The 113,097-nt window shown below is 71.2% G+C and carries 106 protein-coding genes and 6 pseudogenes (2 of these 112 only partly in view); 40 read left to right on the forward strand and 72 right to left on the reverse strand.

The window, feature by feature from the left end:
- From AB0M56_RS13180 to AB0M56_RS13200, 5 genes and pseudogenes are all read left to right on the forward strand, one after another.
- Positions 1–426 (forward strand): annotated as a pseudogene (locus AB0M56_RS13180) (Rieske 2Fe-2S domain-containing protein); its annotated part reaches 692 nt to the left of the window's first position; the annotation flags it as partial.
- Entirely contained in the window at positions 423–725 is a 303-nt protein-coding gene (locus AB0M56_RS13185) for a hypothetical protein (protein WP_364174590.1), read from the forward strand. The pseudogene AB0M56_RS13180 and the gene AB0M56_RS13185, both read left to right, overlap by 4 nt.
- Positions 718–1,734: a ferredoxin--NADP reductase gene (locus tag AB0M56_RS13190; RefSeq protein ID WP_364174593.1), complete on the forward strand. Its 1,017-nt coding sequence runs from the start codon at positions 718–720 to the stop codon at positions 1,732–1,734. The genes AB0M56_RS13185 and AB0M56_RS13190 overlap by 8 nt, the downstream gene beginning before the upstream one ends.
- Before the next feature lie 20 nt (positions 1,735–1,754).
- Positions 1,755–2,615: a MaoC/PaaZ C-terminal domain-containing protein gene (locus AB0M56_RS13195; RefSeq protein ID WP_364174596.1), complete on the forward strand. Its 861-nt coding sequence runs from the start codon at positions 1,755–1,757 to the stop codon at positions 2,613–2,615.
- 57 nt (positions 2,616–2,672) lie between these two features.
- Positions 2,673–3,155, forward strand: coding sequence for a riboflavin kinase (locus tag AB0M56_RS13200; protein ID WP_364174600.1), 483 nt, complete (start codon positions 2,673–2,675; stop codon positions 3,153–3,155).
- Positions 3,156–3,170: 15 nt separating this feature from the next.
- Here the strand turns inward: AB0M56_RS13200 and AB0M56_RS13205 are convergent, their stop codons facing one another.
- From AB0M56_RS13205 to AB0M56_RS13230, 6 genes and pseudogenes are all read right to left on the reverse strand, one after another.
- Positions 3,171–3,749 (reverse strand): DUF5134 domain-containing protein, encoded by a 579-nt coding sequence (locus AB0M56_RS13205; RefSeq protein ID WP_364174603.1) that lies wholly within the window; start codon positions 3,747–3,749, stop codon positions 3,171–3,173.
- Positions 3,750–3,937: 188 nt separating this feature from the next.
- Positions 3,938–5,108 (reverse strand): annotated as a pseudogene (locus AB0M56_RS13210) (lipid-transfer protein).
- Positions 5,105–5,490, reverse strand: a pseudogene (locus tag AB0M56_RS13215) (acyl dehydratase). The pseudogenes AB0M56_RS13210 and AB0M56_RS13215 overlap by 4 nt, the downstream one beginning before the upstream one ends.
- Positions 5,487–6,399, reverse strand: a pseudogene (locus tag AB0M56_RS13220) (OB-fold domain-containing protein). Before AB0M56_RS13220 ends, AB0M56_RS13215 begins: the two co-directional pseudogenes overlap by 4 nt.
- Positions 6,396–7,564 (reverse strand): annotated as a pseudogene (locus tag AB0M56_RS13225) (acyl-CoA dehydrogenase family protein). Before AB0M56_RS13225 ends, AB0M56_RS13220 begins: the two co-directional pseudogenes overlap by 4 nt.
- Positions 7,561–8,514 (reverse strand): acyl-CoA dehydrogenase family protein, encoded by a 954-nt coding sequence (locus AB0M56_RS13230; protein WP_364174606.1) that lies wholly within the window; start codon positions 8,512–8,514, stop codon positions 7,561–7,563. Before AB0M56_RS13230 ends, AB0M56_RS13225 begins: the two are co-directional and overlap by 4 nt.
- Positions 8,515–8,664: 150 nt before the next feature.
- Here AB0M56_RS13230 and AB0M56_RS13235 point away from each other — a divergent pair, with 150 nt between their 5' ends.
- The gene (locus tag AB0M56_RS13235) at positions 8,665–9,615 is read left to right on the forward strand and encodes an alpha/beta fold hydrolase (protein WP_364174608.1); all 951 of its coding nucleotides are present in this window, start codon (positions 8,665–8,667) and stop codon (positions 9,613–9,615) included.
- Between the two features lie 3 nt (positions 9,616–9,618).
- Here AB0M56_RS13235 and AB0M56_RS13240 read toward each other — a convergent pair whose 3' ends face one another.
- A complete protein-coding gene (locus AB0M56_RS13240) occupies positions 9,619–10,170 on the reverse strand; it encodes a Uma2 family endonuclease (RefSeq protein WP_364174936.1) in 552 nt (183 codons plus the stop codon).
- Between the two features lie 504 nt (positions 10,171–10,674).
- Between AB0M56_RS13240 and AB0M56_RS13245 the strand changes: the two genes are divergently transcribed.
- Genes AB0M56_RS13245 through AB0M56_RS13255 form a run of 3 tightly spaced genes read left to right on the forward strand, consistent with a single transcriptional unit; the run spans position 10,675 to position 12,783 of the window.
- Positions 10,675–12,357: a TIGR04141 family sporadically distributed protein gene (locus tag AB0M56_RS13245; RefSeq protein ID WP_364174610.1), complete on the forward strand. Its 1,683-nt coding sequence runs from the start codon at positions 10,675–10,677 to the stop codon at positions 12,355–12,357.
- A gap of 38 nt (positions 12,358–12,395) precedes the next feature.
- Entirely contained in the window at positions 12,396–12,617 is a 222-nt protein-coding gene (locus AB0M56_RS13250; protein WP_364174612.1) for a nuclear transport factor 2 family protein, read from the forward strand.
- 19 nt (positions 12,618–12,636) lie between these two features.
- On the forward strand, positions 12,637–12,783 hold the full coding sequence (locus AB0M56_RS13255) for a hypothetical protein (RefSeq protein ID WP_364174615.1): 147 nt from the start codon (positions 12,637–12,639) through the stop codon (positions 12,781–12,783).
- Here the strand turns inward: AB0M56_RS13255 and AB0M56_RS13260 are convergent.
- A complete protein-coding gene (locus AB0M56_RS13260) occupies positions 12,780–14,174 on the reverse strand; it encodes a wax ester/triacylglycerol synthase family O-acyltransferase (RefSeq protein WP_364174618.1) in 1,395 nt (464 codons plus the stop codon). The two genes, AB0M56_RS13255 and AB0M56_RS13260, sit on opposite strands and share 4 nt — an antisense overlap.
- A gap of 58 nt (positions 14,175–14,232) precedes the next feature.
- Here AB0M56_RS13260 and AB0M56_RS13265 point away from each other — a divergent pair, with 58 nt between their 5' ends.
- A complete protein-coding gene (locus AB0M56_RS13265) occupies positions 14,233–15,477 on the forward strand; it encodes an alpha/beta hydrolase (protein ID WP_364174621.1) in 1,245 nt (414 codons plus the stop codon).
- Positions 15,478–15,689: 212 nt separating this feature from the next.
- On the opposite strand, the gene AB0M56_RS13270 is transcribed toward AB0M56_RS13265, so the two are convergent.
- On the reverse strand, positions 15,690–16,910 hold the full coding sequence (locus AB0M56_RS13270; RefSeq protein WP_364174623.1) for an FAD-dependent oxidoreductase: 1,221 nt from the start codon (positions 16,908–16,910) through the stop codon (positions 15,690–15,692).
- A 14-nt stretch (positions 16,911–16,924) separates the two neighbouring features.
- Complete coding sequence (gene folE / locus AB0M56_RS13275; protein ID WP_220238222.1) at positions 16,925–17,524, reverse strand: GTP cyclohydrolase I FolE; 600 nt, start codon at positions 17,522–17,524, stop codon at positions 16,925–16,927.
- Positions 17,525–17,724: 200 nt separating this feature from the next.
- Here folE and AB0M56_RS13280 point away from each other — a divergent pair, with 200 nt between their 5' ends.
- Entirely contained in the window at positions 17,725–18,369 is a 645-nt protein-coding gene (locus AB0M56_RS13280; RefSeq protein ID WP_364174939.1) for a transcriptional regulator, read from the forward strand.
- A gap of 421 nt (positions 18,370–18,790) precedes the next feature.
- Here the strand turns inward: AB0M56_RS13280 and AB0M56_RS13285 are convergent, their stop codons facing one another.
- From AB0M56_RS13285 to AB0M56_RS13295, 3 genes are all read right to left on the reverse strand, one after another.
- Entirely contained in the window at positions 18,791–19,951 is a 1,161-nt protein-coding gene (locus AB0M56_RS13285) for an SWIM zinc finger family protein (protein ID WP_364174626.1), read from the reverse strand.
- Positions 19,951–22,692, reverse strand: coding sequence for a DEAD/DEAH box helicase (locus tag AB0M56_RS13290; RefSeq protein ID WP_364174629.1), 2,742 nt, complete (start codon positions 22,690–22,692; stop codon positions 19,951–19,953). The genes AB0M56_RS13285 and AB0M56_RS13290 overlap by 1 nt, the downstream gene beginning before the upstream one ends.
- 170 nt (positions 22,693–22,862) lie before the next feature.
- Positions 22,863–25,085, reverse strand: a complete 2,223-nt coding sequence (locus AB0M56_RS13295) for an acyl-CoA dehydrogenase family protein (RefSeq protein WP_364174632.1) — start codon at positions 25,083–25,085, stop codon at positions 22,863–22,865.
- A gap of 145 nt (positions 25,086–25,230) precedes the next feature.
- On the opposite strand from AB0M56_RS13295, the gene kstR reads away from it, so the two are divergent.
- The gene (kstR, locus tag AB0M56_RS13300) at positions 25,231–25,860 is read left to right on the forward strand and encodes a cholesterol catabolism transcriptional regulator KstR (RefSeq protein WP_364174635.1); all 630 of its coding nucleotides are present in this window, start codon (positions 25,231–25,233) and stop codon (positions 25,858–25,860) included.
- A 36-nt stretch (positions 25,861–25,896) separates the two neighbouring features.
- Here the strand turns inward: kstR and AB0M56_RS13305 are convergent, their stop codons facing one another.
- The 4 genes from AB0M56_RS13305 to AB0M56_RS13320 are packed head-to-tail and all read right to left on the reverse strand — an operon-like array spanning position 25,897 to position 29,418.
- A complete protein-coding gene (locus AB0M56_RS13305) occupies positions 25,897–26,886 on the reverse strand; it encodes a TIGR03557 family F420-dependent LLM class oxidoreductase (protein ID WP_364174638.1) in 990 nt (329 codons plus the stop codon).
- A gap of 15 nt (positions 26,887–26,901) precedes the next feature.
- The gene (locus tag AB0M56_RS13310; protein ID WP_364174641.1) at positions 26,902–27,732 is read right to left on the reverse strand and encodes an LLM class F420-dependent oxidoreductase; all 831 of its coding nucleotides are present in this window, start codon (positions 27,730–27,732) and stop codon (positions 26,902–26,904) included.
- Positions 27,729–28,568, reverse strand: coding sequence for an LLM class F420-dependent oxidoreductase (locus tag AB0M56_RS13315; RefSeq protein WP_364174644.1), 840 nt, complete (start codon positions 28,566–28,568; stop codon positions 27,729–27,731). The genes AB0M56_RS13310 and AB0M56_RS13315 overlap by 4 nt, the downstream gene beginning before the upstream one ends.
- Before the next feature lie 19 nt (positions 28,569–28,587).
- A complete protein-coding gene (locus AB0M56_RS13320) occupies positions 28,588–29,418 on the reverse strand; it encodes an LLM class F420-dependent oxidoreductase (RefSeq protein ID WP_364174647.1) in 831 nt (276 codons plus the stop codon).
- Positions 29,419–29,524: 106 nt separating this feature from the next.
- On the opposite strand from AB0M56_RS13320, the gene AB0M56_RS13325 reads away from it, so the two are divergent.
- Positions 29,525–30,229, forward strand: coding sequence for a class I SAM-dependent methyltransferase (locus AB0M56_RS13325; protein ID WP_364174649.1), 705 nt, complete (start codon positions 29,525–29,527; stop codon positions 30,227–30,229).
- 25 nt (positions 30,230–30,254) lie between these two features.
- Here AB0M56_RS13325 and icmF read toward each other — a convergent pair whose 3' ends face one another.
- Positions 30,255–33,491, reverse strand: coding sequence for a fused isobutyryl-CoA mutase/GTPase IcmF (icmF, locus tag AB0M56_RS13330; RefSeq protein WP_364174652.1), 3,237 nt, complete (start codon positions 33,489–33,491; stop codon positions 30,255–30,257).
- Between the two features lie 144 nt (positions 33,492–33,635).
- Between icmF and AB0M56_RS13335 the strand changes: the two genes are divergently transcribed.
- The 4 genes from AB0M56_RS13335 to AB0M56_RS13350 all read left to right on the forward strand — a co-directional run bounded on the left by AB0M56_RS13335 (position 33,636) and on the right by AB0M56_RS13350 (position 35,806).
- The gene (locus tag AB0M56_RS13335) at positions 33,636–33,980 is read left to right on the forward strand and encodes a metalloregulator ArsR/SmtB family transcription factor (RefSeq protein WP_364174655.1); all 345 of its coding nucleotides are present in this window, start codon (positions 33,636–33,638) and stop codon (positions 33,978–33,980) included.
- The gene (locus AB0M56_RS13340) at positions 33,977–34,420 is read left to right on the forward strand and encodes an SRPBCC domain-containing protein (protein ID WP_364174658.1); all 444 of its coding nucleotides are present in this window, start codon (positions 33,977–33,979) and stop codon (positions 34,418–34,420) included. The genes AB0M56_RS13335 and AB0M56_RS13340 overlap by 4 nt, the downstream gene beginning before the upstream one ends.
- Positions 34,417–35,067 (forward strand): DUF899 domain-containing protein, encoded by a 651-nt coding sequence (locus AB0M56_RS13345; protein WP_220238209.1) that lies wholly within the window; start codon positions 34,417–34,419, stop codon positions 35,065–35,067. The genes AB0M56_RS13340 and AB0M56_RS13345 overlap by 4 nt, the downstream gene beginning before the upstream one ends.
- 166 nt (positions 35,068–35,233) lie before the next feature.
- Positions 35,234–35,806: a dihydrofolate reductase family protein gene (locus AB0M56_RS13350; RefSeq protein WP_364174662.1), complete on the forward strand. Its 573-nt coding sequence runs from the start codon at positions 35,234–35,236 to the stop codon at positions 35,804–35,806.
- Between the two features lie 29 nt (positions 35,807–35,835).
- Here the strand turns inward: AB0M56_RS13350 and AB0M56_RS13355 are convergent, their stop codons facing one another.
- The 4 genes from AB0M56_RS13355 to AB0M56_RS13370 are packed head-to-tail and all read right to left on the reverse strand — an operon-like array spanning position 35,836 to position 41,755.
- Positions 35,836–36,447, reverse strand: coding sequence for an ATP/GTP-binding protein (locus tag AB0M56_RS13355; RefSeq protein ID WP_364174665.1), 612 nt, complete (start codon positions 36,445–36,447; stop codon positions 35,836–35,838).
- A complete protein-coding gene (locus tag AB0M56_RS13360; RefSeq protein WP_364174668.1) occupies positions 36,428–37,198 on the reverse strand; it encodes a DUF742 domain-containing protein in 771 nt (256 codons plus the stop codon). The genes AB0M56_RS13355 and AB0M56_RS13360 overlap by 20 nt, the downstream gene beginning before the upstream one ends.
- 7 nt (positions 37,199–37,205) lie before the next feature.
- Entirely contained in the window at positions 37,206–37,658 is a 453-nt protein-coding gene (locus tag AB0M56_RS13365) for a roadblock/LC7 domain-containing protein (RefSeq protein ID WP_220238205.1), read from the reverse strand.
- Positions 37,655–41,755, reverse strand: coding sequence for a nitrate- and nitrite sensing domain-containing protein (locus tag AB0M56_RS13370; RefSeq protein ID WP_364174671.1), 4,101 nt, complete (start codon positions 41,753–41,755; stop codon positions 37,655–37,657). Before AB0M56_RS13370 ends, AB0M56_RS13365 begins: the two co-directional genes overlap by 4 nt.
- Positions 41,756–42,733: 978 nt before the next feature.
- Between AB0M56_RS13370 and AB0M56_RS13375 the strand changes: the two genes are divergently transcribed.
- Entirely contained in the window at positions 42,734–43,162 is a 429-nt protein-coding gene (locus tag AB0M56_RS13375; RefSeq protein WP_364174673.1) for a DUF485 domain-containing protein, read from the forward strand.
- Positions 43,159–44,757, forward strand: coding sequence for a cation acetate symporter (locus AB0M56_RS13380; protein ID WP_364174676.1), 1,599 nt, complete (start codon positions 43,159–43,161; stop codon positions 44,755–44,757). Before AB0M56_RS13375 ends, AB0M56_RS13380 begins: the two co-directional genes overlap by 4 nt.
- Before the next feature lie 127 nt (positions 44,758–44,884).
- Here the strand turns inward: AB0M56_RS13380 and AB0M56_RS13385 are convergent, their stop codons facing one another.
- Together AB0M56_RS13385 and AB0M56_RS13390 are read right to left on the reverse strand one after the other, a co-directional pair.
- A complete protein-coding gene (locus AB0M56_RS13385; RefSeq protein ID WP_364174678.1) occupies positions 44,885–45,115 on the reverse strand; it encodes a hypothetical protein in 231 nt (76 codons plus the stop codon).
- Positions 45,116–45,156: 41 nt separating this feature from the next.
- Positions 45,157–45,720, reverse strand: coding sequence for a helix-turn-helix domain-containing protein (locus AB0M56_RS13390; protein WP_364174681.1), 564 nt, complete (start codon positions 45,718–45,720; stop codon positions 45,157–45,159).
- A gap of 147 nt (positions 45,721–45,867) precedes the next feature.
- On the opposite strand from AB0M56_RS13390, the gene AB0M56_RS13395 reads away from it, so the two are divergent.
- Positions 45,868–47,310, forward strand: coding sequence for an MFS transporter (locus tag AB0M56_RS13395; protein ID WP_364174684.1), 1,443 nt, complete (start codon positions 45,868–45,870; stop codon positions 47,308–47,310).
- 11 nt (positions 47,311–47,321) lie between these two features.
- On the opposite strand, the gene AB0M56_RS13400 is transcribed toward AB0M56_RS13395, so the two are convergent.
- The 5 genes from AB0M56_RS13400 to AB0M56_RS13420 form a co-directional block, all read right to left on the reverse strand.
- Positions 47,322–47,672 carry a DUF3817 domain-containing protein gene (locus AB0M56_RS13400; protein WP_220238197.1) on the reverse strand — a complete coding sequence of 117 codons (351 nt, stop codon included), beginning with the start codon at positions 47,670–47,672 and terminating at the stop codon, positions 47,322–47,324.
- 29 nt (positions 47,673–47,701) lie between these two features.
- Positions 47,702–48,112, reverse strand: coding sequence for a hypothetical protein (locus AB0M56_RS13405; protein WP_285969096.1), 411 nt, complete (start codon positions 48,110–48,112; stop codon positions 47,702–47,704).
- Positions 48,113–48,257: 145 nt separating this feature from the next.
- The gene (locus tag AB0M56_RS13410) at positions 48,258–49,061 is read right to left on the reverse strand and encodes a lytic murein transglycosylase (protein WP_364174942.1); all 804 of its coding nucleotides are present in this window, start codon (positions 49,059–49,061) and stop codon (positions 48,258–48,260) included.
- A 228-nt stretch (positions 49,062–49,289) separates the two neighbouring features.
- A complete protein-coding gene (locus AB0M56_RS13415) occupies positions 49,290–49,772 on the reverse strand; it encodes a helix-turn-helix transcriptional regulator (RefSeq protein WP_220238195.1) in 483 nt (160 codons plus the stop codon).
- A 318-nt stretch (positions 49,773–50,090) separates the two neighbouring features.
- Positions 50,091–50,258 carry a hypothetical protein gene (locus AB0M56_RS13420; RefSeq protein ID WP_220238194.1) on the reverse strand — a complete coding sequence of 56 codons (168 nt, stop codon included), beginning with the start codon at positions 50,256–50,258 and terminating at the stop codon, positions 50,091–50,093.
- Positions 50,259–50,423: 165 nt separating this feature from the next.
- Here AB0M56_RS13420 and AB0M56_RS13425 point away from each other — a divergent pair, with 165 nt between their 5' ends.
- Positions 50,424–50,942 carry a GNAT family protein gene (locus tag AB0M56_RS13425; protein ID WP_364174689.1) on the forward strand — a complete coding sequence of 173 codons (519 nt, stop codon included), beginning with the start codon at positions 50,424–50,426 and terminating at the stop codon, positions 50,940–50,942.
- A 76-nt stretch (positions 50,943–51,018) separates the two neighbouring features.
- Here the strand turns inward: AB0M56_RS13425 and AB0M56_RS13430 are convergent, their stop codons facing one another.
- Positions 51,019–52,155 carry a CaiB/BaiF CoA-transferase family protein gene (locus AB0M56_RS13430; RefSeq protein WP_364174692.1) on the reverse strand — a complete coding sequence of 379 codons (1,137 nt, stop codon included), beginning with the start codon at positions 52,153–52,155 and terminating at the stop codon, positions 51,019–51,021.
- Positions 52,156–52,186: 31 nt separating this feature from the next.
- Complete coding sequence (locus AB0M56_RS13435) at positions 52,187–53,338, reverse strand: acyl-CoA dehydrogenase family protein (RefSeq protein WP_364174945.1); 1,152 nt, start codon at positions 53,336–53,338, stop codon at positions 52,187–52,189.
- Between the two features lie 99 nt (positions 53,339–53,437).
- Here AB0M56_RS13435 and AB0M56_RS13440 point away from each other — a divergent pair, with 99 nt between their 5' ends.
- From AB0M56_RS13440 to AB0M56_RS13450, 3 genes are all read left to right on the forward strand, one after another.
- Complete coding sequence (locus tag AB0M56_RS13440) at positions 53,438–54,043, forward strand: TetR/AcrR family transcriptional regulator (protein WP_364174694.1); 606 nt, start codon at positions 53,438–53,440, stop codon at positions 54,041–54,043.
- 123 nt (positions 54,044–54,166) lie between these two features.
- Entirely contained in the window at positions 54,167–54,949 is a 783-nt protein-coding gene (locus AB0M56_RS13445) for a DUF4064 domain-containing protein (protein WP_364174697.1), read from the forward strand.
- A gap of 82 nt (positions 54,950–55,031) precedes the next feature.
- On the forward strand, positions 55,032–56,645 hold the full coding sequence (locus AB0M56_RS13450; protein ID WP_364174700.1) for a succinic semialdehyde dehydrogenase: 1,614 nt from the start codon (positions 55,032–55,034) through the stop codon (positions 56,643–56,645).
- Here AB0M56_RS13450 and AB0M56_RS13455 read toward each other — a convergent pair whose 3' ends face one another.
- The 7 genes from AB0M56_RS13455 to pyk form a co-directional block, all read right to left on the reverse strand.
- Positions 56,646–57,587, reverse strand: a complete 942-nt coding sequence (locus tag AB0M56_RS13455; RefSeq protein ID WP_364174703.1) for an amidohydrolase family protein — start codon at positions 57,585–57,587, stop codon at positions 56,646–56,648. It lies immediately after the preceding gene.
- Positions 57,588–58,056: 469 nt separating this feature from the next.
- The gene (locus tag AB0M56_RS13460; RefSeq protein ID WP_364174706.1) at positions 58,057–61,077 is read right to left on the reverse strand and encodes an AAA family ATPase; all 3,021 of its coding nucleotides are present in this window, start codon (positions 61,075–61,077) and stop codon (positions 58,057–58,059) included.
- A 71-nt stretch (positions 61,078–61,148) separates the two neighbouring features.
- Positions 61,149–61,358, reverse strand: a complete 210-nt coding sequence (locus tag AB0M56_RS13465; protein ID WP_220238185.1) for a hypothetical protein — start codon at positions 61,356–61,358, stop codon at positions 61,149–61,151.
- Positions 61,359–61,530: 172 nt separating this feature from the next.
- Positions 61,531–61,740, reverse strand: a complete 210-nt coding sequence (locus AB0M56_RS13470; protein WP_326837871.1) for a DUF397 domain-containing protein — start codon at positions 61,738–61,740, stop codon at positions 61,531–61,533.
- Between the two features lie 13 nt (positions 61,741–61,753).
- Positions 61,754–62,656 (reverse strand): helix-turn-helix transcriptional regulator, encoded by a 903-nt coding sequence (locus AB0M56_RS13475; RefSeq protein ID WP_364174708.1) that lies wholly within the window; start codon positions 62,654–62,656, stop codon positions 61,754–61,756.
- Positions 62,657–63,158: 502 nt separating this feature from the next.
- Positions 63,159–64,055, reverse strand: coding sequence for an acyl-CoA thioesterase II (locus AB0M56_RS13480; protein ID WP_364174711.1), 897 nt, complete (start codon positions 64,053–64,055; stop codon positions 63,159–63,161).
- A gap of 36 nt (positions 64,056–64,091) precedes the next feature.
- Positions 64,092–65,516: a pyruvate kinase gene (gene pyk, locus AB0M56_RS13485; RefSeq protein WP_354873730.1), complete on the reverse strand. Its 1,425-nt coding sequence runs from the start codon at positions 65,514–65,516 to the stop codon at positions 64,092–64,094.
- A gap of 100 nt (positions 65,517–65,616) precedes the next feature.
- On the opposite strand from pyk, the gene AB0M56_RS13490 reads away from it, so the two are divergent.
- Entirely contained in the window at positions 65,617–66,732 is a 1,116-nt protein-coding gene (locus tag AB0M56_RS13490; RefSeq protein WP_364174714.1) for a hypothetical protein, read from the forward strand.
- Between the two features lie 173 nt (positions 66,733–66,905).
- Here the strand turns inward: AB0M56_RS13490 and AB0M56_RS13495 are convergent, their stop codons facing one another.
- From AB0M56_RS13495 to AB0M56_RS13505, 3 genes are all read right to left on the reverse strand, one after another.
- Positions 66,906–67,571 carry a DUF2461 domain-containing protein gene (locus tag AB0M56_RS13495; RefSeq protein ID WP_364174717.1) on the reverse strand — a complete coding sequence of 222 codons (666 nt, stop codon included), beginning with the start codon at positions 67,569–67,571 and terminating at the stop codon, positions 66,906–66,908.
- Between the two features lie 156 nt (positions 67,572–67,727).
- Positions 67,728–68,987, reverse strand: coding sequence for a glycoside hydrolase family 18 protein (locus AB0M56_RS13500; RefSeq protein WP_364174720.1), 1,260 nt, complete (start codon positions 68,985–68,987; stop codon positions 67,728–67,730).
- Positions 68,988–69,394: 407 nt separating this feature from the next.
- Positions 69,395–69,736, reverse strand: a complete 342-nt coding sequence (locus AB0M56_RS13505) for a helix-turn-helix domain-containing protein (RefSeq protein ID WP_364174723.1) — start codon at positions 69,734–69,736, stop codon at positions 69,395–69,397.
- Between the two features lie 70 nt (positions 69,737–69,806).
- Here AB0M56_RS13505 and AB0M56_RS13510 point away from each other — a divergent pair, with 70 nt between their 5' ends.
- The gene (locus AB0M56_RS13510; RefSeq protein ID WP_364174726.1) at positions 69,807–70,577 is read left to right on the forward strand and encodes an antibiotic biosynthesis monooxygenase; all 771 of its coding nucleotides are present in this window, start codon (positions 69,807–69,809) and stop codon (positions 70,575–70,577) included.
- Positions 70,578–70,683: 106 nt separating this feature from the next.
- Here the strand turns inward: AB0M56_RS13510 and AB0M56_RS13515 are convergent, their stop codons facing one another.
- On the reverse strand, positions 70,684–71,709 hold the full coding sequence (locus tag AB0M56_RS13515) for a 6-phosphofructokinase (protein ID WP_220238176.1): 1,026 nt from the start codon (positions 71,707–71,709) through the stop codon (positions 70,684–70,686).
- 294 nt (positions 71,710–72,003) lie between these two features.
- Between AB0M56_RS13515 and AB0M56_RS13520 the strand changes: the two genes are divergently transcribed.
- Positions 72,004–73,095, forward strand: coding sequence for a 3-deoxy-7-phosphoheptulonate synthase (locus AB0M56_RS13520; protein ID WP_364174730.1), 1,092 nt, complete (start codon positions 72,004–72,006; stop codon positions 73,093–73,095).
- A 3-nt stretch (positions 73,096–73,098) separates the two neighbouring features.
- Here AB0M56_RS13520 and AB0M56_RS13525 read toward each other — a convergent pair whose 3' ends face one another.
- The 3 genes from AB0M56_RS13525 to AB0M56_RS13535 all read right to left on the reverse strand — a co-directional run bounded on the left by AB0M56_RS13525 (position 73,099) and on the right by AB0M56_RS13535 (position 74,961).
- Entirely contained in the window at positions 73,099–73,416 is a 318-nt protein-coding gene (locus AB0M56_RS13525; protein WP_364174733.1) for a S41 family peptidase, read from the reverse strand.
- A 221-nt stretch (positions 73,417–73,637) separates the two neighbouring features.
- Positions 73,638–74,126, reverse strand: a complete 489-nt coding sequence (locus AB0M56_RS13530; RefSeq protein ID WP_364174736.1) for a polyadenylate-specific 3'-exoribonuclease AS — start codon at positions 74,124–74,126, stop codon at positions 73,638–73,640.
- A 73-nt stretch (positions 74,127–74,199) separates the two neighbouring features.
- The gene (locus tag AB0M56_RS13535; RefSeq protein WP_364174948.1) at positions 74,200–74,961 is read right to left on the reverse strand and encodes a lysophospholipid acyltransferase family protein; all 762 of its coding nucleotides are present in this window, start codon (positions 74,959–74,961) and stop codon (positions 74,200–74,202) included.
- 219 nt (positions 74,962–75,180) lie between these two features.
- Here AB0M56_RS13535 and AB0M56_RS13540 point away from each other — a divergent pair, with 219 nt between their 5' ends.
- The 3 genes from AB0M56_RS13540 to AB0M56_RS13550 are packed head-to-tail and all read left to right on the forward strand — an operon-like array spanning position 75,181 to position 77,625.
- On the forward strand, positions 75,181–75,945 hold the full coding sequence (locus AB0M56_RS13540; RefSeq protein ID WP_364174739.1) for an alpha/beta fold hydrolase: 765 nt from the start codon (positions 75,181–75,183) through the stop codon (positions 75,943–75,945).
- Positions 75,945–76,478, forward strand: coding sequence for a hypothetical protein (locus AB0M56_RS13545; protein WP_364174742.1), 534 nt, complete (start codon positions 75,945–75,947; stop codon positions 76,476–76,478). The genes AB0M56_RS13540 and AB0M56_RS13545 overlap by 1 nt, the downstream gene beginning before the upstream one ends.
- A 10-nt stretch (positions 76,479–76,488) precedes the next feature.
- Entirely contained in the window at positions 76,489–77,625 is a 1,137-nt protein-coding gene (locus AB0M56_RS13550; protein ID WP_364174745.1) for a glutamate--cysteine ligase, read from the forward strand.
- On the opposite strand, the gene AB0M56_RS13555 is transcribed toward AB0M56_RS13550, so the two are convergent.
- From AB0M56_RS13555 to AB0M56_RS13565, 3 genes are all read right to left on the reverse strand, one after another.
- Entirely contained in the window at positions 77,622–78,479 is an 858-nt protein-coding gene (locus tag AB0M56_RS13555) for an NUDIX domain-containing protein (protein WP_364174748.1), read from the reverse strand. The two genes, AB0M56_RS13550 and AB0M56_RS13555, sit on opposite strands and share 4 nt — an antisense overlap.
- A 69-nt stretch (positions 78,480–78,548) precedes the next feature.
- Positions 78,549–78,959: a hypothetical protein gene (locus AB0M56_RS13560; RefSeq protein WP_364174751.1), complete on the reverse strand. Its 411-nt coding sequence runs from the start codon at positions 78,957–78,959 to the stop codon at positions 78,549–78,551.
- A gap of 3 nt (positions 78,960–78,962) precedes the next feature.
- On the reverse strand, positions 78,963–79,226 hold the full coding sequence (locus tag AB0M56_RS13565; RefSeq protein WP_364174754.1) for a zinc finger protein: 264 nt from the start codon (positions 79,224–79,226) through the stop codon (positions 78,963–78,965).
- Between the two features lie 158 nt (positions 79,227–79,384).
- Here AB0M56_RS13565 and AB0M56_RS13570 point away from each other — a divergent pair, with 158 nt between their 5' ends.
- Both AB0M56_RS13570 and AB0M56_RS13575 read left to right on the forward strand, forming a co-directional pair.
- Positions 79,385–80,194, forward strand: coding sequence for a helix-turn-helix transcriptional regulator (locus AB0M56_RS13570; RefSeq protein WP_364174757.1), 810 nt, complete (start codon positions 79,385–79,387; stop codon positions 80,192–80,194).
- Entirely contained in the window at positions 80,191–80,418 is a 228-nt protein-coding gene (locus AB0M56_RS13575) for a DUF397 domain-containing protein (RefSeq protein WP_364174759.1), read from the forward strand. Before AB0M56_RS13570 ends, AB0M56_RS13575 begins: the two co-directional genes overlap by 4 nt.
- A gap of 66 nt (positions 80,419–80,484) precedes the next feature.
- Here AB0M56_RS13575 and AB0M56_RS13580 read toward each other — a convergent pair whose 3' ends face one another.
- The 6 genes from AB0M56_RS13580 to AB0M56_RS13605 are packed head-to-tail and all read right to left on the reverse strand — an operon-like array spanning position 80,485 to position 84,817.
- On the reverse strand, positions 80,485–81,438 hold the full coding sequence (locus AB0M56_RS13580; RefSeq protein ID WP_285974727.1) for an ROK family protein: 954 nt from the start codon (positions 81,436–81,438) through the stop codon (positions 80,485–80,487).
- A 15-nt stretch (positions 81,439–81,453) separates the two neighbouring features.
- Positions 81,454–81,948, reverse strand: a complete 495-nt coding sequence (locus AB0M56_RS13585; RefSeq protein ID WP_364174762.1) for a hypothetical protein — start codon at positions 81,946–81,948, stop codon at positions 81,454–81,456.
- On the reverse strand, positions 81,945–83,099 hold the full coding sequence (locus tag AB0M56_RS13590) for an ArsA family ATPase (protein ID WP_364174765.1): 1,155 nt from the start codon (positions 83,097–83,099) through the stop codon (positions 81,945–81,947). Before AB0M56_RS13590 ends, AB0M56_RS13585 begins: the two co-directional genes overlap by 4 nt.
- 5 nt (positions 83,100–83,104) lie before the next feature.
- Positions 83,105–83,542, reverse strand: coding sequence for an SRPBCC family protein (locus AB0M56_RS13595; RefSeq protein WP_364174768.1), 438 nt, complete (start codon positions 83,540–83,542; stop codon positions 83,105–83,107).
- 27 nt (positions 83,543–83,569) lie between these two features.
- Positions 83,570–84,364, reverse strand: a complete 795-nt coding sequence (locus tag AB0M56_RS13600; RefSeq protein ID WP_364174771.1) for a metallophosphoesterase — start codon at positions 84,362–84,364, stop codon at positions 83,570–83,572.
- Positions 84,365–84,373: 9 nt separating this feature from the next.
- Positions 84,374–84,817, reverse strand: coding sequence for a polyketide cyclase / dehydrase and lipid transport (locus tag AB0M56_RS13605; RefSeq protein ID WP_364174774.1), 444 nt, complete (start codon positions 84,815–84,817; stop codon positions 84,374–84,376).
- A 114-nt stretch (positions 84,818–84,931) separates the two neighbouring features.
- On the opposite strand from AB0M56_RS13605, the gene AB0M56_RS13610 reads away from it, so the two are divergent.
- Positions 84,932–86,728 (forward strand): long-chain fatty acid--CoA ligase, encoded by a 1,797-nt coding sequence (locus AB0M56_RS13610; protein ID WP_364174777.1) that lies wholly within the window; start codon positions 84,932–84,934, stop codon positions 86,726–86,728.
- Positions 86,729–86,792: 64 nt separating this feature from the next.
- On the opposite strand, the gene AB0M56_RS13615 is transcribed toward AB0M56_RS13610, so the two are convergent.
- From AB0M56_RS13615 to AB0M56_RS13625, 3 genes are all read right to left on the reverse strand, one after another.
- Positions 86,793–87,254 (reverse strand): YbjQ family protein, encoded by a 462-nt coding sequence (locus tag AB0M56_RS13615; protein WP_364174780.1) that lies wholly within the window; start codon positions 87,252–87,254, stop codon positions 86,793–86,795.
- Between the two features lie 41 nt (positions 87,255–87,295).
- Entirely contained in the window at positions 87,296–88,417 is a 1,122-nt protein-coding gene (locus AB0M56_RS13620; protein WP_364174783.1) for an FAD-dependent monooxygenase, read from the reverse strand.
- Between the two features lie 66 nt (positions 88,418–88,483).
- On the reverse strand, positions 88,484–89,728 hold the full coding sequence (locus tag AB0M56_RS13625; RefSeq protein WP_364174786.1) for an aminotransferase class I/II-fold pyridoxal phosphate-dependent enzyme: 1,245 nt from the start codon (positions 89,726–89,728) through the stop codon (positions 88,484–88,486).
- A gap of 71 nt (positions 89,729–89,799) precedes the next feature.
- Here AB0M56_RS13625 and AB0M56_RS13630 point away from each other — a divergent pair, with 71 nt between their 5' ends.
- From AB0M56_RS13630 to AB0M56_RS13645, 4 genes are all read left to right on the forward strand, one after another.
- Positions 89,800–90,282 (forward strand): hypothetical protein, encoded by a 483-nt coding sequence (locus tag AB0M56_RS13630; protein WP_364174789.1) that lies wholly within the window; start codon positions 89,800–89,802, stop codon positions 90,280–90,282.
- Between the two features lie 85 nt (positions 90,283–90,367).
- Positions 90,368–91,870 carry an AAA family ATPase gene (locus tag AB0M56_RS13635; protein WP_364174792.1) on the forward strand — a complete coding sequence of 501 codons (1,503 nt, stop codon included), beginning with the start codon at positions 90,368–90,370 and terminating at the stop codon, positions 91,868–91,870.
- Positions 91,871–91,874: 4 nt separating this feature from the next.
- Positions 91,875–92,720: a hypothetical protein gene (locus AB0M56_RS13640; protein ID WP_364174795.1), complete on the forward strand. Its 846-nt coding sequence runs from the start codon at positions 91,875–91,877 to the stop codon at positions 92,718–92,720.
- Positions 92,721–92,783: 63 nt separating this feature from the next.
- On the forward strand, positions 92,784–93,908 hold the full coding sequence (locus AB0M56_RS13645) for a GDSL-type esterase/lipase family protein (protein WP_364174951.1): 1,125 nt from the start codon (positions 92,784–92,786) through the stop codon (positions 93,906–93,908).
- A 70-nt stretch (positions 93,909–93,978) separates the two neighbouring features.
- Here the strand turns inward: AB0M56_RS13645 and AB0M56_RS13650 are convergent, their stop codons facing one another.
- From AB0M56_RS13650 to AB0M56_RS13720, 15 genes and pseudogenes are all read right to left on the reverse strand, one after another.
- Entirely contained in the window at positions 93,979–94,527 is a 549-nt protein-coding gene (locus AB0M56_RS13650) for a hypothetical protein (protein WP_364174798.1), read from the reverse strand.
- Between the two features lie 238 nt (positions 94,528–94,765).
- Positions 94,766–95,248 carry a hypothetical protein gene (locus AB0M56_RS13655; protein WP_364174801.1) on the reverse strand — a complete coding sequence of 161 codons (483 nt, stop codon included), beginning with the start codon at positions 95,246–95,248 and terminating at the stop codon, positions 94,766–94,768.
- Positions 95,245–95,733, reverse strand: coding sequence for a hypothetical protein (locus AB0M56_RS13660; protein WP_364174804.1), 489 nt, complete (start codon positions 95,731–95,733; stop codon positions 95,245–95,247). The genes AB0M56_RS13655 and AB0M56_RS13660 overlap by 4 nt, the downstream gene beginning before the upstream one ends.
- Positions 95,733–96,971, reverse strand: a complete 1,239-nt coding sequence (locus AB0M56_RS13665) for an MCE family protein (RefSeq protein ID WP_364174807.1) — start codon at positions 96,969–96,971, stop codon at positions 95,733–95,735. The genes AB0M56_RS13660 and AB0M56_RS13665 overlap by 1 nt, the downstream gene beginning before the upstream one ends.
- On the reverse strand, positions 96,968–98,146 hold the full coding sequence (locus tag AB0M56_RS13670) for an MCE family protein (RefSeq protein WP_364174810.1): 1,179 nt from the start codon (positions 98,144–98,146) through the stop codon (positions 96,968–96,970). The genes AB0M56_RS13665 and AB0M56_RS13670 overlap by 4 nt, the downstream gene beginning before the upstream one ends.
- Positions 98,143–99,339, reverse strand: coding sequence for an MCE family protein (locus AB0M56_RS13675; protein ID WP_364174813.1), 1,197 nt, complete (start codon positions 99,337–99,339; stop codon positions 98,143–98,145). Before AB0M56_RS13675 ends, AB0M56_RS13670 begins: the two co-directional genes overlap by 4 nt.
- Positions 99,340–99,373: 34 nt before the next feature.
- The gene (locus AB0M56_RS13680) at positions 99,374–100,405 is read right to left on the reverse strand and encodes an MCE family protein (RefSeq protein WP_364174816.1); all 1,032 of its coding nucleotides are present in this window, start codon (positions 100,403–100,405) and stop codon (positions 99,374–99,376) included.
- Positions 100,402–101,451, reverse strand: a complete 1,050-nt coding sequence (locus AB0M56_RS13685) for an MlaD family protein (RefSeq protein ID WP_364174819.1) — start codon at positions 101,449–101,451, stop codon at positions 100,402–100,404. The genes AB0M56_RS13680 and AB0M56_RS13685 overlap by 4 nt, the downstream gene beginning before the upstream one ends.
- Positions 101,448–102,833, reverse strand: coding sequence for an MCE family protein (locus AB0M56_RS13690; protein WP_364174822.1), 1,386 nt, complete (start codon positions 102,831–102,833; stop codon positions 101,448–101,450). The genes AB0M56_RS13685 and AB0M56_RS13690 overlap by 4 nt, the downstream gene beginning before the upstream one ends.
- The gene (locus AB0M56_RS13695; protein WP_220238142.1) at positions 102,830–103,690 is read right to left on the reverse strand and encodes an ABC transporter permease; all 861 of its coding nucleotides are present in this window, start codon (positions 103,688–103,690) and stop codon (positions 102,830–102,832) included. The genes AB0M56_RS13690 and AB0M56_RS13695 overlap by 4 nt, the downstream gene beginning before the upstream one ends.
- 1 nt (position 103,691) lies before the next feature.
- Positions 103,692–104,486 (reverse strand): ABC transporter permease, encoded by a 795-nt coding sequence (locus AB0M56_RS13700; protein ID WP_364046841.1) that lies wholly within the window; start codon positions 104,484–104,486, stop codon positions 103,692–103,694.
- A 185-nt stretch (positions 104,487–104,671) separates the two neighbouring features.
- Positions 104,672–104,997 (reverse strand): annotated as a pseudogene (locus tag AB0M56_RS13705) (SDR family NAD(P)-dependent oxidoreductase); the annotation flags it as partial.
- A 19-nt stretch (positions 104,998–105,016) separates the two neighbouring features.
- Complete coding sequence (locus tag AB0M56_RS13710) at positions 105,017–107,722, reverse strand: GNAT family N-acetyltransferase (RefSeq protein WP_364174825.1); 2,706 nt, start codon at positions 107,720–107,722, stop codon at positions 105,017–105,019.
- Positions 107,723–107,724: 2 nt separating this feature from the next.
- Positions 107,725–108,897, reverse strand: coding sequence for an acetoin utilization protein AcuC (locus AB0M56_RS13715; protein ID WP_364174828.1), 1,173 nt, complete (start codon positions 108,895–108,897; stop codon positions 107,725–107,727).
- A 161-nt stretch (positions 108,898–109,058) separates the two neighbouring features.
- Positions 109,059–109,898: a sulfurtransferase gene (locus AB0M56_RS13720; protein WP_364174830.1), complete on the reverse strand. Its 840-nt coding sequence runs from the start codon at positions 109,896–109,898 to the stop codon at positions 109,059–109,061.
- Between the two features lie 110 nt (positions 109,899–110,008).
- Between AB0M56_RS13720 and AB0M56_RS13725 the strand changes: the two genes are divergently transcribed.
- From AB0M56_RS13725 to galE, 3 genes are all read left to right on the forward strand, one after another.
- Positions 110,009–110,731 (forward strand): metal-dependent transcriptional regulator, encoded by a 723-nt coding sequence (locus AB0M56_RS13725; RefSeq protein WP_304504291.1) that lies wholly within the window; start codon positions 110,009–110,011, stop codon positions 110,729–110,731.
- Positions 110,728–111,912 (forward strand): galactokinase, encoded by a 1,185-nt coding sequence (galK, locus tag AB0M56_RS13730; protein WP_364174833.1) that lies wholly within the window; start codon positions 110,728–110,730, stop codon positions 111,910–111,912. Before AB0M56_RS13725 ends, galK begins: the two co-directional genes overlap by 4 nt.
- Positions 111,913–112,196: 284 nt before the next feature.
- Positions 112,197–113,097: the 5' portion of a UDP-glucose 4-epimerase GalE gene (gene galE / locus AB0M56_RS13735; RefSeq protein WP_364174835.1), read on the forward strand. It continues 80 nt past the right edge of the window; 901 of the gene's 981 nt are visible here — the first part of the coding sequence; the start codon lies at positions 112,197–112,199; the stop codon falls past the right edge of the window.

Below are 113,097 nucleotides of genomic sequence, written 5' to 3' on the forward strand. Positions count from 1 at the left end.
ACTCGTTCCAGGGCTTCGAGATCGAGAACGTGCTCATCAACTGCCACTACCCTGTCACGCCGACGTCGTTCGTTCTGCAGTGGGGGATCATGGTCAAGAAGCTGCCCGGGATCTCCGACGAGCACGCGGACAAGATCGCCGCGCGGCTCGCGAAGGGCATCGGCGTCGGGTTCCTGCAGGACGTGGAGATCTGGAAGAACAAGACCCGCATCGACAAACCCGTTGCTGTGCGAGGAAGACGGGCCCGTGTACCAGCTGCGCCGCTGGTACGAACAGTTCTACGTGAACGCCGACGACGTCACCGAGGACATGACCCGCCGCTTCGAGTTCGAGGTCGACACCAGCAAGGCCAACGAGGCGTGGGCCGCTGAGGTGGCGGAGAACCTGGCGCGACAGCGCGCCGAGGCGGAAGAGGCAGGCGTGTGACGGCAGAGGTCACGGAGTCCCTCACCGCCGGGCTGCGGCCGCACGAGTGCCGCGGCTGCGGAACGTGCGTGCTGGTGAAGAAGAACAGCCTCACGCACACGAGCATCCAGTGGACCACCGACGCTTCCCACAGCTGTCCCGTTTTCGCCGCGCACGTGGCCGCCGGCCGGCATCCCGCGTTGCTCGACACGTGCGGGAAGCTGGCCGGCAGCATTGCCGACGCCGTGCGCGACGGGAGCCTCGCCGTGGCCGAGGTGTCCCGCGACGGCAGCACGGTCGAGGTGGTGCGCGGTGGCTGACGTCGTGACGCTGACCGTCGCGGAGGTGATCGTCGAGACCGCCGACGCGCGCTCGATCGTGTTCACCATTCCGGAAGGACATCAAGCGGCCTTCGCCTACGCGCCCGGCCAGTTCCTCACGCTGCGGATCCCCAGCGACCGCACGGGGTCCGTCGCGCGGTGCTACTCGCTGTCGAGCGCGCCGTACGAAGGCCGGGTGCAGGTCACGGTGAAACGCACGGGCTACGGCTCCGGCTGGGTGTGCGAAGAGCTGCGGGTCGGCGCGGAGATCGATGTGCTGCCGCCGGCCGGGGTGTTCGTGGCGTCCTCCTTGGACCGCGACTTCCTGCTGTTGGCGGCGGGCAGCGGGATCACCCCGGTGATGTCGATCCTGAAGTCGGCGCTGCGGCACGGCACCGGTCAGGTCGTGCTCGTCTACGCCAACCGCGACGAAGCGTCCGTCATCTTCGCCCGGGAGCTCGCCGAGCTCGTGACACAGCACCCGGGCCGGCTCACCGTGGTGCACTGGATCGAAAGCCTGCAGGGCCTGCCGTCCGCGCGCATGCTCGAAACCCTCGCCGCGCCCTACCGCGGCCGCGACGCGTACCTGTGCGGGCCGGCGCCGTTCATGGCCGCGGCCAGGACCGCGCTGACCGTGCTCGGAGTGCCGCGCGAGCGCGTCCACGTCGAGAAGTTCCACTCCCTCACCGGGAATCCGTTCGAGCAAACACCTGAGCCCGTAGCAGCAGGCAGCGAGACGGCCCGGCTCACCGTCGATCTCGACGGCGAAACCCACACGGTCGCCTGGCCCCGGCAGCGGAAGCTGCTCGACCACCTGCTCGCCGAGGGTCTCGACGCGCCCTACTCGTGCCGCGAAGGCCAGTGCAGCGCTTGCGCGTGCCGCCTGGTGTCGGGTGAGGTGAAGATGCTGAACAACGAGGTGCCGGACGCCGAAGACCTCGCCGATGGGATCGTCTGGCCTGCCAGTCGCTGCCCCGTCACCGACGAGGTGTCGGTCAGCTACGAATAGCCGAAAACCAAGGAGACTCCGTGCCCATCGACCCCGCGCTCGCGATTGGTGCCGACCTCGGCGAGGTGCGGTTCGCCTGGACGCCGTCCGACGTGCTGCTCTACCACCTCGCGCTGGGCGCGGGCGCCGATCCGGTCGACGAGCGCGAGCTGCGCTACGCCTATGAGCAGGACCTGCGCGTGATCCCCACGTTCGCCACCGTCGCGGTGAACCTGCGCACGTTCGCCCCGCCCGCGCTGAAGTTCCCGGGCGTGGACATCGACCTCGCGAAGGTGTTGCACGGCACGCAGGAGATCGAGCTGCACCGGCCCATCCCCGTCGACGGCGAAGCGGTGGCGCGCACCCGCATCACCGACGTGTTCGACAAGGGCAAGGCCGCGGTTCTCGTGCAGGAGACCACGGTGTCCGACACCCAGGGCGATCCACTGTGGACGGCTCGTTCCGGCATCTTCGCCCGCGGCGAAGGCGGGTTCGGCGGCGACCGCGGGCCGTCGCGGAAGCTCGCGTGGCCCGAGCGCGAGCCCGACGCCGTGCTCGACACCCCGACGCTGCCCCAGCAGGCGCTTTTGTACCGTCTGTGCGGCGACCGCAATCCGCTGCACGCCGACCCCGCGTTCGCGAAGGCCGACGGGTTCGACCGCCCGATCCTGCACGGCCTGTGCACCTACGGCGTGGTCGCGAAGGCGCTCACCGACGCGTTCCTCGACGGCGACCCCACGCGGATCCGCTCGTTCGGGACGAAGTTCGCCGGTGTGGTCTTTCCGGGCGAACCGCTGCGCACGCGCGTGTGGCGCGACAGCGACCGGCTGCTGGTGACCACCACCGCTCCGGAGCGTGACGACACTCCTGTGCTGTCCGACACAGTGCTCGTGCCGCGCTGAGCCGACCGCCAGTATTACGGTGTCGGAAAGGACACCGGAACAGGGACGGGACGGCGGATGGCGGACGAGCACGCTCTCGGTCAGCACAGCGGCACCTTCTTCGTGGTCCGCGGACCGGTGGAGCCGGGTGACAAGCGCGGCCGGGAGCTGGGCTTCCCCACGGCGAACATCGCGCTGCGCAACCAGAGCGGGCAGGTCGGCGACGGCGTCTGGGCCGGCTGGGCCGAGCGCGCGGACGGTACGCACGTGGCCGCCGCCGTGTCCGTCGGGCGCCGCCCCACCTACTACGGCGCCGACGGCTACCGGCTCGTCGAAGCGCACCTGCTCGATTTCAAGGGCGACCTCTACGGCGAGACGCTCACGGTGTGGCTCGGCGCGCACCTGCGCGAGCAGCAGAAGTACGACTCCGGCGAGGAGCTGATCGCGGCCCTCGACCGCGACGTCGCCGCCACGCGCAAGTGGATCGAGGAGAACCCGGTGAGCGAGCTGCCGGACCTCGGCACGCCCCCGCCCGACGGCGAAGTGCGCCGAATCGGCTGAACCGGCCACACTCCGTCACACCGCAGCGAGCAGCAGGTACCCCATACCCGCACCCATCACCGCGCGGCACACCGTGCGCGAGGTCAGCCCGGGTGCGGCCGCGCCGCGCGTGCGCACCGCGACCACTCCCGACCGTGCGGCGTCGGCCACGAAGTACACCGCGCCCAGCACGGCGAGCAGAGGTACCGCGAGCCGGACGTCCATTGAGGACATCGTGAGCCACGGGCCGTGGACCATGCCGTCGTGGGGCATCGCGGTCACCATGTACAGCATCGCGGCCGCCGACAGCGCGTGGTGCCCGCAGCCCGAAGCGTGCGCCGCGTGCGCCTGACCCCGCCCGCGCCACCAGGCGAACCCGAACCAGGCCGCCGTGAGCACGAACACCGCCTGCCAGCCGGCGGCGGGAATGGGGCCGCCGGCGGGAGAGATCATCGCCACCATGGCCACCACGAGCAGCAGCTCGGCGAGGTCGGCGTTGCGCACGCCGGAGCCGAGGCGCGCGTAGTCGAGCCGCACGAGCCGCAGCACGCACGGCAGCGCGAGCACCGCGAAGACCGCGGTGAGCAGCCACGCCACCAGCACCGGTGCACTCATGGCGAGCCCGCGAGGACGGTGGATCCGGACATCGTCGTGCCTGCTTTCACGCTGCGTCGCTGATCTCCGCTCCACGGTGACATTCCACGGCGGGTGAGCACCAGCCAGCAAAGAGGTGAAAGCCGTTGCCCCACAAGAGTTACCGCCCTTGTGGAGCTACCCGTACGGGGCCAGGGTATGGGTCGCGCTTAGTGACGAGTCAAGACCAGTCCACTGGTCGGGACGCCGGTGCCCGCGGTCACCAGCACAGTCTCGGCGTCGCGCACCTGGTTCACGGCCGTGCCGCGGATCTGGCGCACGGCCTCGGCGATGCCGTTCATGCCGTGGATGTAGGCCTCGCCGAGCTGCCCGCCGTGCGGGTTCAGCGGCAGCGCGCCGTCCAGCGTCAGGGTGTCGCCTGGCGATGAAGTCCTTCGCCTCGCCGCGGCCGCAGAAGCCGAGCTCCTCCAGCTGCATCAGCACGTACGGGGTGAAGTGGTCGTAGAGCACCGCGACGTCCACATCGGACGGTCCGAGCCCCGACCGCGCCCACAGCTGCCGGCCCACCACACCCATCTCGGGCAGCGCGGCGAGGTCGTCGCGGTAGTAGCTGGTCATCACGTACTGGTCCGGCCCGCTCCCCTGGGCCGCCGCGGCGACCACGGCCGGCGCGTGACGCAGGTCGAGCGCGCGCTCGACGCTCGTGACCACCAGCGCCACCCCGCCGTCGCTCTCCTGGCAGCAGTCGAGCAGGTGCAGCGGTTCCGCGACCCAGCGCGACGCCTGGTGCTCGGCGAGCGTGATCGGCCGGCCGTGGAACCACGCCGCCGGGTTGGTCGCGGCGTGCACGCGATCCACCACGGCGACGCGGCCGAAGTCCTCGCTCGTGGCGCCGTAGTCGTGCAGGTAGCGGCGCGCGATCATGGCGACGGTGGCGGCCGGCGTCGCGATGCCCATCGGGTAGTGGAACGCGTTGTCCACACCGGACGAGTTCACCTGCGTCGCCGCGGCGGCCGACACGCGGCCGAAGCGCTGTTCGGAGCGTTCGTTGAAGGCCCGGTACACCACCACGACGTCGGCGACACCGGTGGCCACGGCCATCGCGGCCTGCTGCACCGTCGCGGCCGCGGCGCCGCCGCCGTAGTGGATGCGGCTGAAGAAATTTGAGCTCCGGGATGCCGAGCTCGCGGGCCAGCGCGATCTCCGCGGTGCCGTCCATCGTGAACGACACCAGTCAGTCCACTTCGGACGCCGACGGGCCGGCGTCGGTCAGCGCGTGCGTCACGCATTCGGCCGCCAACCTGAGTTCGCTGCGACCCGAATCCTTGGAGAACTCCGTGGCCCGATTCCGGCGATCGCCGCCGCGCCCGCCAACGTCACGACGCACCACCGGGCAGGGTGAGGGAGACCGCGCCGGTCAGGTGTTCGCCCAGGCTGCCGGTGGCGGACACAGCGAGCTCGACGTCGTCGCCGGAGCGGGAGACGACCTGACCGGTGAACGTGAGCGTGTCCCCGCGGAACACGGCACACCGAGGCGGATCTCGATCGAGCGGACCAGTGCCTCGGGCCCGGCCCACTCGCTCACGAACCGTTGCACGAGACCGGTGTCGGTGGGGATGTTGAGGAAGATGTCCTTCGAACCCCGGGCGAGGGCGGCGTCGCGGTCGTGGTGCACGTCCTGGAAGTCGCGGGTCGCGAGCGCGGTGCTGACCACAAACGTCGTTGTCGCCTCGATCCGCAACGACGGCACGACCTCACTCATCGCGCCACCCGCCACGCCGGCAAGGTCAGCTCGTCGTCGACCCGCACGAACGCGGCGACCACCGGCAGCCCGACCCGCACCTCGTCCGGCGCCGCGTCGAGCTGCTCCGCCATCACGCGCACGCCCTCCTCCAGCTCCACGAGCGCCACCACGAACGGCAGCCGCTTGCCCGGCACCGGCGGGTGGTGGTGCACGACGTAGCTGTAGACCGTGCCACGCCCGCTCGCGACGACGTAGTCCGGTGTCGCCGCCAGCGAGCCGTCGGGCGACATCGGGCCCGGCGGGTGCCGCAGCGTGTCGCCCCACCGCTGGATGCGCAGCTCGCCGTCGGACAGGCCGGCCCAGAAGAACTCCGTGTCCCGGCTGATCACCGGCCGCAGCACGGGCGCCGGTGGTTCGGAAACGGCCGCAGGCCGGAACTTCAGCACCCGGAACACCATGTCCGCCACCGGCTCGCCGTCCACGGTCCACGACGTCCGCGTGGTCACGAACCAGCCCTCACCCAACGCGGTGCGCTTCGGCCCGGCGACGTCCAGCAGCTCCGTCGTGGCCGCGACGCGCTCCCCCGGCCGCAGATAGCGGTGGTAGGTCTGGTCGGAGTTCGTCGCGACGACGGACGTGTACCCGGCTTCGTCGAGCACCGCCATGATCGCGCCCATCGGGTCGTCGTCCGCGCGCCCGCCGTGCAGCCCCGCCATCGTCCACACCTTGCGCCATCGCCGGCGGCGCCACCAGTCCCTTGTGGACGGAAGCCGACGCGACCGCGGGCTCGACGTAGACGGGATTGGCGTCCCCGATCGCCTCCACCCAGTTGTTCACCATGGCCTGGTTCACCGGATCCCGCGCGAGCCGCGGCGCGCACGGTCCCGCGGCGGCGATCTTCGCGGCGGCTTCCTCGATCGTCGTCATCGCGGCACCCTCGGCAGTCCCAGCCCGGCGGAGGCGATCAGCTCGCGCTGGATTTCGCTGACGCCCCCGCCTGACGTCAGCACCAGGTTGCGTTTGGCCAGCACGTCGAGCCACTCGGCGAGCTCGGCCGTCTCCGGGTCGGCGAGGTCGCCCTGGGCGCCCCACGAGCTCTTCCAACAGCCGCCCGATCCGCTGGATGCGCTCGGAGGCGAACACCTTCGTCGCCGACGCGTCGGCCACCGCGACCGGGCCCGTCCCCGAAGCAACCTGCCCGTTGAGCAGCTCGTTCACGCGCGCCACCGCGAACGTCTCGGCCAGCACCGCGCGCACGTCCGGCAGGTCGAGCAACGGCAGGCCGTCCGGGTGCGCCGCGCGGCGGCCCACGCCCACACGCGGTCGTGCAGGCCGCCGATCCGCCCGGCCGGGCCGAGCATCACGCGCTCGTGGTTGAGCTGGTGGTGATCAGCCGCCAGCCCTCGTTCTCGCGGCCCACCAGCAGGTCCGCCGGCACCGGACGTTCTCGTAGTAGGTGGCGTTCACGTGGTGGGCGCCGTCGCAGGTGATGATCGGCGTCCACGAGTAGCCGGGGTCGCGCGTGTCGACGACGGGATCGAGATGCCCTTGTGCTTGGGCGCGTCGGGCGAGGTCCGCACGGCGAGCCAGATGTAGTCCGCGTCGTGGCCACCGGTGGTGAAGATCTTCTGGCCGTTGACCACGTACTCGTCGCCTTCCCGGACCGCGCGGGTCCGCAGCGAAGCCAGGTCCGTGCCCGCCTCGGGTTCGGTGTAGCCGATGGCGAAGTGGATCTCGCCCGCGAGGATCCGCGGCAGGAACCGCGCCTTCTGCTCCTCGGTGCCGAATTCCTGCAGCGTCGGGTCCACGGTCTGCAGCGTCACCGACGGCAGCTGCACGTCGGCGCGCGCGGCCTCGTCCACCAACAGGTGCTGCTCGACCTCGCCGAACCCTGGCCGCCGTAGCGCTTCGGCCAGCCGACGCCGAGCTTGCCGTCGCGGCCCAGGCGCCGCACGACCTCGCGGTACACCGGCCCGTGGCGCTCCCGCAGCAGCACCCGGTGTTCCTCGGGCGTCAGCAGGCCCGCGAAGTACTCCCGCAGCTCGGTGCGCAACGTCTGCTGCGCGGCCGTCAGCTCGATGTGCGTGCTCACCCGGCCACCCGCTCCCCCAGCCGGCCCAGCCGGTGCGCGGCGCCGCCGATCGCCCGGCCGAGGTCCTTCACCGCCGAGGAGTAGCGGTGCAGCGGGTACTCGCGGTCGACGCCGAGGCCGCCGTGCAGGTGGTGGCACGTCGCGAGAGCGGCAGGCGCCTGGTCGGTGAGCCAGTAGGCGGCGACGTCGAGCTCCGTGTCGGCGTCGAGGCCCGCCGCCAGCCGCCACCCGGCCGACGTCGCGGCCAGGTGCACGGTCCGGGCGGCCACGTAGACGTCGGCGATCTGCTGGGCCACGGCCTGGAACGCGGCCAGCGGACGGCCGAACTGCGTGCGTTCGGCAAGGTGGCGCGTGGTCAGGGCGAGCGCGCCGGCCAGCAGCCCGTCGCCGAGCGCCAGCGCGCCCGCGAGCGCGAACCGGTGCAGCGTGGCGACGGCGTGGCCGGGCGAGCGGTCGCGCAGGAACTCCGTGTCGGCGAGCCGCACCCCGGCCAGCCGCACGGTGTACTCGGGTGAGCCACCGGAGCTGGGCGTGCGGACGAGATCGACGCCGTCGGCGCACGGGTCGATCAGCGCCACGGCGGTGCCACCCGGCAGCGCGACCGGGGTGAGGATCCGCGTGGCGTCCGCGGCATACGGCACGCCCGTCTTCACGCCGGTGAGCTGCCACACACCGTCGGCGGCCTCTCCGACGGTGTCGGGAACGGTCGTGAGCGGCGCGGACGGCTCGTGCAACGCGGCGCGGCAGCCGCGCGGCCGGCTTCGGTCAGCACGGGCGGCGACCTCCGCGAAGCCGAGCCCGTCGCCCCCGAGGTCCGCGGGCAGTGCGAGCGCGAGCAGCCCGGCGCCGGCCAGCGCGCGCCACTGCTCTGCCGCGTCGGCGGATTTGCCGAGCACCCTTGCGGACAGCGCGGTGGTCTCGGCCTGCGTATCGTCTGGGGTGAAGTCCACGCCGGTCCCTCCCTCCGGATGGCCGTCACAAGTGGAACACGTTCTAGTCTTAACCGGAAGGGGCGGGCTCGGCAACCCCCCGGTGGCCTCGGCAACCGGGTACGCCAGAAGCGGAACAGGCCGTCGAGCGAAGAGGGGTGCCGAGTCGACGTGGGTGCGGAACAGGTTCTCCTAGGCGCGCTCAGCGACGTCGGCTGGCAGGCGACCCGGAAGGTGGCCACGATCCCGCCCACGGCCGGGGTGCCGGACCCGGAGCCGCTTTCACTGCCGGGCCGCGGCCAGACCGTGGTGGTCGACGTCGGCCCGCGCCAGGCACCCGCGATCATCCTGCTGCACTCCGTGGCCTGCACCGGCCTGCTGACCTGGTACCCCGTGCTGGACCGGCTTTCCGCGCACTACCGCGTGGTCGTGTTCGACCAGCGCTGGCACGGGCAGGGCATTCGCTCCCACGAGTTCACGCTGCAGGACTGCGCCGACGACGTCGTGGCTGTGGCCGACGCGCTCGGCATCGACCGGTTCATGATCGCCGGCTACTCGATGGGCGGCATGGTCGGGCAGATGGTCGCCTACCAGCAGCGCGAGCGCGTGAGCGGGCTCGTCCTGTGCTCCACGGCGAGCTACTTCCGCCGCGGCGTACGCCAGCGCGTGGCACTCGACCTGTTCGGACGCACGCTGCAGCTCATGCGCGACCAGGCCAAGATCGGCCTCGTCCCCGGCGACCCGCGCCGCGAACGGCTCGCGCGCCTGGAAGACCACCGGTGGGCGCTCGCCGAGTTCCGGTCCACGAGCCCCTGGGCCATCGCCGTCGCGCTCGACGAGATCGGCCGCTTCGACTCCGCGCCGTGGCTGCACACGCTGCGCGTGCCGACGTCGGTGGTCGTGACCAGCCGCGACGGCTTCATCGCGCCGGCGCACCAGCGGTCACTGGCCCGGCGCATCCCGGGCGCGGCGACGTACGAGATCCCCGCCGGGCACACGGCGTGCGTGCTCGCGGCGAACCAGTTCGTGCCGGCACTGATGGCGGCGTGCACATCGGTGCACGCGGCGATCGCCGACGAGGAAACCGGCCGGGTGCGCGAAGAAGAACCCGACTCGGCATGAAGATCAGTAGCTGGAAACCAGGTCCGCGGGGCTGAGGGAGATCCGGTAGGGCACCTCGAGGTGCACGGTCTCGTCGCCGGTGGCCTCGGCGTCGAGCACGAATTCGGTGCCCTCCAGGCGAAAACAGCTGAGCGTGGGCTCTCCTGGTTCGATCACCCAGTAGAACGGGCAGCCGGCCGCGGCGAGGCGGGCGGGTTTGAGGTGGCGGTCGATGTAGCGGCTGGACGGGGAAACGACCTCCACCGCGAGCACCGGCACGCCCACGAGCGCGCGCTCGGTGAAGGTCTCGCGCCGGCCGACCACCACGTCGGGGATCATCACGGTGAACTCGTCGAGCACGACGTCGACCGGTGCGGGGAGCACCTCGCAATCCGCGGGGCACACCGGGCTGAGCGCCGCGAGCAGGCGCGCGACGACCCTCTGGTGCAGCGGACGCGGGGACGGGCTCACCAGAAGCGTCCCGTCCACCAGTTCGTATCGATGGCGTTCATCCGTGATCGCCTCCAGGTCCCGACGGGTGAGACGGTCGCCGTGTGCGAACGACGGGACTGTCATCATGCTGCCCCCAGGACGGGCCGATCGGAAAACGACTAGGCCAGCGTAGACGGGCACACGCCGCAGCGCGAACCGTCCTCCTTCGAGCGGGAAACCCGGGCGGCCTATTCGTCCGCGCACCGTCCGGCGCTCGCCATCACGCAGGGTCACGAAAACGCGGAGAAACAGACCCGGACAGCCCAGGAGAACCCCCTTCGACAGGGCCGTTCGAGTTATGTGAGCGAATTCCCAAAATGGCCATTCCAGGTAGGGTAATACGACACCAATGGATTACCCGTTGGACGTCTGAGCTGGGCCGAAACCGATCTTTCGCGACGCCGTAAACGTCCCCTGTCCCGCGCAACATCACGTTATCATTGCGCGATCCGCCAGTGCGTGAAACCCCGAGTAAGGTGAACTTCACCATTCCGCATCACGTTCTCTCTCCGTGATTAACCGGGTGGACAAGAAAATCGCGCATTCTGACTCGACCTTCGCACGCGTCAGCACACTTCGGTGGTGGTCATGCCTGCCCCGTCCGCACCCAGCCGGCCCGTCTCCCTCTTCCGCCTCGACGGCACCGGCGCCGAGTCCGACCTGCTGGTGTCGCTCAAGCCCGAGCAGGTCACCACCGACACGACGGTGGACCTCTCCGGCACACGCGCGCGGCTGGTCGCCGGCGCGTTCCACACGGAGATCCCACAATGGCTTCCGCACGCGAGCGCGTTGACCGGCAGCGAACTCGACCTCTCCTCCACGTTGCCGTTCGCCGTGCTGCTCGTGCCGCGTCCACCTTGGACATACGCGGTGTCCTGGGGCGCCGGGCACCTCGTGCTCAACGACGAGTACGTGGAGCAGGGTTTCGGGCTGCTGTTCGGGATCCGCCGCCTCGATCCGTTCGACCTCGGGCTGGTGTCGAGCGCCGCGCTCGACGTCTCGGCACGCGCCACGCAGATCTCGATCCCGGGCGGTGGCGAGCTTTCCGCGTTCCGGCTGGAGCCCTACGGGGACCTCGTGAACCGGCTGGCCGGCTCGGCGGACCTGACCGACCTCACCTACGGGCGCGTGACCGGCAAGCGCTACCGGATCCGCGTCGGCAACTCCCTCTACGTGCCGCTTGCGAAGGAACCACAGGCTTTTCTCGCGGATCTCGACGCCGTCGGCGCGGTGGTGGACGAACCCGACGCGTCCTCGGCGCTGCGGTTCGTGGCGCAAACGCGGCCGCTCGACCGCCACCACCGGCTCGTGCCGACGCTGGAGGCGCGCCTGGCCGAAGCGCTCGGCGGCGACACCGACGCGTCACTCGGCCTGGCGTGGCCCGCGACCGCGGTGAACGACGCCGAGAACGCCGGCTCGTTCCGCATCACCGGCCTCGGCTCCGGCGGGCCATTGCACGTCGAGTCGCGCCTGGAGCTGGAACACCTCACCGGCCGCCTCGCGCAACTGCCCGAGGACAAGCGGGTGAAGGCTCTGCGCGCCGGGCACGTGGTGACGTGCGCCGACGAGGCCGGCGAGGAGGAGACCGGATCACCGGTGCAGGTCGCGAAGTGGCTCGTGTTCGAGACGACGATCGGGCACACGCGCTACGTGTTCCACCAGGGCCGCTGGTACCGCATCGGCGAGACGTACGTGGAGCAGATGCGCGAGCAGGTCTCGCAACTGCTCGCACGCAAGTACGAGTGGCCGGACCTCACGTGGAAACCCACCGGCGAGCCCGACGACGAGAACCGCTACTGCCGCCAGGTCGCCACGCTCGACGGGTACGTCTGCCTCGACCGCGACACCGCGACCACGCCGCTGCACCCGCGCTTCGAGCTGTGCGACCTGCTGGGCCCGCGCAACGAACTGATCCACGTGAAGTGGCTTGGCCGGGCGACGGCCGCCAGCCACCTCTACACCCAGGCGCTCGTGTCGGCCGAGGCGCTGCACGACGAGCCGGAAGCGTTGGCACAACTGGCCGAGAAGGTGTCCACATCGGACGACGGACGCGTGCTGACCGAGGCGCCGGACACCGTCGTGCTCGCCGCCGCCGGCCGCGCGTGGAACGTCGACGAGCTGTTCACCCTGTCGCAGGTCGCGCTGCTGCGCCTCGACCGGGCGGTGCGCAGCCTGCAGGCGACGCTGAAGTTCGCCGATATCCCTTACGTGGCTAAGAAGAAAACCACAGCGCAGCCCGCGAAACGCCGCCGGAAGGCGTGCCGCGGTTAGGCTGACCGCCGAACCCCGACGGCAAGGACGGTACGGCTGTGACTCCTGATCCCGAGATCCGTGCCCGGATCGAAGAGCACTGGCGGGCTTCCGAGCGCGGGGACATCGACGTCGAGCACGCGATCTACGCCGCCGACGCGATCCTGGACTACCCGCAGTCCGGCGAACGGTTCCGCGGCCGCGACCGCATCCGCGCGCAATTGCGGCGGCCACCCGGCCAAGCGGCACTTCACCATCAGCCGCATCACCGGCAGCGGTGACCTCTGGGTCAGCGAATGCGTGATCACCTACGACGGCGCGCCCACCCGTTCGGTGAGCGTCATGGAGTTCACCGACGGCTTCGTCACGCACGAGACGCAGTACTTCGCCGACCCGTTCCCCGCGCCCGAGTCGCGGGCGGCGATGGCGGAACGGATGCCCGACTAGGCCGGTGAGGCCTTCAGCAGCTCCGTCATCGCCTCGGGCAGGGCCTCGGCCAGTGGCCACAGGTCCTTCACGAGTTCCTTGGCGCCGAGCAGGCCGACGCCGACCTTGCCCTCGTAGGAGAAGACGGTGATGTTGAGCCCGGCGCCGTGGAAGACCGGGCCGAGCGGGTACAGGCCGGTGACGCGGGCGCCGAGCAGGTAGAGCGGCATCGGCGGGCCGGGCACGTTGGAGATGATCAGGTTGTGCACCACCGGGTGGCGCTCGGCCAGCCGCAGCGAGGAGTAGGCGCGCACGCCGAGGCCGAACGCCGTGGCCGGGGAGAACTGGGCCCAGTCGGCGAGCATGTCGGCGTCGATGTCGTAGTGGTGGTCCTTGGACAGGCGGTTGGCCTCGGCGAGGAAGAACACGCGCGCGGCCGGGTCACCCAGGTGGGTGGGCAGCGAGGCGAAGAACGCGGACACCTTGTTGCTGCCGTGGTCGCGTTCGGTGCGCTCGTGCACGGACACCGGCACGGTCGCCACCAGCGGGTCTTCCGGCAACTCGCCGCGGCCGAGCAGGAACTGCCGCAGCGCGCCGGAAACGAGCGCCAGCACCACGTCGTTGACCGTGACGCCGAAGGCATTCTTCACGCGCTTCACGTCGGCGAGGTCGACCTGGGCGTAGGCGACGCTGCGGTGGCCGGTGATCGTGCCGTTGAGCGACGTGCGGGGCGCGGTGAACGGGACCGGCATCCCCTTGCCGCGCAACGTCTTGCCGAGCCAGCGGGGCACGAGCTCCACCAGTTCCGGCAGCAGCTTCGCCATCTCGAACGGGCGGTGCACGAGTCCTTCCACGCTTTCGCGCAGGATCTCGACGCGCGTGGGCAGGCCGCTGTTGTGCTGCTTGTCCCGCGGGATTTCCGGCAGCGGCGGCTCCGGCTCGAGGCCGGCGAGGTAGGTGATCAGGCTGGCGCCGCCGACGCCGTCGATGCTCGCGTGGTGCATCTTGATGAGCACCGCGATGCCACCGTTGGACAAGCCCTCGATCACGTAGAACTGCCACAGCGGGTGCGCGCGGTCGAGCTGCTGGCCGGCGATGTGGGCGCACAGCTCGGCCAGCTCACGGTCGTCGCCGGGGGCCGGCACGCCGATGCGGTGCAGGTGGTTGTCGAGGTCGAAGTCCTCGTCCTCGACCCACACCGGGTGGCTGAGGTTCCAGAGTGGATTGTGCAGTTTGCGGCGGAATTCCGGAATCAGCGCGACGCGCTCGGCCAGCCTTCGCTGCAGCTCGGCGAACGAGTAGCCGCCGGGGATGGTGGACCCGTCGAGCGTGAGCAGCCCGCAGACGTGCAAGACCTGTGCAGGGGTCTCCAGGTAGAGGAAACTCGCATCCAGGCCGCTCAGTCTCTGCATGTCGTCAGGGTAAATCAGAACCGCGGACGGGGCGGGGCGCGGCGGTAACATCGGGAGGGTGAAACCGGCCTTCCTCGCTCGCCGGGCCACGCAGCTCGGCCTCACCGCCGTGGCCCTGCGCCCGCCGCGAAACCGCCTTACGTCGATCCCCGTGTTCTTCACCGCCTGGCTCACCGACGAGCTCGCTCCGCAGCTGCTGGCACTCACCGCGTTGGACACCGCGCAGCACATTGCGCGGCACGGGCGGCGGTCGTCGAAGGCCGGTGTCGCCTTGGCCGCGCTGTCGGCCGCCGGGCTGGGCGCGCTCGTGGCGACGGCGCAGAAAGCCCGCGGCGAGGTCGAGTCGGCGCTCACCGAGGCCCTCGGCCCGGACTACTCCGAGCGGCTGGCGCACCCGCCGAGCCCCCGCGACCTGGCGACGCCGTGGGGTCAGCTGGCGCTGCCGTTTCGCGGCGGCCACGACCCGGAGGTCGTGCGCGAGCGGAACATCCCCTACGCCCCGGGCGGCAAGCGGTTCCTGCTCGACGTCTTCCGGCCGGCGAAGCCGGTGACCGGCGCGCCCGTGCTGCTGCAGATCCACGGCGGCGCCTGGACGATCGGCACCAAGGACGAGCAGGGCCAGCCACTGATGCGCCACCTCGCGCGCCGCGGCTGGGTATGCGTGGCGATCAACTACCCGCTCGCGCCCGCCCACCGCTGGCCCGCGCACGTGGAGGCCGCGAAGCGCGCGCTGGTGTGGATCCGGTCGAACATCGCTTCGTACGGCGGGGATCCGGGCTTCGTGGCCGTGACGGGCGGCTCGGCCGGCGGGCACCTCGCCGCGCTGCTCGCGCTGAGCCAGAACGACCCGGCCCTGCAACCGGACTTCCCCGACGCCGACACCAGCGTGCAGGCGTGCGTGCCGCACTACGGCGTGTACGACATCGCGGCCACCAGCGGCGCGGCCGAGAGCCAGTACCGCCTGGAGAGCCTGCTGGCCCGCCGCATCTTCTCCCCCGACCGCGACCCGGTGACCTACCTCGACGACTACGTGGCCGCGTCCCCGCTCGACCGCGTCTCCGACTCGGCGCCACCGTTCTTCGTGATCCACGGCCGCAACGACTCGCTCGTGCCCGTCGAGGAGGCCCGCGAGTTCGTGGCCCGGCTGAGCGCGGCGTCCAAGCAACCCGTCGCCTACGCCGAACTCGCGGGCGCGCAGCACGCGTTCGACATCTTCCCCTCGATCCGCAGCGCCCATGTGGTCCGGGGCGTGGAACGGTTCCTCGACCACACCTACCGGGCGTGGGCCGCGGCGGACCGGTAGTTCAGAGTTCGAGCGGGGTGTTCGGGTCCGCGACCCGGTCTGTCGATCGGGCCTTCGCCGCAAGTGAGGGCCCGGGCGCTGACCTGCCGCCGTTCGCCGACGCCCCCTCGCCACGGCAAGCGGCGCGCCCTCGCGGCCCTGCGGACACAGCAACGGCCCCCACACTCCAGCCTTCCGACCATCGCGTGAGGGCCGCCGCACGGCGAGAAACCTCAGGGTTCAAGCGGCGCGTTCGGGTCCGCGAGCCGGTCGGCGTCGATCGGGCCTTCGGCGCGGATGAGGGCCTTGAGCTGGTCGCCGACGTCCCAGACGTTGACGTTCATGCCGGCCAGCACGTGGCCGTCGCGGAGCCAGAAGGCGATGAACTCGCGCGCCTCGACGTCACCGCGGAAGACGACGCGGTCGTAGGCGCCCGGGTCGACGTGGCCGTGGTACTCCATGCCCAGGTCGTACTGGTCGGTGTAGAAGTACGGGAGCTCGTCGTAGGTGGCGTCCTGGCCGGCCATCGCGGCGGCGGCGACGGCGGGCTGGTTGAGGGCGTTGGCCCAGTGCTCCACGCGCACGTGCTTGCCGAGCAGCGGGTGCAGCGCGGAGGCGACGTCGCCGGCGGCGAAGATGTCCGGGTCGGTGGTGCGCAGGGAGGAGTCGACCACCACGCCGTTGTCCACGGCCAGGCCCGCGGCCTGCGCGAGCTCGACGTTGGGCGCGGCGCCGACAGCGACGAGCACTGCGTCGGCCTCGACCACGGTGCCGTCGTCGAGCCGGACGCCCGTGGCCTTGCCACCGTCGGTGGTGATGGCCTCGACGTGCACACCGAGGCGCAGGTCGACGCCACGGGCGCGGTGCAGGTCGGCGAAGACCGTGGCGACCTCGCGGCCCAGCACGGCCAGCAGCGGCAGCTCCGCGACCTCCAGCACGGTCACCTCGGCCCCGGCCTCCCGCGCGGCGGCCGCGACCTCCAGGCCGATCCACCCCGCGCCGATCACGGCCAGGCGCGTGCCGGCGGTGAGCGTCTCCTTGAGCTTCGCGGAGTCGCCGAGGCGGCGCAGGTAGTGCACGCCCTCGGCGTCGCCGCCCGGGATCGGCAGGTGCCGCGGGCTCGAGCCGGTGGCCAGCAGCAGCTTGTCGTAGCCCACGGTCTCGCCGCCCTCGAGGCGGACCACGTGGTTGTCACGGTCAATGGCGGTGGCCGTGGCGCCCAGGCGCAGGTCCACGTCGTGCTCGGCGTACCAGCCCTCCTCGTGCACGAACACGCTGTCGCGCTCGGCCTTGCCGGCGAGGAAGTCCTTGGACAGCGGCGGGCGCTCGTAGGGCCGGTCGGCTTCGTCGCCGATGAGCGTCACCCGTCCGGCGAACCCCTGGGTCCGCAGTGCCTCAGCGGCCTTGGCGCCGGCCAGGCCCGCGCCGACGATGACAAAACCCTGCTCTGGCAAAGGAAACAACTCCTCTATGCGTTGACGCCCGTGAGTGCGAAGAACTCCTGGCGGGAGCGGGCATCCTCCCGCAACGTGCCCAGCAGTGTCGAGGTGACGGTGCTGGAGCCGGTGGCCTGCACGCCGCGCAGCGTCATGCACGTGTGCTCGGCCTCGATGACCACGCCGACTCCCTTCGGGCTCAGCTGCTCGCCCAGCCAGCCCGCGACCTGCTTCGTGAGCCGCTCCTGCACCTGCGGCCGGCACGCGAAGTGCTCGACCACGCGCGCGAGCTTCGACAGGCCGAGGATGCGGTCGCCCGGCAGGTAGCCGACGTGCGCGACGCCCGTGAACGGCAGCAAGTGGTGCTCGCACACCGACCGTACGGGGATGTCGCGGGCCAGCACCAGCTCGTCGTAGCCCTCGTCGTTGGGGAACGTGGTGAGGTCGAACGAGCGGGGCGTGAAGAGCTCCGCGTACGCGCGCGCCATGCGCTCGGGCGTGCCCTGCAGGCTCTCCGTGTCCAGGCTGACGCCGAGCGCCCGCAGGAAGTCGCCGGCGGCGCGCGCGGCGGCGGCGAGGTCGATGCCGGGGTCGGGTTCGTGGACGACGTGCAGAGCAGAGCCGGAGCGCATGGGGACCCCTCGGGGTTCGGCGGGTTTTCGTCCATGATTATTGGTCTTATTGTCGGTCTCGGTCAAGGTGACCAGTTCAACAGGGGTGTACTGATACTTGCGGACACCTTCGTGGGCGTTATCGTGGACCCGTGACGACTGAGCACGCCGCTCCCGCGATCAAGGCCGTGGCCGCGCTGGAGGAGGACCTGCGCCGCGGGATGTACACGTTCATCCGCGGCTCGGCGCGGCCCGTCACGCGCGACGAGGCCGCCGCGTCGGTCGGGATCTCGCGCAAGCTCGCCGCGTTCCACCTCGACAAGCTCGTGGACGCCGGCCTGCTGCGCTCGCGCTACGAGGCCGTCGGCGGCATCCGCAAGGTCGGCCGCACCCCGAAGGTCTACGAACCCGCCGACACCGACTTCGCCGTCACCATCCCGCCGCGCCGCCACGGCGTCCTCGCCGACATCCTCCTCGACGCCGTCGTCACCGAAGCCGAGGGCGAATCCGCCCGCGTCGCCGCCCTGCGCGTGGCGGGTGAGCGCGGCGAGGAGCTGGGCACCACCGAACGCGCCTCCCTGCGCCCCGGCCGCCTCGGCGCCGAACGCGGCCTGACGCTCACCGAAACCGTCCTCGCCCGGCAGGGCTTCGAGCCGCGCCGCGAAACGCCGACTTGCGTGCGGCTGCGCAACTGCCCGTTCCACCCGCTGGCCGGCAAGGCGCCGGACCTCGTGTGTGGGATCAACCAGGCGTTCCTGGGCGGCATCGTCGCGGGTCTGGAGGTGCCCGGTGTCGACGCGGTGCTGATCGATCCCGCGCCCGGTGGGTGCTGTGTGGAGCTGCGGGCGGATCAGGCCGGCGGGTAGGCGACGTCGAGGGCGCTCGTGGACGGTGGGCCGTCGAGCTGCCAGGTGCGACGGAGCTGCAGCTGGCCGTGCCTCGCGCAGCTGCCGCAGGACGCCGCACCGGGGAACGCCCCGGGCCCGCGCGTTGCGGCGGCCTGGAGGTAGACGGCGGCTGGCGCGGTGCCGGTCGACCTGCGGCACGGCCAAGACTGCGGCGCACGGCCGATCAGCCCGGCGGGAAGGCAACGTCAAGGGCGCTCGTGGACGGTGGGCCATCGAGCTGCCAGGTGCGACGGAGTTTCAGCAGGCCTTGCCTCGCGCGGCCGCGGCAGGACGCCGCGTCGGAGAGCGGCCCCAGGGCCAGCGCGTTGTGGCGGCCTGGAAGTAGCCGACGCGGTCCCGGTCGACCCGCAGCACGGCCGAAACTGCGACGCACAGCCGATCACCCCGGCGGGTAGGCGACGTCGAGGGCGCTCGTGGACGGTGGACCGTCGAGCTGCCAGGCCGAGCCGGTGCGGAGGAAGCGGTACCAGCGGTGGTCGCGACCGTAGCGGAGTTGCAGGGGGCCTTGGGTCACGCGGTTGCGCCAGGTCGTGATGGGGTCGGGGAGGCCGGTGTCCGAGAGGCAGGCGCGGGCGTCCGCGAGCGGGCCCGGGCCCGGGGACCACGTTTCGCGCAGGGCGGCGAGGCCGCCGCGGCCGGCTTCGCGCCAGGCGCCCGCCCGGGTGGTGAGTTCGGGCAGCGCGACACCAGCGGCCAGGGCCAGGGCGGGGAGTTCCTCGGGCGGGCGGGCGGCGGCGCGGCGGGCCAGGTCTTCCTCGAACGTCAGCTCGGCCGCGGTGCCACCCGAAACGAGCAGGTCGCGGGCGAGGGAGGCGGCGTCGGCGGCGAGGGTGCCGAGGGTGGCCGACGTCCAGCCCGTGCTCGGTGGTGGGTCGAGGTCGAGGACGGCGGGCGGGCCGGCGACGTCGGGCACCGGCGGCAACCGGGGAACTGCCGTGACGCGGCGGGCGTACGCGCGCTTCGGGGTGAGGCCGGGGTCGTGGACCTTCTTGCGTTGCGGGCGGTCCGGGGCGCGCAGCGTGCGCAGCCGAGCGAGGACCTCGTCGCGGGGGCGGCCGCGGAGTGTGAAGAGCACGAACGGGTTGTCGTCGACCTCGTCGGCCACGACGTAGTACACGGCGGCGACGTGTTTGCACGGGTTCGCCGAGTCGGGGCACGAGCAGCGCGGCCGAAGGTCACCCGGGCCCGGGAGCAGGTCGGTGCCCGCCTCACGGGCTTGCGCGGCCAGCTCCTCGGGCAGCTCGCCGTCGAGCAACGCGGCGGTGTGGCCGAGGCGGCGGCCGACGACGTCGAGCAGCGTGTCCCACTGCCGCGGCGAGAACTCGCGCATCCGGATCGTCACGCGGTACGGCTCGGGCCGGCTCCCGCGCACGCGCGCGGTGACCTCGCCGGCGCCGACGTGCAGCTCGCTCACGGTGTCCTTGCGCGCGTAGGTGCGCCCGCGCGGCAGGCGGTTCGGGTCGACGCTCGCCCGCTGCTCCAGCGCCTCCACCCAGGCGCGGCCCCACCAGGTGTTGCCGAACGTCCTTCGGGGCGGCATCACCCACCTCCGAGCCGCACGAGGTCGGCGAGCTGGTCGTCGGACAGCTCCGTGATCCAGTCCTCCCCCGCGCCGACCACGGCCTCGGCCAGCCCGCGCTTCGCCTCGAGCACCGTGGCGATGCGCTCCTCCAGCGTGCCCTCGGCGATCAGCCGGTGGACCTGCACCGGCCGGTCCTGCCCGATCCGGTACGCGCGGTCGGTCGCCTGGTCCTCCACGGCCGGGTTCCACCAGCGGTCGTAGTGGATCACGTGCGTCGCGCGCGTCAGGTTGAGCCCGACGCCACCCGCCTTGAGCGACAACAGGAACACCGGCACCTCGCCGGACTGGAACGACGCCACCAGCTCGTCGCGCCGCTTCGGCCCGACCTCGCCCGACAGCAGCACGACGGGCAGCCCGCGGTCGGCGAGCCGGCGTTCGAGCAGGCGGCACAGCTGCACGTACTGGCTGAACACGAGCACGCTGTCGCCCTCGTCGAGGATCACGTCGAGCAGCTCCTCGAACGCGGCGAGCTTGCCGGAGCGGCCGGTGAGGACTCCCCCGCTCTCCTTGAGGAACTGCGCGGGGTGGTTGCAGATCTGCTTGAGCTCGGTGAGCAGCTTGAGCACCTGCCCGCGCCGCTGCACGCCCTGCGACGCGCGGATCTCAGCCAGGTTCTCGCGCACGACGGCTTCGTACAGCGTGGTCTGCTCGGCCGTGAGCGGCACGAACCGGTCGGTCTCGGTCTTGCGTGGCAGCTCCGGCGCGATGTCGGGGTCGGTTTTCTTGCGCCGCAACAGAAAGGGGCGCACCGTCGTGGCCAGCCGCTGCGTGGCGGTCTGGTCGCGGTCGCGCTCGATGGGCCGCGCAACGGTGCGGCGGAAGCGGTCGAGCGGGCCGAGCAGACCCGGTGTCGTCCAGTCCATCAAGGACCACAGCTCGGTGAGCCGGTTCTCCACGGGCGTGCCGGTGAGCGCCACGCGCGCGGCGGCCGGGACCTTCCGCAGCTCTTTCGCCGTGGCGGACAACGGGTTCTTCACGTGCTGGGCCTCGTCCGCGGCGACCAGGCCCCAGTCCACTTCGGACAGTGTCGCGCGATCGCGGCGGACCACGCCGTAGGTGGCGAGCACGACCTCGTCGGGCAGCAGGTCGTCGAGGTGGCGGCCGCCGCCGTGGAAGCGGCGCACGCGCACGTCCGGCGCGAACCTGGCGAACTCGCGTTCCCAGTTGCCGAGCAGCGACGTCGGGCAAACGACCAGCGTGGGCCCGGCTTTCAGCGCGCGGCGGTGCAGGTGCAGCGCGATGAGCTGGATGGTCTTGCCCAGGCCCATGTCGTCGGCGAGGCACGCGCCGAGGCCGAGGCCGGTCATCGTGGCGAGCCAGCCGACACCCGCGAGCTGGTACGGGCGCAGCGTCGCCTCGAGCCCGTCGGGCGGGGCGACGGGCGCGGGGTCGCGTTCCTTGAGCCGGTCGACCAGCCCGGCGAGCGCGGGCTGCGCGGCGAACTCGACGGTTTCGCCGTCCAGCTCCAGCTCGCCCGTGAGCGCCGCCGCGAGGGCTTCGGCGCCGGTGAGCTTGCGGTTGCGCTTGGCGCGCATCCGGGCGAGCAGGCGCGAGTCGAGCTTCACCCATTGGCCGCGCAGGCGGACGAGCGGCCGCTTGGCCTCGGCCAGCGTGGCGACCTCCTCGTCGGTCAGCTCGGCGCCGCCGAGGGACAGGCGCCAGCGGAACTCCAGCAGGCCGTTGAGGGGGAACGCGGGACCTGCCTCGCTGGCCGGCGCCTGCGTCGCGCTCGCCTTGGCGCGGACTTCGCCGGCGAAAAGATCCTTGGGCCACAACACTTCGATGCCGGCGCTGCCCAGCTCGCGGCCGCCTGAGCCGAGCAGGTCCACGACGTCGTCATCGGACAGGGCCAGTTCCGTCGGCGCGGCTTCGGCGAGCACGCGGCCGAGCGGCGGCCACGCTCGCGCGCCGCGGCGCAGACCAAGCAGCAGCTGCGTTTCCACTTGGTCGCCGAGGCGGTGCAGCACGGCGTCGGGCGCGTCCCAGAGCGTCGCGGCTTCGACTACCAGGCTCGGCTCCAGCGCGGACCGCACGGCCAGCACGCCCGCGAACTGCTCGTCTTCGCGTGCTTCGAGCCGCAGGATCAGCTGCGCACCGTGGGGCCCGCGGGCGTCCAGCTCCGTGAGCCACGCCGCCCCGTCCGGCCCGATCAACGTCGGCTCGGCCTCCGCGAACGCCGGCCCACCCGCCCCGACGGACGCGGCGGGGCTGCGCACGAGCACGTCGGCCGCCGCGTCCCACAACGCCCGGACCAGCGACTCCGGCGAATGCAGCCGGATCCGCTTCACTCCGGACAACGGCAACGCGTGCGCCTCCGGCGGCAACGCCGACGCAAGCCCCCGCACCAGCTCCTCGTCGGCGGCGTCGAGCGGCCCCACCCGCCACGACCCCACCCCACCGGCCGTGAGCGCCGGCCGCAACCGCCCGCGCGCCACGAGGTTGACCCCGGCGTTCACCACCGCCGACCACGCGGCGATCGCCGGGCTCACGTCGTCGGGCACCACCAGCAGCCGCGGGATCGCGCGCGCCAGCGGCACGAGGCGGGCGTCCACCTTGGTGCGTGCGAACTTCTTGGCATTGGGCAGCACGAGCTCGATCGCGGTGTCCCCCGCGACCTCGTCGCCCCACAACGCCAGCACACCCTCCCGCGGCGGGTCCGAGGGAAGGTAGGTGGCCTGGGTCAGTGCGCCGAACTCCACGCTCAGCACCGTAGGGCAGGGGTACGACAAACGGGTCAGCGCGGGAGGTCAAACGGCCGGTCGGGCAGGCCGGATCACAGCCGCGGCACGGTGGCGCTGGAGTGCGAGGCGAAGCAGGCGACTCCGCGACGAACCACCCGCCGCCGCCTCAGCGCGGGCCGGCGAACGGGTCAGCGCGGGAGGCCCAGCACCCGCTCGGCCACTGCCGAGAGCAGGACCTGCGTCGTGCCGCCGGCGATGGAGAGGCAGCGGGTGAGGAGGAACTCGTGGGTCGGCGGGGTGCCGGGGAGCAGGTCCGGGGCGGTCGAGGGCGAATTCCGCGACGGACTGGCGGTGGCGGACGCCCAGGAGCTTCGCGACCGAGGACTCCGCGCCGGGGCCCTGGTGGTCGAGGCGGCGGAGGGTGGCGCGCAGGTCCAGGACGGAGCAGGCGCTGCCGGAGCCGATGAGGGCGCAGAGCCGTTCGCGGGTGGACGAGTCGAGCGTGGAGCCAAGCCGCCCAGATCGCCCTGCTCTCCCAGACCGCCCAGGCTGACCGAGCCGACTGGGTCACCCCGGTCGCCGTGGTCTCCCAGACCGGCCAGGCCGCCCGGGTCGACCACACCGCCCGGGTCACCCACCTCTCCGCGGCCAACCTCGTCGCCCGGACCGAGCCGGCCGACCAGGCCACCCACCAGAGCCTCCACACCCTCGCCCGCCGCGGAGCCCTTGCCGAGGGCCACGCGTTCGCCGGCGAGGGTGGTGCGGGCCAGGCGCCAGCCGTCGCCCGGGGATGCGACGACGTCGGCGTCCGGGACGAAGACGTCGTCGAGGAAGACCTCGTTGAAGACGCTCGCCCCGGTGATCTCGCGCAGCGGGCGCGTGGTGATGCCGGGTGAGCGCATGTCGACGAGGAAGTACGTGATGCCCTTGTGTTTGGGCGCCTCGGGGTCGGTGCGGGCCAGGCAGATGGCCCAGTCGGCCTCGTGCGCGAGCGAGGTCCACACCTTCTGCCCGCTGAGGCACCAGCCGCCGTCGACGCGGCGGGCGGCGGTGCGCAGCGACGCCAGGTCGGAGCCCGCGCCGGGTTCGCTGAACAGCTGGCACCACGTCAGCTCGCCGCGCAGCGTGGGGCCGGTGAACCGCGCGCGCTGCTCGTCGGTGCCGTGTTCGAGGATCGTCGGGACGGCCCACGCGCCGATCACGAGGTCCGGCCGGCGCACGCCGGCCTCCGCAAGGGCCGCGTCGATGCGCAGCTGTTCGGCGGCTCCGGCGGCCCCGGCCGAAAGGCGCAGGCCAGTGCGGCGCCAGCAGTCCCGCGTCGGCCAGCGCGACACGACGGCCGTCTTCCGGCAGGGCGGCGATCTCCCCACGCGCCGGGTGAGCTCCGGTGAGTCGTCCACGGCCACGTCGAGCGTGCGCCGCTGCCCCGCCAGCGCGAGGTCGGCCGCGCGCTGCCGCCACCGCCCCGAGCCGCCGAGCCAGTGCCGCAAGGCAAGAGCGCGGCGCAAGTACAGGTGCGCGGGGTGCTCCCACGTGAAGCCGATGCCGCCCAGCACCTGGACGCAGTCCTTGGCGTTGTCCACGGCCGCGTCGAGCGCCACCGCCGCCGCGCTCGCCGGGGCAACCGCGTGCTGCGGGCCGAAAGCCGCCGTTGCGGCGTCCCACGCCAGTGCCTCCGCCGCCTCGGCGCGGCACAGCATCTCGGCGCACAGGTGCTTCACCGCCTGGAACGCCCCGATCACCTGCCCGAACTGCTCCCGCACCCGCGCGTACTCGACCGCGGTCGTCAGGCACCACCGCGCGACCCCCGCCGCCTCCGCCACGGCCAAAGTCGCCGCGAAGTCCTCCGCGTCCGGCAGCTCCAGGACGTCCGCGACGGGCACCCGGTCGAAGTGCACCCGCGCGAGCGGACGCGAGAAGTCGAAGGGCGCCAACGGTTCCACGCACACCCCCGCGGCACCCGGCGGCAGCAGCACGTGACCGCTCGACACCGGCACCAGTAGCCACGCGCCGGCATCCGCACCCGGCACCGCTCCCGACGAACCCTGCAGAAACCCGTCGACACTCGGTGTTTCGAGCAGCACGGCCGCCCGCGCGCCACCGTCCGCGATCGCCTCCGCCACGTCCCCGCCGCCGAGCAGCAGCCCGGCCAACGCCGTGCTCAGCAACGGCCGCGGGGCCAGCTCCGAAGCCGCCGCGGCCAGCCCCGCAGTCAGATCCGCGACAGAGCCGCCTGCGCCACCCACCGACGGCGGCAACGCGACCCCGAACCCCAGGTCGGCAAACCGCGCGGGCAGCTGGGCACCGGCCCCCTCGGCCGCGCGCACGGCCGCGACCGGATCGTGGGCCCGGGCCCAGTCATGGATCGCGGCGGCCAGCGCCGCCTGTTCGCCGGTGAACGCGACCGCCATCGGGGCCTCCTCGCGGTACGGGACTACTCGCGGGTGTAGAACGTGTTACAGTTTTTCGGCCAGCGGGTCGGTAGTTGAACGTTTCGCCAGGGAAGGTACGCTGAACGCAGAACTGGAACGAGTTCCGCAAGACAGGAGAAGGCCGATGCCGGGCAAGGCGAAGGCTCCGGCGGCGAAGGCGCGCACCGGACTGGGCACGATCGGCGACGAGTTCGGCTCCGCGGCGCAGCGCGACCGCCGCCGCCGCATCATCGACGCCACGCTCGCGCTGGCCTCCAAGGGCGGCTACGACGCCGTGCAGATGCGGGCCGTCGCCGAGAAGGCCGACGTCGCATTGGGCACGCTCTACCGCTACTTCCCGTCGAAGATCCACCTGCTCGTGTCCGGCCTCGCGCGGCAGTTCGAGCGGGCGCAGGAGAAGCTGGAGCGCGCCGCGATCCCGGGCGAGACCCCCGCGGAGCGGCTGATGTTCGTGCTGGGCCGCAACACGCGGCTCATGCAGCGCGACCCGCACCTGACCGAGGCGATGGTGCGCGCGTTCATGTTCGCCGACACCTCCGCCGCGGCCGAGGTCGAGCTCGTCGGCCGGCTCATGGAGGACATGTTCGCGCAGGCCATGGGCATCGCCGAGCCCACGGAGTCCGATCGCGACATCTTCCACGTCGTCGCCGACGTGTGGATGGCCAACCTCGTGGCGTGGGTGACGCGCCGGGCGTCAGCCGCCGACGTCGCCCACCGCCTCGAGCTGTCGGTCCACCTGCTGCTGGACAAGTAGGGCCCGCCGGGCGCGGGCCCTACTCGGCCGAAGCAGTCAGGCAGTGAGCTTCGGCAGGACTTCCTTGCCGAAGACGTCGAGGAACTGGTCTTGGTTGCGGCCGACGTTGTGGATGTAGATGCGGTTGAAGCCGGCGTCGACGTACTTCTGCAGCGCCGCCCGGTGCACGTCGGGGTCGGAGGAGACGACCATGCGGCCCTCGAAGTCCTCGCGGCGCACGAGCTTGGCCATCTGCGCGAAGTCGAAGGGCGAACGCACGTCGGCCTTGGGGAACTTCATGCCACCGTTGGGCCACTGGTCCATGGCGTTGGTCCACGCGGTTTCGTCGTCCTCGGCCCAGGACAGGTGCACCTGCAGCAGCTTGGGCATGTCGTCGCCGTTCTTGCCGGCCTTCTTCGCGCCCGCGTTGAAGTTCTCCAGGATCCCCGCGAGCTTCTCGATCGAGGCGCCCGGGGTGATCAGCCCGTCGGCCAGCTCCCCGGTCTTGCGTGAGGTGTACGGGCCTGCGGAGGCGATGTACACCGGCGGCGGCGTGTCCGGCAGCGTCCACAGGCGCGTGGTGTGCAGCTTGAAGAACTCGCCGTTGTGCTTGACGTCCTTGCCCGTGAACAGCTTCCGGATCACCTCCAGCGCCTCGAACATCCGCCGCACCCGCTCCGGCGCCTCGGGCCAGTAACCGCCGATGATGTGCTCGTTGAGCGCCTCACCCGACCCGATCCCCAGCCACGTGCGGCCCGGATACGTCGCCTCCAGCGTCGCGGCGGCCTGCGCCACCATCGCCGGGTGCAACCGGAACGACGGGCACGTCACCCCGGGACCCAGGTCACCGGTGGTGTTCTCCGCCAGCGACGCCAGCATGCTCCACACGAACGAAGACTCACCCTGCTGCGGAACCCACGGCTGGAAGTGATCCGCCGCCATCTGCCCCGAAAAGCCCCGCTCCTCGCCCGCCTTCGCCAACCGAATCGACTCCCGCGGCGAAAACTGCTCCAACGCGGCCGCAAGACCGATCTGCACACCACTCACGCGAATTCCGCTCCTTCACCGGTACTTTTCGACGACCTCGACGAGGGCGTCGAGCTTGCTCAGGGTCTCCGCTTCGGGCCGCGTACCGAGCAGGAACGTGATGCGCTCCACCCCGGCTTCGGCGTAGGCCTCCAGCAGAGCCTCGTTCTTGCTCCCCACCGCGAACATCGACACCGGCGTACCGGGGGCGAACTCGTCGCGCAGGGCCATGAGTTTCCCGACCCGCTCGGGCACGACCACGGAGTTCGGCATCCACACGCCGCCGTGCCGGGCCGCCCGCCGCGCCGCGTGCCGGCTGTTGCCACCGACGTAGATCGGCGGGTGCGGCTTCTGCGCTGGCTTCGGGTACGCCACGGCGCGGTCGAAATGCGTGAATTGGCCGTGGAAGGTCGCTTCCTCGGCGGTCCACAGCTGCTTCATCGCGTCCAGCCGCTCGTCGAGCAGCCGGCCGCGCGCGTCCGGATCGGTGCCGTGGTCGCGCATCTCCTCGAGGTTCCAGCCCGCGCCCACGCCGAACACCACGCGCCCGCCCGAGAAGTGGTCGAGCGAGGCGACCTCCTTGGCCGTCTGGATCGGATCGCGCTGCGCCAGCAGGGCGACGCCGGTGCCCAGCAGCAGCGTCGAGGTCACCGAAGCGGCGGCCGTGAGCGCAACGAACGGGTCGTACATCCGGTAGTACATCCGCGGGAGCTCCCCGCCCGCCGGGTACGGCGACTGCCGGTCGGCGGGGATGTGCGAGTGCTCCCCGACGAACAGCGAGTCGAACCCGCGTTCCTCGACCCCGCGCGCGAGCGCGTCGGGCCGGATGCCCTCGTCGGTCACAAAACTGAAGATCCCGAACTTCACGAGGCCATCCCGTGGTCCGCCGCGAGCCGCGCGAAGCCGTCGAGCGCGGCCAGCGTCTCGGCTTCCGGCAGCGTGGGCAGCATGAAGGTGTAGCGCTCCACCTCGGCCGCGGCGTACCGCTTCACGGTGTCCGCGTCGGCCGCACCGCCGAAAACCGTCACCGGCACGTCCGTCCGCCCCAGCTCCGCCAGCTCCCCGCGCACGCGGCGGATGGCTTCGCTCGTCGTCGAGGAGATCGGCATCCAGGCGTCGCCGTGGCGAGCCAGCCGGCGCACCGCGGCACGGCTGTCACCGCCGATGTAGATCGGCGGGTGCGGCTTCGACACCGGCTTGGGCCACGCGAAGATCGGATCGAAGTTCACGTGCTTGCCGTGGTAGGACGCCTCGTCCTGCGTCCAGATCGCCTTCAACGCCTCGAGCTGCTCGTCCATCAGCGCGCCCCGGGTGGCCGGGTCCGTACCGTGGTTGGCCATCTCCTCCCGGTTCCAGCCCACACCGACGCCCAGCGCCACGCGCCCGCGCGACACGAGGTCCAGCGAAGCGATCTCCTTGGCCGTGTGGATCACGTCGCGCTGCACCAGAAGCGCAACGCCGGTGCCCAGCACCAGGTTCGACGTGTTCACCGCCGCGGCGGTGAGCGCCACGAACGGGTCCAGCGTGCGGTAGTACACCCGCGGCAGGTCACCGCCGCCCGGGTACGGGGTCTCGCGGCTCACGGGGATGTGCGAGTGCTCGGCGAGGAACAGCGAGTCGAAGCCCCGCTCCTCCAGCGCCTCACCCAGCACATCGGGGCGGATGCCTTCATCGGTCACGAATGTGGAGATCCCGAACTTCATTGGATCATCGAACCACGGTTCACCGGTGGCTCGCCGCGAGCCGGGCGAGGTCGTCGAGCGCGGCCAGCGTCTGGGCTTCCGGCAGCGTCGGCAGCATGAACGTGTAGCGCTCCACGCCGGCTTCGGCGAAGCGCTTCACCGCGTCGGCGTCGGGCCCGCCCCCGAAAACGGTGAACGGCACGTCGGTACGGCCCTGCTCGGCGAGCCATTCGCGCACGCGCTTGATCTCGTCGGACGGCGTCTGCTGGCGCGGCAGCCACGCGTCGCCGAGGCGGGCCAGCCGGCGCAGTGCGGCCGGGCTCTCGCCACCGATGTAGATCGGCGGGTGCGGCTTCTGCACGGGCTTGGGCCACGCGAAAATCGGGTCGAAGTCCACGAACTTGCCGTGGTAGGCGGCCTCGTCCTGCGTCCAGACGGCCTTGAGCGCCTCGAGCTGCTCGTCGATCAGCGCGCCACGAGTGGTCGGGTCCGTGCCGTGGTTGGCCATCTCCTCGCGGTTCCAGCCCACGCCGACGCCGAACGCCACCCGGCCGCGCGACACCAGGTCGAGTGAGGCGACCTCCTTGGCCGTGTGGATCACGTCGCGCTGGATCAGCAGCGCGATGCCCGTGCCCAGCACGAGGTTCGACGTGTTCACGGCCGCCGCGGTCAGCGCGATGAACGGGTCCAGCGTGCGCTTGTACTTCCCGGGCAGGTCACCGCCACCGGGGTAAGGGCTCTCCCGGCTCACGGGGATGTGCGAGTGCTCGGCGAGGAACAGCGAGTCGAAACCCCGCTCTTCCAGCGCCTCACCCAGCACGTCGGGGCGGATGCCTTCATCGGTCACGAACGTGGAGATCCCGAAGTCCATGCCTCGTTCTACCCGCTGCGGCGACGCGCTATTCCCACGGCGGTTGACACCTCACCGGATCGGTCGGCACGATAAAAATCAGCACTTGTTGAAAAGGAGGTCCGCCATGAGCGCCGAGAACACCGACTTCGAGCAGGTGTACCAGGGCCAGAGCCCGCTGGGCGGCACCGTGCCGTGGGACATCAAGGCCCCGCAGCCGGCGCTGGTCGCTCTCGAGGGGGCCGGCGGGTTCCGCGGTGAGGTGCTCGACGTCGGCTGCGGGCTCGGCGAAAACGCCGTGTTCCTCGCCTCGCGCGGACACCACGTGACTGGCGTCGACGGCGCCCCGACAGCCCTTCGCGAAGCACAGGCACGGGCCGCGGCGAAAGGGCTGGAGATCAGCTTCGAGGTCGCCGACGCCACCCGGTTGGAGGGCTTCGAGGGCCGATTCGACACCGTCCTCGACAGCGCGCTCTACCACTGCCTGACCGAAGAGCAGCGGCGCAGTTACATCGCCGCGCTCGTCCGGGTCACGCGCCCCGGAGCGCGGCTGCACCTGCTCTGCTTTTCCGAAGCGGTGCCCGAGAGCTTCCCCGGGCCGTTCCGGATCGGCGAACGGAACCTGCGGGAGACCGTCGGCCGCGGCTGGCGGATCACCAGCTTGGACCCGGCGCTCTACACCACTTCCCTCACGCTGGAAGAGCTGCGCGACGCAGCTCGCACGATCCAGCCGGGCGAGGACGGCGACCTCACCGCATTGGACGAGCTGGAGCAGGACGAGCAGGGCCGGATCCGCGCGCCGGCCTGGCAGCTGGCCGCCGAACGCGCGTGATCCGGCCCTTTCGTTCGAAGGCGCGTCAGACGTTGCGCCGGTACTGACCGCCGACCTCGAAGAACGCGTCGGTGATCTGGCCGAGCGAACAGACCCGCGCGGCATCCATCAGCACCCCGAACAGGTTGCCGCCGCGGGTCGCCGCCTCGCGCAGAGCCTTCAGCGCCTGCTGAGCGTCTTCGGCGTGGCGGTGCTGGAAATCGGCGAGCCGGTCGAGCTGGGACTTCTTCTCGTCCTCCGTGGCGCGGGCCAGCTCGACCTCCACGTCCTCCTCACCCGCGTGCGGGTTGCGGAAGGTGTTGACGCCGATGATCGGCAGCGTGCCGTCGTGCTTCTTGCGCTCGTAGAGGATCGACTCGTCCTGGATCTTGCCGCGCTGGTAACCCGTCTCCATCGCGCCGAGCACGCCGCCGCGCTCGGAGATCCGATCGAACTCGACCAGCACGGCTTCCTCGACCAGGTCGGTGAGCTCGTCGATGATGAACGAGCCCTGCAACGGGTTCTCGTTCTTCGACAGGCCCCACTCCTTGTTGATGATCATCTGAATCGCCATCGCGCGGCGCACCGACGACTCCGACGGCGTGGTGATGGCCTCGTCGAACGCGTTGGTGTGCAAGGAGTTCGCGTTGTCGTAGAGCGCGCACAGCGCCTGCAGCGTGGTGCGGATGTCGTTGAAGCTCATCTCCTGCGCGTGCAGCGAGCGGCCCGAGGTCTGCACGTGGTACTTGAGCTTCTGCGACCGCTCGTTGGCGCCGTAGCGCTCGCGCATGGCCACGGCCCAGATCCGCCGCGCCACCCGGCCGAGCACCGAGTACTCGGCGTCCATGCCGTTGGAGAAGAAGAACGACAAGTTGGGCGCGAAGTCGTTGATGTCCATCCCGCGCGCGAGGTAGGACTCGACGTAGGTGAACCCGTTGGACAGCGTGAAAGCCAGCTGCGAGATGGGGTTCGCCCCGGCTTCGGCGATGTGGTAGCCGGAAATCGAAACGGAGTAGAAGTTGCGCACCGCGTGCTGGATGAACCACTCCTGGATGTCCGCCATCATGCGCAGGCTGAACTCCGTGGAGAAGATGCAGGTGTTCTGTCCCTGGTCTTCCTTGAGGATGTCGGCCTGCACGGTGCCGCGCACGTTCTTCAGCGCCCACGCGCGCAGCTCGGCGGACTCCTCCGCGGACGGCTCGCGGCCGTGCTCGGCGCGGAAGGCATCGAGTTTCTGGTCGATCGCGGTGTTGAGGAAAAACGCGAGAATCGTCGGCGCCGGGCCGTTGATCGTCATCGACACCGAGGTGTTCGGCGCGGTGAGGTCGAAGCCGTCGTAGAGCACCTTCATGTCCTCGATCGTCGCGATCGAGACGCCTGAGGTGCCGACCTTGCCGTAGATGTCCGGGCGGGTGTCGGGGTCGTGGCCGTAGAGGGTCACGGAGTCGAACGCCGTGGACAGGCGCTTGGCCTCGGAGTCGGCCGAAAGCAGCTTGAACCGGCGGTTGGTGCGGAATGCGTCGCCCTCGCCGGCGAACATGCGCGCCGGGTCCTCGCCGTCGCGCTTGAACGGGAACACGCCTGCCGTGTAGGGAAAGTACCCGGGCAGGTGTTCACGGCGCAGGAACGAGAGCAGCTCACCGGACTCGGTGTAGCGCGGCAGGGCGACGCGCGGGATCCGGTTGCCCGACAACGTGTCGCGCCACAGCTGCGTGCGCAGTTCCTTGTCACGGACCTTCACCACGAGCTCGTCCTCGCGGTACTCCTCCGACAACGCCTGGAACCGCTCCAGCAGCTGGGTGGTCTCGCCGTCCACATCGGACTCGGCGGCGGCGAGCAGCCCGTCCAGCGCGTCGGTGGACGCGTCCACTTCAGACAGTGCGACCTTCGCGGCGGCCAGGTGCTCGCGCTTGCGCACGGCGGCGACCTGCTTCTCGGTCTGCTCGTGGTAGCCGCGCACGGCCTCGGAGATCTCCGAGAGGTAGCGCGCCCGGTTGCCCGGGATGACCGTGCTCGCGTCGGTGGACACCTTGCCCTCGACGGCGGGCAGCACGCCGGCCGACACCGACAGCCCGCGCTCGGCGAGCTGGTCGCGCAGGTTCTGGTACAGCGCGGTCACGCCGTCGTCGTTGAACTTCGCGGCGCTCGTGCCGAACACCGGCATGTCCTCGGGAGCCTTGTCGAAGGCCTCGCGGTTGCGCACCAGCTGGCGCGCGACGTCGCGGCGGGCGTCCTCGGCGCCGCGGCGCTCGAACTTGTTGATGGCCACGACGTCGGCGAAGTCGAGCATGTCGATCTTCTCCAGCTGCGACGCGGCGCCGAACTCGGGCGTCATCACGTACAGCGACTCGTCCACGTAGTCGACGATGCCCGCGTCGCCCTGGCCGATGCCCGGCGTCTCCACGATCACGAGGTCGTAGCCCGCGGCCTTGCACGCGAGGATCGACTCGCGCAGCCCGGCCGGAATCTCGCCGCTTGCGGTGCGGGTGGCGATGGAGCGGAAATACACCGGTGAGCCGCCGAGGCAGTTCATCCGGATGCGGTCGCCGAGCAGCGCGCCGCCGCCCTTGCGCCGCGACGGGTCCACGGCGAGCACCGCGATCCGCAGCTTGTCCTCCTGGTCGAGGCGGAAGCGGCGGATGAGCTCGTCGGTCAGCGACGACTTGCCGGAACCGCCGGTGCCGGTGATGCCGAGCACGGGCACGTGGCGCTTCTCGGCGGCCTCCGTGATCGCGGCGAGCCAGTCTTCGGGCAGTTTTTCACGCTGCAGCTGGGTGATCACCCGCGCGAGCGCCGGCACGTCGCCGGAGAGCAGCTTGTCGACAGACACCGGCGGCTGAGCCGAGAGGTCCACGTCGCAGGCCTTGATCATCGAGTTGATCATGCCCGGAAGGCCCATCTCGTAGCCGTCCTCGGGCGAGAAGATCCGCGCCACGCCACGCGAGTGCAGCAGGTCGATCTCTTCGCGGACGATCACGCCGCCCCCGCCGCCGAACACCTTGATGTGCCCCGCGCCGCGTTCGCGCAGCAGCTCGACCAGGTAGGAGAAGTACTCGACGTGGCCGCCCTGGTAGGCGGAGATGGCGATACCCTGCACGTCTTCGGTGACGGCGGCGGTGGCCACCTCGTCGACCGAGCGGTTGTGCCCGAGGTGCACGACCTCGGCACCCTGCGACTGCAGGATCCGCCGCATGATGTTGATCGAGGCGTCGTGACCGTCGAACAGGCTCGACGCGGTGACGAACCGGACCGGGTTCTCGGGGCGGTAGAGGTCGCTGCTCATCCTTCCAAAATACTTGGACTTCCTACTATTGGAAACCCGAGCGGCGGTGACGCAGGTCTCAAGCCGGTTCCTCGCGCGGTTGACAGGAGCCAGCTGGAAGCTATATTCAACCTACAAGTTAATCAACCAAGCGATTGAGTACCGATGGCCACTGATCAGCTCAGCACCACCTTCGCCGCGCTGGCGGACCCCACCCGGCGGGCCATCCTCGCCCGCCTCGCCCGGGGCGAGGCGACGGTGAACGAGCTGGCCGAGCCGTTCGAGGTGAGCCTGCAGGCGGTGTCGAAACACCTGAAGGTGCTGGAAGCGGCCGGGCTCATCACCCGCGGCCGGATGCGCCAGTGGCGCCCGTGCCGGCTCGAGACGAAGCCGCTCGTGGTCGTGGCCGACTGGGTGAACGAGTACCGGCAGTTCTGGGAGGCGGGGTTCGACCGCTTGGACTCGCACCTGCGGCTCCTGCAGGAGCCCCGGAAGGAGACCGAGTCATGACACAACGGGACCTGACCATCACGCGCGTGTTCGACGCCCCACGGGAGCTGGTGTTCCGCGCGTGGACCGAGCCGGAACGCCTCGCGAGCTGGCTCGGCCCGGAGAAGTTCGCCGCCTCGGGAGTCACGATCGACCTGCGGCCCGGCGGCACGTGGCGCGCGCGGATCCACAGCGACGAGTACGACGTCGAGCGCTGGATGCAGGGCGCCTACCGCGAGATCAGCCCACCCGGGCGGCTCGTGTTCACGTTCTCGTGGGACCAGCCCGACGACGTGGTCGGCGAGACGGTCGTGACCATCACGTTCACCGAGGTCGGCGACAAGACCGAAATGACGTTCCACCAGGCGCCGTTCCCGACCGAGGAAGAGCGCGCCGGCCACCAGGACGGCTGGAGCTCCACCTTCGAAAAGCTCGCCCACCACCTCGAGGAGGCCCGATGACCACCGCACTCCCCCGCGTCGTGTCCGCCCAGGACTGGCAGGCCGAACGCGATGCCTTGCTGGTCAAGGAGAAGGAACTGATGAAGGCGGCCGACCACCTCACCGCCGAGCGGCGCCGGCTGCCGATGGTGCGCTTCGACAAGGCGTACGAGTTCACCTCGGCCGAGGGCCGGAAGAGCCTGCTGGACCTGTTCGACGGCCGGCGTCAGCTGATCGTCTACCACTTCATGCTGCACCCCGGCGACGAAGCGGGGTGCCCCGGCTGCTCGATGGTCGTGGACAACGTGCCGCACCTGGCGCACCTCAACGCCCGCGACGTCACGTTCGTCGTCACCGCGCCCGCGACGCTGCCCGAGATCGAGCGCTACAAGGCCCGCATGGGCTGGGACTTGCCATGGGTCTCGGCGAACGGCAGCGACTTCACCGAGGACTGCGGCGTCGGCCGGTTCTTCGGGATCAGCGTGTTCCTGCGCGACGGCGACGACGTCTACCGCACGTACTTCACCAGTGGCCGCGGCGCCGAGACCTTCCTGGCTTCGCACCGCTACCTCGACATCACGCCGTTCGGCCGGCAGGAGGCGTGGGAGGAGGAGTCCCGCGGCTCCGACGAGCCGGGCGGCTGGTGGCGAAGGCACGACGAATATTGAGGGCGCAGAGAGTTCACCGCGGAAGCGGGCCGATTCCTGGGGGATCGGCCCGTTTCCGCTGCCTCGGCAAGGTTCCTTCGCCACCGATGTCCGGTCGCGGCGACCGGCTCCGACCGTAGGCTGAACGGCGTCCGGCAGGGACGCCACTCGGTGAAGGAGCCTGGTCATGGGTGAGCTGGTGTACTACGTGCACGTCTCGGTCGACGGTTGCGTCGAGGGCCCGAACGGCGAGTTCGACTGGCCGCGGATGGGACCGGAGCTGTCGGCCCACTCGCACGAGCTCTCCGAGCGCGCCGCCGTGTTCGCCTACGGGCGGCGGGTGTGGGACATGATGGCGGGCTTCTGGCCGCGCGCGGAGTCCATCTCGGACGATCCGCACGACATCGCGTTCGCGCCGGTGTGGCGGAAGACCCCGAAGGTCGTCTTCTCGCGCACGCTCACCGAGCCCGGGTGGGACACCGAGGTGCTCAGCGGCGACCTGACCGAGGAGGTCACGGCACTGAAAGCGCGGCACGCCAAGGACATCCTGCTCATGGGCGGCGCCGACGTGCCCGCGCAGCTGAGCCGGCTCGGGCTGATCGACGAGTACGACGTGCTCGTGCACCCGGTGGTGCTGGGCGGAGACAAGCGGCCGTTCGCCGTCGATGCCGAGCGGCTAGGCCTGCGGCTCGTCGAGTCCCGCGTGATCGACGATGCCGTGGTGCTGCTGCGGTACCGCCGGGCCACCGAAGTGAGGTGACCCGGCCGCAGCAGCACTGAAGGACAGGGTCACCGGGTTTTGGCCGCCCGCAAGGCGATCCACTGCCGCATGGCGTACTCGACGAGCGTGATCAGCGTCTGCTTCGTCGACTCCCGGTCCCGCGCGTCACAGCGGACGATGGGGATGCTGGGGTCGATCGACAGCGCCTCGCGCACGTCGTTGATGTCGTGCTCCAGCACCCCGTCGAAGGTGTTGACGCCGACGATGTACGGCAGGCCGCGGTCCTCGAAGAAGTCGATCGGCGCGAACGAGTCCGCCAGGCGGCGGGTGTCGGCCAGCACGATCGCACCGATGGCGCCCCGCACCAGGTCGTCCCACATGAACCAGAAGCGCTGCTGGCCCGGGGTCCCGAACAGGTACAGGATCAGGTCGGCGTCGAGCGACACGCGGCCGAAGTCCATGGCGACCGTGGTGGTCGTCTTGTTCGGGGTCTGGTCGAGGTTGTCGATGCCGCGGCTCGCGTCGGTCATCATCGCCTCGGTGGTGAGCGGAACGATCTCCGACACCGAGCCCACAAAAGTCGTCTTGCCCGCTCCGAAGCCGCCCGCCACCACGATCTTCGCCGATGTCATGGTCGGGGGCGCGGTTTCCCGCGGTGCCTTAAAGCCGACGGAGTCCACTCAAAACCCTTTCCATCAACATCAAGTGTGCTTCGGCGCCGTCATTGCCCGAAATCGTCCGGTGCACGGTGACGAGGCCCGCGTCGGCCGCGTCACTGATCAGCACCCTGGCGACACCCAGTGGCACCCGCAGGATCGCCGCGATCTCGGCGACCGAGCGCGGGGTCCGGCACTCTTCCATGATCGAGATGCTCTCGATCTGTTCGGCCGCCGCCTCGGGGAAGCCCCCCGCGACGACGTGGTCATTGGTGGAGATCAGCGTCTCCAGCTCGAGCGCGTAGTTCGCCCGGGTCCGGCCGCCGGTGAGAGCGTACGGCCGCACGATCGACGTCTCCTCGGCCGGGTCCACCCGATCGGTTCGATCCGGCCGGGTGAACGCGGCGGGCATCACGAACTCGCCGCTGGGCGGTCCGGGGTCGAAGAGCCCGCCTGGTCTAGGCCCATCCGCATCGGTACTGCCCGGTGGAGAGACTAGAGAGGTCACTCGATCTCCTAACTCGGCCGGCGGCACTGGCGCCGCCGGCGGTTCCTCCGCCGCGTGCGCTCCCGCGGGCGGGGGTTCGGGGGACTGGGACTCCTTACCGGTCTTCTTCCGCTTCTTGCGCGAGCGGCCCGAATCGAGGCTGAAGCCGTTGAGGAGGTCGGCGAAGGTGCCGTCGTCCTCAACGCGGGCAGCACCGGGAGCCCCCGCGCGCGGGGGTTCCTCGCTGTCTCCGGGCTCTCCGCCGAATAATCCGGGCCCCGTGCTCATCGCGTAATCATCCCACCGGTTCACCGATCAGCGACCCACCCGCGCCCTGCAGCTGCGCACGGAGTTCCGGGGTCAGGATCTGCCCGACGCGGTCCACGAGCATCGTCATCTCGTAGGCCACCTGGCCGATGTCGCAGTTCGGCGCCGCGAGGATCGCGAGGCACGAACCGTCGCTGATGGACATCAGCACCATGATGCCGAGCTCCATCTCGACCACGGTCTCGTTCACCGCACCCGCCTCGAAGCAGCGGGCCGCACCCTGAGTGAGACTCACGAGCCCGGAGGCGACAGCGGCGAGCTGGTCGGCGCGATCGAGCGGCAGGCGGTTGGAGGCCGTGAGGAGGAGCCCGTCGGCCGACACCACCACGGCGTGCGCCACACCCGGGACCCGCTCGGCGAAGTCGTTCACCAGCCAGCCGAACTGGTTCTGCTGCGGCTGAGCCGTACTCGGCGAGGTCATTCACCCTCCAGTGTTTCGTGGTTGGTCTCAGTGGCCTGCCCAGTGCGGTGCCGGCCGCGCTGGATGCCCTGTTGGAAACTGCTCAGGCGGCCACGCACGTCGTGCGCGTCGCGAGTCGGACGAGGGTTCGCCGCTCCGGCGGGCGGCGGAGCGCTCCCGGGGAGCAGCTGCTCCCCGCGGCGGCGCCGGGGCAATCCTGCCGAAGTGAACGAAGAGGGCGTCGACTGGGACACCGATTGGACCGTCCGCCAGCCCTCGTCGGACCCGAAAGCCCACTCCGTGGCGGGTGTCCCGGCCGCGGCGGCCTCCAGGTTCGCGACCGCGGCGGGCACCTGGCCCGGGTCGACGGCCGGCGGTCCGGGCGGCAGGTTGCTGGCGGCCGGCCGCCGGGTGGGCAACGACTCGGGCGCCGCGGGGCGGCCGGGCACCTCGTCGTCGGGGCGACGCGTCGGGCGTGGGGTGGGCGACGGGCGGGTCGCCGTGCCGTTGCCGTTGCTGCCATTGCCGTTGGTCTCGGTCGGGGTCGGCCACCCGCCCTGCGGGTCGAACGCGGGCGGCACCGGCTGGTCCGCCGCGGGCTCGGGCTGAGCGGTGCGGGCCGCGCCGAACACACCCGCGACGCCGCGACGGTCCGGCCGGGTCTCGCCGTCCTGCTCGCGCTCGTCCGCGGGGGTTACCGGCTGGGCCGTACTGAAAGCGTTCGCGACGGCCGGGCGGTCCGCCGAAGTCTCAATGGACTGACCGGTCTGCTCGGGCCGCCCAGCCTGCTCGGCGGCTTCCGCCGCGGCCACCGCCGCGTCGAGGGCACCGACGAAACCGGGGTACTCGGCCGTGGTCTCGTTGTCTCCCACCGGACCTTGGTCCGGACCACCGATGCCGAACGCGTGCGCGACGCCCGGGCGGTCCACCGGGGTCTCACCGGTCTGCTCGGCAGCCGGACCGAAACCGGGGGCCGCGAACCCGGTGCCGGGCTCGCCCTCGAGGCGGTCGAGCGCCGCGGCGCCCAGACCCTGCTGTTCGGTGACCAGCTCGACGACCCCGTCGCGGACCTGCTGCCGGCCACGGTTCACCCCGCGCTGGAAGCTGGTGAGACGACCGCGGACGTCGGCCGGGTCGCGAACCGGCAGGCCCAGTGCGGCCGACTCCGCGGCGGGCAGCTGGTCCGGCGTCGCACTGCCCGGCATGAGCTGCTCGCCCCGGCGGCGGCGCGGCAGGCCCGCCTTCGTGAACGCCGTGGGCTCGACCTGGGTGGCGGCCTGGACGGTGCGCCAGTTCTCGTCGCTCGCGAAGTCCCAGTTGCGCTCGTCCTGCTCCGGCGTGGTCACCGGGGCGACGCCGGGCTCCGGCTTCGCCACGTCGGCCGGCGGCTGCTCCCCCGGCTTCGGCTCGGTCTTCGCGCCGGCCGTGCCGTCGGTGTCCGCACCGGATTCACCGGATTCACCGGATTCACCGGGTTCACCGGGTTCACCGGACTCGCCGGGCTTCGCGACCGGCTCGGCCGCGGGCTGGTCTGTACCGGTCTTGGCCGGCGTCTCGTCCGCGGGCGGCGCGGGCGAGCGGAACCAGACCGAGAGCATCTCGTCGAAGATCGGCGTGTTCTCGATCGTGGTCTCGGCGGCCGTGGGCGGCGGCACCTCCGGCACCTTCTGCGCCGCCTCGTTCCACCACTCGCTCAGGGTGGTTCCGTTGGCGGAGAACAGATCCTTGCCCGAGGGCAGCTCGCGGGCACGCTCGTCGGCGGGCTCCGGGCGCGCTTCGGGCTCCGGCTCCGGACGGGGCGGCGGCACGTCGACGATCTGCGGCAGCTGCGGCACCGGCGGCTTGGCCGGCGGCGCGTCGTCGCGCGTGATCGGGCTGAACAGCGCGGTCCCGGAGATCTCGAGATCCGACGGCGGGCGCACGCCCGGGTCGACGGTGTGGCCGTTGGCGAATCCGGCGAGGTCGCTCGCCGAGGGCCACAGCTGCTGCTCGTCGGCCCCCTGGTTCGGCTGCTGAGGCACGAGCGTGCGGTCCACGGCCGGACGCGCCGAGCCGTTGACTGGACGCTGGCGGCGCGGCAGGCCGCCGGGGCTCGCGGGAGGTGCGGCGACGCTGCCGAACGGGCCGGCCTGCTGCGGCGGGTTCTCCAGCGCGGCACCGGTCATGACCAGCTCAGGCGGGACCAGCACGGTGGCCCGCACGCCGACGATGTCCTTGCCACCGTGCAGCGAGACGCCGATGCGGTGGCGCCCGGCGAGGCGGCCGACGACGAACAGGCCCATGCGGCGCGAGGTCGCGAGGTCGACCGAGCCGGCCTCGGTGAGGCGGCCGTTGGCCTCGACCACCTCGTACTCGTTCATGCCGATGCCCTTGTCGAGGATGTCGACGTTGAGCGAGCCGTCGTCGGCCAGGCGCGTCGCCACGGTCACCTGCGTCTCCGGCGCGGAGAACGCGGTGGCGTTGTCGAGCAGCTCCGCGATGAGGCGCTGGACGTCGCTCGCGGCGAACCCGACGATCTTCACCGCCGGCGGCTGCTGCACCGAGACTCGTTGGTACTGCTCGATCTCCGACACGGCGGCGCGCAGCACGTCGTGCGCGGCCACGGGCTGACCCGAGCGGCGGCCCGGCTCGGCGCCGGAGAGGACCATCAGGTTCTCGTTGTTGCGCCGCATCCGGGTGGCGAGGTGGTCGAGCTGGAAGAGCGTGGCGAGCTGGTCGGCGTCCTCCTCGTCGCGCTCCAGCCGCTCGATCAGCTGCAGCTGGCGCTGCACGAGGCTCTGGCTGCGGCGCGAGAGGTTGACGAACACACTGCTGTAGCCCGCGCGCATCGCGGCCTGCTCGGTCGCGAGCCGCAGCGCCTGGCTGTGCACCTTCTCGAACGCGCGCGCGACCTCGCCGATCTCGTCGGACGCCCGCACGGGCACCGGCTCGACCTCGACGCTCTGCGCGCGGCCTTCCTGGATGTTGCGGACGGCGGCGGGCAGGTCCTTCTCGGCGACGTCGAGCGCGCTGCGGCGCAGGGTCCGCAGCGACCGCAGGATCTGGCGCGTGATGAGGAAGACGACGGCCGCGGCGGCGACCATCGCGGCGAACAGCAGCACCGCGAGCAGACCCGCGCTGCTGCTGGCGTCCTCGACCAGAGCGGCGGACGCGGCGGTGGCGTCGGCGCTCATGCGGTTGCCGACCTCGGAGAGCTGCCCGACCACCGCGTTGGACGCGTTGTTCCACTCCTGCGACTGGACCTGCGACAGCCCTTGGTCGCTCGTGGGGCCCTGCTCGCCGAGGACGATGCCGACCATGCGCTTGCGGTCGTAGGCGGTGTCGGGCTTGAGCGTGCTCTCGAGGTCCTGGCGCTGCGGCGCGGTGGAGGCCGCGTTGAAGTCGTCGATGCGGTCGTCGTACCGCAGTTCGGCGTCGCGGACATCGCTGAGCTGCTGCGGTTCCAGCGTGTGCTTCTCGATGCCATAGGACACCAGCGCCTGGCTGACCGAGACCTGTTCCTTGGCGGCCTCGAGGTCGTGCAGGGCGTTCGCCGTGCCGCCCAGCGCGTCGGCGCTGGCACCGGCGGCCACCGCGGTGTCGGCCCCGATGAGGGCACCGGTCACGGCGTTGTAGTCGCCCACCGCCTCGGCGGCGTCGAGCAGGCCGGCGCCGACCTGCTGGCGGATCACGGCGATCTCGTTGACCTGCGCGGTCGCCGAGTTCACGGCACCGGACACACTGGACTCGGATCCGCCGACGCGGTTCGCCGCCGTGATGAATGGTTCGACCGCGGCGTCGGTGGCCGCGCGGGCGGCTTTCAGCTCGGGCGTGACGCCGGCGGTGCCCGCGGTGAGCTGCGCCGCGGTGAGCGTGCGCTCCTTCTGCAGGCCGTCGGTGAGGTTGCGCAGCTGGGTGCTCAGGCCGACCAGCTTGTCGATCCGCTCGTAGTCATCCGAACGGCTGACCTGTCCCACGATCGCGGTAATGCCCAGCACCAGCGCGAGGACGATGGGGACCAGCGTCACCGCCGAGAGCTTGACCGGAATGCTCCAGTCCCGCCAGCGCAGCGCCGCTCGCCAGCCCGAGGACCGGCTCGGTCGCCGGGGCGGGCGGCCGAGCAGCTTCTCAACAGGCACCTGGCCATCTCCTGCAACGGTCACGAAAGTGACTCCCTGTCCCGCGTCGTGGCTGCTCGTGGGTGACTTCCGGTACTCCCGGAACGGTCCACGGCATTCCGCCGACCCGCGCGATCGACCCCGTGAGGACACGACCGTGCAGACCTGACACCGTGATCACCGGCGTGCTGCTTCCCGGGACTTTGCACGTGCACGGCGCAAGTTGCGTACTGCACGGCGGTGGTCGAGGTCAACTTGTCTGTGCCTATCGATCGCTGCGGTCAGCTGGGCCAAAGAATCGTACACCAATCCCGGCCGGGGATATTCTCTTCCGCTTCGCACGGCTGACCTGGGAAAAGTCGATTCGGCCCAGGCCTCGGGCGGGGATTGGACCCCGGGCGGGGCCGAAGAGGGAATTCCAGTTACCGGTTGCTCCGGGTCACGGCGTCCGGCCGTCACCCGATCAGCCCACGCAGGGTAGTCGAATCCCTCAGAGGATCTACGCTCCGTGCCCCCATCGGGTGGGCCACCCCCAAAGATGAACCCGATGTTGTGGTCTGGCAGCAACTCGCCGCCCGACCCGGTGATTTCTTTCGCGATCGGTCACTGGCCAGCGAATCCTCGCCCCGACCCCACCGGAGGGACGCCGGACCGGGGCGCCGGCCCCGCACTTTGACTACCCCGTGTCACGGTATTCGTCCGATCATTGTTCGCAACTCGACCATTTGCCGCAGCGTTCCTCAGCTGCGACAACGTGGCGTGACATACGCTCTCACTATTACGAGTGATCTGTTCGTGATCTTCATTGACGGTGTCGTTTTCGAACATTTCCAGCCGGAAAACGAATTCCGGAGACCCTTCCGGAGAACCGGCTTTTTCTCGGGCGAGACGCCGTCGTTACTATGGCCGCCTCCCAGTCCGCAAGGGCAGACCGGGTGCCACTCGAACGAGGGGCCCCGACCCGGCCACCGCCACGGACGCAAGTTGCCGGAGGCAGCCATGCACAACGTCGCGAACACCCCCGCGGCGAGCACCCCGCTCGAGGAGACCGGACAGCTGCCGGCCATGTTCGCCCGCGAGGGCGTGGAGCCGGCGCCGTCGACCCGGCGCGGTCCCGACTACGACCTCATCCAGCGCAGCCCCGAGTTCACCGCGCTGCGCCGGCGGTTCCGCAGATTCGTGTTCCCGATGAGCGCCGGCTTCTTCGTCTGGTACCTGACCTACGTGGTGCTGGCCGCGTACGCGAACGACTTCATGAGCACCCGCGTGTTCGGGCTCGTCAACGTGGGCATGCTGCTCGGCCTCGCGCAGTTCGCAACCACGGCGCTGATCACGCTCCTCTACGTCCGGTTCGCGAACCGGGAGGTGGACCCGCGGGTCGCCGAGCTGAGGGAACGGGCCGCCGTGACGGAAGGAACCCGCCAGTGACCACCACCGAGCTCGCCGAGAGCGTGCCGGCGAGCAACCCGCTCGTGAACACCGGGGTGTTCGCACTGTTCGTCGCGATCACCCTGTTCGTCGTGTACCGCGCGGGCAACCGCGGCAAGAAGACCACCGCCGACTACTACGCGGCCGACAGCGCCTTCACCGGGCGGCAGAACGGCATCGCGCTCTCGGGCGACTTCCTGTCCGCCGCATCGTTTCTGGGCATCGCGGGCGCCATCGCGATCCACGGCTACGACGGGTTCCTGTACTCCATCGGCTTCCTGGTCGCGTGGCTGGTCGACTTGCTGCTGATCGCCGAACTGCTGCGCAACACCGGCCGCTTCACGATGGGCGACGTGCTGAGCTTCCGGATGAAGCAGCGCCCGGTACGCGCGGCGTCGGCCACGTCGACGCTCGTGATCTCGTTCTTCTACATGCTCGCGCAGATGGCGGGCGCCGGCGGTCTCGTCGCGCTGCTGCTCGACGTGCACTCGCGGCTCGGCCAGGCGCTGGTCATCGGGGTGGTCGGCCTCGTGATGGTCGTCTACGTCCTCGTCGGCGGCATGAAGGGCACCACCTGGGTGCAGATCATCAAGGCGAGCATCCTGCTCGTGGCCGCGACGCTGATCACCGTGTTCCTGCTGGGCAAGTACGGCTTCAACTTCTCCAACTTGCTCACCGCGGCCACCGACCGCAGCCCGATGGGCACGCAGCTGCTCGAGCCCGGCGGCTCGTACGGGGGCAGCGGCACCACACGCCTGGACTTCGTGTCGCTGTCGCTCGCGCTCGTGCTCGGGGTCGCGTCGCTGCCTCACGTGCTGATGCGCTTCTACACCGTGCCCAACTCGCGCGAGGCTCGCCGCTCGGTGGTCTGGGCCACCGTCTGCATGTTCGTGTTCTACCTGTGCACGCTGGTGATCGGCTTCGGCGCCGCGGCGCTCGTGGGCAGCGACGAGATCAAGGCCGCGCCCGGCGGCGAGAACTCCGCGGCCCCGCTGCTGGCCCTGCACATCGGCGGCACGCTGCTGCTGGGCATCGTCTCGGCCGTCGCGTTCGCCACGATCCTCGCCGTGGTGGCGGGCCTGACGATCACCGCGTCCGCCTCGTTCGCCCACGACGTCTACGCGAACATCTTCAAGCGCGGCAAGGCCGAACCGGCCGACGAGGTCCGCGTCGCGCGCCTGACCGCCCTGGTCGTCGGCGTGATGGCGATCCTCGGCGGCATTCTCGCCAACGGCCAGAACATCGCGTTCCTCGTGGCCCTCGCCCTGGCGGTCGCCGCGTCGGCCAACCTGTCGACGCTGCTGTACTCGCTGTTCTGGAAACGGTTCAACACCACGGGCACGCTGTGGAGCATCTACGGCGGCCTCGCCGCGTGCCTGATCCTGGTGCTGTTCTCCCCGGTCGTGTCCGGCGCCGCCGACTCGATCTTCAAGAGCGTGGACTTCCACTGGTTCCCGCTCAAGAACCCGGGCCTGGTCTCGATCCCGTTCTCGTTCCTGTGCGGCTTCATCGGCACGATGGTCGGCCGCTCGAAGGCGGACGAGGCCAAGCACGCCGAGATGGAGGTCCGGTCCTTGACCGGCATCGGGTCTTGACGGACTCGCAGCAGTGAGAGGGGGCGGGCCCTGGATGGGGCTCGCCCCTTTTTCTTGTTGGGACGACTCGGGTTTCAGACCGGCAGCGCGCGCAGCCGACACTTCCGGACACGCTCGGCCGGGCCGATCACGAGGACCTGGCCGGTCGGCACCGCCACCTCGACGGCTGCGAACGCGGCTGCCGCGCCGCATGGCTCTCGCCGCCCGGCCGGCGGAAGTGGTCGTCGGCGAGCGGGAACTCCGAGAGCGTGGTGCGGGCGAGGTTGCCGAAGCCGGCCACCACGGGCACGCTGAACGCGGCGAGCTTCTCCTGCGGCCGCGGCACTTCCGGCCGGCCGGCACCGTCCACGGTGAACATCGACCCACGCAGACAAGGCAAGCCGGACACCGGCGCGAAGCTCACCCGCGCAGGCCGTCCATCATCACCTTCATCAAGCGGGCCGCGTCCTCCTCCGAAGCGTTCTTCGCGGCCGTGCCGATGCCGTGGCCGAGGCGCAGGACGTCGGTGCCCGAGACGTCGGCTCGGACGTCACCGGTGGCCTGGGCCGCGGCGACCAGGTCCCCGCACGCGGTGCGCAGGCGGGTCTGGCACCAGAGGAACGTCTCCGAGCCCGAGTCGATCGACGCCTTGAGCAGGGCAGCCAGGCCGTGGCGCTCGATGACGTACGCGACCTGCTCCCCCAGCCACGCCTGAAGCGCCTCCCACGGCGGCAGCTCTGCGGTGAGCACGGCGGCGCGCGAGGCGAGCTGGTCGATCTCGTCGCGGTAGACGGCTTCCATCAGCTTCTCGCGCGTCGGGAAGTGGCGGTAGAGCGTGCCGGCGCCGACGCCGGCGCGCTTGGCGATGTCGTCGAGCGGGACGTCGACGCCGTGTTCCGCGAAGGCGTCCTTCGCGGTCGCGACGATGCGGTCGTAGTTCCGCTTGGCGTCCGCTCGCATCGGCCGCGCTGCCTCCGCCGTCATCCACGCACCTCCTCGCACCCGGCTCCCCGGAAACGGAGAGATTCTCCGAATTCCCTTGCGGAACCGGAGACACTCTCCATATTATCGCGGACGCAACCAAGTGGAGAGTTTCTCCACTTACTTCGTCCCTCTCTGGGGAGTCCTCCTTTGACCGAGTTGACCGAGCGAACCTCGTCGACCGAGCCTAGGCCGAGACACCGGACCGCCGCGTCCGGGCTCGTCCTCGCCATCGTGCTGACCTGCCAGCTCATGCTGATGCTCGACGCCACGGTGATGAACGTGGCGCTGCCCCGCATCCAGTCCGACCTGGGCTTTTCCGCCACCGGCCTGTCGTGGGTGATGACCTCCTACAGCCTCGTGTTCGGCGGCCTGCTGCTGCTCGGCGGACGCGCCGGCGACCTGTTCGGCCGCCGCCGGATGTTCGTGCTGGGCACGGCCGTGTTCACGCTCGCGTCGCTGGCCGGTGGGCTGAGCACGTCGGCCGGGTTCCTGATCGCCGCGCGCGTGGCCCAAGGCGTCGGCGCCGCGATGGCGGGGCCGAGCACGATCGCGCTGATCACCACCACGTTCACCGAGGCCAAGGCCCGCGTGCGCGCGCTTTCGCTGTTCTCCGCCGTCGCCAGCGGCGGGTTCGCGATCGGCCTGATCGTGGGCGGCCTGCTGACCGAGTGGATCTCGTGGCGGGCCGCGCTGTTCATCAACGTCCCGTTCGGGCTGGCCATCGCCGTGCTCGCGCCGCGGTTCGTGCCCGCGCCGCCGCGCCGGGCCGCGCACCTCGACGTGCCCGGGGCCGTGCTCGGCACCTTCGGCGTCGCGTCGCTCGTGCTGGCGTTCACCCACGCCGCGTCCGACGGCTGGGGCGCGCCACTCACGCTGGCGGCGCTGGCGGCCGGGGTGGTACTGCTGATCGCCTTCGTGCTCCTGGAGCAGCGCGTGGCCCATCCGCTGGTCCCGCTGTGGCTGTTCGCCGAACGCAACCGCGCAGCCGCCTACGCCAGCTTCTTCCTCGGGCCGATGGCGATGATGTCGATGTTCTTCTTCCTGACGCAGTTCCTGCAGGACGTGCGCCACTTCGCCGCGCTGGCCACCGGGTTCGCGTTCCTGCCGATGGCCGCGTCGATCTTCACGCTCAGCCGGCTCATGCCGCGCCTGCTCGCACGCTTCGGGCCGAAGCCGCCGGCCGTGACGGGCACGGTGCTGATGGTCTCCGGCGTCGCCTGGCTGTCGATGCTGACGCCGGACAGCGGGTACGTCGCTTCACTGCTCGGGCCGCTGCTGCTGATGGGCGTCGGCGGCGGGCTGGCGTTCTCGCCGCTCAACGTGATCATCATGTCCACCGTGCCCGCCGAGGACGCGGGGGCCGCGGGCGGCGTGCTGCAGACGATGCAGCAGGTCGGCAGCACGCTCGGCCTCGGGATCCTGGTGACGGTGTTCGGCGCGGCGACGCGTTCGGCCGCGGCTTCGGGAGCAACCGGGACACCGTTGCTGGTCGACGGGATGACGGCCGCGTTCCTCGCGGCGAGCGGGCTGGCCGCCCTCACCGTCGGGGTCGCCTTGACCTTCCGACGGGGGAAGGCCGTGACGGCGTAGAAGATGCCGGCTTAGAAGATGTCCTTGCCCGCATGCACCCGGTGCGTCACGCGGCGTTCGACGATGAACGAGACGAACGGGACGCAGCCCGCGAGCAGCACGAGGATCGTGCTCTTGATCGACCAGCGGGCCTTGATCGCGAGGTCGATGCTGCAGGCCAGGTAGATCATGTAGAGGACGCCGTGGATCGGCGAGTACACGGCGGCGGGCGTGGCGTTGCCGAAGCCGTACTCGATCACCATCGTCGCGCACAGCACGAGCAGGCCGACACCGGTGATCCACGCGGTGGTGCGGAACCGCACCAGGGCTCCGTTCAGTCGCGCCGGGCGGGTCTGGGCCGCACCGTCGGTGCTCGTGGTCATGGGTTCGTCCTCACTTCCGAGGTGGTGGTTCAGGCCTGCTGGTCGCGGGCGTTGAGCTCGCGCAGGTAGCGGTTGTACGCGGCGAGCTCGTCGTCCTCTTCGGCCACGGGCCGGGGCGCCGGGGGACGCGCGGGCGTCGAGACTCTTGGCGCGGGCACGGTGACCGCGGCCTGCTCGGCCTGGGCCTCGGCGCTCTCGCCCTGAGTCTCTTCCCGTTCGCGCAGCTTCTTGATCCGCCAGAACATGAACGCGGGGAACAGCCCGAACAGCGGCCACTGCAGCACGTAGCCGAGGTTCTGGAACGTGCCGTTGGCGGAGGTGAACCGGTCCCACTGCCACCACGCCAGCCCGCAGCACAGCAGCAGGCTCACCACGCACGTCGCGGCGATCAGGAGCCTGCGCCCGAGCGGGGACACGGCCGGGCCGGAGTTCACTGCCACGGCCCTGACGCTAGCACTGGGAACCGGGGCCGAAGCTGAGAGGCGGGCCCGCACGTGGTCCGCCTCTCAGCCGGTGACCTCGCGGTTCGCACGGATTTCACACCAGCGGGAATTCGGGCCGGGCCGGATTTCGCACGAACGGGTCTCAGCCGGCCCGCACGGCCTTCGCCGACTGCGCGTACCCATCGGCGAGGCCGAAGACCTTCTGCGCGTATTCCGTGGAGTTGTTGTACGACAGGATCCCCGACCACCAACCCGACGGCGTGGCCATGTCGCGCCCGCCCGCGCACAGGTAGCGCCCGGCGGCCAGCGCGGCGTCGTCGATCTGCTGCGGGTCGCCGAGACCGTCGCCGTTGCCGTCGGCCGCCCACTTGCGCCAGGTGCTGGGGATGAACTGCATCGGGCCCACGGCCCGGTCGGCCACGGCGTCGCCGTCGAAGCGGCCGCCGTCGGTGTCACTGATGGCGCGCACGCCCGACGAACCGTCGAGCGGGACGCCGATGATCGGCTTGGACGGGCGGCCGTCCGCACCGAGCACGGCACCGCCGTACTGGCCGTGGTTCGACTCGATGCGGCCGATGCCGGCGAGCGTGGCCCACGAGATGCGGCAGCCCGGGTCGGCCGAGCGCATCGCGAGCTCGGCATTGCCGTACGCGCGCAGCGCCCGCGCGGGCACCCCGGTGACGGCGGCGACCTTCTTGGCCCAGTCGTCGAGCGGGTCGGGGGTGGGGTGCACCGACTGCGGGGTGGTCTGCTGGTCGGCACCACCCGCGACGACGGCGCTGACGGGAGCGATCGAGCCCGGCCGCACGTCGGCCGCCTTCACGCTCAACGCGGGGATGTCCGTGGTGGTCGGGCTCGCGACCGGCGCCGACGCCCGCGTGATGAGCCACGTGCCGCCACCCGCCACCGCGAGGACCACCAGAACCACCGCGAGCCGCACCGCCACGGCCGCGCCCCCTCGGGCACGGCGTCGCGCAGGTGCGCCCGCGGGGGCGGCCTCGGTCTGGGTCTCGGCAGCGGTCTCGCCGTCGACGTTTCCGGTGAGGGGCACGAACTCCGGTCCTCCAGCGTGGCGGTCGGTCGATCAGACAACGAGCCCGCGCAGGTTAGCGTTACGGACGAGTTCGGATCGCTGCCGCCACGCCGGTTCACCCGGCCGTGTCGAGAGGGTGGTTCAGGCGGACTTCTGCTGCCGCGCGAGACGCGCGACGCACCAGGCCGGGGCGCTGCCACGACGAAGGTGCTGGAGCACGGTCATCGGGCCCAGCCGGCGGCTGAGGTCCGAGGGCCGCAGGCCCGCCGCGCGGTAGTCGAGGGCCCGCTGGTCGAGCGGGCTGATGCCGGCGTCCCACCACAATTCGGCCTCGGCGACGTCGCCGACCATCTGCCACCATCCGGCGGCGGCCACGAGCAGCTCGTCCGGGACCTCGGGCAGCCGGACTCGCATGGCGTCGAGGTAACCGGGGTCCGCGGCGTCGACCTGCGCCCAGCGCGAGGGACCGGATCGCGCGCGCTGACCGGGGATGCCGGGCGGAGCCTGAGGCGCGTCGGCCAGCCAGGCGGACGTGATGCGGTTGACCTCCTGCTCCTCGGCGGTCTGCTCGCGCTCCGCGGCCCACTGCCGGATCAACGCGTCCACTCCGGGATCTCCGGTCATCCCTGCCTCCTCATTGGTCCCCGACGGGCCGGCCCTGACGCCTGCCCCGTTGCGCGTCCACGACTTGCACCCAATGCGCGTGACCGAGCGGAAAAACCCCCGCTGTGACCCGGCTCCGGGGGGACCGGAGAACCGGCTGATCACGCAATGTGAGCACCGTAGGGCCGGGCCTGCTTTCTGCGCCATACCCCAGGCCCCTCAAATTCCTTGACCAGGCCCTTTTAGGGGGCAATCCACCCGGATGGTCGAGCGATCAGCCCGGATCCCGGGATCACGTCACTCTGGGTAATTACCGGCGGGTAACGAGGCGTGCGGTGATCACGCGAACAGGGTCTGGAAGAACGTGATGATGGCCTCGGCGCCGTCGCGCAGCCAGCCGAGCACCTGGTGCACGAGGTTGGCCGACTGGGTGGGCTGGGTGATCAAGAAGAACAGCACGAGGACGACCACCCCGATGACCACGATCTTCTTCACGCCGCCTGACATGGCACCATCCAATCCGCTCCCCCGGGAGTCCAGGGCTCACTCTAGTGACGAGGTGCCATCACGGCCCGCTCGGCAATCGCTCAGCGGGACGCGTGTCACGACCGGGTGACCACTTTTCCGAACGAGTGAGGCCGGTCCTGCTGGACCGCCCACTAGGCTGCCGCGATGAACGACGTGGTTCTCCGCCCGGTGCTCGACGCCGACCTCGACCTCCTCGAGGCCCTCACCAACGACCCGGCCACCGCGGGCGAGTTCCAGTGGTTCGGCTGGCACGACGCCGGCTACCTCCGCCGCCGCTGGCGCGACGGCAGCATCATCACCACCGAAGGCGGCCTGCTGATCCCCAGCCTTGACGGCGCCCTCCTCGGGTTGCTGTCCTGGCACCGCTCCCGCTCCGGCCCCAGCTCCTACTGCTGGAACGTGGGCCTCGTCCTGCGCCCCGAAGCCCGCGGCCACGGCCACGGCACCGAGGCCCAGCGCCTGCTGGCGGAGTACCTGTTCGCGCACACGCAGCTCAACCGCGTCGAGGCCACGACCGACGTGGCCAACCGGGCCGAACAGCGGTCCCTCGAAAAGGCCGGCTTCACGCGCGAGGGCGTGTTGCGCGGGTACACCTTCCGGGACGGTGCTTGGCGGGACAGTGCGGTGTATTCAGTGGTGCGGGCGGATCTCGAGCAGCGCTGAGCCGCGGCCTCGCGCCGGCTGAGGGTGCGTGCGTGGCCCCGTGGCGGGGCCGGTTCTCGAGTAAGGCGGAAACCCGTCAGGCGATGGCGCCCGCCGTGCGTAAGGCGGCCACGTCGGCGGCGGACAGGCCGAGGTCCGCCAACACGTCCGTCGTGTCCGTGCCCGCTTGGTGGGGCGCGTGGGGTGTCGAAGGCGGGGTGCGGTCGAAGCGCGGCGCCGGGGCGGGCTGGACGGTGCCGCCGATGTCGACGAAGGTGCCGCGCGCCGCGTTCTGCGGGTGGGCCGACGCTTCCCACGGCGAGAGCACCGGCGTCAGGCAGGCGTCGGTGCCTTCGGCGCGGGCGACGAGGTCGTCGCGGGTGTGCTTGCCGACGGCGTCGGCGATGAGCTCCCGCAGCTTCGGCCACTGCGTCTTGTCCAGGTGTGGCGGCGGGTCCGCCAGGCCGAGCACCTGCACCAGGTCGCCCCAGAAGCGCATCTCGATGGCGCCGATGGCGACGTACTTGCCGTCGGCGGTTTCGTAGGTGTCGTAGAACGGGGCGCCGCCGTCCAGCAGATTGTCGCCGCGGGCGCCGGACCAAGCGCCGGCGGCGCGGAGGCCGTGGAGGCTGGTGGTGAGCAGGGCGGCGCCCTCGACCATGGACGCGTCGACGACCTGGCCGCGGCCCGAGGACGTGCGCTCGTACAGCGCGGCGAGCACGCCCATCGCGAGCATCAGGCCGCCTCCGCCGAAGTCGCCGACGAGGTTCAGCGGTGGCACGGGCGCGGAGCCGGCGCGGCCGATGGGCTCGAGCGCGCCGGCGATGCCGACGTAGTTGATGTCGTGCCCGGCCGCCTGCGCGAGCGGACCGTCCTGGCCCCAGCCCGTCATGCGGCCGTAGACGAGCCGCGGGTTGCGCGCGTGGACCACCGAAGGCCCCAGCCCCATGCGTTCCGCGACGCCGGGCCGGAAACCTTCGATGAGCACGTCGGCCTGGTCGGCCAGCTTGAGCACCACCTCGACCCCCTCGAGCGTCTTGGTGTTGACGCCGAGCGAGCGCCGGCCGCGCGCCAGCGGGTCGTTCGGGATGCCGAGCACGTCGGCGCCCGGCGTCGCGCGGTCCACGCGCACGACGTCGGCGCCGAGGTCGGCGAGGATCATGCAGGCGAACGGCGCGGGCGCGAGCCCGGCCAGCTCCACCACCTTCAGCCCGCCCAGTGGTCCGGCTTTCACGGCGGAAAGTCCTTTCGTCGAGCCGAAAATCTCAGAGCGTGCGGGAGATGATCTCCTTCATGATCTCGCTGGTGCCGCCGAAGATCCGCGAAATCCGGACGTCGGCCCAAGCTCGCGCGATCGGGTACTCGGTCATGTAGCCGTAGCCGCCGAACAGCTGCACGCACTCGTCGACGACCTTGTTCACGCGCTCGGTCGTCCACAGCTTCGCCATCGCCGCGCCCTGCACGTCGAGCTCGCCCTTGAGGTGGCGTTCGATGCACTGGTCGAGGAACGCGCGTGACACCGCCGCCTCCGTCGCGGCCTCGGCGAGCTTGAACTTCGTGTTCTGGAAGCCGAAAATCGGCCGGCCGAACGCCGTGCGCTCCTTGGTGTAGTCGATCGTGAGGTTCACGGCCGCCTCGAGCCCGGCCACCGCGGTCACGGCGATGATGAGCCGCTCCTGCGGCAGCTGCAGCATCAGCTGGACGAAGCCCTGGCCCTCGGCGTCGCCGAGCAGGTTGGCGGCGGGCACGCGCACGTCGTCGAAGAACAGCTCCGCGGTGTCCTGGCCCTTGAGTCCCACCTTGTCGAGCACGCGGCCGCGGCGGAAGCCCGGGGTGTCGGTCTCGACCACTATCAGCGACACGCCCTGCGCGCCCGCGTCCGGGTCGGTCTTGCACGCGACCACCACGAGGTCGGCGTGGAAACCGTTGGTGATGAACGTCTTCGCGCCGTTGATCACGTAGTGGTCGCCCTCGCGCACCGCGCGGGTCTTGATGCTCTGCAGGTCGGACCCCGTGCCCGGCTCGGTCATCGCGATGGCGCCCACGAACTCGCCGCTGGCGAGCTTCGGCAGCCACTCGCGCTTGCGCTCCTCCGACGCGTACGACAGCAGGTAGTGCGCCACGATTCCGTTGTGGACGGTCACGCCCCACGCGTTGTCCCCGGACCGGGCCTGCTCCTCGTACAGCACGGCCTCGTGCGCGAAGGTGCCGCCGCCACCGCCGTACTCCTCGGGGATCGACAGGCACAGCAGCCCGACCTCACCCGCCTTGCGCCAGATCTCGCGGTCCATCTTCTTCTCCGCCGCGAACCGCTCCTGGTGCGGCACGATCTCCTTCTGCAGGAAGGACCGGCTCAGCTCCCTGAGGTCTTCGAGTTCGGTGGTGCTCCACGAGCTCTTCTGGATCTGCAACGGCACGGCGACGCCTCCTGCGAAGCTGGAAAACATTACGCGTGGAAGGTAAGTTCTGTTCGGAATGTACATCCGCGCAGTCCGGTACGTAAAGCGGGAGAGGCGATGACCGAGGTCAAGGCGCACCGCACCCAGGCGCAGCGCCGGGAGCAGACCCGCACCGCCCTGCTCGACGCGACCGTCGAGTGCCTGGTCGACATCGGGTACGCCCGCGCGTCGATGCAGGAGATCTGCGCCCGGGCGGGCGTGTCGAAAGGCGCGGTGCAGCACCACTTCGCCACGAAGGCCGAGCTGATGGCGGCCGCCGTCGAGCACCTCACCACGAAGCTGCGCACGCAGCTCGCGTCGTCGCTGGAAGGCCTGCCGGGTGGCGCCTCGGGCGTCGAGGCCGCGATCGACCTGCTGTGGGCGGGCTACTCGGGCACGCTCTCCACGGCCGTCACCGAGCTGTGGGTGGCCGCGCGCACCGATCCGGAGCTGCGGGCGGCGATCCGGCCCGTGGACCGGGCGCTGGGCCGCGCGACGCTGGCGCACGTGAGCCAGGTGGCAGGTGACCTGCCGAAAGAACGCGCGGAGACGCTGTTCTGGCTCACCGTGAACCTCACCCGCGGTCTCGCACTCGACGCCGAGCTGGGCGGCGACCCGAACCGGCGCCGCAAGCTGCTGCAGGAGTGGAAGCGGATCGCGGTGCTGATGTACTCGCAGCCCTGAGCCGATCCTGGGCCGGTCTGAGCCGATCCTGGGCCGACCGGTGGCAGGATCACGCCGCCCCTTAGCGCGACGGGGTTCTTCGTGGTGGAATCGCAGATGCCCTGAGCAGGCGAAGGAGCCACGATGACCAGTGCGCCGCAGTACCCGCCGCCACCCGTCGCCGAGCCGGGCGCGGTCTCGCGGCTGCTCGCCGGAATCCTCGGGGTGTTCTCGGCCGCTCTCACGGTGGCGGGCACGTTCCTGCCGGCGGCGGCGTCCAGCGTGACGGTGAACGGCCGGTTGCAGAGCTCGTTCTCCGTCAGCGCGTGGGCCCGGGACGTCGAAACGGCTCCACAGTCGGAGCAGGACCTGTTCGGGGTCAGCCACGTCGCGCGGTTCGGCATCCCGATCACGGTCGCCGCGGTGGTGCTGCTCATCGGCGCCGTGCTCGTGTTCACCCGCGCCCGCGCCGCCGCGCGAATCTTGCTGATCACCGGCAGCGCAGGCCTGGTCGCGGCGGTGTGGACCATGAGCATGGACGTGTCGGCCAGCCTCAGCTTCGAGCAGCGGACCTCCGTCGTCGTCGCCCACTACACCACCGGCACCGGGTTCTGGGTGATGCTCAGCGGTGGTGTGATCGCGGTGCTGGTGCTGGCGCTCGCCGCGTTCGGCGGCGGCCGCTGGACCGCGCCGTGGACACCGCAGCCGTACTACTACAACCCGCCGGTGAACGACGAACCGGTGATCTACTCCCTCACCGACCCGGCACCCCCGCAGTCCTGGGCCGAGCCGCCCGCGCAAGGCGAGCTTTCACCGGAGTCCGAGCCCGCCGAGGAGTGGACTTCCCCGCCGTTCCCGCCGCACGACGTTCAGCCCGCGCCGGGCGTCGAGCCGCCGGGCAAGCACCGCGACGACACCGATACGTGAATCTGATTCAGATTTCCCGTTCGACCGCCGTACCCGCCGGTATGCTGTACTCGTCGGTAACACCGGTCTGAACGGAGACGGCATGACCAGCACGACACCGGCGAACCTCAGCGGCGAGACGGCCCTGCCCGCGACGATCGGGGGTGTCGCAGGAGCGCCCACGGCGGCGCGCGCGGCCCGGCTCGTCGCGCGCGTGACCGGCGGTGCGGACTCCGCGCCGATCCGCATGACGGCGCCGTTCACGGGGCTGCCGATCACCACGATCCCCCAGGCCACCGACGCCGATGTGCGCGCGGCGTTCGCGACCGCGCGCACGGCCCAGCACGAGTGGGCGGCCCGGCCGGTCGCGCAGCGCCAGCGGTTCCTCGTGCGCCTGCACGACCTAATCCTCGCCCGCCAGGCCGAAGCCCTCGACCTCGTGCAGGTGGAGGCCGGCAAGGCGCGGCTCGACGCGTTCGACGAGGTGAGCGCGGCCGCGCTGGTGGCGGCCTACTACGGCAAGCACAGCGCGAAGATCCTGGCGCCGAAGCGTGCGGCCGGGGTGATCCCCGTGCTGACGAAGGCGGGCGAGCTGCGCCACCCCAAGGGTGTCGTCGGCATCATCTCGCCGTGGAACTACCCGGTGGCGCTCACCGCGATGGACGTGTTCCCGGCGCTCGCGGCGGGCAACGCGGTGGTGCAGAAGCCCGACAACCAGACGGCGCTTTCCGCGTTGTGGCTGCAGGAGCTCGCGTCCGAAGCGGGGCTGCCGGACGGGCTGTGGCAGGTGGTGCTCGGCCGCGGCTCGCAGGTCGGCCCGGCGCTGCTCGAAGAGTGCGACTACCTCTGTTTCACCGGTTCCACGCCGACCGGCAAGGACCTGGCGACGCAGATCGCGGCCCGGCTCACCAGCTACTCGCTCGAGCTCGGCGGCAAGAACCCGATGATCGTGCTGCCGGACGCCGACGTCGCCAAGGCCGCGACGGGTGCGGTCACCGCGTGCTTCTCCTCCGCCGGGCAGCTGTGCGTCTCGGTGGAGCGGATCTACGTGCACGAAAGCGTCCGCGACGAGTTCACTCGCGCCTTCGTGGCGCGCACGGCGGCACTGAAGCTGGGCGGCGAGCTGGGCTTCGGCCCGCAGATGGGGTCGTTGACGTCGCCGAGCCAGCTCGAGACGGTGTCGGCGCACGTCGAGGACGCGCGGGCCAAAGGCGCGCGCGTGCTCACCGGCGGGCGCGCGCGAGCGGATCTCGGTCCGCTGTTCTACGAGCCGACCGTGCTCACCGACGTCACACCGGACATGGTGCCGTTCGCCCAGGAAACGTTCGGGCCCGTGGTGTCGATCTACGGCTACACCGACGTCACCGATGCCATCCAGCGCGCCAACGACACCGCCTTCGGCCTCAACGCCAGCGTCTGGTCGCGCAACGGCCGCGCCGGCTGGGAGGTCGCGGCCCGGCTGAAGGCCGGGACGGTGAACGTGAACGAGGGCTACGCGGCGACGTTCGGCAGCGTCGGCGTGCCGATGGGCGGGATGAAGGACTCCGGTGTCGGCCGCCGCAACGGCGCCGAGGGGCTGCTGAAGTACACGGAGGCGCAGTCGATCGCCGTGCAGCGCGGGCCGGCGCTGCGGCCGCCACGCCGGGTGCCGGGCGGGGTGTGGGCGCGGCTGATGACGTCGAGCATGAAGCTGTTGCGGCACCTGCCCTGGCGGTGATCAGCCGAGGCCGAGGAGCTCCACGGCCGTGCGGTCGAGGATCGCGGCGATGTCGTCCGAGGGCAGGCCGGAGCGTTCGACGTAGGTCACGGCCTCGGTGAACCCGTCGCCCTTTTGGTACGGAAAGTCGGTGCCGAGCACCAGGCGGTCGGCGCCGAGCGTTTCGGCCGCGAGGCGCAGCGCCGGCACGTGGTTGTGCCCGACGGTGTCGTAGAAGATCCGGCGCGCGGCGAGGCTCGGCTTTTCCGGGGTTTCCGGTGCCTCCCAAGGGTTCTGGCGGTCGATGCGGGGCAGCAGCATCGGCAGCGCGCCGCCGAGGTGGGGCAGGATGATCTTCATGTTCGGGAACCGGCTCGGGATCCCGGCGACGATCAGGTGCAGCAAAGCGACGGTGTCCTCGATCGGCGCGCCGATCTGCCACGTGAGCTCCGGCCCGATCAGCGGCGATTCGGCGCCGACGCCGGCCGGGTGCACGAACAGAACACTGCCGCGGCGGTCGAGCTCTTCGTAGACGGGCAGGAACGCCGGGTCGCCGAGCGTGCGGCCCAGCACCGACGTGGTCACGGCGGCGCCCAGGAAACCCAGCTCGTCGAGCGCGCGGGTGAGCTCGCCGAGCGCCGCGCCGGTGTGCGGAAGCGGCAGGGAGGCGAACGCTTTGAACCGATGGGGGTGCTGCTGGACGAGCTCGGCGTAGTCGTCGTTGACCAACCGCGCCGCCGCCACGGCGGTCTTCTCATCTTCGAAGTGCGGCGGTGCGGGCGTGGTCGAGAGCACCTGCAGGTCGATGCCCGCCGTCGCCATCTGCGCGAACCGCGAATCGAGCTCCGCCGCGGTCGCCCCCGCGCCGAGCCGGCCCTGCGCGGTCGCCTTCTCGTTGCCCGAGCGGGCCAACAGGTCCAGGTACGCCTCGCTCCACAGGTGAGCGTGCACGTCGACGCGCATCCCCGGCTCCTCCCGACTTGGTTAGCATGCTATTTGATCACCAAGTCAACCACTGCCGAAGAGGTTCGGCACGCGGCGGGTCCCGGCGCGGAGCCGGCGACCGACAACCGCACCGCAAACCGGCAAAACCGTCCGGGCGCAGTGGCGTCGGTCCTTCGTGACCGGGGTCGTGAGCAGGCCGCATTCGGGACGGCCTCGTCATGGTGGACGGCGCGAGAGCACCACTACCGACACCGCTTGCACGGCGCGGAGCTCGCCGCAGGCAACCACACGGTAAACCGGCAAAACCGTCCCGGGCGCAGCAAGCCAGTCCTCACTGCACACGCCCTCGGCAGGCCACGGTCGGGACAGCCCGGGCGCAACGGCCAGCACAGGACACCACAACCCGGGACAACCCACTCCCCAAGGCGCGAAGCTCGCCGCAGGCAACCACCGCGAACCGGCAAAACCGTCCCGGGCGCAGCCGCCGTCAGTCCTTCGTGGCCGGAGTCGTGAGCAGGCCGCGGTCGTAGGCGATGGCGACGGCTTCGGCGCGGCGGCTGGCGCCCAGCTTGGCCATGACGCGGGAGAGGTGAACGGAGACCGTCTTCTCGCTGATGTAGAGCTCCTCCCCCACCTGGCGGTTGGTGCGGCCGAGCGCGACGCGTTCGAGGACGTCGCGTTCGCGATCGGTGAGGGGGTTGGGGCGGGTGGGCGCGGCGACGGCCGGGGGGATGCCGGGCAGGTCGGTGCGGGCGCGGTGGGCCAGGTCGCGCGCGGCGTCGCGCAGGGGCAGCGCGCCGAGGGCGGACGCGACGGTGTGGGCGGACGTCAGGGCGTCTTCGGCGGGCAGGCCGTGGGCGAGCAGGGCCTGGGCTTCGAAGTAGCGGCACATGGCTTGCTCGTAGACCGCGCCGTAGTCGAAGGCCGTGGCGGCGGCGGACCACAGCGCCGGGTCGGCCGGGCCTTCGAGGCCGGAGGCGGCGGCTTCCAGGCGGGCGAGCCAGGCGTGGCCTTCGGGCCCGAGGGTGCCTGATCGCGGGCTGCCCTCGACGGCGGTGCGGCGGCCGTGTTCCAACAGGCGGCGGCCGACGGACACCAGGTTCTCGGCGGTGCGCTGGTCGCCGTGCAGGCGGGCGTCGGCGGCGAGGGCGGCGACCGAGGTCAGGCCCAGCGCGACGATCCGGAGGCCGCCCAGCAGCCAGGGCTCGATCTTCTCCAACCACGCCACCAGTTCCTCGGTGACGCGCACGGCTTCGGTGTGATCGCCGCGCCAGGTCGCGAGCTCGATGGCCGCGTCGCCCGCCGAGAGGGCGATCTGGATGTCGGCCGCCCACTGCTGGCGCAGCCCGGGCAGGAGGCGCGCGGCGTCGTCGAACCGGCCGCGCGCGACGAGGAACAGCACCCAGTTGGCGAGGATCCGGGCGGCGACCGCGCTCGACACCCCGCGCGCCGCGCGTCCGGCCGCGTCCTCCGCGGGCCAGTCGCCGCTGAGGTAGCGCAGGTAGAGCTGCCGCGCGCGCAGCTCGAGCCCGAAGGAGCTCCACGTGAGCCCCGACTCCTCCGCGCGCGCCACGCCGTTGGCCGCGTGGGTGAGGGCTTCGGCCATCTCGGCCTGGTCGTCGTAGCTCAAGGCGAGGAAGTACAGGCCGCGCAGCTCGACGTTGAGGGCCTCGGCGTCGCGCGCTTTGCGAATGCCCTCGCGCAGCCGTTCCCGCGCGAGCGCCGCGTCGCCCGCCGAGTCGGCCAGCGTGCCCAGCGTGATGAGCCCCGACGCCTCGGCTCCGACCGCGCCTACGGCTCGCGCGTCGGACACCGACGTGAGCGCGTTGTCCAGGGCCTCGCCGGGCTGGTCGAGCAGCCGCAGGAACCCCGCGCGGGTGGCGAGCACCCACGCCCGCGTGGCGCTCGGCTCGCTGTCCTTCACCAGCTCCCACGCTCGGTCGACGGCCAGCGTCGCCTCGTCGAGCGTGCCTTCCAGCGCCAGCAGCGCTTCGGCCAGCCGGCGCCACACCTTGGCCGACCTCAGCGTCGGGGTGTCGGGCCCGAGCAGCTCCGTGGCCGAGCGCGCGAAGGCCGCCGCCCGCTCCGGCTCCCCCGACGTGCCCGCGAAGTACGAAGCCTCGTGAAGCAGCTTCAGCTCGTCGACGCCCTCGGGCCGGTCCGCGACGGCCACTGCGTCCCAGATGGACAGTGCCTGTTCGGCGTGCCGCAGGGCCGCCCCCGGTGCGCCCAGCTTCTCCGCCTCCGCCATCGCGCTCAGCAGCGCGGGCAGCGCCGTGACGAAATCGCGGCTTTCAAGGCTGTGGAACGCCAGCTTGGCGTCGTGCCCGCGCCCCTGCGGGATCGCGCGGATGCGGGCCGCGTACGCCGCGTGCGTGCGGTTGCGCTCCCCGGGCAGTAGATCCGCGTACACCGCTTCCTGCAGCAACGCGTGGCGGAACACGTACGAGCCGTCCTCGATCACGAGCACGTGGTGCTGGACGGCCTCGCGCAGCGCCTCGTCGAGCTCCAGCTCGCCGATGGCCGCCACCTCCGCGAGCGCGGCGTGCGACACCGGTTCGTTGGCCACGGAGATCACCCGCAGCACGCGCCGCGTCTCCGCCGGGAAGCGTTCGAGCCGGGCGAGCAGCACCTCGGCGAGCCCTGCGGGCAGGTCCCGGCAGTCGGCGTCCGTGGCCAGCAGCTCTTCCACGAAGAACGGGTTGCCCTCCGACCGCGCGACGATGTCGGCCACCACGTCGGCCGGCAGCGGCTCGTCGGCCAGCGCCTCCACGAACGCCCGCGCTTCGGCGGGCCCGAACGGCGCCAGCGCGACCTGCTCCACCGTGGCCAGGCGCACCAGCTCCGAAAGCAGCCCGCGCAGCGGGTGGCGGCGGTGCACGTCTTCTTCGCGGTAGCTGCCCACGACCAGCAGCCGCTGCGCGCGCAACCTGCTGGCCAGGAAGGACAGCAGGTTGCGCGTCGAAGAGTCGGCCCAGTGCAGGTCCTCGAGCAGGATCACCACCGGCCGCGACTCGGCGACCTCGGTCAGCACCCCCAGTACCGCATCGAACAGCTGGAGCTGACCCAGGTCCTGTTCCGGCCGCGGCCGGCGCATGACCTCGCGCTCGCTGGCCGACACCTGGCCGTGTTCCCCCGGTCCCATCGGCTGGGGCTCCCCGCTCTGCGGCAGCAGCCGCGCGAGCGCCGGCCGCGACCGCACCGCGGCGGCGACCACCGGATCCCCCGACGAGCCCAGCGGCGCCAGCGCCTCCGCGAACGGCAGGTACGGCAGCCCGCCGTCGCGCACGTCGATGCAGCGGCCGGTGAGCACCAGCGCACCGTTCGCCGCGACGTGCTCACCGAGCGCGGTGAGCAGCCGGGTCTTGCCGACGCCCGCGTCGCCCGCGATCAGCACGGCGCCGGCCTCACGCCGCTCCGCGCGAGCGAAGGCGGCGCGAAGCCGCCGCATCTCGTGAGTGCGGGCGACCAGCGGGATTCCGGAGCCTAAGCGGGGCACGAGGAGCATTCTGTCCTACCCCACCGACAGTTCCGCCATGCTTTTCGCCGAGGGCGTGACACCCTCGGCGAACAGGTCGTTCACCGCGCCAGGTGATCGGCGCGGGAGGCCACCTGCGCGGCCGTGCGGCGTTCCTGCGCCGGCACGGTCACGCTGGTCACCCGGTGGGCCCGCAGCCACCGCACGACGCGGCTCTGCTTGGTCATCCGCGCGTCGCGCCCGGCCTTCCGCAGTTGCTCCTCGCGGTAGGCCACCTCGGCGCTCATCGCGTCCAGGAGCTGGTAACTCATCGCTTCTTCCCCATCCTCTGCGAGTGCCTTCTTCCGTGACACTCACAGTCGTCCTGAGGCGGGGCCGCCGGCATCGGGCGATCACCCCGTCCTGGACGCCAAACGACCCCTTACCCGAGGCGCCGACCGGCGAAGAGCAGGTCGGCGGGGTAAGGGGTCGCCGGATGGAACGTCAGTCGCGGGCCGGGCCGCCGGCGCGCACCGCCGCCAGCAGTCCCCGCCAACCCGAAGCGGGGAGGCGGAAAGCACCCCCTTCGGGGTCCTTCGAGTCGCGCACCGCGGCGTCGCCGCCGACGAACGCGATCTCGACGCAGTCGTTGCCGCCGCCGCTGTGGCTGCTCTTGCGCCAGGTGGCCCGGGAAAGATCCGCGTCCGGCATCATGTTCCCCACTTCCTCACTGTGTCCTCGGTTCCAGGTGGTGCACTGCAGCCGGCGCGGTTGACCGATCGGCGAACCGGCCGGCCGCCTCGGTGATCAAGTCGACCGAGTCGTCCGGTTTCAGTGCGGCAGCGCGCAGGTGGTCGAACATCAGCGCGTAGCGCCGGACGTCTTCGGGTTGTTCGAGGTACAGGCCGCTGGACGTGCTGTCGTCCACGTAGACGACGTCGGGGTCGGCCTGCTCGGGGAACCCCATGATGAGGAACGGGCCTTCCATGCCCGGGTGCGCGCCGGCTCCGAAGGGGACCACCTGGATGGTCACGTTGGGTTTCTCGGCGACCGAGGCCATGCGGTAGAGCTGCTCGGCCATCACCTCGGGGCTGTCGACCACGCGGTGCAGCACGGCCTCGTCGACCACCGCCCAGTACTCCGGCGGCGGCGTGTCGCTCAGCAGCTCCTGGCGCGCCATGCGCGCGGCCACGCGACGCCGGATCTCGGCGTCCTCGGCGTCGGGCCGCAGCGCTCTTATCACGGCGTGGGCGTAGCGCTCGGTCTGCAGCAGACCCGGCACGAGCAGCGCCTGGAACGCGCGCAGCGAGGTCGCGTCGGCCTCCAGGCCCACGAACGTGCCGGTGAACACCTCGTTGTACGCGTGCCACCAGCCGCGCTTGCGCGCCTCGCGGGCCAGCTGGACGAGCGCCTCCTGCTCGTCGCCGGTGATCCCGTAGAGCGCCAGCATGTCCCGGGCGTCGCGCGGGGTGACGCCGACGTGCCCGGTCTCGATGCGGCTCACCTTCGAGGCGGAGCACTCGAGCTTCTCGCCCACCTCGTCGATGGTGAAGTCGGCGGCTTCCCGGAGCCGCCTCAGCTCGCTCGCGAGCCTCCGGCGGCGAACGGTGGGTCCCTGGCCTCTCGCCACGACAGCACCTCCGGATCGTCTTACGCGATGCGCGCACCGTAGACCAACGCTGACCAACGCTGCCCGCACCGCATATCTAACCAGCCGTCCGACTAGTCAGTGGGGTATTAACACTGCGGAATTCCCGCCGCCACGGCGGGGCTCCGCCCTGCAATTTGCAGATTGCGCTTGTACTCTGACACCCGTGTGAACCGGAACCGGTCACGCCGCGCCGGTCGAGCCGGCCGCCATGATCGGTCCGGGTTCCTGAGCAGCGTAGACGACGACCAGCCGGAAACAGACACCGAGTGCGCGGGCGTTTCCGGCCGAAGGCGTCCGGGGCCGCCCCCCGACCGGTCCCGGGCACCTTCACCTTCGGTTGTCAGTTGTTGCCAGACCATCCGAGGCACACTCCGGCGATTACCCGGCTACGCATTTCGCATTTTCCGCCACCCGGAAGTGTGGTTGATTCCGCACACCTCACTCAGCGACACACTCTCAGTAGAACCGGCTGCGACCGTCCTCACAGGACGCGCAGCAGTCCCTCCTGGACGACCGTGGCGATGTGCGTGCCGTCCTGCGCGAAGAAGCGGCCCGTGGCCAGCCCGCGCGCGCCCGACGCGCTCGGCGAGGTGCTGTCGTAGAGGAACCACTCGTCGGCCCGGAAGGGCCGGTGGAACCACAGCGCGTGGTCCAGGCTCGCGCCGAGGACCTTGTCGACGTCCCAGTAAACGCCGTGGCGCGCGAGGATCGAGTCGAGCAGCGTCATGTCGGAGGCGTAGGTGAGCACGCAGACGTGCAGCAGCTGGTCGGCGGGCAGCGCGCCGTCGGCACGCATCCACACGCGGTTGCTCGCCGGCCGCTCGCCCGTGGCGCGCGTGATCCACGGCGGTTCGCCGACGTAGCGCACGTCGATGGGACGCGGGCGCTCGGTGAAGCGCAGGCCGAAGCCGGCTGTGCGTTCCTGGAACGTCGGCAGCGTTTCGGGGGCGGGCACGTCGGGCATCGGCTCGCCGTGCTCGAGGCCCTGCTCGTCCTTCTGGAACGAGGCGGACAGCGCGAAGATCGCCTTGCCGTGCTGGATGGCCGTGACGCGGCGGGTGGTGAACGAGCGGCCGTCACGGATGCGGTCCACCTCGTAGAGGATCGGCACGCTCGGGTCGCCGCCGCGGATGAAGTAGGCGTGCAGCGAGTGCACGCGCCGGTCCTCGGGCACAGTGCGCCCGGCCGCCACCAGGGCCTGCCCGGCGACCTGGCCGCCGAACACGCGGACCGGGGAGTGCGCGGGCGAAACCCCGCGGTAGAAGTCCTCCTCCACCTTCTCCAGGTCGAGGAGATCGACGAGCCGGTCGAGCACCGCCTGCCCGCCGCCGGCGGCCTCGTCGAGCCCGGCGGCGGCGGTCCTGGCGATATCGGTCATGCCCGAACCTTATTCGGTCGGCATAAACCTCGTCCCTTATGCGTGGTCGTCTTCACCGAGGCGGTGCACGTGGATCAGGTTCGTGGAGCCGACGGTCCCGGGCGGGGAGCCGGCCACGATCACCACGAGGTCGCCGCGCTGGTACTTGCCCATCTGCAGCATCGCGTGGTCGACCTGCTGGATCATCTGGTCGGTGGAGTCGACCCGCGGCACGATCGTGGTCACCGTGCCCCACGTCATCGACAGCTGGCTGCGCACGCAGTCCTCCGGCGTGAACGCCATCAGCGGCAGCCGCGTGTGCAGGCGGGCCAGGCGGCGCACGGTGTCACCGGACTGGGTGAACGCGACGAGCGCCTTGGCGTTGAGCCGCTCGCCGATGTCGCGGGCGGCATAGGAGATCACGCCGCGCTTGGTGCGCGGGACGTGCGTGAGCGGCGGGACGACCGGCGAGTCGGTCTCGACCGCCTCGACGATGCGGCCCATCGTCTGCACCGTCTCGATCGGGTAGCGCCCGACGCTGGTCTCGCCCGAGAGCATCACGGCGTCGGTGCCGTCGAGCACCGCGTTGGCCACGTCGGAGGCCTCGGCGCGGGTCGGCCGGGAGTTGTTGATCATCGACTCGAGCATCTGCGTCGCGACGATGACCGGCTTCGCGTTCTCGCGGCAGATCTGGATGGCGCGCTTCTGGACCAGCGGCACCTGCTCCAGCGGCAGCTCGACGCCGAGGTCACCGCGGGCGACCATCACCGCGTCGAAGGCCAGCACGATCGCCTCGAGGTTGTAGACGGCCTCGGGCTTCTCGATCTTCGCGACCACCGGCAGCCGGCCCTTGCCGACGCGGTCCATGACCTGGTGCACCAGGTCGATGTCGGCCGGCGAGCGCACGAAGGACAGCGCGATGAAGTCGACGCCCAGGTGCAGCGCGAACTCGAGGTCCTCGATGTCCTTCTCGCTCAGCGCCGGGACGGAGACGTCCATGCCCGGGAGCGAGACGCCCTTGTTGTTGCTGACGGGGCCGCCTTCGGTGACCTCGCAGACCACGTCCTGACCCTCGACGCCCGTGACCACGAGGCCGACCTTGCCGTCGTCCACCAGGAGGCGGTCGCCCGGCTTCGCGTCCTTCGCAAGGCCCTTGTAGGTGGTCGAGACGCGGTCGTGCGTGCCCACCACGTCCTCGACGGTGATGCGGACGACGTCGCCCGTGTGCCACTCGGCCGAGCCGCTGGCGAAGGTGCCCAGGCGGATCTTCGGACCCTGGAGGTCACCGAGAATGCCCACCGCCCGGCCACTCTCGGCCGCAGCGGCCCGGACCAGGTCGTAGACCTGCTTGTGGTCGCTGTGGCTTCCGTGGCTGAAGTTCATCCTCGCGACGTCCATTCCGGCGTCGACGAGTGCCCGCATCTTCTCCGGAGTGGAGGTCGCGGGACCCAGCGTACAAACGATCTTCGCGCGTCGGCTCACGTTCGATGACAGTAGTCGCTCATCCCTCTCACGTCTGTACCGATACCGAAAGTTCGGAGGAAGTGTTCAGAAACCATTCAGATGACTAACCTCCGTAAGTATGACGGCGGTTCGGCGGCTCGCGCTTGCGATCGCGGCGTTCGCCCTGGTCGGGGCGTGTTCCGCGCCGTCGCAGCCTCCGTGGCGGCTCGTTGACCTGCCCGTTTCCGGTACGCGCGTACTGGGATTCGTCCCGGCTTCATCGGGAATCGTCATGACCGGCTCGGTGCCGGGGCCCGCCGGACGGGCCCCCGCGGCGTGGTTCGGCGGTCCGGCGGGGGCGCCGTGGACGCCGGTGCCGGTCCACCCGGCGACGGGCTACGGGCGGCAGGCGGAGCTGACGCTGCCGGCCGCGGCGGGTTCCCGGCTGCTCGCGCTGGGCTCCGCGTACGGCGGCGCGCACGCCAACCCGCGCCCGACGATCTGGACGGGGTCGGTGGCCGAGGGGCTGACCGAGCACGAACAGCCGGTGGAGCTCCTCGGTGGCGAGCGCGCGGTGACCACATCCGGGTCCGCGGCCGGTCCGGCGGGGTACGTGCTGACGGGCCAGTGGGACCACCGGACCGGCGGCGTCGGCGCGTCGGTCTGGACCTCGGCGGACGGCGCTTCGTGGGCGTTGCGCGAGGACCCGGCGCTGCTCAGCACCACCGGCGACCAGACCCGCGCGCTGGCCGCGGCAGGCGGCGGGCCGGGTTATGTGGCCGTCGGCGACGCGCGGGCGGGGCTCTCCGTACGACCGGTGGCCTGGACGTCAGCCGACGGTTCGGCGTGGACGCGGGTTTCGCTGCCGTCCCCGGCCGGCTCGGCCTCGGTGTGGCGCGTGACGTGCTCGGCCTCGGACTGCGCCGCCGTCGGCGCGACCAGTGAACAGCGCCTGGCCTGCTGGCGTTCGGGTCCTTCGTGGACGGCGTCCGCCGGCGGCCCGGTGATTCCCGCGTCGCAACTGCTGGAGGTGACCGGCCTGACGCTCGACTCGTCGGGCCGGCTCGACGTGGCGGCGAAGGTCGACGGCCGGCCGCGGCTCTGGCGCGTCGGGCAACGGTGCGAGGACTTCGCGGAACTGCCGCTGCCCGAGGCGGCCCAGTCGCTGGCGTTGATCGCGGACGGCCCTGACCTGCTCCTGGCCACGACCACGGATTCGGGCAGCAAGGTCTGGCGTTACCCGCTCCCCCGCTGACTGGCCCCGGCGGCGCGGCTGTTCGCTCGGGCACGGTTCGGCGGCCCCACGACCCGCCAACGCCGACAACTTCGGAGCAGGCAGCCCGACCTGAGGTTATGCAGCCGCCCGCGCGTCAGGCAGGCGTTCTGCGCACTGCCGCTCCGGTCCTACAGCACGGTCTCCGCTCGGCCCTAGCGGCGCGGTTGCTCGCTCGGCCCGACGTGGTCGCGCGCCCACTCGTTGAAAGCGCGCAGCTGGCGCCAGGACTTGCGGACGCGGTCGAAGGCCTCGCGCTCGTGGAGGAAGTCGGCGGGTTCCCACGAGCGGGCGGCGTAGACGGAGCGGTAGCGCAGCAAGTCGAGGCGCGGGTGGTCCTCGGCGAAGCCGCGGGGACGGGACTTGAGGCGGTCGCCGTGGATGTCGAAGCCGGCGCGCTTCAGCTTGGCCAGGATCTGTTCCAGCACGGGGCCGTGCAGCTCGGTGTCGACGGCCGTGCGGAAGCGCGCGATCTGGTCGGACGCGAGGTGGAAGCAGCCGCCGCCCACGCGCAGGCCCGCGGGGCTCAGCTCGACGTAGTAGGCGCCGCCGCCGCGGCCCGCCTCGATGACGCCGCCGCAGTGCGTCTTGTACGGGGTCTTGTCCTTCGCGAAGCGCACGTCGCGGTAGGGCCGGAACACCTTGCCATCGCCGAAACCCTCGCCGAACTCCGGCTCCAGCTCCTTGAGCAGCGCCTCCATCGGCTCGCGCACGTCGGACTTGTAGGTCGCGACGTGTTCGTCCCAGTAGGACTTGGAGTTGTCGGCCTCGAGCCCGTCGTAGAAATCGACGGCGTACTCACCGAATCCCGTGAACTTCACGCCGAGCACGATAATCCGCGCCCCTGACAGTTTCTCCGCCGGACACTTCTTCGCCGAACGCGCAAGACCCCGTCGGAGCGGCTCCGGCGGGGTCGGTGTGCCTGGGGACCCGGTGCGGCCGGCGCGCCCCTGCGCCGCCGGCCGCACCGGAAGCGGTCACTTCGCGACGGCCGTCATCAGCTCGCCGTTGGACGTGTCGCCGGACAGCTCCCACACCATGGCGCCGCCGAGGCCCTGCTGCTTCGCGTAACTGATCTTGCCGCCGATGGTGCTCGGGGTGTCGTAGCTCCACCAGTTCGAACCGCACTTCGCGTACGCCGTGCCGGCGACGGTGCCGGTCGAAGGGCAGCTCGACTTCAGGATCTTGTAGTCCTCGATGCCCTGCTCGTACTTGCCGGGCGCCGGACCCGTGGCGGAACCGCCGGGCGCGCTCTGCGTGACGCCGGTCCAGCCGCGGCCGTAGAACCCGATGCCCAGCAACAGCTTCGACGCGGGCACGCCCTTGCTCTTGAGCTTCTGGATGGCCGCGTCGGAGTAGAAGCCGGCGGTGGGGATGCCGGCGTAGGAGGTCAGCGGCGAGTGCGGAGCCGTCGGGCCCTGTGCCGCGAATGCGCCGAAGTAGTCGTAGGTCATCACGTTGTACCAGTTCACGTACTGCGCGGCGCCCGCGTAGTCGGCGGCGTCGATCTTGCCGCCGCTGGTGCCGTCGGCGGTGATCGCGGCGGTGACGAGCTTCGACGAGCCGAACTTGGCGCGCACGGCCGCCATCAGGTTCTTGAATGCCGCCGCGCCGCTGGTGTCACAGCTCAGGCCACAGGCGTTGGGATACTCCCAGTCGAGGTCGATGCCGTCGAACAGGCCGGCCCAGCGCGGGTCGTTCACGATGTTGTAGCAGGAGTTCGCGAACGCGGCCGGGTTCTTCGCGGCCTGGCCGAAGCCGCCCGACCAGCTCCAGCCGCCGAACGACCAGATCACCTTGAGGCCGGGATGCTTGGCCTTGAGCTTCTTCAACTGGTTGAAGCTGCCCGCCAGCGGCTGGTCCCAGGTGTCGGCGACGCCATCGACGCTGCCCGCCGCGTCGTAGGTCTTCTGGTAGTCCGCGTAGGCGTCGCCGATGGCGCAGCCGCCGTTGGTGACGTTGCCGAACGCGTAGTTGATGTGGGTGAGCTTCGCGGCGGAGCCGGAGGTTTCGATGTTCTTCACGTGGTAGTTGCGGTCGTACACACCCCAGTCGGTGAAGTAGCCGACCACCTTCCCGACCGAGGCCTGCGGGGCGGCGGCCGACTCCGTGGCCGTCGCGGCCGTCGGGGCCGCCGTGGCCGCCGTGGACACGGGCGCGGCCACAGCCGCTGCGGCGAGTGCGGCGCTGGCCAGGCTGACGAGCGCCAAGAAGCTCTTCCTGCGCGGACGGGGCATGCCGGCTCCCTTCGGGGAGTCACACCAGGTGACCGAACGGGGACAGTGGGGACTCTCACACCGTAAGTGGACTAGACCATTAGGTAATGGTCTAGTCCATGGAATCAACCGGACAATTCGGTCGCTCGATGTCGATCACCCGCGGGGCGGAGTCGGCCTGGTCACGGTGCGCCGGAGCGGTCGCGTGCGCCCCGAAGCGCTCGGGCCCGCGTGGCGCTCGCGAAGGTGGGCGCAGGCATCGGCGGCATCGCGGTTGGGGCCGCGACCGGCGCCGAGCGACCCGGGCACCGTGCCGCACTCGGGCGTTTCGAACGCGAACCCCGCGAAGCTGCGCACCGGACACCCGCGGCATTCTCGGATTCCGGCGAGGCCGACACACCCGAGAAGCCGCAGCCGAGCCAGCGGCGTCAGGCAGGTGTCTCGAACGTGATGCCCGTAGCCGCCGCGCGGCGTTCGCCCCAGGCGTACAGGGCGGTCAACGCCGGGCCGAGGGCTTCGCCGTCCGGGGTGAGGCGGTATTCGACGTGGGGGACGCGGCCGTCGAGGGCTTGGCGGTGGACGAGGCCGTCGGCGGTCAGCTCGCGCAGCTGCTGGGTGAGCATCTTTTCGCTGATGCCCGGCATGAGGCGGCGCAGCTCGCCGTAGCGGTGCACGCCCTCCTTGAGATGCGCGAGGATCACCGGCTTCCACCGGCCGCCGATGACGTCGACAGTGAGCTCCACCGGGCACCAGTACCGCCTGCCCGCCATCACGGCCTCCTCGCTACGCACCGGAAAGTAAGTGGTTGCCCGGCCGAGCCGGGTGCGCTCTGCTGGCCTGATGATTGTGGAATACCTGCGCTACACCATCCCGGCCGACCGCGCGGCGGCGTTCGAGGCCGCGTACGCCGACGCGGCCGGCTCGCTCGCGAAGGCACCCGAGTGCGTCGGCTACGACCTCAGCCGCTGCGTCGAAGACCCTACGCGCTACGTGCTCGCGATCCGCTGGACCTCGGCCGAGGCGCACCTCGAAGGCTTCCGCCGCGGCCCGCACTTCCCGCCGTTCTTCGCGGCGATCCGCGCCTACGTCGGCGACCTCGACGAGATGCGCCACTACGAGCCGACGGCCGTCACCGGCGAGGGCGGCGCCCGGCCACCGACGCTGTACGAGTGGGCCGGCGGCGGCCCCGCGCTGCGGCGCCTGACCGAGGTCTTCTACCGCCATGTGCCCGAAGACCCGCTGCTGGAACCAGTGTTCCGCGGCATGGACGCCCACCACGCCGAGCACGTCGCGGTCTGGCTCGGCGAGGTGCTCGGCGGCCCGGCGGACTACACCGCCCACCACGGCGGGCACCCGCACATGATCGGCCGGCACCTCGGCCGCGGGATCACCGAGGAGCAGCGCCGCCGGTGGGTGTCGCTGCTGCTCGACGCCGCCGACGAGACGGGCCTGCCCGCCGACCCGGAGTTCCGCGCCGCGTTCGCCGGGTACCTGGAGTGGGGCAGCCGGCTGGCCGTGCTGTTCTCGGCGCCCGGAGCCGAACCGGCGACGGACGAGCCGGTGCCGCACTGGGACTGGACGATGCCGCCGTGGCAGGCGCCCGCCTCCTAGGCGTCGTACGTGCGCCCGTAGCCGCCGATCCGCCGCACACTGTCCACAGTGGAACCGTGCGCCCGCGCGCCGGGTGGGGGCGGGCCCCACCCGGCGCGGAAGGAACTCAGCCGAAGAAGACTTCGGCCTCTTCGTAACGCTCCAGCGGCACCGTCTTCAGCTCGGCGGTCGCCTCCGACAGCTTCACGCGCACGATGTCGGTGCCCTTCAGCGCCACCATCACGCCGAAGTCGCCGTCGGCCACCGCGTCCACGGCGTGCAGGCCGAAGCGGGTGGCGAGCACGCGGTCGTAGGCGGTCGGGGTGCCGCCGCGCTGCACGTGGCCGAGCACGACCGCACGCGACTCCTTGCCGGTGCGGTGCGCGATCTCGTCAGCCAGCCAGGTGCCGATGCCGCCGAGGCGGACGTGCCCGAAGGCGTCCTTCTCGCCGGCGACCAGCTTCTCCTCGCCGCCCTCGGGCAGCGCGCCCTCGGCGACGACGATGATCGGCGCGTACTCGTTCTCGAAGCGGCGCTCGACCCACTCCACGACCTGGTCCACGGAGAAGTGGCGCTCCGGCACCAGGATCACGCTCGCGCCGCCGGCCAGGCCGGAGTGCAGGGCGATCCAGCCGGCGTGGCGGCCCATGACCTCCACGACCAGCGCACGGTGGTGCGACTCGGCCGTGGTGTGCAGCCGGTCGATCGCCTCGGTCGCGATGGAGACGGCGGTGTCGAAGCCGAACGTGTAGTCGGTGGCGCCCAGGTCATTGTCGATCGTCTTGGGCACGCCGACGACGCCGATGCCGTCGTCGGTGAGGCGCTTCGCGACGCCGAGGGTGTCCTCGCCGCCGATCGCGATCAGCGCGTCGATCTCCTGCTCGGCGAGCACGGCCTTGATCTTCTCGACGCCGCCCTCGACCTTGTACGGGTTGGTCCGCGACGAGCGCAGGATCGTGCCGCCGCGCGTGAGGATGTCCTCGACGTCGCGCAGGCCGAGCGGCTTGCTCTCGCCCGTGAGCGGCCCCTGCCACCCGTTGCGGAAGCCGGTGAATTCCCAGCCGTGCACCTCGATGCCCTTGCGGACCACCGCGCGGATCACCGCGTTCAGGCCCGGGCAGTCACCGCCACCCGTCAGCACACCGACACGCATCTCTTGCCTCCGTCTTTTCTCACGTTGGAGATCGCAGTCACATTTCGGACGCCAGAGTAGCCGCAATCGTCTGGATCGGTGCAGGGCGTACCACCTGGCGAATCGGTCCTCGCGTCCACACGGTGGCCGCGTGTGCTAGCTTGATCGGCGTGCAGCGCTATTTCTGGTTTACGAAGCCGGCCCCGGGTGGGCGCGGCGGCGTGAACCTGCGCTGAGCCCCCACCCCGAGCCGGATTCGAAACCGGCTCGGCGAGTTCCCGCGGGTCGGTGTCCACCAGGAAGGAACCACCCGCCGTGACCACCCCGCAGCTGACCGCTGGGCCCGCCGACGCGAGCACCCTCGACAACCAGCGCACCACGTCGATCAGCCCGCTGATCTCCCCCGCCTTACTGCGCGAAGACCATCCCGTGGACGCCGCCGTGGCGAAGGTCGTGCACGCCGGGCGCACCGAGACCGTCGACATCCTCGACGGCCGCGACGACCGCCTCGCCGTGGTCGTGGGCCCGTGCTCGGTCCACGACCCCGAAGCCGCGATCGAGTACGCCCACAAGCTGGCCGCCAAGGCCGACGAGCTGCGCGGCGACCTGCACATCGTGATGCGCGTGTACTTCGAGAAGCCGCGCACCACGCTGGGCTGGAAGGGCCTGATCAACGACCCCGACCTCGACGGCACCTTCGCCGTGAACAAGGGCCTGCGCCTGGCCCGCAAGCTGCTGCTCGACGTGTCGGCGCTCGGCCTGCCGGTGGGGTGTGAGTTCCTGGACCCGATCACGCCGCAGTTCATCGCCGACATCGTCACGTGGGGCTCGATCGGCGCACGCACGGCGGCGAGCCAGGTGCACCGCCAGATGTGCAGCGCGCTGTCGATGCCGGTGGGCATCAAGAACTCGGTGGAGGGCGACATCCAGGTGGCGGTGGACGCCGCGCGCGCGGCCGCCGCGTCGCACGTATTCCCGGGCATCAACGTCGACGGCCTCGCGGCGCTGCTGACCACCTCGGGCAACCCCGACTGCCACGTGATCCTGCGCGGCAGCTCGCAGGGCCCGAACTACGACGCCGCCTCGGTGACCGAGACGCTCGGCCGGCTCGCCAAGTCCGGCCTGCCCGAGCGCGTGATCATCGACGCGAGCCACGGCAACAGCAACAAGGACCACGTCCGCTCGCGTGAGGTCGTGCTGGAGCTGGCTTCGCGCATCGCGGCGGGAGAGCGCGGGATCGTCGGGCTGATGATGGAGAGCTTCCTGGTCGCGGGTGCCCAGAAGCTCAACCTGGGGCACGGCTCGGAGCTCACGTACGGGCAGTCGATCACGGACGCCTGCTTGGATTGGGACACGACGGCGGATCTGCTGGACACGCTGGCGGGTGCGGTGCGGGCGCGGCGCTGAGTTTCAGCAGCCGGGCCGGGTGTGGAGCCACGCTGACGCGGCCGCGATCACCTCGTCGGTGGTCGCGGTCGCGGGCAGTGGGTGGTCGGGGGCGATCGGGGTGTTGCCGTAGACGCGGCCGGTCCGGTCCATCTCCTGCACGGTCGTGATCAGCAGTTCGGCCCCGTCACTGAGCCGGAAGACCGCGTTGCCGGTCGCGAAACCCGCAGTGGGTTGGCCGAATGTGGCGGCACGGGCGAGGCCGCGGAAGGCGATGAGGGTCGCCTCGCCCGAGCTGCCGGTGAGGGCGGAGGTGAGGACGGCGACGGGCCGCGCGACCACAAAGCGGCGGCTCCGCGCGACCACAAAGCCGCCGGGCCGCACGACGGCTGATCGGCGGTGCCGGACGTGCGGCCGCTGTACAGAAACAGGCCGCGGGCGTTGATCAAGTAGTCCGTGGCGACTTCGGCCGAGATGTCGCCACGGCCGTGACCAGGCCGAGCACCACCAGCACCACGAACCCAGCAAGCACCCGACGCATCCCCGCGCCCAGTCGCGAAACCTCAGCGGCGCCGGAACGCCGGTTCGATCACTTCCCAGCGTTGCAGGTTGTGTTTCGCGTCGGCAAGCGCATCGTGCTGATCCGTAGGCGCCAGCGGCAACTTCGGCTTCCCCGCGTCTTCCCACCGCTGGCGCAGGTCGCGCGTAAAGCGGGGCAGCTGGCGTGGCAGGGCGGGCATCGGGCCCCACAGCTGGGCCAGCGCCACGTGGTCGTAGGCGGCGAACCAGGCCCACAGCTCGATGCCGCCGGGGGGCTTGCCGAAGAACTCGAGTAGGTCGGCGCGGATCTTCTCGCGGCTGCGCCACGCCCGGTCCGCGGGCGAGGGCAGCTTGGGCAGCACGTGGTCGCGCACCCACGGGCCCGCCTTGGCGGGGTCGAAGTCGGTCGACACGGCGTAGAACTCGCGGCCGCGCTCGTCAACGACACCGATCGAGACCAAATCGATCGTCACGCCGTCCTCGATGAACTCGGTGTCGTAGAAGAAACGCATCACGGAAAATTACCAGCGGCGCGAAGCGCCTCCGTTGAGGGTGGCGGCGGGGAGGAAGGCGGAGCCTAGTGGGCTAGCCGACTTTGCTGTCGGGCACCCGGGCGGCGTCGCGGCCCGAAGGCTGTGCGGGGACCTTGGGCTTGGCGCCGGAGTCCTCGGCGGCGAGCAGTTCCTTGGCCTTCGCCGCGTAGATGTCCACGTACTCCTGGCCCGAGAGCTCCATCAGGGCGTACATGATCTCGTCGGTGATCGAGCGCTCGATGAAGCGGTCGCCGGCGAGGCCGTCGTAGCGGGAGAAATCGAGCGGGGCGCCGAAGCGGATCTCGAGGCGGCGCGGCCACCACATCTTGGAGCCGATCGGGTTGACCTTTTCCGTGCCGATCATGGCGACGGGCACGACCACGCCCTTCGACTCCAGGGCGATGCGGGCGACGCCGGTCTTGCCCTTGTAGAGGCGGCCGTCGGGCGAGCGCGTGCCCTCGGGGTAGATGCCGAGCAGGTGGCCCTGCTTCACGAGCCGGGTCGCCGTGTCGAGCGCGGCCTGCGCCGCGTTGCCGCTGGAGCGGTCGATGGGGAACTGCCCGACGCCGGTGAAGAACCACTTCTTGAGCAGGCCCTTGAGACCCGGCTCGGTGAAGTACTCCGACTTCGCCGGGAACGTGACCTTGCGCTTCACGCGGATCGGCATGAAGAACGAGTCGGCGACCGCCAGGTGGTTGCCGGCGAGGATCGCGCCGCCGTCCTCCGGGATGTTCTCGGCGCCGACGACTTTCGTCGGCCACAGCAACTTGAGCAGTGGTCCGATGAAGACGAACTTCATGAGCCAGTACAGCACCGCGCGCCAGTCCTTCCCGAGGCTCAACCATCGTTCCCAGTGGTCAAGCCTACGAAACCCGGCGGTGTGCGCACAATGCGGGACGAGCCGCTACTGGGTGGCAGCGATCGATCTCACAGCGGTACCAGGCAGTTCCGGGCACCGGCCGGGGCCCCACAAGACCACTCGACCGTGAGAGCATGGAGGACCTAGACCGCTTCGATCGGAAGGGCGTTCGTCATGGGCGTGCTCGCCGGCGCGGAACCGTTCGCCCACACCGGTTCCTCTGGGGCCGGGTTCCTGCTGTGCCACGGCTTCACCGGGACGCCGGCCGGGCTGCGGGCCTGGGGTGACCACCTGGCCGCGGCCGGGTTCAGCGTTCGCTGCCCGCTGCTGCCCGGACACGGCACGCGCTGGCAGGACCTGAACCGGACCACGTGGGAGGACTGGTACGGCGCCGTCCGCGAGGAACTGCTCGCCCTGCTGGCCGAGAACGACACCGTGTTCGTCGGCGGGTTGTCGATGGGCGGCACCCTCACGCTGCGCCTCGCCGAGGAGTTCGGCGACCGGATCGCCGGGATCGTGCTGGTCAACCCGTCGGTCACGCGGCTGAGCGACGACGCGAAGCTGCTGCCGCTGCTCGCGCGCGTGATCCCGTCGATCCCCGCGATCGCCAACGACATCGCCAAGCCCGGCGTGACGGAGCTGGCCTACCCGCGCACGCCGGTGCGGGCCGCCGCGAGCCTGGCGCGCCTGTGGAAGCTCGTGCGCGCCGAACTGGGCAAGGTCACGCAGCCGGTGCTGCTGCTGCACTCCGCCGTCGACCACGTGGTGGAGCCCGAGAACTCGCGGATCGTGCTGGCCGGCGTCGCCAGCACGGACGTGACCGAGGTGGTGCTCGAGAACAGCTTCCACGTCGCGACGCAGGACAACGACGCGGAACTGATCTTCAGCCGCAGTGTCGACTTCGCCCGGTCGCTGCGGGCGGGACAGGTGGGTGCCTGATGACCCGGGGGAAAGGCACGGACGGACCCGAGGACGTCGACGCCACGTTCGCCGAGATCGTGGCCGACCTGCGAGCAGAGGGCGTGGGTTTGTTCCTCGAAGAGGACGCGCTCGAGCTCGCCGACGACACCGCGGGCGAGCAGGCGAGCGACCCGACCCCACCGCCGGCCGCCAAGACCGACACGAAGCCCGACAAGCCCGAGAAGGCGCCCGAAACCGGCGACACCTGGCGCACGGGCGGCGCCACGTGGGACGCCACGATGTTCAGCGACGACCCGGCCGAGGACGACGAGCACTTCGTGCCGCCGGAGCCGCCGCCGCTGCCGCGTCCGCGCAAGGGCGCGTTCGTGGTGCTGTTGTTCTTCGTGGTGGGGCTGCTCCTGCTGATCGTGCCGAACCTGATCGGCGTCGGGCCCGCGCTGGCGACGCCGCTGGGGATCCTCGCGCTCGCCACCGCCATCGCGCTCCTGCTGCTGCGGGTGCGCCAGGGCCCGCCGCCGGGTGCCGACCCGACCAACGGCGCCCAGGTCTGACCGGGCGGGTATGCGGATCGACTTCAGTCCTTCGCGCCGTTCGACGATCGGTGCGGAGTGGGAGCTGGCCCTGGTGGACCGGCGCAGCGGCGAGCTGGCCTCGGTCGCGGAACGGATCCTCGACGCGGTGCGCCCCGACGGCGCCGACGAGCACCCCAAGATCAAGCAGGAGCTGCTGCTCAACACCATCGAGGTGATCAGCGGCGTCTGCACCACCGTCGCCGAGGTGAAGGCCGACCTGGCCGAATCGCTCGACGTCGTGCACAAGGTCACCGACCCGCTGGGCGTGGAGCTGTTCTCCGCGGGCACGCACCCGTTCTCCAACTGGTACCGGCAGAAGGTGACCGACAAGGCGCGCTACGCCAAGCTCATCGACCGAACCCAGTGGTGGGGCCGGCAGATGCTGATCTACGGCGTCCACGTGCACGTCGGCCTCGACCACCGCGACAAGGTGCTGCCGGTGCTCGACGCGCTGCTCAACTACGCGCCGCACCTGCAGGCGCTTTCGGCGTCTTCGCCGTATTGGGGCGCGGAGGACACGGGCTACGCGTCGAACCGCGCGCTGATGTTCCAGCAGCTGCCCACGGCCGGGCTGCCGTTCCAGTTCCGCGAGTGGGCGGAGCTGGAGCACTACGTGTCGGACATGTTCACGACCGGCGTGATCGACCACTTCTCCGAGATCCGCTGGGACATCCGGCCCGCGCCGCACTTCGGCACGATCGAGATGCGCGTGTGCGACGGCGTGCCGACGCTGGAGGAGGTCGGCGCGATCGCCGCGCTGACGCAATGCCTCGTCGAGGACTTCAGCACGCGCCTCGACCACGGCGAGCGGCTCCCGACGCTGCCGCCGTGGCACGTGCAGGAGAACAAATGGCGCGCCGCGCGCTACGGCACGGACGCGATCATCATCCTCGACGCGGCCGGCCGCGAGCGGCTCGTCACCGACGACCTCACCGACCTGCTGGAGAAGCTCGAACCCGTCGCGCGGCGGCTCGACTGCGTGGCGGAGCTGCGCGACGTCGAGACGATCCTGAAGTACGGGCCGAGCTACCGGCGCCAGCGCGCGGTGGCCAAGCAGCACCACGGTTCCCTGAAAGCCGTCGTCGCGTCGCTGGTCGCGGAGATGCGCGACGGGATCGCGCGTTAACCGGCGTCCAGCTCGCGCAGCAGCGTGCCCGGGCCCATGATCGACGCGCCCAGCGCGGTGACCCGGGACCGCAGCTCGCGGTCGGCCGTGACCACCACGACGTGGTCGCCCGGGCGCGCCTGGGCGGTGACCTCGACGATGTGCGAGTCGCCGTCGGCGGGTGCCGTCGCGATCTCGACTCCGGGCACCGGTTCGACCCCGCGCGCCTGGCCTTCGACGACGAGGACCACCCGCGGCCACCACTCCCACGTCGGCCCGGCGGCGAGCCCCGCGACGGCGTCGGCGATCCCGCGCTCGGCCAGCAGCGCCAGCCGATCCCGCAGGCGCTCGGCGGCGCCGCGACGGTCGCGCCACCAGCCGTCGGGCCGCGAGCCGACGACGTTGGCGCCGTCGACGATCAGCACGAGCTCGCGGCCGAGCTGCTCCCGCAGCCCCGGCCACGACTCGGCGAAGTCACGGTGCAACGGCAGCTCGGCCACGTCGCCGGGCGCGACCCAGCGCAGCTCGGAGCTCTCCTGGTTGGCCACGCGCGCGTCGAGCGCGCCGTCGGCGGTGGCGAGCACAGTGGTGTAGTGCCAGGTCCCGTGGTCGAGCACCGACGCCGACAGCGCGCGGAACGCGGTCTTCGGCACGTCGGCCTCTTCCCACGCTTCGCGGGCCGCCGCCTCGCGCACGGTCTCGCCCGTCTCCAGTGCGCCGCCGGGCAGGGCCCAGGTGCTGCCGTTGTGCACCCACCAGGCGCGCCGCTGCAGCAGCACCCCGCGTGCGGGATCGGACAGGAGCAGCCCGGCCGCGCCGTGCGCACCCCAGTGCAGCCGCCCGCACGAACACCGCACGAACCGGTTGGCGGTCATCGGCGTCACCCCGCCAGCCTTCCACAGGAAGCCCGCCGGACGCAGCCTCCTGGTGGACGACTGTGATCGTCAGCCGCGTTCGCCGAGCCGCTCCGCGACGAACGCCGTGCAGGCGTCGAGGTTGTCCTTCAGTCGGCCCGCGCGCTTGCGGAGGACTTCCAGTTCGAGCCGCGTCGGCGGCCGGTTCTCCCTGAGCCGCCAGACGACTCCGGCGAGGCGGATCGACAGGCCGTAGGTCACGGCGTCGGCCGTGTCCAGGAGTTCCTGCAGCATGCGCTGGTCACCGGTGGTGAGTCCCGGGGCACTCGGCCGGGGTTCACGAGTGCCCCGGGACGCGGTGGCCCTGCCGCCACCCGACGTGGCGACAGGGGTCGAGGCGTCTCCGGAAGGTGCGGCCGGAGAGCGGCGCGGGGCGGCAGGTGCGGCGGCACCCGGGCTGTTCTGCGGGTCTTCGCCGGCGACGCGGAGTCGTGCGGTCATGGGTCAGCTCCGAGCTTTCGAGAGTCCGGCTGCGCGCGGCGCGGCGTCCGGACGCGGAGCCGGAACGCCCAGCGCGCGGCGGAACGCCGTGTCGCAGCTCGGGCAGGTCGGGTCGAGCCAGGGTTTGCCGGGGCTGTGGATGTCGTTCTCCCCGACGGTCTTCTCCGCGCCGCACAAGGCGGCGAACGTCGCGCCGGCGTCGAGTGATCCGTGGTGCACGGCCGCTCTCGCGTGACGCTGACCTGCCGCCTGTTGCCACACGTACATGAAGCCCTCCCCGGTGATTTACGCGCTTCTTTGCTCCTGAACCAGTTTTCTATGTGCATGCACACCGCAAAAGTTTGGCATCTGAAGTACACCCGATTGTGGTGCAGACCTGCTGTTACGATTTGTGCATGCCCAGCACAAGAGCGACCCCCAGGCAAGTGGAACTCGGCGCGTTGTTGCGCAGGATTCGCAAGCGCGCCGGACTAACGCAGCCCCAGGTGGCAGCTCTGGTGAACCGGTCGCATTCGCACATTTCGCGACGAGAGCGCGGCGAACTCGGTTTCGAAGCGCAAGCCGAACTCGAACACACCTTGACGGTCACCGGTGCGACGAGCGAAGAGACCATCGAGGCGCTTCGCCTCTTCCGCGACGGAGCGGACCCGAACTGGCTGATCCCCGGCATCGCCCGGGACCTCGCCGTGGTCACCGAGTACGAGTCGGTCGCGAACGACATCTTCGCTTACCAACCGTCTTTGATTCCCGGACCATTGCAGATCCCGGACTACACCCGAGTGATGATGGTCGACGGCAAGATGCCGGAGTCCGAAATCGACAGCAAGCTCGAACTGCGGACAGCCCGGAGGCAGCGGTACCTCGATGGGAGGTTCCGGTTCGAAACGGTGCTCGGTGAGCAGGCGATCCGGTATCCCGCCTGTCCGCCCGATGTGGCGGTGAGGCAGCTGCGCGACCTCTGCGAAGTGGCCGAGATGCCGCACATTTCCATTCAGCTACTGCCATTCCGGCTGGGCTACCACCCCGCTAGAGAAGGCGGGTTCGTGCTCATCCGGTCAAGCTCGGCAACCTTGGTCCACGTCGAGCAATACCGCTCTTCGACGACCCTGACCAATGCCCGAGACGTGAAAGACTACGTCGAAGCGGCGGAGAGAATCCGCCGTGACGCGATGGGCGCTGTCGCTTCTGTGCGAGCCATCGCGAAGATCGCGGATGAGTTGGAGCGGACTGGATGAACGAAGGTACTTGGCGGACGTCGTCGTACAGCGGCCAGCAAGGTCAGTGTGTCGAGGTGCGCACGCTCGTCTGGCGGACGTCGTCCTACAGCGGCCAACAGGGAGAGTGCGTTGAGGTGAGCACGCTCTCCGAGCAGGCCGGTGTGCGCGACTCCAAGGATCGCGACGGCGGCTCCCTGCTGATCGGCGGGGAGGCCTGGCGGGCGTTCCTGGAACGCCTCTGACAAAGCGGTTCTGACAATGCGGTGAACGTGCCCCAGCATCCCGACGGTGCTGGGGCACGTTTGCGTCTAGCCTGCGACTTCGGCGACCGGTGCCTTGGCCGCGTCGAGAGCCAGCGCCGCGGCGCCGACGATGGCGGTGTCGTCGCCGAGGTGGGCGGTGCGGATGCGGGCCAGCGGCCGGTACCGCGCGCCGGTGATGGCGCCCGCGTAGTGCTCACGCGCCTCGTCGAGGAACAGGGGCGCCGACTCGGAAACGCCGCCGCCGATCACGATGATCTCGGGGTCGAACACGTCCGCGACCAGCGCCAGGCCCTCGCCCAGCCACTTGGCCAGCTCGGCCATCGCCCGCAGCGCGATGGGGTCGCCGTCGCGGGCGGCGCCGGCGACGCGGCGGCCCGTGACCGAACCCGGGTCGCCCGCGACCTCGCGCGAAAGGACCGTGGAGCGGCCCGGGTAGCGAGCGAGCAGCTCGACGGCGGTGGCGGCCAGCGCCGTGCCGCTGCAGTAGCGCTCCCAGCAGCCGTACTTGCCGCACGGGCACGCGCGCCCGCCCGGTACCACGGTCAGGTGGCCCAGTTCGGGGGCGACGCCGTAGGCGCCGCGGTAGATCTCGCCGTCGAGCAGCAGCCCGGCGCCGATGCCGGTGCCGAGCGCGACCAGCGCCGCCACCTGTGCGCCGCGGGCCGCGCCGAAGCGATGCTCGCCGACCACGGCCGAGTTCACGTCGTGCTCCAGCGTCACCGGCAGGCCCACGCGCTTCTCGATGCGATCGGCCACCGGCGCGTCGCGCCAGGCGAGGTGCGGCGCGAACATCACCGACCGGCGGTCGCGCGCCACGAACCCGGCCACGGCCAGGCCCACGGCCGCGACGTCGTGGCGGTTGCGCAGGTCCTCGACGACGCCGGCGATGGCATCCTCAAGCGCGTTTTCCTCACTCGGTGTCCCGACGCGTGCGGTGTCCAGGAGCGATCCCCGCTCGTCCACCACACCGGCGCGCACGCTCGTGCCGCCGACGTCCACCCCTATCGTCAGCACTCAGTTCTCCTGCTCCGGCCGCCAGTCTTCCCGCTTGCGGACGGCGATGTGCTGCACCCGGGCGGCGGCTCCCGGGTCGTCCGCGGGCACGGTGGCGTCCCTGGGGCTGGGCGCAGGTCTGGGCGCGGGCGTGAAGCCCGGCATGTGCACACCCTCGTCGGGCTCCCAGCGGTCCGCGAGCACCGCCCGCAGCAACGCCACCAGCTGCGCCGCCTGCTCCAGCAGCCGGGCGGCGAACTCCGGCCGTTCACCTCGCACGACGGCGACGATCGCACACAACGGGCACCAGTCACACCCCGAAAACCCCGCAGTCCCCGCGGCACCCGGCTCGGTGTCGTGGGACGGCTCGTGGACCTCATCGCGGCCGTGCCCGGCGGCCATCAGCCCTTCCAGCCACGGCGCGGCCCGCTCGACCACCAGCTCCACCAGCAGGCGGATCTCCTCGGCCAGCCGCAGGCCTTCGGCCGCGTACCCGGGCTCGTCCTGTTCGCTCACGCGCGACCCCGGTCCCCGGCCAGGCTGATGACCAGGCCGCCCGCATCGGATTCCGCGCCGGTGATTCGGCACGGCCGCAGCGTCTCCGGCAGGGCGATCAGCCTGCGGAAGCCGTCCACGGTGATCGCCAGGTCGTCGTCGACGCGGGCGAGGTCCACGTCGGCCTCCTGCTGCAGCGGGATCGCGACACGCAGCCGGAAGCCGTCGGCCTCCGGCGTCACCTGCAGCAGCGGCGTCACGGGCTTTCCGGTGCCGGACAAGGGATCCCGCGTGCCGTAGAGCTCACGCGCCAGCTCGGCGAGCGCCTCGGCGCCCACCGGTTCACTCGCCCGGTGCTCGACGCGCGCGAGGTCGGCCGGCCCGAACCCGGCGGCCGCGAGCTCGGCCAGCACGGCGTCCTGCTGGGCGCGCCGTGTGCGCAGCCAGGTGGCCGCCGAACCGCGCCAGAACCCGGGCGCGGGCATCAGGCGGTTGGCGATCAGCCCGTCTACGGCGATTCCGCGCAGGGCCAGCGACGTGAGCGTGCGGCGAGTCTCGGCGACCACCACGCGCTCCGGCGTGAGGACCAGCCGCACGGTGGTGGTTGGGTCGGTGAGCAGCTCGCGCAGCGAGTCCAGGTGCGCGCCGAGGCGCCGCACGGCGGCGACGCGACCACGCCGGCCGTGCGTCTTGTTCAGGTACCCCGCGACGGCCTCGGGCAAGGCCAGCAGGCGCAGCGTCTCGGCGGTCGGACCGCAGTCGACCACCACCGTGTCCCACGGCCCGTGCCCGGCCAGGCGCTGCACCTCGCCGAGGGCGAGCAGCTCGTCGACACCCGGGAGCACGGTCAGCTCCTCGGCGTCGAGCGTCTCGAGCCCGGCGCCGGCCAACAGCGTCCGCAGCTGGTCGCGCAGCTCGTGCCAGGTCCGGTCGGCAAGCGCACGGGAGTCGACCTGCGCGGCCCACAGGCCCGCCGGGGAGCCGTCTCGGCGCACGTCCACTTCGGACGGTTCCGCGCCCAGCGCCGCGCCGAACGCGTCGCCGAGGGAGTGCGCCGGGTCGGTGGAGACCACGAGGGTCTTCCTGCCGCGCCCGGCCAGGGCGGTGGCGGTGGCCGCGGCGAGCGTGGTCTTCCCGACACCCCCCTTGCCGGTGAACAGCAGGATCCGCATGTCGCCTAGCCTTCGGCCCGTCGCTTCAGCTCCTTGAGCGCCGTGTCCATCACCATCTTCTCGGCCTTGCGCCGGAGCAGGCCGATCATCGGCAGCGCCAGCTCCACCGAGAGCGTGTAGGTGACCTTCGTGCGCCCGTCACGCAGCGCTTCGAGTGCGTAGCGGCCGTTCTGCGCCTTCTGCATCTGGCCCTTGACCAGGTGCCAGCTCACGCCGAGCCCGGTCACGTCCCAGTCGTACTCGAGCGTGTAGACGTCCTTGATCGGCCCGGCGTCCAGGGTCAGCTTCACCTGTTTGGCCCGCCCGGCGTCGTCGGTGCCCAGCACCTCGACCTCCTGGACGGCCTTGGCCCACTCCGGGTACGCGGGGAAGTCGGCGATCACCGTCATCACCCGTTGGGGCTCGGCGTCGACCTCGATGGACTGCGTGGACTGCTCGGCCATGGGACGAAGCGTAGCCGGAGAGCCGCGTCACCAGCGCAGCACGTACGGCTGCCCGGTCTCCTTGAAGTGACCCACGTTACGGCACTCGGTGTAACCGAGCCGCCGCCGCGAGGCCAGCGGCTGGTGCACATGGCCGAACACCGACCAGCGCGGCCGCTGCTCGCGGATGAGCTCCAGCAGCGACCGCGAGCCCAGCTCGGCGCGCCGCGCGACCACGTCGTAGGTCAGCTCGGCCACCGCCGGGGGGATGTGCGTGCAGAGCACGTCGACGCCCGACAGCTTGGCAACGCCCTCGTCGAACTCCTCACGGGCCCGCAGGTAGGGCCGCCATGCGGCGCCCTTGCGCGGCCGCGGCACCACGCCTTCGGGCAGCACCGCTCCCCCGACGAACCCGAACCGCAGGCCGCCGATCGTGGTGACCTCGCCGTCGAGCACCTGCACACCGTCGCCGACGAACTCCGGCCACAGGTCGGGCGAGTCGACGTTGCCGGGCGTGGCGTAGGTCGGCGCGGTCATCGAGGCGAAGAGCGTGGCGTACTGCTCTCGCATCGCCTCGTCCACGGCCGCGGCCGGGTCGTCGAGCGTGGCCCACAGCGTGCGCGAGTAGGCCACGGTCTCGTCGCGGGTGCCCTCGCGACGCAGGCGCGCGAACTGCGCCACCTTCTCCGCGCCGAACAGGGCGCCCATGATTCCCTTGTCGTGCTCGCGGTAGTCGACGAAGTCCAGCAGGTCGCCGAGCACGACCAGCGCGTCGGCCCCGTCACCCGCCCGCTTCAGCGCGTCGGCATTGCCGTGCACGTCCGAAACGACGTGAACCCGCACAAGACCCTCCTAGTCAGTGGCCTCGAGGTCGGTGGTCTCAAGGTCTTCGGCCCGCGGCGGGATCCCGGGCTCGCGCCCGTCCTCGAGGACGCGCTTGAGCTCCAGTGCGAGGTGCTTCGCCGCGCGGGCCCGCCGGTCGAACTCCCGGCGCAGCTCACGCGGAGTCAGGGTCCGCGGCGCACCGCCGGGGCCGGCGGGCGTCGCGCGCAGGAAGTAGTGCAGCACGGTGCCGTCGAGCACGGGTTCCAGCCAGACCTCCATCGTACCGACGAGCGCACCCGTCACGGTCCAGCGCAAACCCTTGTCACCACGGTCGGTGTACACCTGAAGGGAAAGGTCCGGCCAGTACCGCCGCCAGGCGCCCGGGTCGGCGAACGCCGCGGCGATCGTGCTCGGCGGCACCACGATGAAGGTCTCGTCCACGAGATCGAGAGCGGGTGGTCCGGGGTTCACAGGCGCAGAATGTCACGACCTCGTGCGGCGGGTCGGCGCGGCGTGGTCTTAAGGTCTACGGCAAGCTAAGTTGACCGGCGGGTAACCCCGCACGCGTCGAACACGGAGGTCCACGTGCGCGAATACAGCGCCCCCGCCGGGAAGCCGGTGACCGACGACGAGAACCTGGCCGACGTCGTCTGGGCGAACGCCGAGCGGTTCTCCGACGTCGTGAGCTTCCGCCGGCAGGTGGAGGGCACCTGGCTGGACGTGACGGCCAAGGACTTCGCCGACCAGGTCGCGGCCGTCGCCAAGGGCCTGATCGCCGCCGGCATCGGCCACGGCGACCGGGTCGCGCTGATGTCGAAGACCCGCTACGAGTGGACGCTGATCGACTTCGCGATCTGGGCCGCGGGCGCCGTCACCGTGCCGATCTACGAGACGTCGTCACCCGAGCAGGTGCATTGGATCCTGTCCGACTCGGCCGCCAAGGCCGTGCTGGTGGAGGCCGGCACCCACCACGAGTCCGTTGACGCGATCCGCGACCGGCTCACCACGCTGCGCCACACCTGGCAGATCGAAGGCGCCTCCCCCGCGGTCGACGAACTCACCGCGCTCGGCGCCGAGGTCACCGACGAGAACCTGCACGCGCGCCGCCGCGAGGTCAGCGCGGGCGAGCTGGCGACGATCGTCTACACCTCGGGCACCACGGGCCGGCCGAAGGGCGTCGAGCTGACGCACCGCAACCTGCTGGCCGAGATCCGCGCCGACATCGAGGCGTTCCCCGAACTCATGGAGCAGGGCAACTCGCTGCTGTGCTTCCTGCCGCTGGCTCACATCCTGGCCCGTGCGATCGCCGTGACCGCGCTGTCGGCCCGCGTGACGCTGGGCCACACGCCGGACGTGAAGAACCTCGTCGCGGACCTCGGCACGTTCCGGCCGACGTTCGTGGTCGCCGTGCCGCGCGTGTTCGAGAAGGTCTACAACTCGGCCAAGCAGAAGGCCCACAGCGAGGGCAAGGGCAAGATCTTCGACGCCGCCGAGGCCACCGCGGTCGAGTACAGCGAGGCGACGGACAAGGGCAGCGTCTCGTTCGGGCTGCGCGCCAAGCACCTCGTGTTCGACAAGCTCGTGTACAGCAAGCTGCGCGCGGCGCTGGGCGGCCGCTGTGTCGCCGCGGTGTCCGGCGGCGCTCCGCTGGGCGTGCGCCTGGCCCACTTCTTCCGCGGCATCGGCGTGCCGGTGTTCGAGGGCTACGGCCTCACCGAGACCTCGGCCGCGGCAGCCGTCAGCGCCAAGACGGCGTTCCGCGTGGGCACCGTCGGCAAGCCCGTGGCGGGCACCTCGGTGCGCATCGCCGACGACGGCGAGATCCTGCTCAAGGGCAGCGTCGTGTTCGGCGCGTACTACAACAACCCGCAGGCGACCGCCGAAGCACTCACCGACGGCTGGTTCCACACCGGCGACCTGGGCGAGCTGGACGGCGAGGGCTTCCTCAAGATCACCGGCCGCAAGAAGGAGATCATCGTGACGGCCGGCGGCAAGAACGTCGCGCCGTCGGGCCTCGAGGACACGATGAAGGCCTCGCCGCTGATCAGCCAGGCCATGGTGGTCGGCGACCAGCGGCCGTTCATCGCCGCGCTGGTCACCATCGACGAGGAGTTCTTCCCGTCCTGGAAGACCCAGCACGGCAAGCCCGCGCAGGCCACCGTCTCCGACCTGGCGGCCGACGCGGACCTGCTCAAGGAGATCCAGACGGCGGTCGACGAGGCCAACAGGCAGGTGTCGCACGCCGAGGCGATCAAGAAGTTCACCGTGCTGGCCAAGGACTTCACCGAGGCGAGCGGCGAGATCACGCCCTCGCTGAAGCTCAAGCGCAACGTGGTGAGCAAGAACTACGCGTCCGACATCGAGGCGCTCTACAAGAGATGAAACGGACGGGAACCGCCGTGGCGTTCGGGTCCCCCGTGCGCCACGGCGGAAATCGTCGGTCGGGTCAGTTCTGCGGGAAGCCCTGCTGCTGTTGCTGCTGCTGGTACTGGGGCTGACCCTGCGGCTGCTGCGGAGCGTGCTGAGCCTGCTGCTGGCCGGGCTGCTGCGGCGCACCGTCGGGCACCACGTACACGGCCGTGCCGTAGGCGGCGATCTCGCTGGCGGTCTGGGCGATCTCGTTGCAGTCGAAGCGCAGCGCGAGCACGGCGTTGGCCCCGTGCGCCATGGCTTCCTGCGAGAGTCGGCCCAGCGCCTCGTAGCGCGAGTCGGACAGCAGCTTCGACAGGCCCTTGAGTTCACCGCCCGCCATGGCCTTGAAGCCGGCGCCGAGGTTGGAGAACATGTTGCGGCTGCGCACGGTCAGGCCGAAAACCTCGCCGAACACGCGAACCACGCGATAACCGGGCAGATCGTTCATCGTGGACAGCATGATCGGGAACTGCATGGGGGGTGCGGGTTGGGTCATGCGCCGGATCGTAGCCATCCGCGGCGCCGTCCACCGGCGAATCAGACTGTGATTCGCTCGTTCCAGTCGATGTGGTGGTCGTACAGCCAGCCGCGCTCCTCGCCGACGTCCTGGCCCGCGCTGGCCGCCACGAGTTTCTCCACGCGGGTGCGCCGCAGCTTCTCGTAGGCGGCGAACGCGGAAGGCGCGTCCGGCAGGTCGCGCAGGCACAGCGCGAGCACCACGCTGTCCTCCAGCGCCATCGACGCACCCTGCCCGGCGGCCGGCGAAGCCGCGTGGGCCGCGTCCCCGACGAGCACCATCGTGTCGGTGGACCAGACCCGGGTGGTGGGCACGTCGTAGGAGTGGCCGCCGAAGACGTCGTCGCCGGTCGCGGCCACGATGTCGGCGCACGGCAGCGGGTCGCCGTCGAAGGCCGCGTGGGCGAACTCGCGCCAGCCGGCCGGCGTGACGGCGGCAATCTCGTCGCGCGGGCGTTCGGTGTCGGGTATGCGGGCGAACCAGAAGGTGGCGCCGTCGTGCGCGGTGGTGAAGCCGAAGGCCGCGCGGCTGCCACGGATCATGCGGTATATGCCGGGTGCGACAGGCAGGCCCTCGGCGCGGGTGTAGCCGTAAACCACGGTGAGGCCCGTGAAGCGGGGGCGGTCGGCGTCCGGGTCGATGAAGGTGCGGACCTCGGAGCGCACGCCGTCGGCGCCCACGAGCACGTCGCCGGTCGCGGTGGACCCGTCGGCGAACGTGGCGACCACGCCGGACGCACCGGTTTCGGCGGAGACTGGTTCGGCGGAGACCAGGCGGCGGCCGTGCTCCACGGTGATCCCGCGGCGGCCGGCTTCTTCCTGGAGCGCGCGGTAGAACGCGGCGCGAGTGAGCGTGCGCGGCCCGGCGAGCTCACCGGTGTCGAACTCGCGCGTGCCCATCGTCGTGCCGTCCGGCCCAACGAGTTCGACGCCGAGCGCGGCGAACGACGCTTCGTTCACGGGGCCATCGGCGTCGATCGCCTTCAGCGCGTCCATGCCGTTGTGCATCACCGTGAGGAACGCACCGGCGTCGGCTCCGCCGGAGGGGTAAGCCTCGAAGACTACGGGCTCGTGGCCGGCGCGCTGCAGCGCCATCGCCGTGACCGTGCCCGCGACGCCACCGCCGGCGATGAGAACGCGCATCGAAATCCCCCTGGAGCCGAGTCCGTGCCACCGCCGACCGTACCGGGCGGCGGTGGCACGGGTGGCTCAGGCGGTCTGGGCGACAGCGAGGCGCAAGCACACGACGAGCGCGCGCACGGCCTCTTCGACCTCTTCGAGCACCGGGAAGGTCGGGGCGATGCGGATCGTCGCGTCCTTCGGGTCGTCGCCGTACGGGTGCGTGGCCCCGGCCGGGGTCAGCGCGACGCCGGCCTCCTTGGCCAGGCGCACGATCTCCTTGGCGGTGCCCTCGGGCACGGTCAGCGAGATGAAGTACCCGCCGGTCGGCTTGGTCCAGGTGCCCAACCCCGAGTCGCCGAGCTCCTCGGTGAGGATGCGGTCGACGGCCGCGAACTTCGGCGCGATGATCTCCGCGTGCTTGCGCATGTGGGCGCGCACGCCGTCGGCGTCCTTGAGGAACATCGCGTGGCGCAGCTGGTTGACCTTGTCCGGGCCGATCGTGCGCTTGGCGAGCACACCCGACCACCACGCGATGTTGGCGGGCGACGAGCCGAAGAATCCGACGCCGGCGCCGGCGAGCGTGATCTTCGAGGTGGAGCCGAACACGAACGCGCGGTCGGCGTTGCCGGCCTCGGCGCACAGCGCCAGGACGTCGGCGACCTCGACCTCGGTGTCCGTGAGGTGGTGCACGGCGTAGGCGTTGTCCCAGAAGATACGGAAGTCCGGCGCGGCCGTGGGCATCGCGGCCAGGCGGCGGGCAACCTCGTCGGAGAAGGTGACGCCGGTCGGGTTCGAGTACTTGGGCACGCACCAGATGCCCTTGATGCCGACGTCCTCGGCCACGAGGCGCTCGACCACGTCCATGTCCGGGCCGTCGTCGGTCATCGGGACCTGGATCAGCTCGATGCCGAAGCGCTCGGCGAGCGCGAAGTGGCGGTCGTAGCCGGGCACCGGGCACAGCATCGCGATGCGCGGCTCGTCGGCCCAGCGGCGCTCGCCGCCCGGCAGCGTGCTCAGCAGCGCCTGCACCACGGTGTCGTGCATGAGCTCGAGGCTCGAGTTGCCGGCCGCGAGCAGCTGGTCGACGGGGACCTGCAGCGCGCCGGCGAAGATCCGGCGCAGCTCGGTCAGGCCCTTGAGGCCGCCGTAGTTGCGCGTGTCGGTGCCGTCTTCGGCCTTGTACTCGCCGTTGGGCAGCGTGAGCAGGCCCGCGGAGAGGTCGAGCTGCCGGGGGGACGGCTTGCCGCGGGTGATGTCCAGGGAGAGGCCGCGCTCGACGAGCGCCGCGTAGTCGCGACGGGCGGTGTCGACGTCGACGGGAGCAGTGGTCATGGGCTCAACGCTAAACCGCGCGTCGATACCATTTCGGGTGACCCCCTGTCCAGGGTCTACCGTGGGGTCTCGTGCGTCTCGTGGTCCATGCCGATCAGCGTCAGTTCTCGTTGCGGGACAACACCGCCTGGGTCCCCGGCGACGGTGGGTGGTCCGACGAGGCGGTGAACTCGCACCGGATCGCGGTGGAGCCGTCGTCGCTCGCGATCGCCACCGCGCGCTCCGACCTGGTCGAGGTGGACGTCGCCGTGCACCCCGGCCCGCCGGCCGTGCTCGCCGACGCCGAGCACGTGGTCGAGGCCGACCTGGCCGTGGCGGGCGGGAACGTGACGCTCGCCGGTCCGGCCGACTACCCGGGCCAGGAGCGCGTGCTGGAGCTCGCGCCCGGCCATTACCGCGTGCGGGTGTCCTATGTGGAGAGTGGCCCGCCGGCCGTGACGTGGAACGAGCACGAGTACGGCGAGCACTTCCGCTACGTCGTGGACCTGTGGCCGGTTGCCGAGCCGGCGCCGGTCACCGTGGTGCGTCAGGGCGCCACGGTCTGGGACGGCTGAACGGCCGGAAGCGGCCATCCGGGACCCCTCCCGCTCGTGCGCTCTTACCGTCTTCGCAGAGCAACGCGGAAAGCGGGGAGAGGCAGTGCGGGACAGCCAGAAAGCCGAGATCGCCCAGATCTCCGAGGCCGTGGCGCGGTCGATGTTCACCCAGGCCGCGATGTACTGGGGCATCGACCGCGAGGTGCACGCGCGCCTGCCCGAGACGATCCGCCGCCACGCCGAGGGCCTGCTGCCCCCGCTCGCGCGGGCCGCGGTCGCCGACGCGACGCCAGACCTGGCCGAGGCCCAGGCGTCGGTGGAGCTCGCGCTGCGGGACACGCTGCGCGCGTCGGCGGCCGAAGCGGTGGAGACCACGTCGGCGCAGCTGCTGCCGGAGCTGGCCGAGCGCGCGGTGCAGGCGGCAACGCCCGACGTCGAGTCCATGCGCGCGAAGCTGGTGTCCACGGCCACGCCGGAGGTAGCCGAAGCCCTGCGCGAGCAGACCGCCAAGACCGTGGGCGAAGCCGTGGCACAGGCCACCGCCGAGCTGCGGACCACGCTCGCCGACCAGCTTCGGCGCACGGTGCTGCCGGACCTCGCCCGCGAGGCCATCGCGAAGGCCACGCCCGATCTCGGCGAGGCCCGCGAGCACCTGCTGCACGAAGCGACGGCCGCGCTGTCCGGCACGATCGAGAAGGCCGTGGCCGAAGTGGCGCGGCAGGCCAAACCCGACCTCGTCGAGCGCGTGTCGGCCGTGGCCCTGGCGCGCGTCCGCTCGGCCGTGCAAGCGGCGGCTGAGAAGGAGCTCGCCCGGTATTCGCCGACCGTCGTGTCGGTAGTGCTGCCGCAGGGCAAGCCGATCGAGCTGGCCGAGGACACCCACTCCGTGCTGCCGGAGGTGCTGGTCGCGCTGCACGCGCGCTGCCACGTGCTGCTCGTCGGTCCCGCGGGCACCGGCAAGTCCATGCTGGCCAAGCACGCGGCGCAGGCGCTGGGCCTGCAGTTCCAGGCGCTTTCGCTGGGCCCCACCACCCCGATGAGCAAGGTGTTCGGCTACTACGACGCCAACGGCCACTACCACGACACGCCGTTCCGCCGCGCGTTCGAGCACGGCGGCGTGATGCTGCTCGACGAGCTCGACAACGGCCACCCCGGCCTGCTGGCCGAGCTCAACCAGGCGCTCGCGCTGGGCGTGTGCGCCTTCGCCGACCGCATGGTCACCGCGCACGCCGACTTCCGGCTCGTGGCCACCGGCAACACCTACGGCACCGGCGGCGACCGCCAGTACGTCGGCCGCCAGACGCTCGACTCGGCCACGCTGGACCGGTTCGTGGTCCTCGACGTGCCCATCGACGAGGGCCTGGAGGAACGCGTCGCGCTGCGGCACGCACCTTCGCACCCGGACGAGGTGGAGGAGCTGGTGGCGTCGATCCACGAGCTGCGCGCGACGGCGCTGGCCAAGAAGCTCCCCGTGATCCTCTCGCCACGCGCCAGCATCGACGGCGCGAAGCTGCTGGAAGCCGGCGCGACCATGGAGCAGGTCATGCAGTGGCGCGTGATCCGCGGACTGTCCGACGCGCACCGCGCGGCGCTCGGGCTGGACTGACGCCGTGCTGCCCGAGTGCTTGCCGCCGATGCTGTCGTGGCACGAGTTCGTCGAAGCCGCCACGGCCTCACCCACGATCGACGCGCCGGGCAGCCGGGAGACCGGCACCGACTGGCCGGGCGCGACGTGGGAGGAGGCGCTGCGGCTGGCCGTCGACGGCTGGCCGGTCGCCCTGGAGGAAGCCGGCATCACCGTCGACGAGCTGCGCGCCGGCGCGGGCCTCGGCCACCAGGTGACCGAGCTGGAGCCGTCGTGGGACGTCACCGGCAGCGAGGTCGACATCGGCGCGTACCTCTCCGGGGTGCCCGAGTGCATGGTCGACGCCTTGCCCCGCCAGGTTTCCCGCCGCGGCAAGGTCGTCACCTTCCTCATCCCGGCCGCCTACTCCAACCGCATCGCCCACGACGTGATCATCAACCGAGGCCTGGCGCTCGTGACCCTGTGCGCGGCGATCATCGACGCGGGCCACAGTGTCGAGATCTGGTCCGGCTTCACCGGAACGTTCACCATTGCCCGCAAGAAGCTGCGCACGCACGCGGTCGCCCGGGTGATCTCGGCCGGAGAACCGCTCGACGTCGGCCGCCTGATCTTCGGCGTCGCCCACCCCGCGATGCTGCGCCGCCTCTGGTTCGGCGTCTGGGACGCGCAACCGGCGGCGGTCGCGCAGACCGTCAACGACCACAACTTCGGCATCGCCTGCGACTGCCGGCCGGACGACCTGCCGGCCGAGGTGACGGATCCGTATGTGTTCCCGTACCTCACCGAGCAGGACCGCCAGTGGGACGACCTGCCGACGGCGCTGGACTGGGCGAAGGGGCTGTTCGGGGAGCTGGGGCTGATCCAGCACTGACTGCGCTGCCCTCGAAAACACCGTGCGCACCGCGGCCGCGGCGGCCAGACTGGGCTCGTGCACATGATCGACTTGCCCGATGTCGTCCGCGGCGCCCTGGAGCTCGAGCGCACCGAGCGCGGCCTGGTGCCGCACCGGTTGCCCGCGTGGGCGAGGGCACGGGGGGACGCGCAGCTGGCCATGGTGGAGGCGCAGCCCTCCGGGGTGCGGCTGGTGTTCCGGACCGCGGCGACCGTGGTGGAGCTGGACGCGGTGCGCACCAAGGTGTCCTACGTCGGCGCGGCGGCGCGGCCCGACGGGGTGTACGAGCTGTTCGTCGACGGCGCTCCCGTCGGCGCGGGAACGGTCGGCGGCGGGGACGAGTTCCTCGTCGACATGACGACCGGCGGCACCGAGGTGCGCCGCGGCGAGCCGGGCGCGGTGCGGTTCGCCGGGCTGCCCGCGCGGGTCAAGGACGTCGAGATCTGGTTGCCGCACAACGAGCTCACCACGCTCGTCGAGCTGCGGGCCGACGCGCCGGCCAGCGCGGCGAACCCCGACGGCCGGCGGATGTGGCTGCACCACGGCAGCTCCATCAGCCAGGGCTCGGGCGCGGCGAGCCCCACCACGACGTGGCCGGCGGTGGCCGCGAGGCACGCGGGCGTGGAGCTGACCAACCTGGGCTTCGGCGGCAGCGCGCTGCTGGATCCGTTCACCGCGCAGGTCATGCGCGACACCCCGGCCGACGTCGTGAGTGTGAAGCTCGGCATCAACATCGTCAACGCCGACCTCATGCGGCTGCGCGCGTTCGGCCCCGCCGTGCACGGGTTCCTCGACACGATCCGCGCCGGCCACCCGACCACGCCGCTGCTGGTGGTCTCGCCGCTGCTGTGCCCGATCCACGAGGACACCCCCGGCCCCGGCGCCCCGGTCTTCGAGGACGACGGCGTGGTCCGCTTCCGCGCGACCGGCGAACCCGGCCCGGGCAAGCTGACGTTGAAGGTCATCCGGGAAGAGCTCGCTCGGGTCGTCGCGCAGCGCGGCGACGACCCGAACCTGCACCTGCTCGACGGCCTGGCCCTCTACGGCGAGCAGGACTTCGCGGAGCTGCCCCTGCCCGACGCCCTGCACCCGGATGCCGAGACCCACCAGCGCGTCGGCGAACGCTTCGCACACCTGGCGTTCGGCGTGGGCGGGCCGCTCGCCTAGGCCGCGAACGGGTACCCGCCTGGCTCGGCGCGACGCACGCCGGGCCGAGCCAGGGCCCCCCGATGAGCGATCAGTAGCCGGATACTCCGCCGGCCGTGCCCGTGCCGTTTGTCGTGGTCGCCGGCGCGACCCCGCCCGGGGTGACCACCAGTGCGTGCCAAGTGCCCAGCACGCCGTCACCCTTCGTCTGCCCGGGGGCGCTGTCCTGGGCGTAGGTGTAGACGGGCTTCCCGTTGAAGGTCGCCTGCTGGATACCGTCGGAGCGGGTGAACGTGGCGAGCTGCCCGGGCAGGCTCACGCCGTTCGCGGGCTGCGCCGGGCCGGTGATCGGCGGCCAGAGCGACTTGCACCCGCTGTCGGTGCACGCCGACATGCCGGGCTTGTCTTCGTCGAACGTGTAGAGCGTGAACCCCTTGGCGTTCGTGAGAACCGTCCCGAGTGAGGTGTTCGCCTCGCCCACCGTCGCGGGCGCGGCCGCCGAGGAGGCGGGCGCTTGAGCACCGGCCGGCGGGGGCGCCGAGGTGGCCATGCTGCCGCTCCCGCACGCGGCCAATCCGGCCATCGCCGCGGCCGCGGTACCCGCGATCGCTAGAATCCTGAGGTTTTTCACGGTTTCCACCCTTCTCCTTCGCGACTCCCCCACCCGGAACCACGTAGCGCCGTGGTGCCAGGTTCGACCGGAACCCCTTGCAGCGGCACACATCACATCAAGTCGTCCACTGTGGACATGCCAGAGGTGAATCGGGTCACTGCGGTGAACGGAGACGGCTCGGCTTTCGTGTGACTGGTGCGGTGCGCGGTCACCCGGCCGGAACATTCCCGGCGAACGCACCGAATTCGCCCGCGAAGGAAGGGGCTTACAGCGGATCGAGGCCCGTGATCTTCCACGACCCGTCAACGCGGCGCGCGGTCACGGCCAGCTGCGCGACCGAAGACTGCGGCGCTCCCCCGCCGGGCAGGATCGTCTGCTGGTCCAGGAAAAGCAGCAGCGTCGCGTCGTCGCCGTGGAGCGTGCGGACGCCTGCGGAGCGGACGGTGGTGGTGCGGATCAGCTTGCCGTCGGTCGCGCGTTTGCTCGCGGTGGCGAACTGCGCGTGGTACTGGCCGACAGCCGGACCGGTGAGCAGTTCGGCGGCCGCCCGCGAGGTCCGGTCGAGGTTGGCGTAGTCGTAGGAGAACAACGCCTTCACGCCGGCGCTCACCTGGTCACGCACCTGGGTGGTGGTGGCCTGGTCCACCAACGCGTCGTCGTCGCGGGGCTGCAGCGCCGAGGCCTGCACGGCGAACCAGACCGCGCACGCGAGCGCCACCACCGTCACGGCGATCGACCAGCGCTTCACGAGCCCACCGCCTGGACGCCGCCGACCTTCCACGTGTCGCCGTCACGCGTGAAGTCCACGGTCAGCCGCGCCTGTTTCGGCACCGGCGCGCCGCCGCCCGTGCTCACGCGCACGTCGAGCACGGCGACGACCCGGGCCGTGCCCGCGGCCGGGTCGAGGTCGGTGACCGCGGCCTGCAGGAGCGACGCCGTGGAGACGGTCTTGGTGCTCGTCGCGCGGTCGAGCTGCAGCTGCCGGTCGCCGGCGAGGTTCGCCCCGTACTGCCCGGTGGTGGCGCCGATCCAGCGATCCACGTCGGCGCCGCCGGTGTGGTAGTCGATCGTGTTGAGGGCCACCAGTTCCGTGCTCGCGGCGGCGAGCACGGCATCGCGGTCGCGGCCGCGCGCCAGGGCGTCGTCGTGCGCCGCGCGCCACCACGACCAGCCGAACCACGCGGCCGCCAGCACGGCCAGCACGGGCACGACCACGAGCAGCCGCGCCTTCATCACGACCCGCCCAGCAGCGCCCCGAGGCCGCCGGCCGGCGGCATGAGCAGGCCGAGCAGACCCGGCAACTGGTTCGCGTCCGGAGTGGTCGACGGCGCCGATTCCTTCGGAGCGGCCGGGATCGCGGGCGGCTTCCCGGCGTACGGCGCGTTCTGCGCACCGCGGACCTCGACGGGGCTACCCGGCGGCTCGGCGCAGTAGGCGTTCATGTTCACCGGCGCCTCGGTGGTGTCGTTGGCCGGGCGCTGTTTCGTGCCCTCGTAGCCCTTCGTGCACGACGCCGGGTCGAAGAAGTTGAACACCACGCCCAGGTGCCCGGTGCCGTCCGGTGAAGTCGACGGCGAGAACGCCGAGATCACCGGGTAGGCGACCAGCAGCTCCTCGATCGCGTCGGTGCGCGCGGAGGTGATCTGGGCGGTGGTCAGGGAGTTCGCGAAGATCACGCCGAGATCGGTGCCCGAGGTGGCGAGCACGTCGCTGATCTGGCGGCTCAGCTGCGGCGCCTGGTCGATCACCGTTCGCAGGTCGGGGTCCGAAGACTTGAGCTGCGCCGCGATCGTCTTCAGCCCGCCGGCGAAGTCGGTGATGTTCTGCGCCTGGCGCTCCTGCGTGGCGAACACCGTGCGCGAGTTGGCCAGCAGCCCGCGCGTCTGCGGGATGTACTGCGCGGCCTTGGCGGTGAGCGAACCCGTGCTGTCCAACAGCTTCTGCAGCTGCGGACCCGTGCCGGCGAACGCGTCGTAGGTCTCGTCGACCACGGTCTTGAGCGAGTCCGGGTGCACGCTCGCCACGAGATCGTCCAAATGCGACAGCACGGAGTCGGGCGACGCGGGCAGCGAGGTGCGGTCCTGCGTGATCACCGAGCCGTCGTGCAGGTACGGACCCGTCTCGCGGTCGGGCAGCAGGTCCACGAACTGCTCCCCCACCGCCGAGCGGTTCGCCACCTGCGCGTGGAGGTCGTCGGGGATGTCCGGACCGCCGGAGTCGAGGTCGAGGTGCACGTCGAGGCCGTGGCCGGTGAGCGTCATGGCCGACACGCGCCCGACCGTCACGCCGCGGTAGGCGACCTCGGAGTTGACGAAGATGCCGCCTGAATCGGCCAGCTGCAAGGTGACCTGGTAGCCGCGGGAGCCGAAAAGCCGGTCGAGGCCCGCGTACTTGCCGCCCGCGTAGACCACCGACACCACGGCGATCACCACGAACGCGATGAGCTGGATCCGCGTCTTGCGCGAGGTCATCCGGCACCTCCCCCGAGCAGGCCGCCCAGGAGGCCGCCGAGCAGCCCACCGGGTCCGGCCTGGTTCTTCGCCGGCGGCGCCGTGGTCGGCAACGGAAGGGGCAGCTCCGAAGTGGCCGATCCTGGCTGCTGTGAGGTCAGCCCCGCGATCTGGATCGGCGGCTGCGAGGTGTTCGTGAAGTTCTGCAGCAGCTTGTCGAGATCGAGGTTCACGGTCGCGTCGACGTTGGCGTAGTCGCCCTTGATCGTGTTGCCCGCGTAGTCCGGGAAGGGGTAGGTGAGCAGGATCTGCAACGCGTTGGGCAGGTCCTGGCCCGCCTCGCCGAGCTTCTGCAACGTCGGCTGCAGCGCCTTGAGATTCGCGACGAGCTGGTCGCGGCTGCGGTTCACCGTGTCGACGGCGACGCCCGAAAGCTTGTTGAGCGCGTTCAGCATCCCCACGAGCTGGTCGCGCTGGTCGGCCACGATCTTCAGGCCCGGCGCCAGGTTGTCCAGCGCGGTCTTGATGTTCTGCTGCTGCCCGGCGAGCGTGTGCGAGAGCTTGTCCAGCCCGTCGATCGCGCGCAGGATCTCACCCTTGTGCGAGTCGAGCTGCGTCGCGAGATCGTCCACTCGCGACAGCAGCGCGCGCATCTCGGGTTCGTTGCCGGACAACGCGTCGTTGAGCTCGTGGCTGATGTCCTGCAGCTGGCCGAGGCCGCCGCCGTTGAGGAGCAACGAAAGCGCGCCGAGGACTTCCTCGACCTCGGGGTTGCGGTTGGTGCGCCCGAGCGGGATCTGCGCGCCGTCGGCGAGGTGACCGGCGGGCTTCTCCTCGGTGGGCTGCCCCAGCTCCACGAACTTCTCGCCCAGCAGGCTCGACTGGCGCAGCTCGGCGCGCGCGTTTCCGGGCAGCTGCACGTCGCCGTTGACAGTCATGGCAACAAGGGCCGAGCGCGTGTCGGGCGTGAGCGTGATCTTGTCGACCCGGCCCACGGCCACGTCGTCCACCTTCACGCTCGCCTGTGGCACGAGGTCGAGCACGTCGGTGAACAGCGCCGTCACGTGGTACGGGTGCTCACCCAGGTCCGGCCCGCCCGGCAGCGGTGTGGAGTAGAGGCCGTTGAACCCGCCGTCGCTGCAGCCGGCGAGCACGAGCACGCCGGCGAGCACCCCGGCCAAGCGCCGCCGCTTCACTTGCCACCGCCGGAAAGCTGCGTCATCACGTCCACGAGCGGGAGCGGCAACGGAGGCAGCTGGCCGTTCTGCAGCGAGTTGAGCACCTGCGGCACGGTCGGCAGCTTGAGCGCGCCGTCGAGGACCGGCGCGAGCTGCTTGCAGATGTCGGTCAACGTGGTGGGCACGCCCTTCGGCGTGCCCGCGGCGAGGATGCGGCAGACGGTGAGGATCGGCGGGTTGGTGATCTCGTTGAGGTTGTCGCGCACGGCGATGGTGCCGGAGGCGGCATCGTAGGAGTTGATGAAGTTCGTGGCGCCGGTGGGCGCGATGTCGAGCACCTCGGCGAGGGCGGCGCGCTGGTCCACGAGCACACCCGTCAGCGAGGCCAACTTGTCCACATTGGACTCCAGTCCGGCCTTGTTGTCGGCCACGAACTGTTTCACGTCACCGAGCGAGGAGGCCAGGGAGCTCAGCGCGGCTCCGACGTCGGCCGAGTCGTCGGCGAGGAACCCGCTGACGTCGGCGACGCGTTCGTAGAACTCGTTGAGCTGACTGTCGCTTTGGGCGAGGGCATCCGTGAACGAGTTCAGGTTCTGGACGGTGGCGAACAGATCGTCCTTGGAGTCGTCGAGCGTGCCCGCGAGGTCGGCGAGGCGGCCGACGGTGGAGTTGAGGTCGGCGCCGTTGCCCTTGAGGTTGGCGGCCGCGGTGTCGAGGACGTCGGACAGGGCGCCGTTTTTGTTGGCACCCTTGGGTCCGAGCGCGGTGGAGAGTTTGTCGAGGCTCGCGTAGAGGTCGTCGAGTTCGACCGGCGTGGCGGTCTTGTCCCGGGCGAGGACGGTGCCACTCGCGAGCGTCGGGCCGCTGTCGTAGGCCGGGGTCAGCTGCACGTAGCGGTCGCTGACGAGACTCGGCGCGACCACGACGGCACCGACGTTGACGGGGATGGGCACGTCGTCGTTCACGCGCATGTCCACGCGCACGGCCTGCCCGTCCGGCGTCACGGCGGTGACCTCGCCGACGGGAACGCCCAGCACGCGGACCGAGGAACCGGCGTAGAGGCCGACGGTTTTGCCGAAGTACGCCGACAGTGTGGTGCCGCTACTCGTGCGGAACACGAGCCACAGCCCGGCTGTGAGAAGGAGCGCGGCCACGCAGGCAAAACCCAGCCAGGTCACCAAGTTGCGTTGAGTGCGAGTCTCGATCGTCATGCCGCCTCCGCGGGAGAAAGCACGTCGGCGGTCGTCATCGTCCGCCCACCCCCTGGTTCGGCGCCGCGATGGGCGGGGTGCAGCCCTCGGGGTTGATCGACAGCCCGCCCGCGGTGATCGTCGGCGGCAGCAGCCCGCACAGATAGCCCTCGAACCAGCGGCCGTTGCCCGTCGCGTTGGCGCCGACGCGCGCGAACGGCGCCATCAGCGCCAGGCCGCGGTCGAGGTTGCCCTGGTTGCGCTGCAGCACATCAGTCACCTTCCCCAGCGCGTCGAGCGTCGGCTTCAGCTGCGCCCGGTTGTCGGCGACGAGCCCCGAGAGCTGCTGCGAGATCTGCTGCGTGCCCTTGAGCAGCGCGCTGATCTGGTCGCGGCGGTTCTGCAGCTCGGTCAGCAGCAGGTTGCCGTCGCTGATCACCTGCTGCAGCTGGGTGTTGCGGTCCGAGAGCGTCTTGGAGATCGTGCTCGTGCCGGCCAGCAGCGTGTGCAGGTCGTCGTCGCGCGAGGACACCGTCTTCGACAGCGCGGACAGGCCCGAGAGCGTGTCCTTCAGGTACTGCGGGCTGTCCCTCAGCGAGTCCGACAACGCGGTGAAGCTGTCCGCGAGCTGCTTCGTGTCGATGTCGCCGACGGTCGTGGACAGCTGGTCGAACGCGTCCTGCAGCTGGAACGGCGTGCGCGTGCGCTGGATCGGGATCGTGTCGCCGGGGCTCTGCGTGCCGCCGCCCTTCGGGTCGAGCGCGAGGTACTTCTCCCCCAGCAGCGTCTTGATCTCGATCGACGCGGTGGACGCGTCGCCCACGCGTACGCCCTTCACTCGGAACTTCACCAGCACCTGCTTGTGCGCCAGCTCCACCGACGTCACCTGCCCGACCTTCACGCCGGCCACCTCCACCTCGTTGTCCGGCGCGAGTCCGGCGGCTTCGCCGAAGTAGGCGGAGTACGTGGTGCCGTTGCCGAACAGCGGGATGCTGTCGGAGAAGTAAGCCACGGCGGTCACGAGCAGGATCAGCACGAGCGTCACCCCGCCGACCGCCGCCTGGTTGCGTTCCTTGAGCCGCTTCACGGGCCACACCTCGGCGCGCGCTCAGTGGCAGGCAGCGGCACGATCGGCAGCGTCACGTCCAGCGACGAAATCCCGATCGTGCCTTCGATTCCGCACAGGTAGTAGTTGAACCAGCCGCCGTAGCTCAGGGTCCGCGTGAACTTCTCCAGGTTTCCCGGCAGCACCTGCAGCAGGTGGTCGAGCAGCTGGTCGGAGTCCGCGACGTTGTTCGACAGCGTGCCGAGCTGCTTGACGTCGTCCTTCACCGCCGGGCGCGCGTCGGCGAGCAGGCCCGACGTGGTCTCGGTCAGCTCGCCCAGCGCCCCCACGGCGTCACCGATCGGCTTGCGCTGCTCGGCCAGGCCGCTCACGAGCCGCTGCGTCTGGTCGATGAGGTCGCCCAGCTGCGGGCCGCGCGAGTTCACCGTGGTCAGGACCTGGTTGAGGTTGTCGATGACCTGGCCGATCACCTGGTCCTTGCCGGCGATCGACGTCGTGATCGACGCGGTGTGCGCCAGCAGGCTCGTGATCGTGCCGCCCTCACCCTGGAACACCTGGATGATCTCGGCCGAGAGCTCGTTGACCTCTTTCGGGTCCAGCGCTTGGAACAGCGGCTTGAACCCGTTGAACAACACCGTGAGGTTCAGGGCGGGTTTGGTGCGCTCGGGCGGGATCGTCGCGCCGTCGGCGAGGGTGCCGCCGCCGGTGACGTCGGTGCCGAGCGCGAGGTAGCGCTGGCCGACGAGGTTGCGGTACTTGATCGTCGCGGTCGTGAGCGCGGGCAGCTTGTACTGCGCGTCGACGGCGAAGCGCACATCAGCAAAGTTCTGGGCTCCATTCTGCTCGCCCTGCTGCACGTCGATCGAGTCGACCTGCCCCACCTTCACGCCGGAGATGCGCACGTCGTCGCCGGGCTGCAGGCCCGAGGCGTCCGTGAACTTCGCGGCGAACCCCGCCGTGGTGCCGAAGTTCGTGTTCGCGATCGTGGCGGCGAGGATGCCGGTGAGCAGCACCGTAACGGCGGCGAAGATCAGGATCTTCACCAATGCGGGGACGAAGGACCTCACTTGAGCTCCACCTCCGCCCCTCGGTAGAGCGGCCCGACGAGCAGGCCGGCCCAGCCGGGCACCTGATCCGGCGTGGTGCCCATGGCGGGCGAGACCAGCAGGTCGATCAGCTGTTCCTCGTCGGTGGAGCCGATGACGGAAGGCGCGCCGCCCGATTCACCGCCACCACCGGACTGACCACGGCCGGCGACGGTGTTCGACGTGATCGCGCCCGAGGTGATCTCGCCCGGCAGCGACTCGGCCGGGCTGTGCGGCGGCGCGGGTTTCGTGGAGCCGTCCTTCACCGCGCCGTCGGGCGGGTACTGCGACCAGTACCCGGGTTTCGGCACCTGCGGGTAACAGCGGGGGCCGCGTTTGTCGTCGTACTTGGGCTCGTCGACGCCCGGCAGGTACTTGCCGCGGCTCGCGGTGAACTCGATCGTCACGCGGCTGACCTCTGGGTGGGCCGTGCCCTTGCCGAATGCCAACTCGGCCTCCGGCACCGAAGCGGCGAGCTGCTTGAGCAGGCAGGGGTACTCGGGCGCGTACTTCGCGAGCACATCGAGCGTCGGCTGCACGGCCGTGGTGAGCCGGATCAGGTTGTCCTTGTTGACGTCCAGGAAGCTCGTGAGGTCGGCCGACGCCGCCGAGACCGAGGCGTATACATCGGACAGTCCCTGGCGTTTCTCCACAATGGTCTGGGTCGTCGTGGTGAGGTCGGCCAGCGCGTCGAGCAGATCGGGCGCGGCCTTGTCGTAGGTGGCCGAAACGTTGGCCAGCCCGGTGATGTCGGCCTTGAGGTCGGGCAGCGACGGGTTCAGCTGCCCGAGGTAGTCCGAGAGGTTCACGAGCGTCTGGCCGAGCTGCTTGCCCCGCCCGTCGAGCGCGGTCGAAACGGCGCTGAGTGTGCTCGAAAGTTTCTCCGGCTGCACGGCCTGCAGCAACGGCATCACGTCGTCGAGCACCTGTTCCAGCTCGATCGCCGTGCTGCTGCGGTCCTGCGGGATCACGTCGCCGGCTGCGATGTGCGCGGCGGGCTTTTCGGGCAGCTGCAACGCGACGTAGCGCTCGCCGAAGAGCGTCTTGGGCAGCAGCCGCGCCGAGACATTGCTCGGGATCTCGTCGATCTTGTCCGGCTGCAGCGCGAGCTCGAGCTCCGCGTGGTCGCCTTTCGCGGTGACCGAACGGATCTCGCCCACGAGCAGGCCGCGCACCTTCACGTCGCCGCCCGTGCGCAGCTGGCTGCCGACGTGGTCGGTCTCCAGCTTCACCAGCGTGACGGGCGTGAAGACCTTCTTGTAGATCGCGATCGTGGTGGTGAAGAACAGCGCCGCGACGACGAGGAAAATCAGCCCCAGCACCTGGTACCGGAGCCGCTTCAGCGTTTCGCGCCGCGTGCTCATCCGGAAATCCGCACGGTGGTGTTGGCACCCCAGATCGCGAGGCTCAGGAAGAAGTCGAGCACCGAGATCAGCACGATCGACGTGCGCACCGCGCGACCCACCGCCACGCCGACGCCGGCCGGCCCGCCGTCGGCGGTGTAGCCGTAATAGCAATGGGAGAGGATCACGATCACGCTGAACACGATCACCTTGGCGAAGGACCACAACACGTCTTCAGGGGGCAAGAACAACGTGAAGTAGTGGTCGTAGGTACCGGCCGACTGGCCGTAGAGCCAGATGGTGATCTGCCGCGACGCGAGGTAGGACGAGAGCAAGCCGATCGCGTACAGCGGGATCACCGCGGTGACGCCTGCGAGCACGCGCGTGGTCACGAGGTAGGGCATGCTCGGCACGGCCATCACCTCGAGCGCGTCGATCTCCTCGGAGATCCGCATCGCCCCGAGCTGTGCGGTGAAGCCGCAGCCGACCGTCGCCGACAGCGCGAGCCCGGCCGAGAGCGGCGCGACCTCGCGGGTGTTGAAGTACGCGGAGATGAAGCCGGTGAGCGCGGCGGTGCCGAGCTGGTTGAGCGCGGAGTAGCCCTGCAGGCCCACGATGAGCCCGGTGAACAGCGTCATGCCGATCATCACGCCGAGCGTCCCGCCGATCACCGCGAGCCCGCCCGTACCGAAGCAGACTTCGGTGAGCAGCCGCCGCGTCTCGTGGCCGTAGCGGCGGATCGTGCGCGGCGACCAGGCGAGCGCGCGGCCGTAGAACGACAGCTGGCGCCCGAGTCCTTCCAGGCTCGCGCCCGGGCGCGCGATGATCTCGAGCGTCCGGTCGGACAGCGCGGGAGCCTCGATCGGTTCGGCGGTCACGTCAGAGCGCCTTCGGCGGCACGATCTTGAGGTAGATCGCGGTGAGCACGACGTTGATGAGGAACAGCAGCAGGAACGTGATCACCACGGCCTGGTTCACCGCGTCGCCCACGCCCTTCGGCCCGCCCGCGGGGTTCAGACCACGGAACGCGGCGACGACCCCGGCGACGAAGCCGTAGAGGAACGCCTTGATCTCGCTGATCCACAGGTCCGGCACCTGGGCCAGAGCGTTGAAGCTGGCCAGGTAGGCACCCGGAGTGCCGCCCTGGAGCACGACGTTGAAGAAGTAGCCGCCGAGCACCCCGACCACGCTGACCAGGCCGTTGAGCAGCACGGACACCACGATCGCGGCCAGCACGCGCGGCACGACGATGCGCTGGATCGGGTTGACGCCGAGCACTTCCATCGCGTCGATCTCTTCGCGGATCTTGCGCGCGCCGATGTCCGCGCAGACCGCGCTGCCCCCCGCGCCGGCGACGAGCAGCGCCGTGATCAGCGGAGCGGCCTGCTGCACGATGGCGAGCGCGCTCGCGGCGCCGGTGAACGACTGCGCGCCGATCTGTGTGGTCAGCGACCCCAGCTGGAGCGCGATCACGGCTCCGAACGGAATGGCGACCAGCGCCGTCGGCAGGATCGTGACACTCGCGAAGAACCAGCACTGCTGGATCCACTCACGGAACTGGAACGGACGCCGGAAGATCGCCCGCAGCACCTCCCAGGACAGCGTGGCGAGCCGGCCGACCTGGGTCAGCGCCGCGGTGCCCGGGAGGGTGATCGAGCCGGTCTCGCCCACCACACCTCCCAGTAGTCACCCCCGAGTCTTGTCCATACCTCCCGCCCGACTTCCGTTAGCGGTGTTCACTACTCGCTCTCAGTCGTGTGGATCACAGCAGAGCATGAGTCGCCGCGGCTCCCCCATCCGCCACCGGCGGCCTCGGAAACCATCACCGTGTCGGTCACGCCGGGGCTGGACGGAGCTCACCCCCGGCTGCCGCGCGCGCCCACCTCCGGCGCGGCGGCTTGGTCATCCCGCGGATCGCGAACTCGCTCGCGGTGCCGGCGACGAGGAAGGGCATGCCGGCGAGTCCCTCCACAGAGGACACGCTGACGATGGCGCCGCCGTCGAGGCGCTGGAACACGGACGCGTCACCGAGGTCGGCGGCGAGCTGTGTGCCCTCGGCGTCGAGCACGTCGGTGATCACCACACGCGCGCCTTCGGCCCCGAACGGGCGTGCGGCCGCCGCGCCCTGGGGGTCGACCCGCGCTGACCGAGGCCGCGACCCGGCTGCAGGGCGGCGCCGCGGCAAGACCCGGGGAGCCGGCGGATCAGTCCGACGGCGTGATGTGGCGCAACCGCCGCGGCCCGGTGTCCGGCCGGGTCGGCGGCGGGCCCAGCACCATGCGCGCGTTGGCCACGAAGGCGCCGTCGGGCGAGGCGAGGATCGGGTCGAGCGCCAGGGACCGGACTTCCGGGTTGTCCTCCGCCAGCGCGGCCACGCGCAGCACCATGTCCTGCAGCGCCGCCAGGTCCGCGGGTTCGTCACCGCGGTAGCCGGTGAGCAGGGGCGAGGTGCGGGGCTCGCGGATGAGCGTGGCAGCGTCGACGTCGGTGACCGGCACCGCGCGGTAGGCGCGGTCGCCGAGCAACGTGCTGACCAGGCCCGAGAGCCCGAAGGACACGAGCGTGCCGAACGACGGGTCGTCCTGCAGCCCGATCACGCACGAGATTCCCTTGGCCGCCATGCGTTGCACGTAGAGCTCGTTGTCGCCGGAGACTTCGCACAGGTCGCGGTAGGCCACGCGCACGGAGTCCTCCGACGTGAGGTCCAGGCGCACGCCCGCGAGGTCGGGCCGGCCGCGCAGCCGCTCGTCCACCGCCTTGAGCGTGACGGGGTAGCCCAGCTCCGCCGCGGCCGCGACAGCGGCGTCCACATCGGACACCACGCGGAACGGCACCACGTCGACGCCGTAGCAGCCGAGCAGCCGCACCACGTCGTCGTCGGACAGCATCGTGGAGTGGCCGTCGGCCTCGGCGACCAGCTCGCGCACGATCGATTGCGCCTGCTCGACGTGCAGCCCGGCCGGGCGCACCAGTGTCCCCTGTGGACGCTGCCGCCATGCCGAATACCGCACCACGCGGGACAACGCGGTCACCGCGCGTTCCGGGCTCGGGTACGACGGGATCGAACCCCGCGTGGGCACACCGTCTTCGCTCAGCACGGCCAATTCGTCGGGCACGCCTTCGGCCGCGAGGAACGTGGAGACAACGGGTTTCGTGCGCTCGTGCTCCAGCACGGCTTCCTTCAGCGCCCGTGCGTAGGCCGTGCCGGGAATGAGGATCGGCGGGGCGAACACGGCGATGAGCGCGTCGGTCTCGGGCGAGTCGAGGGCTTCGCGCACGGCGGCGGCGAACGCGTCGGGCCCGGCCTGCGGGCCGATGTCCACGGGGTCGAAGGCGAGGTGCAGCCCCTGTGCCCGCGCGGTGTCGGCGGCGAGCAGCCCGATCGCACTCGAATTACCGACGATCGCGATCCGCGGCCCGGCCGGCAGCGGCTGGTGCGCGAACACCAGCGCGGCGTCGAAGAGCTGCGCGAGCGACTCCACGCGCACCACGCCGGCCTGTTCGAACAGCGCCTGCACGCTCGCCTCGTCGACCTCAGCCGACGTGGCGGCCAGCTGGGGACGCACGGCGTGGCGGCCCGACTTCACCGCGACGATCGGCTTGTTCCGTGCGAGCCGCCGCGCCAGGCGGGCGAACTTACGCGGGTTGCCGAAGGACTCGAGGTAGAGCAGCACGAGGTCGGTCTCGGGGTCGGTTTCCCAGTACTGCAACAGATCGTTGCCCGAGACGTCGGCGCGGTTGCCGGCGGAGACGAACGTGGACAGGCCCAGGCCGCGCGAACCGGCGTCGGCCAGGATCGCCGTGCCCAGCGCACCGGACTGGCAGAAGAAGCCGGTGTGCCCGCGGCGCGGCAGCTGCGGCGCGAGGGTGGCGTTGAGCCGCACGCCGGGCGCGGTGTTGAGCACGCCGAGCGCGTTCGGGCCGACCACGCGCATGCCGTGCGCGCGGGCCTCGCCGACGAGCCGCAGCTCGGCGTGCAGGCCGAGCGGGCCGGACTCGGCGAAGCCGCCGGAGACGATCACCAGCGTCTTCACCCCCTTGGCGAGACACGCGTCGAGCACGGACTCGACGAGCTCGGCGGGCACGGCGACCAGTGCGAGGTCGACCGGGTCCGGAATGTCGAGCACCGACGCGTACGCGCGCACGCCGCGCACCGAGCGGTGCTCGGGGTTGACCGGGAAGACCGTGCCGGTGAAGTCGGCAGCGAGCAGGTTGCGGAAGGCGACGTGGCCGACCTTCGTGTGGTCGGCCGAAGCGCCGATCACCGCGACCGAGCGCGGGTGCAGCAGGTTGTGCACGCTGCGCGCCTCGGCCGCCTGCTCGCGCGAGCGCGCGACGGCGAGCGACTCCTCCGTCGGGTCGATGCTGAACTCCAGGTGCAGCACGCCTTCCTCGATGGCGCGGCTGACCTGGTAGCCGGCGTCGCGGAACACGCGGACCATGGGCGCGTTCTCGGCGAGGACCTCGGCGACGAACCGGCGCAGCCCGCTCTCCGACGCGGCGGCGGCCAGGTGCTCCAGCAGGATCGAGCCGAGCCCGCGGCCCTGGTGCTTGTCGTCGACGACGAACGCGACCTCGGCCGAGGGGCCGCCGTCAAGCCGTTCGTAGCGCCCGACGGCCACGATGTCGCCGCCGAGCAGCGCCACGAACGCGACCCGGTCGTGATGGTCCACAGTGGAGAATCGCTGCAGGTCACGCGGGGGGATCCGCGGGTAGGCGCCGAAGTAACGCAGGTAGCGCGTGCGCTCGGAAAGCCTGCTGTGGAAGGCGACGAGGCCGTCGGCGTCCGTGGGCACCACAGGCCGCAGGTGCACGGTGCCGCCGTCGGACAGGACGACGTCGGCCTCCCAGTCGCGGGGGTAGTCGTACGGGTCGCGCAGGCCGTTTCCGGGTGCCGGGTCTTCGGACATGGTCAGTCCCTGGGATCGTCCGGGTCGAGGCCGTGCAGCGGGAACACCGCGCGGCGGGTGTCGCGGATCGCGAGGTCGACCGGGTCGTCGGCGGCGTCGCCCCACGGCTTGAACGCCGTGTCCTTCTCGTCGGTCATCGCGTGCGGGATCTCCGCGGTCGGCGCGGCCTTGGTGATCGAGGAGACCCAGCCGGGCGGCAGCGCCGTGTCGGGCGCGACGTCGCGGTCGAGCACCGTGGCGATCAGGTGCGTCCACGAGCGCGGGACCACGCGGATCAGCTGGTAGCCGCCCCCGCCGACGGCGAGCCAGCGCCCGCCGCTGTAGGTCTCGGCGAGGTCGCGCATCGTCGAGTAGATGGTGCGGTGCCCGTCGACCGACAGCGAAAGGTCGGCCAGCGGGTCTTCCTCGTGCGAGTCGACGCCGCACTGCGTGACGAGGATCTGCGGCTCGAACTCGGCCAGCAGCGAGGGGACGACCGCGTTGAACGCCCGCAGCCAGCCGGGGTCCTTCGTGTGCGGCGGCAGCGGGATGTTGACCGAGGTGCCGGCGGCCTTGCCGTTGCCGATCTCGGCGGCGTAGCCGGTGCCGGGCCAGAGCGTGAACGGGTGCTGGTGCAGCGAAACGGTGAGCACGCGCGGGTCGTCGTAGAAGGCGGTCTGGACCCCGTCGCCGTGGTGCACGTCGGTGTCGAGGTAGGCGATGCGGTCGAAACCGTGGTCGAGCAGCCAGGAAATGGCGATGGCGCAGTCGTTGTACACGCAGAAGCCCGACGCGTAGTCGCGCATCGCGTGGTGCAGCCCGCCCGCGATGTTGACCGCGCGCTTCACCTCGCCCTCGGCGATCTTGCGCGCCGCGAGCAGCGTCGAGCCGACCACCAGCGCCGATGCGTCGTGCATCCCGCTGAACACCGGGTTGTCCCCCGTGCCCAGCCCGTGCCCGACGTCCCACCCGACGAGCGGCGCCTCCCGCACGGCCGCGAGGTACTCGGGCGCGTGGATGCGCAGCAGCTCCTCGTCGCCCGCCGCGGTGGGCACGAGCAGCTCGACGTCGTTCAGCACACCGAGCTCCGTGGCCAGCCGGATCGTGAGCTCCAGGCGGACGGGGTTGAACGGATGCTCCCCACCCAGGTCGTACCCCAGCAGTGCGGCATCCCAGACGACAGCAGGCGAGGACATGTACCGCACTGTACTGGCCCCGGCGTGCCCGAGCCGGGTTCAGCCTTCGGGCGCTGTGCGGTGGTTCAGCCGACTGTCACGGCCTGGCGCAGGGGGCTGAGGGCTGAGGGCTGGGGCTGGGGGCTGGTCGGCCCGTGGCAGGTCGGTGCCGCCGGCTCGGGTCAGCCGCGCTCGGGACCGGTGGCGGCGGGGCGTTCGGGGTCGCGCGACCAGTGCGACCAGGAGCCGGCATACAGCGCCGCCGGCTCGGGGTGGCCCGCGACTTCCAGCGCGAGCACGACCGACGACGCCGTGACGCCGGAGCCGCAGTAGGCGCCGACGGGGGTGCCTTCTTCGAGCCCCAGCCCGGCGAACCGCGCGGCGAGGTCGGCGGGCGAGCGCCAGCGGCCGTCTTCACCGACGTGCTCGGCCGACGGCGCGCTGATCGCCCCGGGGATGTGGCCGGCGCGCGGATCGACCGGCTCGGTCTCGCCCGTGTAGCGCGCGTGCGCGCGGGCGTCGAACAGCACGCCGGCCCGGGCGCGGGCGGCGGCTTCGTCGGCGGTGAGCACCGGCATGCCGCCGGGGCGCACCTCGAAGTCGCCGGGTTCGGGGGTGGGGGCGTCGGTGGTCGTCTCGCGGCCCTCGGCGAGCCACGCTGCGTAACCGCCGTCGAGCACCGCCACCTCGGTGTGACCGGCCCAGCGCAGCAGCCACCAGGCTCGCGCGGCGACGGAGCCGTCGGCGTCGTCGTACACGATCACCGGCCGGCCGGCGCTCACGCCGGCTTCGCGCAGCTCACGCTGCAGGTCGGCGGGGTCGGGCAAGGGGTGACGGCCGCCGTCGCCGGGCGGCGCGGCCAGCGCGGTGTCGAGGTCCACGAACACCGCCCCGGGCACGTGGCCCTCGCGGTAGGACTCGGCGGCGGGCGGCCCGGCCAGGCGCCAGCGGACGTCCAGCACCACGGGGCGCCGCGCCTCGGGCAGGGCGGCGAGCTCGGCGGGGGTGATCAGCGGGTCCATACGCCCCATCCTGCAGGTCCGGGCGCCTCACGCGCACCCGGGCCGGACTTTTCAGCCCGCCCGGCTTGTTATGTCGGCGCGTGCCGTCGCTGTCGGGGCCAACGACTACGATGAGCTACGCGGACGAAGGGGACAGCGTGAACGATCTCATCGACACCACCGAGATGTACTTGCGTACCATCTACGAGCTTGAAGAAGAGGGTGTCGTTCCGCTGCGGGCACGGATCGCCGAACGCCTGCAGCAGAGCGGGCCGACCGTGAGCCAGACCGTGGCCAGGATGGAACGCGACGGGCTGGTGGTCGTGGCCGACGACCGGCACCTGCAGCTGACCGACCACGGTCGTGAGCTGGCCATCGCCGTCATGCGCAAGCACCGTCTCGCCGAGCGCCTCCTCGTCGACGTCATCGGGCTCGAGTGGGAACACGTGCACACCGAAGCGTGCCGCTGGGAACACGTGATGAGCGAGGCCGTCGAGCGCAAGCTGGTCAAGCTGCTCGACCACCCGACCACCTCGCCCTACGGCAACCCGATCCCGGGCCTCGACAAGCTGGGCGACGGCGACCCCGCGCCGCCCGCCGAGTCCGACCTCGTACGCCTCGACGAGTTCGCCCGCACCGGCGGCGGCGACGTCGTGGTGCGGCGCATCGCCGAGCACGTTCAGCTAGACGAGTCGCTGCTAACCGAGCTCAAGTCCGTCGGCATCGTGCCCGGCGGCCGCGTCACGGTCGGCAAGGCCAACGGCGGCACCGTGACCATCGAGGTCACCGGCAGCGACTCCTCGGCGCAGGTGTCCACCTCGGCACTGCACGCCGTGCTGGCGCAGGCCAGGTGAGCCCCGCCGAAGACGCCGCAGGTGCGTTCCACCGGATTCACGGCCGCGCTCCGGCCGGGGTCTGGTCCGCTCCCGGCCGGGTGAACCTGATCGGTGAGCACACCGACTACAACGACGGCTTCGTGCTGCCCTTCGCCCTCCCCCACCGCCTCGCCGTGGCGGCCACTTCGCGTGACGACGGCAAGCTCAACGTCGCCACCCTCGGCGACGACGGCCAGTTCCAGTACTCCGACCTCCTCGACATCGCTTCCCTCGAACCGGGTTCGGTCGAGGGCTGGGCCGCCTACCCCGCGGGCGTCGCCTGGGTGCTGCGCGACCACGGCCACGCCGCGGGCGCCGACCTGGTCATCGCCGGCGACGTCCCCTCCGGCGCCGGCCTGTCCTCGTCCCACGCCCTCGAATGCGCCGTCACGCTCGCACTGCTCGGCCTCGCCGGCGTCGAACTCGACGATGGCAAGCCGGGCACCCCGGCCCGCCCGGAGATCGCCCGCTGGGTGCAGCGCTCCGAGAACGACTTCGTCGGCGCCCCCACCGGCCTGCTGGACCAGACGGCGTCGCTGTGCTGCCAGGACTCCTGCGTGCTGTTCCTCGACGTCCGCTCCGGCGAGATGGAACAGGTGCCGTTCCCGCTCGCCGAGGCCGGCGTCCGCGTGCTGATCATGGACACGCGCACCAAGCACTCCCACGCCGAAGGCGGCTACGGCGAACGCCGCCGCGGCACCGAGCGCGCCGCCGAGCTGCTGGGCGTGAAGGCCCTGCGCGACGTCACCCTCGAAGGCCTGGACGCAGCGCTGGCCCAGCTGCCGGGCGACCTCGCGCCGCTCGTGCGCCACGTGGTCACCGAGAACCAGCGCGTGCTCGACGTCGTGGCCCTGCTGCGCGAGGGCCGCCTCACCGACATCGGCCCGCACCTGGACGCCTCCCACGCCAGCATGCGCGACGACTACCGCATCTCCACCTCCGAACTCGACCTCGCCGTCGACTCCGCGCGCTCAGCCGGCGCCCTGGGTGCCCGTATGACCGGCGGCGGCTTCGGCGGCTCGGCCATCGCGCTGGTCCGCGAGGCCGACCTGGAGCACGTCCGCGCGGCGGTCGAGCAGGCCTTCGAGGCCGCCGGGCTCCGCCGCCCGCGCACCTTCACCGCGGTCCCTTCCCGCGGCGCGGGGCGCGACACCGTCTGACGCGGTCTCGGCTTCTGGTGCTTGTGGCTCCGGTGCTTGTGGCTCCGGTGCTTGTGGCTCCGGTGCTTGTGGCTCCGGTGCTTGTGGCTCCGGTGCTTGTGGCTCCGGTGCTTGTGGCTCCGGCACTGCCCTCGGGACTCCGGTCTCGGGGGCAGTGCCGTGTCCGGAGCCCGCGCGTTCGCCAGCGGGCCGGATCGGCCGCGGCAACCCCCGGACGGCCGGGCGCGGCGCCATGAGGGGAGACTGTGGCGCACAGTCACCGCCCACACCGGAAAGGCCACACCGTGACGGACCCGCAGAGCCCCCTGAAACTGATCGTCACGGGTGGCGCCGGCTACGTGGGCAGCGTGTGTGCCGCGCGGCTCATCGAAGCCGGTCACCAGGTCACGGTCGTGGACGACCTGTCCACCGGACACGCCGACGCTGTACACCCCGACGCGCGCTTCATCGAGGGTGACGCCGCCGCCGTCGCCGCCGACGTCCTGGCCGAGGGCTTCGACGGCGTGCTGCACTTCGCCGCGAAGTCGCTCGTCGGCGAGTCGATGACGGACCCGGCGAAGTACTGGGAAGGCAACGTCGTCACCTCGCTGCGCCTGCTGGAGGCCATGAAGGCCCACGGCACTCCGCGCCTGGTGTTCTCCTCCACCGCGGCCACCTACGGCGAGCCCGAGTCGTCGCCGATCCCGGAGACCGCGCCCACGCAGCCCACCAACACCTACGGCGCGTCCAAGCTCGCGATCGACCACGCCATCACGAGCTTCGCCCGCGCCCACGGGATCGCCGCGGTGAGCCTGCGCTACTTCAACGTCGCCGGCGCCTACCACGCTTTCGGCGAGCGCCACACCACCGAAACCCACCTCATCCCCCTCGTGCTCCAGGTTGCCACCGGCGACCGCGCCCACATCTCCATCTACGGCGACGACTACCCGACGCCCGACCACACGGCCGTCCGCGACTACATCCACGTCGTCGACCTCGCCGTCGCCCACCAGCTCGCCCTCCGCCACGCGACGCCCGGCGAGCACCGCATCTACAACCTCGGCAGCGGCACCGGCTTCTCCGTGCTGGAGGTCGTCGAGTCCTGCCGCCGCGTGACCGGCCATCCGATCCCCGCCGAGGTCGCCCCGCGCCGCGCGGGCGACCCCTCGGTCCTCGTGGCCTCCAGCGAAAAGGCCGGCCGCGAAC

The sequence above is a fragment of the Amycolatopsis sp. NPDC051372 genome, assembly GCF_040682095.1.
Classification (GTDB): Bacteria; Actinomycetota; Actinomycetes; order Mycobacteriales; family Pseudonocardiaceae; genus Amycolatopsis.

Excerpts from the sequence above, each read along its gene's own strand:
- AB0M56_RS13575 (WP_364174759.1), top strand. The coding sequence starts at position 80,191 with ATGAACGAAGGTACTTGGCGGACGTCGTCGTACAGCGGCCAGCAAGGT.
- AB0M56_RS13710 (WP_364174825.1), bottom strand. The coding sequence starts at position 107,722 with ATGTCCGAAGACCCGGCACCCGGAAACGGCCTGCGCGACCCGTACGAC.
- AB0M56_RS13460 (WP_364174706.1), bottom strand. The coding sequence starts at position 61,077 with ATGCTCCTCGTGCCCCGCTTAGGCTCCGGAATCCCGCTGGTCGCCCGC.
- AB0M56_RS13660 (WP_364174804.1), bottom strand. The coding sequence starts at position 95,733 with ATGAAGGCGCGGCTGCTCGTGGTCGTGCCCGTGCTGGCCGTGCTGGCG.
- AB0M56_RS13675 (WP_364174813.1), bottom strand. The coding sequence starts at position 99,339 with ATGACGATCGAGACTCGCACTCAACGCAACTTGGTGACCTGGCTGGGT.
- AB0M56_RS13260 (WP_364174618.1), bottom strand. The coding sequence starts at position 14,174 with ATGCAGAGACTGAGCGGCCTGGATGCGAGTTTCCTCTACCTGGAGACC.
- AB0M56_RS13530 (WP_364174736.1), bottom strand. The coding sequence starts at position 74,126 with ATGCGTTTCTTCTACGACACCGAGTTCATCGAGGACGGCGTGACGATC.
- AB0M56_RS13345 (WP_220238209.1), top strand. The coding sequence starts at position 34,417 with ATGACCACCGCACTCCCCCGCGTCGTGTCCGCCCAGGACTGGCAGGCC.
- AB0M56_RS13400 (WP_220238197.1), bottom strand. The coding sequence starts at position 47,672 with ATGACCACGAGCACCGACGGTGCGGCCCAGACCCGCCCGGCGCGACTG.
- AB0M56_RS13350 (WP_364174662.1), top strand. The coding sequence starts at position 35,234 with ATGGGTGAGCTGGTGTACTACGTGCACGTCTCGGTCGACGGTTGCGTC.
- AB0M56_RS13565 (WP_364174754.1), bottom strand. The coding sequence starts at position 79,226 with ATGTACGTGTGGCAACAGGCGGCAGGTCAGCGTCACGCGAGAGCGGCC.
- AB0M56_RS13690 (WP_364174822.1), bottom strand. The coding sequence starts at position 102,833 with ATGAGCACGCGGCGCGAAACGCTGAAGCGGCTCCGGTACCAGGTGCTG.
- AB0M56_RS13465 (WP_220238185.1), bottom strand. The coding sequence starts at position 61,358 with ATGAGTTACCAGCTCCTGGACGCGATGAGCGCCGAGGTGGCCTACCGC.
- folE (WP_220238222.1), bottom strand. The coding sequence starts at position 17,524 with ATGCGCTCCGGCTCTGCTCTGCACGTCGTCCACGAACCCGACCCCGGC.
- AB0M56_RS13720 (WP_364174830.1), bottom strand. The coding sequence starts at position 109,898 with ATGGACCCGCTGATCACCCCCGCCGAGCTCGCCGCCCTGCCCGAGGCG.
- AB0M56_RS13420 (WP_220238194.1), bottom strand. The coding sequence starts at position 50,258 with ATGTCAGGCGGCGTGAAGAAGATCGTGGTCATCGGGGTGGTCGTCCTC.
- AB0M56_RS13280 (WP_364174939.1), top strand. The coding sequence starts at position 17,725 with ATGTACACGTTCATCCGCGGCTCGGCGCGGCCCGTCACGCGCGACGAG.
- AB0M56_RS13455 (WP_364174703.1), bottom strand. The coding sequence starts at position 57,587 with ATGCGCGTCGACGTGCACGCTCACCTGTGGAGCGAGGCGTACCTGGAC.
- AB0M56_RS13325 (WP_364174649.1), top strand. The coding sequence starts at position 29,525 with ATGAGCGCCGAGAACACCGACTTCGAGCAGGTGTACCAGGGCCAGAGC.
- AB0M56_RS13390 (WP_364174681.1), bottom strand. The coding sequence starts at position 45,720 with ATGACGGCGGAGGCAGCGCGGCCGATGCGAGCGGACGCCAAGCGGAAC.
- AB0M56_RS13505 (WP_364174723.1), bottom strand. The coding sequence starts at position 69,736 with ATGGCGGGCAGGCGGTACTGGTGCCCGGTGGAGCTCACTGTCGACGTC.
- AB0M56_RS13725 (WP_304504291.1), top strand. The coding sequence starts at position 110,009 with ATGAGCTACGCGGACGAAGGGGACAGCGTGAACGATCTCATCGACACC.
- AB0M56_RS13560 (WP_364174751.1), bottom strand. The coding sequence starts at position 78,959 with ATGACCGCACGACTCCGCGTCGCCGGCGAAGACCCGCAGAACAGCCCG.
- AB0M56_RS13625 (WP_364174786.1), bottom strand. The coding sequence starts at position 89,728 with ATGACCACTGCTCCCGTCGACGTCGACACCGCCCGTCGCGACTACGCG.
- AB0M56_RS13200 (WP_364174600.1), top strand. The coding sequence starts at position 2,673 with ATGGCGGACGAGCACGCTCTCGGTCAGCACAGCGGCACCTTCTTCGTG.
- AB0M56_RS13615 (WP_364174780.1), bottom strand. The coding sequence starts at position 87,254 with ATGACCCAACCCGCACCCCCCATGCAGTTCCCGATCATGCTGTCCACG.
- AB0M56_RS13555 (WP_364174748.1), bottom strand. The coding sequence starts at position 78,479 with ATGACCGCCAACCGGTTCGTGCGGTGTTCGTGCGGGCGGCTGCACTGG.
- AB0M56_RS13515 (WP_220238176.1), bottom strand. The coding sequence starts at position 71,709 with ATGCGTGTCGGTGTGCTGACGGGTGGCGGTGACTGCCCGGGCCTGAAC.
- AB0M56_RS13450 (WP_364174700.1), top strand. The coding sequence starts at position 55,032 with ATGACCAGCACGACACCGGCGAACCTCAGCGGCGAGACGGCCCTGCCC.
- AB0M56_RS13240 (WP_364174936.1), bottom strand. The coding sequence starts at position 10,170 with ATGACAGTCCCGTCGTTCGCACACGGCGACCGTCTCACCCGTCGGGAC.
- AB0M56_RS13595 (WP_364174768.1), bottom strand. The coding sequence starts at position 83,542 with ATGGCCGAGCAGTCCACGCAGTCCATCGAGGTCGACGCCGAGCCCCAA.
- AB0M56_RS13545 (WP_364174742.1), top strand. The coding sequence starts at position 75,945 with ATGACCCGGGGGAAAGGCACGGACGGACCCGAGGACGTCGACGCCACG.
- AB0M56_RS13470 (WP_326837871.1), bottom strand. The coding sequence starts at position 61,740 with ATGATGCCGGACGCGGATCTTTCCCGGGCCACCTGGCGCAAGAGCAGC.
- AB0M56_RS13500 (WP_364174720.1), bottom strand. The coding sequence starts at position 68,987 with ATGCCCCGTCCGCGCAGGAAGAGCTTCTTGGCGCTCGTCAGCCTGGCC.
- AB0M56_RS13335 (WP_364174655.1), top strand. The coding sequence starts at position 33,636 with ATGGCCACTGATCAGCTCAGCACCACCTTCGCCGCGCTGGCGGACCCC.
- AB0M56_RS13425 (WP_364174689.1), top strand. The coding sequence starts at position 50,424 with ATGAACGACGTGGTTCTCCGCCCGGTGCTCGACGCCGACCTCGACCTC.
- AB0M56_RS13480 (WP_364174711.1), bottom strand. The coding sequence starts at position 64,055 with ATGACCGATATCGCCAGGACCGCCGCCGCCGGGCTCGACGAGGCCGCC.
- icmF (WP_364174652.1), bottom strand. The coding sequence starts at position 33,491 with ATGAGCAGCGACCTCTACCGCCCCGAGAACCCGGTCCGGTTCGTCACC.
- AB0M56_RS13315 (WP_364174644.1), bottom strand. The coding sequence starts at position 28,568 with ATGAAGTTCGGGATCTCCACATTCGTGACCGATGAAGGCATCCGCCCC.
- AB0M56_RS13645 (WP_364174951.1), top strand. The coding sequence starts at position 92,784 with ATGATCGACTTGCCCGATGTCGTCCGCGGCGCCCTGGAGCTCGAGCGC.
- AB0M56_RS13320 (WP_364174647.1), bottom strand. The coding sequence starts at position 29,418 with ATGGACTTCGGGATCTCCACGTTCGTGACCGATGAAGGCATCCGCCCC.
- AB0M56_RS13295 (WP_364174632.1), bottom strand. The coding sequence starts at position 25,085 with ATGGCGGTCGCGTTCACCGGCGAACAGGCGGCGCTGGCCGCCGCGATC.
- AB0M56_RS13285 (WP_364174626.1), bottom strand. The coding sequence starts at position 19,951 with ATGCCGCCCCGAAGGACGTTCGGCAACACCTGGTGGGGCCGCGCCTGG.
- AB0M56_RS13665 (WP_364174807.1), bottom strand. The coding sequence starts at position 96,971 with ATGACCTCGCGCAAGACGCGGATCCAGCTCATCGCGTTCGTGGTGATC.
- AB0M56_RS13415 (WP_220238195.1), bottom strand. The coding sequence starts at position 49,772 with ATGACCGGAGATCCCGGAGTGGACGCGTTGATCCGGCAGTGGGCCGCG.
- AB0M56_RS13245 (WP_364174610.1), top strand. The coding sequence starts at position 10,675 with ATGCCTGCCCCGTCCGCACCCAGCCGGCCCGTCTCCCTCTTCCGCCTC.
- AB0M56_RS13340 (WP_364174658.1), top strand. The coding sequence starts at position 33,977 with ATGACACAACGGGACCTGACCATCACGCGCGTGTTCGACGCCCCACGG.
- AB0M56_RS13620 (WP_364174783.1), bottom strand. The coding sequence starts at position 88,417 with ATGCGCGTTCTCATCGCCGGCGGTGGCGTCGCGGGCACGGTCACGGCG.
- AB0M56_RS13385 (WP_364174678.1), bottom strand. The coding sequence starts at position 45,115 with ATGTTCACCGTGGACGGTGCCGGCCGGCCGGAAGTGCCGCGGCCGCAG.
- AB0M56_RS13445 (WP_364174697.1), top strand. The coding sequence starts at position 54,167 with ATGACCAGTGCGCCGCAGTACCCGCCGCCACCCGTCGCCGAGCCGGGC.
- AB0M56_RS13540 (WP_364174739.1), top strand. The coding sequence starts at position 75,181 with ATGGGCGTGCTCGCCGGCGCGGAACCGTTCGCCCACACCGGTTCCTCT.
- AB0M56_RS13375 (WP_364174673.1), top strand. The coding sequence starts at position 42,734 with ATGCACAACGTCGCGAACACCCCCGCGGCGAGCACCCCGCTCGAGGAG.
- AB0M56_RS13205 (WP_364174603.1), bottom strand. The coding sequence starts at position 3,749 with ATGAGTGCACCGGTGCTGGTGGCGTGGCTGCTCACCGCGGTCTTCGCG.
- AB0M56_RS13510 (WP_364174726.1), top strand. The coding sequence starts at position 69,807 with ATGATTGTGGAATACCTGCGCTACACCATCCCGGCCGACCGCGCGGCG.
- AB0M56_RS13440 (WP_364174694.1), top strand. The coding sequence starts at position 53,438 with ATGACCGAGGTCAAGGCGCACCGCACCCAGGCGCAGCGCCGGGAGCAG.
- AB0M56_RS13365 (WP_220238205.1), bottom strand. The coding sequence starts at position 37,658 with ATGACCTCGCCGAGTACGGCTCAGCCGCAGCAGAACCAGTTCGGCTGG.
- AB0M56_RS13715 (WP_364174828.1), bottom strand. The coding sequence starts at position 108,897 with ATGTCCTCGCCTGCTGTCGTCTGGGATGCCGCACTGCTGGGGTACGAC.
- AB0M56_RS13590 (WP_364174765.1), bottom strand. The coding sequence starts at position 83,099 with ATGCGGATCCTGCTGTTCACCGGCAAGGGGGGTGTCGGGAAGACCACG.
- AB0M56_RS13490 (WP_364174714.1), top strand. The coding sequence starts at position 65,617 with ATGACGGCGGTTCGGCGGCTCGCGCTTGCGATCGCGGCGTTCGCCCTG.
- kstR (WP_364174635.1), top strand. The coding sequence starts at position 25,231 with ATGCCGGGCAAGGCGAAGGCTCCGGCGGCGAAGGCGCGCACCGGACTG.
- AB0M56_RS13550 (WP_364174745.1), top strand. The coding sequence starts at position 76,489 with ATGCGGATCGACTTCAGTCCTTCGCGCCGTTCGACGATCGGTGCGGAG.
- AB0M56_RS13360 (WP_364174668.1), bottom strand. The coding sequence starts at position 37,198 with ATGAGCACGGGGCCCGGATTATTCGGCGGAGAGCCCGGAGACAGCGAG.